This is a genomic window from Mesorhizobium sp. B2-3-11 (assembly GCF_006442215.1).
In the GTDB taxonomy this organism is placed as follows: Bacteria; Pseudomonadota; Alphaproteobacteria; order Rhizobiales; family Rhizobiaceae; genus Mesorhizobium; species Mesorhizobium salmacidum.
Genome location: NZ_VFVS01000022.1, coordinates 1 through 108,310 on the forward strand (window position 1 = coordinate 1; position 108,310 = coordinate 108,310).

Annotated in this window: 88 protein-coding genes, 1 other RNA gene and 3 pseudogenes; 39 read left to right on the plus strand and 53 right to left on the minus strand. The window is 63.0% G+C overall.

Translation table 11 applies throughout. The features are described 5' to 3' along the window. Window positions 1-458 precede the first annotated feature (458 nt). An RNA gene (gene rnpB, locus FJ960_RS25000) (RNase P RNA component class A) lies at window positions 459-858 on the minus strand. A gap of 65 nt (window positions 859-923) precedes the next feature. Further along, on the minus strand, window positions 924-1,508 hold the full coding sequence (locus FJ960_RS25005) for a transglycosylase SLT domain-containing protein (RefSeq protein WP_246672948.1): 585 nt from the start codon (window positions 1,506-1,508) through the stop codon (window positions 924-926). Here FJ960_RS25005 and FJ960_RS30000 point away from each other — a divergent pair. Further along, window positions 1,429-1,647 carry a hypothetical protein gene (locus tag FJ960_RS30000; protein WP_246672949.1) on the plus strand — a complete coding sequence of 73 codons (219 nt, stop codon included), beginning with the start codon at window positions 1,429-1,431 and terminating at the stop codon, window positions 1,645-1,647. The two genes, FJ960_RS25005 and FJ960_RS30000, sit on opposite strands and share 80 nt — an antisense overlap. A 208-nt stretch (window positions 1,648-1,855) precedes the next feature. Here FJ960_RS30000 and FJ960_RS25010 read toward each other — a convergent pair whose 3' ends face one another. From FJ960_RS25010 to FJ960_RS25020, 3 genes are all read right to left on the minus strand, one after another. Next, window positions 1,856-2,611, minus strand: a complete 756-nt coding sequence (locus tag FJ960_RS25010; RefSeq protein ID WP_140502405.1) for an N-acetylmuramoyl-L-alanine amidase — start codon at window positions 2,609-2,611, stop codon at window positions 1,856-1,858. Further along, complete coding sequence (locus FJ960_RS25015; RefSeq protein ID WP_140502403.1) at window positions 2,608-3,327, minus strand: DnaJ family molecular chaperone; 720 nt, start codon at window positions 3,325-3,327, stop codon at window positions 2,608-2,610. The genes FJ960_RS25010 and FJ960_RS25015 overlap by 4 nt, the downstream gene beginning before the upstream one ends. Window positions 3,328-3,476: 149 nt before the next feature. Beyond that, window positions 3,477-3,689: a hypothetical protein gene (locus FJ960_RS25020; protein ID WP_140502402.1), complete on the minus strand. Its 213-nt coding sequence runs from the start codon at window positions 3,687-3,689 to the stop codon at window positions 3,477-3,479. A gap of 184 nt (window positions 3,690-3,873) precedes the next feature. Between FJ960_RS25020 and FJ960_RS25025 the strand changes: the two genes are divergently transcribed. The 4 genes from FJ960_RS25025 (at window position 3,874) to FJ960_RS25040 (ending at window position 11,160) form a co-directional block, all read left to right on the plus strand. Beyond that, complete coding sequence (locus FJ960_RS25025; protein ID WP_140717564.1) at window positions 3,874-7,506, plus strand: hydantoinase B/oxoprolinase family protein; 3,633 nt, start codon at window positions 3,874-3,876, stop codon at window positions 7,504-7,506. 255 nt (window positions 7,507-7,761) lie between these two features. Next, window positions 7,762-9,024 (plus strand): PIN-like domain-containing protein, encoded by a 1,263-nt coding sequence (locus FJ960_RS25030; RefSeq protein ID WP_140717566.1) that lies wholly within the window; start codon window positions 7,762-7,764, stop codon window positions 9,022-9,024. Between the two features lie 175 nt (window positions 9,025-9,199). Further along, complete coding sequence (locus FJ960_RS25035; RefSeq protein WP_140717568.1) at window positions 9,200-10,498, plus strand: DUF3419 family protein; 1,299 nt, start codon at window positions 9,200-9,202, stop codon at window positions 10,496-10,498. Beyond that, entirely contained in the window at window positions 10,495-11,160 is a 666-nt protein-coding gene (locus FJ960_RS25040) for a class I SAM-dependent methyltransferase (protein WP_140717570.1), read from the plus strand. The genes FJ960_RS25035 and FJ960_RS25040 overlap by 4 nt, the downstream gene beginning before the upstream one ends. On the opposite strand, the gene FJ960_RS25045 is transcribed toward FJ960_RS25040, so the two are convergent. Beyond that, entirely contained in the window at window positions 11,161-12,540 is a 1,380-nt protein-coding gene (locus tag FJ960_RS25045; protein ID WP_140717572.1) for a serine hydrolase, read from the minus strand. A 287-nt stretch (window positions 12,541-12,827) separates the two neighbouring features. Here FJ960_RS25045 and FJ960_RS25050 point away from each other — a divergent pair, with 287 nt between their 5' ends. Further along, a complete protein-coding gene (locus FJ960_RS25050; RefSeq protein ID WP_140502396.1) occupies window positions 12,828-13,628 on the plus strand; it encodes a GH25 family lysozyme in 801 nt (266 codons plus the stop codon). Window positions 13,629-13,980: 352 nt separating this feature from the next. Further along, a complete protein-coding gene (locus FJ960_RS25055) occupies window positions 13,981-15,159 on the plus strand; it encodes a lytic murein transglycosylase (protein WP_140717574.1) in 1,179 nt (392 codons plus the stop codon). Between the two features lie 19 nt (window positions 15,160-15,178). On the opposite strand, the gene FJ960_RS25060 is transcribed toward FJ960_RS25055, so the two are convergent. Then, complete coding sequence (locus FJ960_RS25060; RefSeq protein ID WP_348641903.1) at window positions 15,179-16,129, minus strand: LysR substrate-binding domain-containing protein; 951 nt, start codon at window positions 16,127-16,129, stop codon at window positions 15,179-15,181. 79 nt (window positions 16,130-16,208) lie between these two features. Here FJ960_RS25060 and FJ960_RS25065 point away from each other — a divergent pair, with 79 nt between their 5' ends. Next, entirely contained in the window at window positions 16,209-16,940 is a 732-nt protein-coding gene (locus FJ960_RS25065; RefSeq protein WP_140717578.1) for an SDR family oxidoreductase, read from the plus strand. On the opposite strand, the gene FJ960_RS25070 is transcribed toward FJ960_RS25065, so the two are convergent. Beyond that, a complete protein-coding gene (locus tag FJ960_RS25070) occupies window positions 16,937-18,157 on the minus strand; it encodes an alanine racemase (RefSeq protein ID WP_140717580.1) in 1,221 nt (406 codons plus the stop codon). The two genes, FJ960_RS25065 and FJ960_RS25070, sit on opposite strands and share 4 nt — an antisense overlap. Window positions 18,158-18,468: 311 nt before the next feature. Here FJ960_RS25070 and FJ960_RS25075 point away from each other — a divergent pair, with 311 nt between their 5' ends. Continuing rightward, window positions 18,469-19,386 carry a DMT family transporter gene (locus FJ960_RS25075; protein WP_140717582.1) on the plus strand — a complete coding sequence of 306 codons (918 nt, stop codon included), beginning with the start codon at window positions 18,469-18,471 and terminating at the stop codon, window positions 19,384-19,386. A gap of 441 nt (window positions 19,387-19,827) precedes the next feature. On the opposite strand, the gene metF is transcribed toward FJ960_RS25075, so the two are convergent. Together metF and FJ960_RS25085 are read right to left on the minus strand one after the other, a co-directional pair. Then, complete coding sequence (gene metF / locus FJ960_RS25080) at window positions 19,828-20,745, minus strand: methylenetetrahydrofolate reductase [NAD(P)H] (protein ID WP_140717584.1); 918 nt, start codon at window positions 20,743-20,745, stop codon at window positions 19,828-19,830. Further along, entirely contained in the window at window positions 20,745-21,767 is a 1,023-nt protein-coding gene (locus FJ960_RS25085; protein ID WP_027141621.1) for a metalloregulator ArsR/SmtB family transcription factor, read from the minus strand. Before FJ960_RS25085 ends, metF begins: the two co-directional genes overlap by 1 nt. Before the next feature lie 225 nt (window positions 21,768-21,992). On the opposite strand from FJ960_RS25085, the gene tsaA reads away from it, so the two are divergent. The 4 genes from tsaA to FJ960_RS25105 all read left to right on the plus strand — a co-directional run bounded on the left by tsaA (window position 21,993) and on the right by FJ960_RS25105 (window position 24,912). Then, window positions 21,993-22,517 (plus strand): tRNA (N6-threonylcarbamoyladenosine(37)-N6)-methyltransferase TrmO, encoded by a 525-nt coding sequence (tsaA, locus tag FJ960_RS25090; RefSeq protein WP_140717586.1) that lies wholly within the window; start codon window positions 21,993-21,995, stop codon window positions 22,515-22,517. Next, entirely contained in the window at window positions 22,514-22,828 is a 315-nt protein-coding gene (locus FJ960_RS25095) for a DUF2293 domain-containing protein (protein WP_140717588.1), read from the plus strand. The genes tsaA and FJ960_RS25095 overlap by 4 nt, the downstream gene beginning before the upstream one ends. A 133-nt stretch (window positions 22,829-22,961) precedes the next feature. After that, on the plus strand, window positions 22,962-23,918 hold the full coding sequence (locus FJ960_RS25100; protein ID WP_140717590.1) for a D-amino acid aminotransferase: 957 nt from the start codon (window positions 22,962-22,964) through the stop codon (window positions 23,916-23,918). 154 nt (window positions 23,919-24,072) lie between these two features. Next, window positions 24,073-24,912, plus strand: a complete 840-nt coding sequence (locus FJ960_RS25105) for an SDR family oxidoreductase (RefSeq protein WP_140717592.1) — start codon at window positions 24,073-24,075, stop codon at window positions 24,910-24,912. Between the two features lie 73 nt (window positions 24,913-24,985). Here FJ960_RS25105 and FJ960_RS25110 read toward each other — a convergent pair whose 3' ends face one another. Together FJ960_RS25110 and FJ960_RS25115 are read right to left on the minus strand one after the other, a co-directional pair. Then, window positions 24,986-25,603, minus strand: a complete 618-nt coding sequence (locus FJ960_RS25110) for an MOSC domain-containing protein (protein WP_140717594.1) — start codon at window positions 25,601-25,603, stop codon at window positions 24,986-24,988. A gap of 4 nt (window positions 25,604-25,607) precedes the next feature. Beyond that, complete coding sequence (locus tag FJ960_RS25115) at window positions 25,608-26,249, minus strand: TetR/AcrR family transcriptional regulator (RefSeq protein ID WP_140717596.1); 642 nt, start codon at window positions 26,247-26,249, stop codon at window positions 25,608-25,610. Window positions 26,250-26,368: 119 nt separating this feature from the next. Between FJ960_RS25115 and FJ960_RS25120 the strand changes: the two genes are divergently transcribed. The 3 genes from FJ960_RS25120 to FJ960_RS25130 all read left to right on the plus strand — a co-directional run bounded on the left by FJ960_RS25120 (window position 26,369) and on the right by FJ960_RS25130 (window position 27,902). After that, window positions 26,369-26,791, plus strand: a complete 423-nt coding sequence (locus tag FJ960_RS25120) for a hypothetical protein (protein WP_140717598.1) — start codon at window positions 26,369-26,371, stop codon at window positions 26,789-26,791. An 11-nt stretch (window positions 26,792-26,802) separates the two neighbouring features. Continuing rightward, complete coding sequence (locus FJ960_RS25125) at window positions 26,803-27,219, plus strand: glyoxalase/bleomycin resistance/extradiol dioxygenase family protein (protein ID WP_140717682.1); 417 nt, start codon at window positions 26,803-26,805, stop codon at window positions 27,217-27,219. 116 nt (window positions 27,220-27,335) lie between these two features. After that, entirely contained in the window at window positions 27,336-27,902 is a 567-nt protein-coding gene (locus FJ960_RS25130) for an isoprenylcysteine carboxylmethyltransferase family protein (protein ID WP_140717600.1), read from the plus strand. Between the two features lie 11 nt (window positions 27,903-27,913). On the opposite strand, the gene FJ960_RS25135 is transcribed toward FJ960_RS25130, so the two are convergent. The 3 genes from FJ960_RS25135 to ettA form a co-directional block, all read right to left on the minus strand. Further along, the gene (locus FJ960_RS25135; RefSeq protein WP_140717602.1) at window positions 27,914-29,035 is read right to left on the minus strand and encodes a beta-ketoacyl-ACP synthase III; all 1,122 of its coding nucleotides are present in this window, start codon (window positions 29,033-29,035) and stop codon (window positions 27,914-27,916) included. A gap of 118 nt (window positions 29,036-29,153) precedes the next feature. Beyond that, window positions 29,154-29,924, minus strand: a complete 771-nt coding sequence (tam, locus tag FJ960_RS25140) for a trans-aconitate 2-methyltransferase (protein ID WP_140717604.1) — start codon at window positions 29,922-29,924, stop codon at window positions 29,154-29,156. A gap of 45 nt (window positions 29,925-29,969) precedes the next feature. Then, entirely contained in the window at window positions 29,970-31,619 is a 1,650-nt protein-coding gene (ettA, locus tag FJ960_RS25145; RefSeq protein ID WP_027141609.1) for an energy-dependent translational throttle protein EttA, read from the minus strand. Between the two features lie 249 nt (window positions 31,620-31,868). Here ettA and FJ960_RS25150 point away from each other — a divergent pair, with 249 nt between their 5' ends. Continuing rightward, the gene (locus tag FJ960_RS25150) at window positions 31,869-33,155 is read left to right on the plus strand and encodes a GGDEF domain-containing protein (RefSeq protein WP_140717606.1); all 1,287 of its coding nucleotides are present in this window, start codon (window positions 31,869-31,871) and stop codon (window positions 33,153-33,155) included. A 49-nt stretch (window positions 33,156-33,204) separates the two neighbouring features. Here FJ960_RS25150 and FJ960_RS25155 read toward each other — a convergent pair whose 3' ends face one another. Further along, a complete protein-coding gene (locus FJ960_RS25155; protein WP_140717608.1) occupies window positions 33,205-34,212 on the minus strand; it encodes a ribonuclease in 1,008 nt (335 codons plus the stop codon). Between the two features lie 186 nt (window positions 34,213-34,398). Between FJ960_RS25155 and FJ960_RS25160 the strand changes: the two genes are divergently transcribed. The 3 genes from FJ960_RS25160 to FJ960_RS25170 all read left to right on the plus strand — a co-directional run bounded on the left by FJ960_RS25160 (window position 34,399) and on the right by FJ960_RS25170 (window position 38,252). Then, on the plus strand, window positions 34,399-35,331 hold the full coding sequence (locus tag FJ960_RS25160) for an alpha/beta hydrolase (protein ID WP_140717610.1): 933 nt from the start codon (window positions 34,399-34,401) through the stop codon (window positions 35,329-35,331). A 99-nt stretch (window positions 35,332-35,430) separates the two neighbouring features. Beyond that, window positions 35,431-36,606, plus strand: coding sequence for a CaiB/BaiF CoA-transferase family protein (locus FJ960_RS25165; RefSeq protein ID WP_140717612.1), 1,176 nt, complete (start codon window positions 35,431-35,433; stop codon window positions 36,604-36,606). Next, window positions 36,603-38,252 carry a thiamine pyrophosphate-binding protein gene (locus tag FJ960_RS25170; protein WP_140717614.1) on the plus strand — a complete coding sequence of 550 codons (1,650 nt, stop codon included), beginning with the start codon at window positions 36,603-36,605 and terminating at the stop codon, window positions 38,250-38,252. The genes FJ960_RS25165 and FJ960_RS25170 overlap by 4 nt, the downstream gene beginning before the upstream one ends. Before the next feature lie 54 nt (window positions 38,253-38,306). Here the strand turns inward: FJ960_RS25170 and FJ960_RS25175 are convergent, their stop codons facing one another. The 5 genes from FJ960_RS25175 to FJ960_RS25195 all read right to left on the minus strand — a co-directional run bounded on the left by FJ960_RS25175 (window position 38,307) and on the right by FJ960_RS25195 (window position 43,070). Then, the gene (locus FJ960_RS25175; protein ID WP_140502367.1) at window positions 38,307-38,750 is read right to left on the minus strand and encodes a CHRD domain-containing protein; all 444 of its coding nucleotides are present in this window, start codon (window positions 38,748-38,750) and stop codon (window positions 38,307-38,309) included. A gap of 193 nt (window positions 38,751-38,943) precedes the next feature. Then, the gene (locus tag FJ960_RS25180; protein ID WP_140502365.1) at window positions 38,944-39,915 is read right to left on the minus strand and encodes an ABC transporter substrate-binding protein; all 972 of its coding nucleotides are present in this window, start codon (window positions 39,913-39,915) and stop codon (window positions 38,944-38,946) included. Between the two features lie 40 nt (window positions 39,916-39,955). Then, window positions 39,956-41,110, minus strand: a complete 1,155-nt coding sequence (locus FJ960_RS25185) for an ABC transporter permease (RefSeq protein WP_140717616.1) — start codon at window positions 41,108-41,110, stop codon at window positions 39,956-39,958. Next, window positions 41,107-41,985, minus strand: coding sequence for an ABC transporter permease (locus FJ960_RS25190; RefSeq protein WP_140717618.1), 879 nt, complete (start codon window positions 41,983-41,985; stop codon window positions 41,107-41,109). The genes FJ960_RS25185 and FJ960_RS25190 overlap by 4 nt, the downstream gene beginning before the upstream one ends. A 293-nt stretch (window positions 41,986-42,278) precedes the next feature. Continuing rightward, a complete protein-coding gene (locus FJ960_RS25195; RefSeq protein ID WP_140502361.1) occupies window positions 42,279-43,070 on the minus strand; it encodes an ABC transporter ATP-binding protein in 792 nt (263 codons plus the stop codon). Window positions 43,071-43,208: 138 nt separating this feature from the next. Between FJ960_RS25195 and FJ960_RS25200 the strand changes: the two genes are divergently transcribed. Beyond that, window positions 43,209-43,613 carry a cupin domain-containing protein gene (locus tag FJ960_RS25200; RefSeq protein WP_015317160.1) on the plus strand — a complete coding sequence of 135 codons (405 nt, stop codon included), beginning with the start codon at window positions 43,209-43,211 and terminating at the stop codon, window positions 43,611-43,613. A gap of 26 nt (window positions 43,614-43,639) precedes the next feature. On the opposite strand, the gene FJ960_RS25205 is transcribed toward FJ960_RS25200, so the two are convergent. From FJ960_RS25205 to FJ960_RS25220, 4 genes are all read right to left on the minus strand, one after another. Beyond that, window positions 43,640-44,017 carry a hypothetical protein gene (locus FJ960_RS25205; protein ID WP_181174314.1) on the minus strand — a complete coding sequence of 126 codons (378 nt, stop codon included), beginning with the start codon at window positions 44,015-44,017 and terminating at the stop codon, window positions 43,640-43,642. Window positions 44,018-44,019: 2 nt separating this feature from the next. Beyond that, entirely contained in the window at window positions 44,020-45,471 is a 1,452-nt protein-coding gene (gene hydA, locus FJ960_RS25210; RefSeq protein WP_140717620.1) for a dihydropyrimidinase, read from the minus strand. A gap of 66 nt (window positions 45,472-45,537) precedes the next feature. Further along, window positions 45,538-46,788: a Zn-dependent hydrolase gene (locus FJ960_RS25215; protein ID WP_027141596.1), complete on the minus strand. Its 1,251-nt coding sequence runs from the start codon at window positions 46,786-46,788 to the stop codon at window positions 45,538-45,540. A gap of 70 nt (window positions 46,789-46,858) precedes the next feature. Continuing rightward, window positions 46,859-48,187 (minus strand): aspartate aminotransferase family protein, encoded by a 1,329-nt coding sequence (locus FJ960_RS25220; RefSeq protein ID WP_140502356.1) that lies wholly within the window; start codon window positions 48,185-48,187, stop codon window positions 46,859-46,861. A 226-nt stretch (window positions 48,188-48,413) separates the two neighbouring features. Between FJ960_RS25220 and FJ960_RS25225 the strand changes: the two genes are divergently transcribed. Continuing rightward, complete coding sequence (locus tag FJ960_RS25225; protein ID WP_140502355.1) at window positions 48,414-49,049, plus strand: TetR family transcriptional regulator C-terminal domain-containing protein; 636 nt, start codon at window positions 48,414-48,416, stop codon at window positions 49,047-49,049. 134 nt (window positions 49,050-49,183) lie between these two features. Here the strand turns inward: FJ960_RS25225 and FJ960_RS25230 are convergent, their stop codons facing one another. After that, a complete protein-coding gene (locus FJ960_RS25230) occupies window positions 49,184-50,065 on the minus strand; it encodes a helix-turn-helix transcriptional regulator (RefSeq protein ID WP_181174315.1) in 882 nt (293 codons plus the stop codon). Between the two features lie 103 nt (window positions 50,066-50,168). Here FJ960_RS25230 and FJ960_RS25235 point away from each other — a divergent pair, with 103 nt between their 5' ends. Further along, the gene (locus FJ960_RS25235; RefSeq protein ID WP_140717624.1) at window positions 50,169-51,008 is read left to right on the plus strand and encodes an SDR family NAD(P)-dependent oxidoreductase; all 840 of its coding nucleotides are present in this window, start codon (window positions 50,169-50,171) and stop codon (window positions 51,006-51,008) included. Beyond that, window positions 51,005-51,727, plus strand: a complete 723-nt coding sequence (locus FJ960_RS25240; RefSeq protein ID WP_140717626.1) for an SDR family oxidoreductase — start codon at window positions 51,005-51,007, stop codon at window positions 51,725-51,727. Before FJ960_RS25235 ends, FJ960_RS25240 begins: the two co-directional genes overlap by 4 nt. Window positions 51,728-52,776: 1,049 nt before the next feature. On the opposite strand, the pseudogene FJ960_RS25245 reads toward FJ960_RS25240, so the two are convergent. The 7 genes and pseudogenes from FJ960_RS25245 to FJ960_RS25275 all read right to left on the minus strand — a co-directional run. Continuing rightward, window positions 52,777-53,139: pseudogene (locus FJ960_RS25245) on the minus strand (DoxX family protein); the annotation flags it as partial. Between the two features lie 69 nt (window positions 53,140-53,208). Next, window positions 53,209-53,667, minus strand: coding sequence for a carboxymuconolactone decarboxylase family protein (locus tag FJ960_RS25250; RefSeq protein ID WP_140717628.1), 459 nt, complete (start codon window positions 53,665-53,667; stop codon window positions 53,209-53,211). A 28-nt stretch (window positions 53,668-53,695) separates the two neighbouring features. Continuing rightward, window positions 53,696-54,214, minus strand: a complete 519-nt coding sequence (locus FJ960_RS25255; protein ID WP_027141588.1) for an Rrf2 family transcriptional regulator — start codon at window positions 54,212-54,214, stop codon at window positions 53,696-53,698. A 113-nt stretch (window positions 54,215-54,327) separates the two neighbouring features. Further along, a complete protein-coding gene (preA, locus tag FJ960_RS25260) occupies window positions 54,328-55,641 on the minus strand; it encodes an NAD-dependent dihydropyrimidine dehydrogenase subunit PreA (RefSeq protein WP_140717630.1) in 1,314 nt (437 codons plus the stop codon). 12 nt (window positions 55,642-55,653) lie between these two features. Beyond that, window positions 55,654-56,496 carry a methyltransferase domain-containing protein gene (locus FJ960_RS25265; protein ID WP_140717632.1) on the minus strand — a complete coding sequence of 281 codons (843 nt, stop codon included), beginning with the start codon at window positions 56,494-56,496 and terminating at the stop codon, window positions 55,654-55,656. A gap of 5 nt (window positions 56,497-56,501) precedes the next feature. Next, a complete protein-coding gene (locus FJ960_RS25270) occupies window positions 56,502-57,857 on the minus strand; it encodes an NAD(P)-dependent oxidoreductase (RefSeq protein WP_140717634.1) in 1,356 nt (451 codons plus the stop codon). A 121-nt stretch (window positions 57,858-57,978) separates the two neighbouring features. Next, window positions 57,979-58,704 carry a gamma-glutamylcyclotransferase gene (locus FJ960_RS25275; protein WP_140502344.1) on the minus strand — a complete coding sequence of 242 codons (726 nt, stop codon included), beginning with the start codon at window positions 58,702-58,704 and terminating at the stop codon, window positions 57,979-57,981. Between the two features lie 175 nt (window positions 58,705-58,879). Between FJ960_RS25275 and FJ960_RS25280 the strand changes: the two genes are divergently transcribed. After that, the gene (locus FJ960_RS25280; RefSeq protein ID WP_140717636.1) at window positions 58,880-59,656 is read left to right on the plus strand and encodes a VOC family protein; all 777 of its coding nucleotides are present in this window, start codon (window positions 58,880-58,882) and stop codon (window positions 59,654-59,656) included. Between the two features lie 45 nt (window positions 59,657-59,701). Here the strand turns inward: FJ960_RS25280 and FJ960_RS25285 are convergent, their stop codons facing one another. Further along, complete coding sequence (locus FJ960_RS25285) at window positions 59,702-60,193, minus strand: hypothetical protein (protein WP_181166584.1); 492 nt, start codon at window positions 60,191-60,193, stop codon at window positions 59,702-59,704. Between the two features lie 202 nt (window positions 60,194-60,395). On the opposite strand from FJ960_RS25285, the gene FJ960_RS25290 reads away from it, so the two are divergent. After that, complete coding sequence (locus FJ960_RS25290) at window positions 60,396-60,791, plus strand: DoxX family protein (RefSeq protein ID WP_027141582.1); 396 nt, start codon at window positions 60,396-60,398, stop codon at window positions 60,789-60,791. A gap of 20 nt (window positions 60,792-60,811) precedes the next feature. Here the strand turns inward: FJ960_RS25290 and FJ960_RS25295 are convergent, their stop codons facing one another. Together FJ960_RS25295 and FJ960_RS25300 are read right to left on the minus strand one after the other, a co-directional pair. After that, complete coding sequence (locus tag FJ960_RS25295; RefSeq protein WP_140717640.1) at window positions 60,812-63,253, minus strand: FAD-dependent oxidoreductase; 2,442 nt, start codon at window positions 63,251-63,253, stop codon at window positions 60,812-60,814. Between the two features lie 79 nt (window positions 63,254-63,332). Continuing rightward, entirely contained in the window at window positions 63,333-64,871 is a 1,539-nt protein-coding gene (locus tag FJ960_RS25300) for a trimethylamine methyltransferase family protein (protein WP_140502339.1), read from the minus strand. A gap of 217 nt (window positions 64,872-65,088) precedes the next feature. Here FJ960_RS25300 and FJ960_RS25305 point away from each other — a divergent pair, with 217 nt between their 5' ends. Beyond that, window positions 65,089-65,679 (plus strand): transglycosylase SLT domain-containing protein, encoded by a 591-nt coding sequence (locus tag FJ960_RS25305; protein ID WP_140717642.1) that lies wholly within the window; start codon window positions 65,089-65,091, stop codon window positions 65,677-65,679. Between the two features lie 593 nt (window positions 65,680-66,272). Here the strand turns inward: FJ960_RS25305 and FJ960_RS25310 are convergent. From FJ960_RS25310 to FJ960_RS25335, 6 genes and pseudogenes are all read right to left on the minus strand, one after another. Further along, window positions 66,273-68,486 (minus strand): annotated as a pseudogene (locus FJ960_RS25310) (ABC transporter ATP-binding protein); the annotation flags it as partial. A gap of 48 nt (window positions 68,487-68,534) precedes the next feature. After that, window positions 68,535-69,692, minus strand: coding sequence for an ABC transporter permease (locus tag FJ960_RS25315; protein ID WP_140717646.1), 1,158 nt, complete (start codon window positions 69,690-69,692; stop codon window positions 68,535-68,537). 11 nt (window positions 69,693-69,703) lie between these two features. Further along, on the minus strand, window positions 69,704-70,738 hold the full coding sequence (locus FJ960_RS25320) for an ABC transporter permease (RefSeq protein WP_140717648.1): 1,035 nt from the start codon (window positions 70,736-70,738) through the stop codon (window positions 69,704-69,706). Between the two features lie 149 nt (window positions 70,739-70,887). Beyond that, on the minus strand, window positions 70,888-72,546 hold the full coding sequence (locus tag FJ960_RS25325) for an ABC transporter substrate-binding protein (RefSeq protein ID WP_140502334.1): 1,659 nt from the start codon (window positions 72,544-72,546) through the stop codon (window positions 70,888-70,890). A gap of 252 nt (window positions 72,547-72,798) precedes the next feature. Further along, on the minus strand, window positions 72,799-78,855 hold the full coding sequence (locus tag FJ960_RS25330; RefSeq protein WP_140717650.1) for a translocation/assembly module TamB domain-containing protein: 6,057 nt from the start codon (window positions 78,853-78,855) through the stop codon (window positions 72,799-72,801). Between the two features lie 2 nt (window positions 78,856-78,857). Then, window positions 78,858-80,786 (minus strand): autotransporter assembly complex family protein, encoded by a 1,929-nt coding sequence (locus FJ960_RS25335; protein ID WP_140717652.1) that lies wholly within the window; start codon window positions 80,784-80,786, stop codon window positions 78,858-78,860. 280 nt (window positions 80,787-81,066) lie between these two features. Between FJ960_RS25335 and FJ960_RS25340 the strand changes: the two genes are divergently transcribed. The 7 genes from FJ960_RS25340 (at window position 81,067) to FJ960_RS25370 (ending at window position 93,595) form a co-directional block, all read left to right on the plus strand. Continuing rightward, a complete protein-coding gene (locus FJ960_RS25340) occupies window positions 81,067-86,547 on the plus strand; it encodes an alpha-2-macroglobulin family protein (RefSeq protein ID WP_140717654.1) in 5,481 nt (1,826 codons plus the stop codon). A 108-nt stretch (window positions 86,548-86,655) separates the two neighbouring features. Then, the gene (gene pbpC, locus FJ960_RS25345) at window positions 86,656-88,746 is read left to right on the plus strand and encodes a penicillin-binding protein 1C (RefSeq protein WP_246672946.1); all 2,091 of its coding nucleotides are present in this window, start codon (window positions 86,656-86,658) and stop codon (window positions 88,744-88,746) included. A 124-nt stretch (window positions 88,747-88,870) separates the two neighbouring features. Then, on the plus strand, window positions 88,871-89,548 hold the full coding sequence (locus FJ960_RS25350) for a M15 family metallopeptidase (RefSeq protein ID WP_246672947.1): 678 nt from the start codon (window positions 88,871-88,873) through the stop codon (window positions 89,546-89,548). Window positions 89,549-89,762: 214 nt separating this feature from the next. Then, window positions 89,763-90,791 carry a sulfate ABC transporter substrate-binding protein gene (locus FJ960_RS25355; protein WP_027141569.1) on the plus strand — a complete coding sequence of 343 codons (1,029 nt, stop codon included), beginning with the start codon at window positions 89,763-89,765 and terminating at the stop codon, window positions 90,789-90,791. A 22-nt stretch (window positions 90,792-90,813) separates the two neighbouring features. Next, window positions 90,814-91,665: a sulfate ABC transporter permease subunit CysT gene (gene cysT, locus FJ960_RS25360; protein WP_140717660.1), complete on the plus strand. Its 852-nt coding sequence runs from the start codon at window positions 90,814-90,816 to the stop codon at window positions 91,663-91,665. After that, entirely contained in the window at window positions 91,658-92,542 is an 885-nt protein-coding gene (cysW, locus tag FJ960_RS25365; protein ID WP_140717662.1) for a sulfate ABC transporter permease subunit CysW, read from the plus strand. Before cysT ends, cysW begins: the two co-directional genes overlap by 8 nt. 12 nt (window positions 92,543-92,554) lie before the next feature. Then, window positions 92,555-93,595 carry a sulfate/molybdate ABC transporter ATP-binding protein gene (locus tag FJ960_RS25370; protein WP_027141566.1) on the plus strand — a complete coding sequence of 347 codons (1,041 nt, stop codon included), beginning with the start codon at window positions 92,555-92,557 and terminating at the stop codon, window positions 93,593-93,595. A 202-nt stretch (window positions 93,596-93,797) separates the two neighbouring features. Here FJ960_RS25370 and FJ960_RS25375 read toward each other — a convergent pair. Then, window positions 93,798-94,019, minus strand: a pseudogene (locus FJ960_RS25375) (antitoxin); the annotation flags it as partial. Between the two features lie 265 nt (window positions 94,020-94,284). On the opposite strand from FJ960_RS25375, the gene FJ960_RS25380 reads away from it, so the two are divergent. The 3 genes from FJ960_RS25380 to FJ960_RS25390 all read left to right on the plus strand — a co-directional run bounded on the left by FJ960_RS25380 (window position 94,285) and on the right by FJ960_RS25390 (window position 97,133). Beyond that, window positions 94,285-95,271: a sulfate ABC transporter substrate-binding protein gene (locus FJ960_RS25380; protein ID WP_140502328.1), complete on the plus strand. Its 987-nt coding sequence runs from the start codon at window positions 94,285-94,287 to the stop codon at window positions 95,269-95,271. Between the two features lie 251 nt (window positions 95,272-95,522). Beyond that, on the plus strand, window positions 95,523-95,972 hold the full coding sequence (locus FJ960_RS25385; RefSeq protein ID WP_140717664.1) for an Rrf2 family transcriptional regulator: 450 nt from the start codon (window positions 95,523-95,525) through the stop codon (window positions 95,970-95,972). Window positions 95,973-95,981: 9 nt separating this feature from the next. Next, window positions 95,982-97,133, plus strand: a complete 1,152-nt coding sequence (locus FJ960_RS25390) for a hypothetical protein (RefSeq protein WP_140717666.1) — start codon at window positions 95,982-95,984, stop codon at window positions 97,131-97,133. Here FJ960_RS25390 and FJ960_RS25395 read toward each other — a convergent pair. The 7 genes from FJ960_RS25395 to FJ960_RS25425 all read right to left on the minus strand — a co-directional run bounded on the left by FJ960_RS25395 (window position 97,128) and on the right by FJ960_RS25425 (window position 105,100). Continuing rightward, window positions 97,128-97,676 carry a gluconokinase gene (locus tag FJ960_RS25395; RefSeq protein WP_140717668.1) on the minus strand — a complete coding sequence of 183 codons (549 nt, stop codon included), beginning with the start codon at window positions 97,674-97,676 and terminating at the stop codon, window positions 97,128-97,130. The genes FJ960_RS25390 and FJ960_RS25395 overlap by 6 nt on opposite strands. Before the next feature lie 2 nt (window positions 97,677-97,678). Next, complete coding sequence (locus FJ960_RS25400; RefSeq protein WP_140502324.1) at window positions 97,679-98,665, minus strand: ABC transporter permease; 987 nt, start codon at window positions 98,663-98,665, stop codon at window positions 97,679-97,681. Next, window positions 98,662-99,642: an ABC transporter permease gene (locus FJ960_RS25405; RefSeq protein WP_140717670.1), complete on the minus strand. Its 981-nt coding sequence runs from the start codon at window positions 99,640-99,642 to the stop codon at window positions 98,662-98,664. Before FJ960_RS25405 ends, FJ960_RS25400 begins: the two co-directional genes overlap by 4 nt. Next, the gene (locus FJ960_RS25410) at window positions 99,639-101,186 is read right to left on the minus strand and encodes a sugar ABC transporter ATP-binding protein (protein ID WP_140717672.1); all 1,548 of its coding nucleotides are present in this window, start codon (window positions 101,184-101,186) and stop codon (window positions 99,639-99,641) included. The genes FJ960_RS25405 and FJ960_RS25410 overlap by 4 nt, the downstream gene beginning before the upstream one ends. 77 nt (window positions 101,187-101,263) lie before the next feature. Beyond that, window positions 101,264-102,391 carry a sugar ABC transporter substrate-binding protein gene (locus FJ960_RS25415; RefSeq protein WP_140717674.1) on the minus strand — a complete coding sequence of 376 codons (1,128 nt, stop codon included), beginning with the start codon at window positions 102,389-102,391 and terminating at the stop codon, window positions 101,264-101,266. Window positions 102,392-102,681: 290 nt separating this feature from the next. Then, the gene (locus FJ960_RS25420; protein WP_140717686.1) at window positions 102,682-103,710 is read right to left on the minus strand and encodes a LacI family DNA-binding transcriptional regulator; all 1,029 of its coding nucleotides are present in this window, start codon (window positions 103,708-103,710) and stop codon (window positions 102,682-102,684) included. Window positions 103,711-103,870: 160 nt separating this feature from the next. Next, entirely contained in the window at window positions 103,871-105,100 is a 1,230-nt protein-coding gene (locus FJ960_RS25425) for an MFS transporter (protein WP_140717676.1), read from the minus strand. Window positions 105,101-105,273: 173 nt separating this feature from the next. Between FJ960_RS25425 and FJ960_RS25430 the strand changes: the two genes are divergently transcribed. Further along, window positions 105,274-105,564: a DUF3175 domain-containing protein gene (locus tag FJ960_RS25430; protein ID WP_181166585.1), complete on the plus strand. Its 291-nt coding sequence runs from the start codon at window positions 105,274-105,276 to the stop codon at window positions 105,562-105,564. Between the two features lie 42 nt (window positions 105,565-105,606). On the opposite strand, the gene FJ960_RS25435 is transcribed toward FJ960_RS25430, so the two are convergent. From FJ960_RS25435 to FJ960_RS25445, 3 genes are all read right to left on the minus strand, one after another. Then, window positions 105,607-106,050 (minus strand): SRPBCC family protein, encoded by a 444-nt coding sequence (locus tag FJ960_RS25435; protein WP_027141553.1) that lies wholly within the window; start codon window positions 106,048-106,050, stop codon window positions 105,607-105,609. A gap of 162 nt (window positions 106,051-106,212) precedes the next feature. Next, entirely contained in the window at window positions 106,213-106,989 is a 777-nt protein-coding gene (locus FJ960_RS25440) for a FadR/GntR family transcriptional regulator (protein ID WP_027141552.1), read from the minus strand. Between the two features lie 101 nt (window positions 106,990-107,090). Beyond that, window positions 107,091-107,987, minus strand: coding sequence for an NAD(P)-dependent oxidoreductase (locus FJ960_RS25445; RefSeq protein ID WP_140717680.1), 897 nt, complete (start codon window positions 107,985-107,987; stop codon window positions 107,091-107,093). Between the two features lie 118 nt (window positions 107,988-108,105). Here FJ960_RS25445 and FJ960_RS25450 point away from each other — a divergent pair. Then, on the plus strand, window positions 108,106-108,310 hold a 205-nt coding region (locus FJ960_RS25450; RefSeq protein ID WP_181174313.1), incomplete at its 3' end, for an NAD(P)-binding domain-containing protein.

A 108,310-nucleotide genomic window follows, 5' to 3' on the forward strand; every position in this document is an offset into this window, starting at 1 on the left:
AAACCATCGAGGCAGCCGAATGCAAGAACTACTTCGAAAACGCCGGATACGCTTCCGTCAAAACATGAAAGACTCTAACTCTTTGTCTTTACGCAATTCCGCAAGGGAAAGCGCTACGCGCTTTTCCCGGGAAAGGCGCTACGCGCTTTCCCGGAATCGCTCTACGAGCCGAGGTCATCGGCTTCGATGTTGCGACGACCATGCAGCACGCGAAGAATTTCGGTCGCATCACCGCCGACCGGTACAAGGTGAGATATTCGCCGACAATCAGATGGCGGATACCCGGCGCTATGTCGTCGCGCGGCGCACCTGAGAAGGGACGCAAGGTCAGCAAATCCCAACGTCTTTCCAGCGCATCCACGAGGCGAAAAGTAGCGCCGCGCCCTTGGATCAGAAGCTGCACCCGTGGGGGCAACCTTCTGATACGAAACACTTAATCCTAGATGTAGCGGAGAGAAACTGCCAGCTGGCCTGTAAGCCGGGTTTTGTATGGCCCTCGCCCCTTGCGAGACGAGAACGTGGCGGCCATTCATCTTGGGCGCATGTTGCCATGCGCCTCACGCAACCTACCCGGGCGGTGAGCCGGAAACAGCCCTCGAGAGTTTCCCCTCGCACCGCCCCTATTCGGTCTTGCTCCCGGTGGGGTTTACCGTGCCGCTCCTGTTGCCAGTCGCGCGGTGGGCTCTTACCCCACCCTTTCACCCTTACCCCGACAAAGTCGTGGCGGTTTGCTTTCTGTGGCACTTTCCCTGGGGTCGCCCCCGCCGGCCATTAACCGGCACCGTGTCTCCATGGAGCCCGGACTTTCCTCACCCGCGGCCTTTCGGCGTTTGCGGGTGCGGCCGCCCGGCCAGCTGGCAGGGCGTATAAAGGGGTTCACACCACAAAACGCAACCAAAAAAGCCGGTCGTGACCGGTTCTTGTCAAGCCGGCGCGCCGACGGCCGCCAACTGAACCTTGACCTTGCTGCAGTAAGCCGCCGAAACCGGGTTCATCCGGGTGGCGCCATGGCCGGCATTGTATTTCAGGATCGTGCCGCAGGTCGTGCCACCGCCGAGGTCGCGCGCCATAGCGAGGTACTTCATGCCGTATTTGATGTTGGTGTCGGGATCGAACAGGCCTTTGGCCGACCCGCTGTAACCCATCATGCGCGCGGTTGCCGGCTTGATCTGCATCAGGCCGATCTCGCCGGCGCCGCCGACCATGTTCGGCCGGTAGTTGCTTTCGATCTGGATCACGGCGTTGGCCAGCGACACCGGAACGCCGTAGCTCGCCGCGTAGCGGGCGACAATCGCGGAATACTGGCCGCCGCTCGTCACTGCCGCGGTCGCCGCAGCGACGTTGCTGAGGCCGATCGATGCCGTCGTCATCATGTCCACGGTTTTGCGACCGCGCTTTGTCTGCCTCTTGGCAGAGGATTTCCTTGCCTTGGTCCAGCTTGCCTTTTCCACTTTCGCGGAAGCGGGCTTCGTCGTCGCCTTAGCACTCTTGCTGCTTTTGGCCGAAATGGCCTTGCCTTTGGCGGGTGCCGCGACGAAGCCCTGGTCGGCCCGCGGGCTGAACGGCGCGGCGTCGGCCGCACCGAAGGCAAAACTCATTACGCCGGCAGCAAGAGCTGCCGTTAAAACGGTCAATTTCTGCATGTGATCCTGTTCTGTTGGGACCGCGCGAAGATCTTCGCGTGGCATCGCTTGATCAATATCGGAACACCCGAGGGGCTGGACGTCCGACAAACTGTACGAAAAGCCCTTTGAAGCCCGATTTGGCGCCAATAAAGGCGGGGCAAGTCACTTTAAGTGACAGTTTGTAACTTTAGGGCCAGGGAGGATTACTTGAATCAGGAATTGACCCTGGGTCAACTCCTGACGGAAGCAAGCAGCTTCTGCAGTGTGCGCATCGTCGAGCCGTCGGCAACTCCGTCGATCCGGCGCGGCCGGAAATGCCGTTGGAAGGCCTCGACCACGACCCGTGTCCGATCGTCGAAAACGCCCGATATCTCGACACCATAGCCATAGAGCGACAGCATCGACTGCAGTGTCTCGACATCGGCACCGCGGTCGCCGGGCTTCAGCGCGGCTCCGCGCCTGACGGGAGAGGCTGGCACGAGATGGCCGACCCCTGCCTTGAACAGCGCGGCCCATGGAAACTTCTCGCCGGGATCAATCTTGCGGCCCGGCGCCACATCGGAGTGCGCCAGCACCCGCTCGGCGCCGATCGCATGCCGCGCGGCAATCCCCTTGCACAGCTCGATGACCGCCGTGATCTGACGTTTCGGAAAGCCGGGATAGCCCAGTGAATGGCCCGGATTGACGATTTCGATGCCGACCGAGCAGGAATTGATGTCGGTGCGTCCGAACCAGGAACTCTGGCCGGCATGCCAGGCGCGGTCGCTTTCCCGGACCATCTGCACGATATGGCCATTCTCATGGACAAGATAATGCGACGAGACTTCACTCGCCGGGTCGCACAGCCAGGCTTCGGCCCCGGTACCACTCGCCATACCGGTATAGTGCAGCACGATCATGTCGGGCTTCTGCGCGTCGCGCCTTGGCCCGAAATTCGGCGATACCCTGACCTCGGCGCTCGGCTCGTCGGGCAGGAAGCCGGTCATGCGTGCCGCAGGCCCCGCTCGATCATCTCATAAGCGGCGTTGATCGCCGCGACCCTGGTCGTCGCGATCTTGATGAATTCCTGCGGCAACCCGCGCGCGATCAACCGATCCGGATGGTTGTCCGACACCAGCTTGCGATAGCGTTTTCTAACCTCCTCGAACGGCTTGCCGCGCTCGATGCCGAGCACGACATAGGGGTCGCCTGCGCCAAGATTGACGTGCCGCGCCAAGATCGATTCGTAATGCGTTTCATCGATGCGGAAGATCTCGGCGATACGATGCAGGAAGATGCCTTCGCGCTCATGCACCAGCCCATCGGCCTTGGCGATGTGGAACAGGCCGTCGAGTATGTCTTCCAGCATCACGCAATTGGAGTGCCCGGAGCCGCAGAGCTGCGCCATGCGCTCGGCATAGGTTTCGAAACCGGCCACGTCCCGCTGGGCGAGATCGAACAGCCGCGCAACGTTGCGCGTCTCTTTCGGCGGCACTTCGAAGATTTCCTGAAAGGCGCGTACCTCATCCTGGGTGACGATGCCGTCGGCCTTGGCCATCTTGGCCGAAAGCGCGATCATCGCCACCGAGAAGGCGACGCGGCGGCGCAAGTCGGCGTCGCCGGAAAAAACCGTGCGCACAGCCTCGACCACATCGGCGACACCAGAGGTGGTTGAAGACGAAACCCGCGTGATGAAGTCGCCGAGGCGGTCCCAAATCGACATGGCCCGCTTCATAGAGCCAACCGATCCCCGCTATCAAGTCAATAACAGCCATCTGTCGGGTCTGTGAACGAGAGGCGCATTGCCGGTGCCTATGCGAGAAAGGCCGGCGTAGAGCCGGCCTCTCTCCCAAGGCACTTACTGCTTACAAACTACTGCGCGGGCGCAGGAGCAGGCGTTGCCGGAGCCGGCTCGGCAGGCTTGGTCGAATTGTCAGCCGGAGCCGCGGGCTTCATCGGCTGCTCGGCAGGCGGCGGATTGGTGCTCTGCGTTGTGGTGTTGTCGGTGCCTGTGCCGCTGTCGCTGCAGGCCGCGACGCCCAGCAGGGCAAGGGCGGACAGGGAAGCAAGAACGAGCTTTTTCATTACATCTCTCCTTCGACACACGTTCACGTTGCGGTGAACGGTCGAGACACAAATGCCCGAGATTGCCATGGGTTTCGTAACGTTGCATTTCCACCTGTAACATCAATGGCATGCAAGCGTTATTGCTGCCGACGCTTCGGCGCTTTAACAACGACACCGGAAATGGAATACCGGAGACAGCCGCATGACCGCGAAATGGGATTTCTGGATCGATCGCGGCGGCACCTTCACCGATATTATCGGCCGTGACCCGCAAGGTGGGCTGCATCCGCGCAAGCTGCTGTCTGAGAATCCCGAAGCCTATGCCGACGCCGCCATTCAAGGCATTCGCGACCTGCTCGGCCTTGACACGGTCGCCGCGATCCCGTCCGGCCTGATCGGCGACATCAAGATGGGAACCACGGTGGCCACCAACGCCCTTCTGGAACGCAAGGGCGACCGCGTCTTGTTGCTCATCACCAGGGGGTTTCGCGATGCGCTCAGGATAGCCTACCAGGCACGACCCGACATTTTCGCCAAGGAGATCATCCTCCCCGAGCAACTCTACGAGCGCGTCATCGAGATCGACGAGCGTGTGCTCGCCGACGGCTGCGTCGAACGGTTGCTCGACATATCAGCTTGCCGGCCGGCCATAGAACAAGCGAAAGCCGATGGCATCGATGCCGTTGCGATCGCCTTCATGCATGCCTGGAAATATCCTGATCACGAGAAGGCGGTGGCCAAGGTCTGCCGCAAGCTTGGTTTCGGCCAGGTCTCGGTCAGCCACGAGGTCTCGCCGCTGATCAAACTGGTCGGCCGCGGCGACACCGCGGTGGTGGATGCTTATCTGTCACCCATCCTCTCACGCTACGTACAACGGGTGGCGGGAGAACTGGGTGCGGCGGGAGAAAACGACGAATCCCCTCGCCTCATGTTCATGATGTCTTCTGGCGGCCTCACCGCCGCCGACATGTTTCAGGGCAAGGACGCGCTGTTGTCGGGCCCGGCCGGCGGCGTGGTCGGCATGGTCGAGACGGCGAAGCTCGCCGGTTTCGACAAGGTCATCGGCTTCGACATGGGCGGCACGTCCACGGACGTCGCCCACTATGACGGCGATTATGAGCGTGCCTTCGACACCGAGGTCGCCGGCGTGCGTGTCCGCGCGCCGATGATGCGCATCCACACCGTCGCCGCCGGCGGCGGCTCGATCCTGCATTACGAGGCCGGCCGCTTCCGCGTCGGACCGGACTCCGCTGGTGCCAATCCCGGCCCCGCCGCCTACCGGCGCGGCGGCCCGCTGGCCGTCACCGATGCCAACGTCATGCTGGGCAAGCTGCGGCCCGATTTCTTCCCGTCGATCTTCGGCCCCGGCCAGGACGCGCCGCTCGACGCGGAAACCGTGCGCGCGAAATTCACGGCTCTTGCCGCCGGGATCGGTGACGGCCGCTCGGCGGAAGCGGTCGCCGAAGGCTTCGTCACCATCGCGGTCGAGAACATGGCCAATGCGATCAAGAAGATTTCCGTGCAGCGCGGCTACGACGTCACCGAATATCTCCTGAACTGTTTCGGCGGCGCCGGCGGACAGCACGCCTGCCTGGTCGCCGACGCGCTCGGCATGGAGGCGGTGCTGATCCATCCCTTCTCCGGCTTGCTGTCGGCCTATGGGATCGGCCTGGCCTCGATCTTTGCCTCGCGCCAGCAGGCGCTGCTGAAGCCTCTCGCCGAAGAATCCAGAACAGAAATCGGCGGCCTCATCGCCACCTTGAAAAAGGCGGTGATCGCGGAGTTGGCGGCGCAAGGCATCGCCGAGGGCTCGGTTTCCACCAGGCCCGTACTGCACATTCGCTATGACGGCACTGACACGGCACTGCCGGTGAATTTCGAGGCAGACTCGATCTTCCAGGCCAGGCGCGATTTCGAAATCGCCCACAAGGCACAATTCGGCTTCGTTTATGACGACAAGCCAATGATCGTCGAGACCGTCGGCGTCGAAGGCACCGAAACCGGCCAGACCAGCGCCGGGGCCTTTGCGCCTGCCGGACCTGCAAGGGTCAAGTCAGCCACTTCCGATACCCGGCGCATCTACACGGAAGGCCGGTGGCGTGAAGCTGGCGTCTACCGTCGCGAGACCCTCGGACCGTCCAATCTGGTCGCCGGGCCCGCCTTGATCATCGAGCCGAACCAGACCATCGTCGTCGAGCCGGGCTGGCAAGCCGAAATCACCAACCTCAATCACGTTGTCATACGCCGTACGGAAAAGAAAGCGCGCGCCGCTGCCCTTGGCACCGAGGCCGATCCGGTGATGCTCGAAGTCTTCAACAATCTCTTCATGTCCATCGCGGAGCAAATGGGCGTGACGCTGCAGAACACCGCCTACTCCGTCAACATCAAGGAAAGGCTCGATTTTTCCTGCGCCGTCTTCGACCACACCGGGGCGCTGGTCGCCAATGCGCCGCACATGCCGGTGCATCTCGGCTCCATGGACCGTTCAGTCGAAACCATCATCCGGCTGAACTCCGGCGACATTCATCCCGGCGACGTCTTTGCCTTGAACGCCCCCTATAATGGCGGCACGCATCTGCCCGACATCACCGTGGTGACGCCGGTCTTCGACGATGCCCGGAAAAGCATTCTCTTCTGGGCGGCCTCGCGCGGGCATCATGCCGACATTGGCGGCACCGCGCCGGGCTCGATGACGCCGCTCGCCACCACGGTCGACGAGGAAGGCGTGCTGTTCGACAATTTCCGCATCGTCGACCGCGGAAAATTCCGCGAAAAGGAGCTGCACACGCTACTCACGGACCACCGCTACCCAGCCCGCAACCCGCACCAGAACATCGCCGATCTGAAGGCACAGATCGCCGCCAACGAGAAAGGCGTGGCGGAACTTCGCAAGATGGTGGGGCATTTCGGCCTCGACGTCGTCGAAGCCTATATGGGCCATGTGCAGGACAACGCGGCCGAGAGCGTGCGCCGCGTGCTGGAGCGGCTGCCGGACACGTCGGAATATGAATATCCGACCGACACCGGCCAAGTCATCAAGGTGAAGATCACCGTCGACCGGCAAAAACGCGAGGCGACCGTCGACTTCACCGGCACGTCGCCTGTCATGAAGAACAACTTCAATGCGCCCGAGCCGGTCGCCCGCGCTGCGGTCCTCTATGCGTTCCGCGTCATGGTCGAGGACATGATCCCGATGAATGCGGGATGCCTCAGGCCGATCAATATCGTCATTCCCGACGGCTGCATGCTCAAGCCCACCTACCCTGCCGCCGTCGTCGCCGGCAATGTCGAGACCTCGCAGCACGTCACCAACGCCCTGTTCGGCGCCATGGGCGCGATGGCCAACGCGCAGGGCACGATGAACAACCTGACCTTCGGCAACAAGCAGTATCAGTATTACGAGACGATCTGCTCCGGCTCGCCGGCCGGCCATATGAACTCCGGCCGCGGCTTTGCCGGTACCTCCGGCGTCCACACCCACATGACCAATTCGCGCCTCACCGACCCGGAGGTGCTGGAACTGCGCTTCCCCGTGGTGCTGGAGGATTTTCACATCCGCCAGGGATCCGGCGGTAAGGGCAAATGGAACGCCGGCGACGGCACCAAACGCACCATTCGCTTCCTCGAGAAGATGGAATGCGCGATCCTGTCCTCGCACCGCAACCGCCCGCCGCAAGGGTTAGACGGCGGCGGCGACGGCGAGGTCGGCTCGACCAAGGTGCGCCGCAACGACGGCACGGTCGACGTGCTGAAGGCTTGCGATCAGACCGTGCTCGACGCCGGTGAGGCCGTCATCGTGACCACGCCGACGCCGGGCGGGTTCGAAAAGACCTGAAACCGTTCACCGGGCTCACGTCTCCCGATCGCGTTCATCACATCTATTCGGCTTTTCCGTCGCTCAGGGTGTATCGCAAACGAAGGCAAGCAAGACAGCAGCCGTTTAGGATTCCGCCAAAGACACCGCAATTCGATAATAGCGAGTCGTCCAGACTATAAAAGACAATATTTCGAGGTCTTTTCCCTCTGAGTCTCACTTGCTTCAATGCCCACAGCGGTGTTGTAATGATCTCCATTCCGAGGGGGGCGTTGGATGCGGAAAATTTTTCATGGGTTCTACGAGCCCACAAAAAAGGAATTGGAAAAGATCTGGAAGACGGGCCTTCTGGTTCCTGATACCAATGTCCTGCTGCACTTATTCAGATTTATGCCTGCCAGGCGAGCAGAAGTCCTGGCCGCATTTAAGTCGTTCGGGGATAGACTGTGGTTGCCTCATCAGGCCGGTGCGGAGTTTCAGGCAGACTGGCGCGATGCTGATTCCACCAACAGAGCGGCATATCAGAAACTGAAAGATGAACTCCTAAAGAAACGTAATGAGGTTGAAGGGGCAATTGGCGCCTTTTCCAGATTCGATCCCTGGCCGCAGGGGTCCTCTATGGACGAAATCGGTAAATTCTTCGAGCGCCTGACCGTTGAAGTTGAAGTTGCCGTAAGGCAACTTCCTGACGCCCTCTCGGTTTTCAAGGATGTTACGAACATCTTCGATGGAAAAGTAGGGAATCAGCCAGCCGATATTGAACAGCGGCGGAAAGAAGCGCTGCGACGTTTCGAAGCAAAGATCCCCCCTGGTTATAAAGACAAGGGACGCCCGGGCGATTATCTAATTTGGGCTGAAATGAAAGATAAGGCAAAGGCGGCTCAGCTTCCTGTCATTTTTGTCACCGACGACAACAAGGAGGATTGGTGGGCGCGGCATGATGGCAAGACCTTTGGACCAAGACCTGAGCTTAGGCACGAGTTTTTCGACACAACAGGGCAGTTTTTCCATGTATATTCGCCGTCTCGTTTTTTAGCTTTTGTGTCTAGCGAGAACGAAGAACTTGTGTCCAAGGAAACTGTTAAGGAAATGGAGAGAGTTCAAGAGACAAGAGAGGCAGGAGGATCTCATAAGCAGTCAACATTATTTAGACACAGCGAAATGCTTAACATTGTTACGGTCCTCGCTATGCGGTCGGCTATAAGTGAGGAAGAAATTATAAAAATTGCCATGAAAATCACCAATGTATCAGGCAGAATTTCGGATGAAAAATCCCTTAGACTGGCAGGCGATGGTAATTTAGATGACTTTGACTTCAATTCTCTGAAAAATCATTTGGAAAAATTATCTGCAGAGGCTCATCAGATTTTCTATAATAAAAATGAAGACGATACAGAAAAAGTAAATACATGGCATGCCTTTCTGAAACTACTAGATTGTTTTTCTCGGAGAGAATATTGGGAACAGATTCCAAAGTTGATGGATGTAATCCGGTCAAACCGTGATGCGAACGACCTTTATCGCAGAAAACGGGGTTAGAAAGGTGCACCAGAACTGACATCGGGCTCTACGTTGCTCTTGCACCAGCCCAAATGGTGAAGCTGACGCCATCTACCCCCTTGCTGATGCGGTAAATGAACGCGGTGTAGCGCTGCTTGGCAAACGGTCGCGCTACACGTAAGGGAGGACGTCAACAGGCTGTCACCGGCCTGTCATGACCCTGCGTTACCCGCTTGCGCCAAAGCAAATGGGGAATCACTTTGCCATGACGGACGTCTCCGCAGATCTGGTTTTTCGCCGCGGCAAGGAAGTTGGAAAAGCCGTCTACCAGAACCGCGCGCTTTCGAAAGCCGGCATCTCCGAGCGGCTGTTTGCCTTCCTGTTTTCCGGTCTTGTCTATCCGCAGATCTGGGAAGACCCTGACGTCGACATGGACGCGATGCAGCTTGGCCAGGGCCACCGCGTCGTCACCATCGCCTCGGGCGGCTGCAACATCCTCGCCTATCTCACCCGCTCGCCGGCACAGATCGACGCCGTCGATCTCAACGCGGCCCACATCGCGCTGAACCGCATGAAGCTGGAGGCGGTTCGCCATCTGCCTTCGCAAGGTGACCTGTTCCGTTTCTTCGGTGCGGCGGACATGAGCCACAATTCCGAAGTCTACGATCGCTTCATCGCCCCGCACCTCGATCCGGTCAGCCGTCATTACTGGGAGCGCCGCAACTGGCGTGGCAACAGGCGCATTGGCGTTTTCGACCGCAATTTCTACCAGACCGGCCTGCTCGGCCTGTTCATCGCCATGGGCCACCGCACGGCGAAATTCTTCGGCGTCAACCCGGCCCGCATGATGGAAGCCAGGAACATCGGCGAACAGCGCCGCTTCTTCAACGAGGAGCTGGCGCCGGTCTTCGACAAGAAGCTTCTGAAATGGGCGACGTCGCGAAAAGCCTCGCTGTTCGGCCTCGGCATCCCTCCGGCGCAGTATGACTCGCTGATCACCTCCGGCGACGGCACCATGGCCAGCGTGCTGAAGGCCCGGCTGGAAAAGCTCGCCTGTGATTTTCCCCTGGAAAACAATTACTTCGCGTGGCAGGCTTTCGCCCGGCGCTACCCTGAACCGGGTGAGGCCGCCCTGCCCGCCTATCTGGAAAAGCACAACTACGAGACCATCCGCGGCAATATCGACCGCGTCGCCATCCACCATGCCAATCTGATCGAATTCCTCGCCGGCAAGGATGCCGGCGCCGTCGACCGCTTCATCCTGCTCGACGCACAGGACTGGATGACCGACGACCAGCTCAACGCGCTGTGGTTGGAGATCACCCGCACCGCCTCGGCTGGGGCCCGCGTCATCTTCCGCACCGCCGCCGAGCCGAGTCTGCTGCCGGGGCGCGTCTCGGCATCGCTGCTCGATCAGTGGGACTATCAGAACCAAGCATCGCGCGAATTCTCGGCCCGCGACCGCTCCGCCATCTATGGCGGCTTCCACCTCTATGTGAAGCGCGCGGCATGAGCACGACGGAGCTGCCGGCCAGCCATGCCGAACTGATGGACGGCGTCTACCGCTGGCAGCGCCATATCTACGACCTGACCCGCAAATACTACCTGCTCGGCCGCGACCGGATGATCGCGGGGCTGGACGTGCCGCAAGGCGGCACCGTTCTGGAGCTCGGCTGCGGCACCGGCCGCAACATCATCCTCGCCGCCCGCGCCTATCCCGACACCCGTTTCTTCGGCCTCGATATTTCGGCCGAAATGCTGGAAACGGCCGGCAAGGCAATCGACCGCGAAGGCCTCTCGGATCGCGTCACGCTGGCAAGGGGCGACGCCACCGATTTCGATTCAGAGGCGCTTTATGGCGTCGAACGGTTCGACCGCATCTTCGTATCCTATTCGCTATCGATGATCCCGGGCTGGGAGAAGACGGTCTCGGCAGCACTTGCCGCGCTGGCCCCGACGGGCTCGCTGCACATAGTCGATTTCGGCCAGCAGGAAGGTTTGCCGGGCTGGTTCCGCACCTTGCTGCGCGGCTGGCTGAAAAAATTCCACGTCACGCCGCGCGAATCCCTATGCGACGTTCTGGAATCGGAAGCCGAGCGAACCGGCGCAACCTTCCGTTTTCGCACGTTTTATCGTGGCTATGCCTGGCTGGCCGTGATCGGGCCACGGAGCTAGTTAATGCAGCGCCTTCACCAGCGTCCCCACCAACGCCTGCGGCCGATAATTGAGCTTGGCCGGCGTTAACCCGAGCCGCACCACCACCAATTGCTCGGATGGAATGATGGCGACGGTCTGCCCGTCATGCCCTTCCATCCAGTAAGTGTCCTTCGGCAGGCCGGCGGCGACGCCGGCACCGGGGTTTTCCTCGTCGCCCGGTGCTTCGATCCACAACTGGCCTTTGCCGTAGACTTTCGAGGCGGATGCCGGCTCACGCATCCAATCGACGAAGCCGGACGGCAGGACCTGGTTGCCATTCCATACCCCGCCCTGCAGCAGGAACTGGCCGAACCGGGCCCAGTCATGCGCCGTGGCGTAGAGATAGGACGAGCCGACGAAAGTGCCCTGCTCGTCGGTTTCGAGCACCGCGCTGTGCATGCCGAGCGGCTCGAACAGCGCCATGCGCGGCCACGTCAATGCCTTGGCCTTGTCGCCGATCGCGTCCTGCCAGAGGCGCGACAGCATCACCGCCGTGCCGCTGGAATAGGAAAACACCTTGCCGACCTCGCCGGTGAGGGGTTTGGAGCCGACAAAACCCGCCATGTCGGGTTCGAGGTAGAGCATGCGCGTCACATCGGCGACGTCGCCATAGTCTTCGTTGAACTCCAGGCCGCTCGACATCGCCATCATGTCGGCAAGGCTGATCGCGGCGCGGCCATCCACCTTCCAGGGCGTGAACAGGCCCTTGTTGTCGACCGCCAGCTTGCCGTCCCTGATCAGTGTGCCGACGATGGCGGCGTTCACCGTCTTGGTCATCGACCAGCCGAGCAATGGCGTCTTGACCGAAAAGCCGTCGCCATAACGTTCCGCTACGACCCGCCCGTTCTTGACCACGACGATCGCGCGCATGCCGGTGCCGGCCATCGCATTGTCCGCGACGATCTTCAAGATTTCAGGGTTCTGCGAGGCATCGACCCGTTCGCCCTCGGGCCACAGCGCATCCTGGCTTGTTGCCGCGGGTTCGGCATAGACCGCGGTGCGCCGCGCCTTGCCGACATCGCCGTCGGGAACCGAGGCGCAGCCCAGCCCGTCGCGGGCAACCGCCTCGCTCTTGCCGAGGAAACCAAGCAGGCCGGCCGACACCGTCCCCCGGTTCTTGTCGACGGAAACCCGCATCAAGCGCAGCAGCGGATGGCCGGGCGCCTGCACATCGACGGCCAGCACCTCGTTGGGGTCGCGCCCGGCGATGAAGACGTTGGAGCAGACGATCTTGGCCGAATAGCCCGAGCCGACGCGGATGAGTTCCGGCGGCGCGAAATAGAGCCAGGCAACCAGCGCGGCGATAGCCAGCACGATCAGGCCAAGCAGCCATTTGACGATCTTGACGATGATCCGCATCCATTGCCTCCAGACACTCGCCTGACGTTTATGTCATCGAATTGCCGCCATTGCTTCCGCAAAATCGGGGTTCTTGTCGAGCGCCATAAACCAGATATCAACCATGATCGGCGATCACAGGGATGCATGTCGCCCAAAGTGCGCAGCGGTTTTGCGACGACGACATGCACGAAAAACGAATAGGCTGGGCGATGCGTGGGGCGATCGCCTGGAGGGGGCCAGACCAACTTCGGCCATCAAGTGCACAGACCCATCAGCGACCGGCTGATTCCGGCTTGGAAGTTGCGATGCGCCGTCTTGCGGTCCTTTTCATGCTGACGCTGCTCGGCGCTTGCTCGACCGTGGACGATCTCTCGCCGCTGTCGCCGTCCGCGTCGAGCAGTCCGACGGTGGCCGTGCGCGCGCCGCGCTTTGCCGATTCCAAGCCGCATGAGTGGGACAGCGGCGCGCCGTGGAACTATGCCGTCCATGGCACCGACGTCTCCAAATACCAGACATCGATCGACTGGCCGACCGCCAAGGCCAGCGGTATCTCCTTCGCCTTCATCAAGGCAACCGAAGGCGGCGACCGATTCGATGAATATTTCAGCGAGCACTGGGCGCGCACGAAAGCCAACGGAATTCCACGCGCGGCCTATCATTTCTTCTATTTCTGCACGCCCGCCGCCGTGCAGGCGCGCTGGTTCATCCAGAATGTCCCCGTCGACCGCTCCGCATTGCCTCCCGTTCTCGACATGGAATGGAACCCGAACTCGCCGACCTGCCACCTGCGCCCCGACCCAGCCACGGTGCGCGCTGAGATGACCACCTTCCTTGAGATCGTCGAGCGGCGTTATGGCAAGAAGCCGATCATCTACACCTCGGTCGATTTCTTCGAGGACAACGAACTGTCGAGCTTCCGCGGCTATCCCTACTGGCTGCGCTCCGTCGCCGGGCACCCGCGCGAGAAATATGGCAGTCACCCCTTCACTTTCTGGCAGTACACCGGAACCGGCATCGTCCCCGGCATGACCGGCAAGTCCGACATCAACGTCTTCAACGGCTCGGAAGCCGCCTGGAATAAATGGTTGCGGCAGAACACCCGCTGACCCCGTGGCAGCGAAGCCGCCTGGAAGAGGGGCCGCGGCAGAAGACCCGTTGACACCGTGGCAACGGCAGCAAGGGGCGCCTCAAATAGGGCTGAAGCAGAAGACCCGTTGACGCCGTGGCAACGGCAGCAAGGGCGCCTCAAATAGGGCTGAAGCAGAAGACCCGTTGACGCCGTGGCAACGGCAGCGAAGCCGCCTGGAAGAGGGGCCGCGGCAGAAGACCCGTTGACACCGGGCCTGCCGCCTGCTTTTCGACACTGCCAGCGGTAAGAGTGCAACCGCAGGGCGTTGGGCTCTAGGCACGATAATGCCCTAGGCACGATAATGCCCTCTTCGTTTCGAAAGGAAGCTGATGCGACTGCGTTCCCAAGCCCTCGCGGCGCTATTCTTGTGCGCCACGGCCTTGCCGGCGATGGCGCAGGAATGCGGCGGCGATTTCGAAACCTGGAAACAGGGCGTGGCGGCGGAAGCCAAGGCGGCTGGTGTCGGCGCCGTCGGTCTCGATGCGCTGGAGGACGCCAGGATCGACGAGAGGGCTCTGGCGCGCGACCGCGCGCAGGGCGTCTTCACGCAAACCTTCGTCCAATTTTCCAATCGCATGATCTCTGCCTACCGGCTGAAGCAAGGTGCGGCGAACATGAAGAAATACGCCGATGTCTTCGCCCGTGCCGACCAGCAGTTCGGTGTGCAGGCGCCTGTCATCACCGCCTTCTGGGCGCTTGAAACGGATTTCGGCGCCGTGCAGGGCGACTTCCATACGCTGAGCGCACTGGTGACGCTGTCGCATGACTGCCGCCGCCCGCAGCTTTTCCGCCAGCAACTGGTGCCGCTGCTGGAACTGATCGATCGCGGCGTGCTGCCGGCCGATGTCACCGGCGCCTGGGCCGGCGAGATCGGCCAGACGCAGATCCTGCCGTCCGACTATCTTGCGCGCGGCGTCGATGGCGACGGCGACGGCGAGATCGACCTTAGAAACAGCGTGCCGGACGTGATCATGACCACGGGCAACAAGGTGCTGTCGCGCGGCTGGAAGCGCGACGAGCCCTGGATCCAGGAAGTGCGCGTGCCCGACGAGATGCCGTGGGACCAGACCGGCCGCACCAACAAATTGCCGCTGACACAGTGGGCGCAGTGGGGCGTCACCAACCCCGACGGTTCGCCGCTGATCGACAAGGGCCTGAAGGCCGGCCTGGCGCTGCCCATGGGCCGCAAGGGTCCGGCCTTCCTCACCTACGACAATTTCGACGTCTATCTCGAATGGAACCAGTCCTTCACCTACGCGCTGACCGCGGCAAACCTTGCCGCGCGGCTCGCCGGCACGCCGCCGTTCGATCCGCGCAATCCCGAGCCGGGTCTCGACAACGAGCAGATGAAGGCGTTGCAGACGAAGCTCGAGGCCAGGGGTTACGACGTCGGCACGGTCGACGGCATCCTGGGCACCAACACCCGCGAAGCCATCCGCAAGGAGCAGATGCGGCTAGGCCTGCCGGTGGATGGCTGGCCGACGCCGGAGCTGCTGGGAAAGTTGTAAGCGAAGGTCGATAGGCAAGCTACCCACCACACACTCCCTTCCTCTCCCGCACAAAATCGATGAACGCCCGCAAGGCTGGCGGCACATGCCGCACGCTCGGATGGTACAGATAGAAGCCGGGGAAGCTGGGCGACCAGGCCTCCAGAAACCGGACCAGCTGACCGTTCTCGATCCAGGGACGGACCTGATAATCAATCATGTATGCAATACCGGCACCACTCAGCACCGCGTTGAGCAGCAAGTCGGTGTCGTTGACGGTCAGCCTGCCTTCGACCGCGATTTCCAGCACCCTTTTGCCACGCGCGAACTCCCATCGGTAGATGTTGCCGCCGCCTGGCCATTGGAAGTTGATGCAGCGATGCTGGTGCAGATCGCCGGGATGACGAGGCGTGCTGCGTCCCGCGAGATAGGCGGGAGCGGCCACCGCGGCCATTTGCAGGTCCCCGCTCAGCTTCACCGCCACCATGTCTTTTTCCAGCCGCTCGCCGAGCCGAATGCCGGCATCGAAGCGTCCTTCGACAATGTCTGTCAGCATGTCGTCGACGATGACCGTCAGGCTGATATCGGGATAGACGCGCTGGAAATCGCCCAGGATCGGCGCAATGAACCGCATCGCGGCCACGCGCGGCACGTTGATGCGCAGCGAACCCGCCGGCTGATCGCGCGAGGCATGAATATCGGCGACCGCGCCTTCCAACTCCCTGAAAACGGGGCCAAGCCGCGTGAACAGCGTATCGCCGGCCGCGGTCGGCGATACGCTGCGTGTCGTGCGATTGAGCAGGCGGACACCGAGACGTGCCTCCAACTGCCGGATTGTCTGGCTGAGGGCCGGCGGCGAAATCCTGAGCCTGGCGGAAGCGCGGATGAAACTGCCCTCCTCCACGATCGTCGCGAATGCCTTGAGTTCGGAAAATTCAGACCCGCGCATTGTGTATCCCAGGCTTAACAGGCAGGTCAGATAATAGCCCATTATACGATCAATAGCTTCGGCCTATTTTCGACCGTGGAAGCCACATCGCGCGGTCACGAACGGTCGAAAGGAATTGATCATGTCTCAAACGCTTCAGGGCAAAACCGTGATCGTCACCGGCAGTTCGCGCGGCATCGGCCGCGCCATTGCCGAAGGGCTCGCCGCCAACGGTGCCAGCGTCGCCGTCAACTATGTCGACAATGCCAAGGCCGCTGACGATGTTGTGGCGGCCATCATCAGCAAGGGTGGCAAGGCAATCGCCATCCAGGCCGACATTTCAAATGTCTCCGACGTCCGCCGTTTGTTCGACGAAGCAGAAAGCCAATTGGGCGGTCTCGACATCGTCGTCGCCAATGTCGGCGTCGCCGTGATCAAACCGCTGGTCGAGGCCAGTGAAGCGGATTTCGACCTTGTTTTCGATACCAACGCCAAAGGCACGTTCTTCACGCTTCAGGAGGCCGCTCGCCGTGTGCGGGACGGCGGTCGCATCATCGCGGTCTCCACGGGCGGGACAAAAATGTTCTTCACCCACACCGCACTCTATCTCGGCAGCAAGGGCGCCGTGGAACAATTCGTGCGCGTGCTGTCGCGCGAGGTTGGTCCACGCGGCGTCACCGTCAATAGCTTATCGCCAGGCTTCACCGACACGGACCTGCTGCCGGAGCGCGATCGCGCCGTGGCGGCCGGCATGTCGCCCTTCGGTAGGATTGGTGCGCCGCGCGATGTCGCCGACGTTGCCGTATTCCTGGCCAGCGAGGGGGCCCGCTGGTTGACTGGCGAGAACATCCAGGCCGGCGGTGGCGTGGCTTAATCCGCCATCGTCTCCAGGCTCGCAAACCCTTGCGGCGCGTCGCCCTCGTCGAAGGGCGTCGTCACCTCGACGAACGTGTCGGGATAAAAGCCGTTGAAGCGAGTCCTGAGCGACAGCGAGTAGGCGCCGATATGGCCGATCTCGATCCAGTCGCCGGTATCGACGGTCTCTGGCAGCCAGAACGGCCGCGACAGGATGTCGACAGAATCGCAGGTCGCGCCGCACACCTTGAACGGCACGATTTTGTTCTCGTCGCCATTGCGCGCGCGGATCGCCGGATCGGGGATGAAGCGTGCCGGCAGCGTGATCTTGCCGGTCCATGAATCCGACAGCGACGCCCAGATGCCGTCATTGATGTAGAGCCGCTTGCCCTTGCGCAGGAGCACGCGCACGATCAGCGACAGGCAGCGCGCCACGATGACCCTGCCCGGCTCCGCCACCAGCGGAATCTGGTCGAACTGATATTCCTTCAGGTCGCCGGAGAGCCGCGACATGATCTGGCCGAGCGACGGCATCTCGATTTGCTTGCGGTTGGGATCATGTCCGTATTCGGCCGGAAAGCCGCCGCCGACATCGAGCCCTGCGATGTCGAAGGTCAGCCGGTTACGCACCCAGTCGGCCGAGGCCAGTGCCCGCTCATAGGTGTCGGGATCCTCGATCTGGCTGCCGACATGGAAACAGAGGCCGACCCGATAGCCGGTGCGGTTCAGCCGCTCGGCGAGTTCGACCGCATAGGCCGGCCCGGCGCCGAATTTCTTCGACAGTTCGTAGGCGGCATGTCCCTTGGTCTGCACACGCACGAAGACGCTGACCGCGCCTGGGTCGATATCGAGCGCCCGCACCACCCGGGTCAGCTTGGTGATCTCGTCCTCATGGTCGAGCGAAATGACGCGGATGCCGTATTTTTCCAGCGCCAGCTTGATGTCCGACTGCGTCTTGACCGGGTGCATGTAGAGCATCTCGGCATCGGGCGAGACGGCGCGCACGGCGGCGAACTCGCCTGGTGAAGCGACGTCGAAAGCGGTGACTCCGGCCTCGACCAGCGTCTTCAGCACGATCTGCTCGCCATTGGTCTTCACCGCGTAGGCGGTCTTGCCGGGGAACATGCCCATGAACTGCAAGGCGTCGGCCTTGAGCACCTGCGGGCGGAAGCAGTAGACCGGGTCGTCCGGGCGAAGCGCCAGTGCCGCCTCGCTTGCATTCTCGAATCGCTGCATGGACGAATCCCCGACTTCAGCTCGCATAATTAATCCAAGCTAGCGGCTAGCGCATGACCCCGAAAGTCAATTCGACTTTCGGAAAGGATCATGCGCCAGGAATGAATCTCGCAGCGTCCTTTGCGCGTCTCTGGAGACGCGCGGCGCTGCAATGAAAACAATTCTGTGTCTCGCGCTGCTGACGGTGCGGCACTAGCCTTTTGCCGGGAAGCTTGGCTGTCGGTCAAGTTTCGGGTGGCCCTTGCCGCCGGACCCGATATGGCTTCTGCCTGGTTGGCCGGCATTCGAGCCGTCCGGGGAGGATAAATCACATGGCTATGGCAGCGGCATCTGCAGCACGCGGACCGATGACGCTCAGGGACGGGGGGCAGTTGCTGTTGCTCGGCGCGATCTGGGGCGGCTCGTTCTTCTTCGCCCGCATCGCGGTGGCTGAACTTCACCCGCTGGTGCTGGTTCTGTTTCGCGTCGCCATCGCCGCATTGGCGCTGCAGCTCTATCTCGGCTTGCGCGGCCCCTCCTTCCGTCCCGCCCTGCCGTATGCCGGCCTGTTCTTCCTGCTGGCCTTCACCAACAACGTCGTCCCCTTCTCGCTGATCTTCGCCGGCCAGACCCAATTGGGTGCCGGCGTCGCCTCCGTGCTCAATGCCACGACGCCGTTCTGGACGCTGATCCTCGCCAACGCTCTGACATCAGATGAAAAGCTGTCCTGGAACAAGCTCGCCGGCATCGCCCTCGGTGTCGCCGGCACGGCTGTGATGATCGGCCCCGGCCTGCTCGCGGGGCTTGGCGGCCCGGTCTGGGCCAAATTCGCGCTGATCGGCGCCTCGCTCTCCTATGGCGTTGCACTGATGGTCGCCCGCTGCTTCAAGGGCGTGCCCTCGCCGGTCGTGGCCACCGGACAATTGACGGCTTCGACCATCATCATGATCCCGATCGTGCTCTTCGCCCACGGCCCGGCCGGCTTGTTCTCGGCCTCGCCGCCGGTGTGGACGGCGGTGCTGGCGCTGGCGCTTTTGTCGACGGCCTTCGCCTACATCCTCTACTTCAATCTCGTCGCCTCGGCCGGGGCCACCAACGCCTCGCTGGTCACGCTGATCGTGCCGGCCAGCGCCATGCTGCTCGGCTTTCTGTTCCTTGGCGAACGGCTGGAATTGTTCGAGATCGGCGGCGTGGTGCTTATCGGACTCGGTCTTCTCACAATCGACGGACGAGTGTTCGGTCGCCGTTAGGGCCGGGCGAGGGATGGTCGCCGCGAAAGTCGAATGCGATTTTCGCGGCGGTAGCGCTGCCATGACACAGCATCGACACGCCACCGCCATAATTTATACACAGGCCTAAAGCGGGTTTTTCCCGAAGGGTTTCAACGGTTAAAGGCAAAACAGAGGTCGCGAATCTCACAATCACGTCGCAATGCAGCATATTTTCCGCTTGCCTGTGGCACAAATGAACCTAGACTCCAGGGCATAGCTCTTTAAGAGGAGGCTATGTCATGGGACTTACGAGGCCAATCAACGCATTGATGATTTGTGCTGCGTTTGCTTTCATCGGCGCCCTCATTATGGGCGTCCTTCCCTGAACCCGCCAAGATGGGGAAGACCAGCACCAGATAGTCTAAACCAATTCGAAAGGCCGGGTTTTTTTACCCGGCCTTTTGCTTTTCCAGCCGAGCCTTACGCAGCAGCGAAACCCGCCACCTCCGCCTCATGCGAGCGGATGCCGATCATGTGGCAGACGGCGAACACCAGATCGGCCCGGTTCATCGTATAGAAATGAAAATCGCCAACGCCGCGCTCGACCAGGTCCAGCACCTGTTCGGCCGCCACGGCGGAAGCCACCAGCGCATGCGTCTGCGGATCGTTCTGCAGACCGTCGAAGCGCTCGGCCAGCCATGCCGGCACCAGCGCACCGCAGCGCGCCGAGAAATTGGCGACCTGGGTAAAATTGTGCACTGGCAGGATGCCGGGAACGATCGGGATGTAGATGCCGGCGCGGCGCGCGCGCTCGACGTAACGCTCGTAGAGATCGTTGTCGAAAAAGAACTGGGTGATCGCCCGTGTCGCGCCATTGTCGACCTTGCGCTTCAGCATGTCGATGTCGGTGGCGAAGTCAGGGCTTTCCGGATGCTTTTCCGGATAGGCCGAAACCGAGATGTCGAAATCGCCGGCGTCCTTCAGCGCCCCGACCAGCTCGGCACCATTGGCGTAGCCATCCGGATGCGGCCGGTAGGCGGTTCCGACGCCCGCGGCCGGATCGCCGCGCAAGGCGACGAAGCGTTTGACGCCCATGTCGGTGAATTCCTGGATCACCGCATCGACCTGATGGCGGGCAGCATCGACGCAGGTCATGTGCGCGGCCGGCGTCAGGCTGGTCTCCTTCAGGATGCGGCCGATGGTGCGCGCCGTGCGCTCGCGTGTCGAGCCGCCGGCGCCATAGGTGACCGAGACGAATTTAGGCTTCAGCGGCTCCAGCCTTGTGACCGTGTCCCATAGCCTCGCTTCCATCTCGTCGTTCTTCGGCGGGAAGAACTCGAACGAAACCCTGACCTTGTCGCCGATATCGGGACGGCGGGAAAAACGAAACTGATTCATCAGGCGATTTCCCCTATCGAGCTCACTCTGGTCTGCTGGCTGGCGTTGGCGGGATCGGCGATCAGCAGGCGCCGGTCGCGGCCAAGCCAAAGTTTGACGGTGAGCCTGGCCTCGTTACCGCTGCGCGGTTCGAATTCCTGGGCATCCTCAAGATCGAGGCCGGCTTCGGAGAACCAGTCCCCGATCTGCCGGTCGGAAAAGCCGAGACGCATATGCGCGTGCTCGTCACGCAGGAACTCCAGCGCGTGCGGCGCGAAATCGACGATGACCAGACGGCCGGCCGGGCGCAAAAGCCGCGCCGCCTCATGGATGGCGCGGGCCGGATCGTCGAGATAGTGCAGCACCTGGTGGATGGTGACGAGATCGAAGGCATCGCGCTCGACAGGCGGCGAAAAAATATCGCCCTGCCGCACCTGCGCATTCGAAACGCCGGCCTTGTCGAGATTGGCGCGCGCCACCGTCAGCATCTCGCGCGACATGTCGATGCCGATGCCGCGCCGGTAGAGCGGCGAGAAGATTTCGAGCAGCCGCCCGGTGCCGGTGCCAAGGTCGAGCATGGACTGGAACGGCCGCTTGCCGACCAGCTTCAGCATCGCGGCCTCGACGGCGCGGTCGGGCACATGCAGCGAGCGGATATGATCCCAGCTTGCGGCGTTCTGCGAAAAATACGCGGTGGCGCGGTCCTGACGCTTGCGCTTGACCGAGGTCAGCCGCTCCAGATCGCGCTCGACCTGCGGGTCGGCGCCGCGAATGCTGGAAACCAGCCCCATCACGAAGTCTCGCGCCGAATCTGCGTCCGACAGGCGGAAGAATGCCCACGACCCTTCCTGGTAGCGGCCGATCAGCCCGGCCTCGAGCAGCAGTTTCAGGTGTCGCGAGACACGCGGCTGCGACTGGCCGAGAATTTCGGTAAGGTCGGAAACGGTGAGGTCGCCGCGCGACAACAGTGCCAATATGCGCAGGCGGCTGGATTCGGCCGCCGCCTTAAGCGTATCCACCATGGTGTCGAGCGAGACATGCATCAGCGTATTCTCTTTGAAAAAGATATAAACATATGTTTATGTGGATTTTGGCGGCCTTGCAAGCGCTATGTCGCTTCCGGACCAGAAAATGCCGCATGCGTGATTTCCCAGTCCAGGTCACCCGAAACGTCAAGCGGTTTGAGACAATGGCAGGCACCAGCACAGAGTCAGGCCCGGCACAGAGACAAGCCCGGCACGGAGACAGGCCCGGCACGGAGACAGGCAATGACCGGACAGCGTGACATGTTCGAGGCACGTGAAGGCGAGCAGAGGCTGGACCAGGATCCGGCAACGATGCCACCCGATAGCGGCATCGTCTTCATCGGCCGTATCGCCTCGCCATGGACTACCCGGGAAAGCTGCCCGAAAAACATGCGCGCCGCGCGCGAAACGGGACAACCGGCGGCGCTCACCATCGAAGCGCCCTATCGCGAAGGGCTGTGTGGGCTGGATCGCGCCAGCCACGTCGTCATCCTGTCCTGGCTGCATCACGCGCCGCGGAATCTGATCGTTCAAAAGCCCCGCCATGCGGCTGAAGCAAAAGGCGTATTCGGGTTGCGCTCCCCGGCCCGGCCGAACCCGATCGGCCTGCATGTAGCCAAACTCGTCGGTCTGGACATTGCCACCGGGCGCATCGATCTCGACGCCATCGACGTGCTCGACGGCACGCCGGTCATCGACATCAAGCCATATTTCGCCTCGACCGACGCTATATCGGAGGCGACCGTTGAGGGGCGCGAGGAGCGATGAGCGCGCCGACCGGCCGCCGCCGCGCCATCGCCAAGGCGCTGACAGCACTTTTGCCGCTGGCGCCTTATGCCGACATGGAGAATATCCGCACCGACGCCGGCTCCGTGCATATGAAGACCTTGCCGCCGACAATCGCGGTCTGGCTGGCGACGATTGCCCATATCCGTCATATGCACACCGACTACGAAAAGCTGCTGGCCGAAGGCTATGATCGCGACTCGGCGCGTTTCTTCGTCGTCGAGCAAACCAACATCGTGCTCACGCGCTGGCGCGCCACCCGCCTGCTCGACGCCGATGACGAGGAGGAATGACGCTATTGCCGGGCGGAATGGTATTCACTCGTAAATGCTGGCGGGATCCTCGAGGATGAGTGAAGTCGGAGTGCTGGCTCTATGCACTCGGCCCGCCGCCGATAGCTTGTGACCCCATGGCAAGGAGCTGCCGATGAGCCAAATCGCACAGGATACACCGCCGCTGCCTGTGGTGGGCGACCGTCATGTCGACCCGCACGCCTATCCTGACGGCATTGCCTTCCTCGACGGCCAGTATGTGCCGATGTCACAAGCCAAGGTCTCGGTGCTGGATTGGGGTTTTCTGCACTCTGACGCCATCTACGATACAGTGCATGTCTGGAACGGCCGCTTCTTCCGCCTCGATCTGCATCTCGACCGTTTCTTCGACGGCTTGCAAAAGCTGCGCATGACGATCTCGTTCGATCACGATGGCGTGGCCGAGATCCTGCACAATTGCGTTGCGCTGTCAGGCCATCGCGCCGCCTATGTCGAGATGCTGTGCACGCGCGGCGCCTCGCCGACATTCAGCCGCGACCCGCGCCAGGCGATCAACCGCTTCATGGCGTTCGCCGTGCCGTTCGGCTCGGTCGCCAATGCGGAGCAGTTGCAGCGCGGGCTGCGTGTCGCCGTCAGTGACAAAGTGCGCATTCCGCCGGCCTCGATCGATCCGACGATCAAGAACTATCACTGGCTCGACCTCGTGCGCGGCCTCTACGATGCCTATGATCGCGGCGCCGAGACGGCCCTCATTCTCGACTTCAACGGCAATGTCGCCGAGGGTCCTGGCTTCAACGTCTTCTGCGTCAAGGACGGCAGACTGTCGACACCGGCCATCGGCGTGCTGCCGGGCATCACCCGCCGCACCGTCTTCGATCTTTGCGCAGAGATCGGACTCTCGGCGACGGCCATGAATGTTAGCGTGGCCATGCTGCGCGGCGCCGACGAAGTCTTCATCACCTCGACCGCCGGCGGCATCATGCCGGTGACGGAGATTGACGGTGCCGACATCGCCGACGGCAAGGTCGGGCCGATCACCAGCCGGCTGATGGCGCTCTATTGGCAAAAGCACGACGACCCGGCCTGGTCGAGTTTGGTGAACTACCCCTGATTCACACGATTTCTTGTTCTACTGGAAAGCCCCAAGTTCAAAAAGATTTCCGCCCGCCTCTGGAAAATCACGGGACAGCCCGTATATGCCCGGAAGCGGAGAAGCCTCCGCTTCCATCCAGAAATTGCGCCCGCAGGGGCAAGGATTCCACATCATGACATCAAAGGTTTGGTTCATCACCGGATCGTCGAAAGGCTTTGGCCGCGTCTGGGCGGAGGCCGCGTTGGCGCGCGGCGACCGCGTCGCCGCGACCGCCCGTGACGTCGGCACGCTCGCCGATCTGGTCGAGAAATACGGCGACAACATCGCCGCGCTAAAGCTCGACGTCACCGACAAGAAAGCCGTAGATGCCGCTGTCGCCGGGGCGCACAAGCGCTTTGGCCGGCTCGACGTCGTCATCAACAATGCCGGCTACGGCCATTTCGGCGCCATCGAGGAAGTCAGCGAGCAGGAAGCCCGCGACCAGATCGAGACCAATGTGTTCGGCGCACTGTGGGTCACCCAGGCCGCCCTACCGATCATGCGGGCGCAGCGGTCCGGCCACATCATCCAGATCTCGTCGATCGGCGGCGTCAACGCCTTTGCCTCGCTCGGCCTCTATCATGCCTCGAAATGGGCGCTGGAAGCTTTCAGCCAGTCGCTCAGCATCGAGGTCGCGGAATTCGGCATCCATGTCACGCTGGTCGAGCCGGGCGGCTTCTCCACCGACTGGTCGGGAGCATCGGCCAAGGTTTCCAAGCCGATCGAGGCCTATGCGCCTGCCCGCGCCAGGATGGCCGAGCGCCGCGCCAACTCGGTCGCCGGCGATCCCGAGGCGACCGGTCCGGCCATGCTGGCCATCGTCGATGCCGACGAGCCGCCGCTGCGGGTATTCTTCGGCGATGGCGGCCTGCCGATGATACGCCAGGAATACGCCAACCGCCTCGCCACCTGGGACAAGTGGGACCACGTCTCCGTCATGGCGCAAGGCGCCAACAAGAACCGCAAGGGCTAAAGCCCGGCCACTTCTGCTACGCCGCCTCGCTGGCGGCGTAGCTCCTACCCTCCGCCACGACGTGAGTGCGCGGCTATACCTGATAAATCCATTGTTCCGGCACCCGCACCGAAATCTCTTCGCCGGCCCTGACGATGCCGGGCCTTTCAACCCAGGCGACCACGCCGCGCAACCGCTTCGCCGCCTTGGGAAACAACAGCGCGCCGGCTTCGATGTCGGCCATTCCAGCGTTTTCAGCGATCGATCGCCCGGCGAAGCGGCATGGCCCGTTCTGGGCGTCGACCTTGAGCGTCACGCCGCCCTTGAAGAACAGTAGCGTGCCGGCCGGCAGCATCGACAGATGCGGCACGTCTTCGATCACCAGATTGGCGCCGATCCATTCCGGCTTGATTTCGGCGAGTTCCATCCGTTCAGCGACGATGCCCAATTCGTCCGCCGCCACGATCGATATCTGCCGTTCGTTGCGCATCTCGGTGCCGCGCGGATACCAGGGTTCACGCCCGCCGGAACGGCGCGTCGGTCCTGCATGGAAGTCGCCTGAAATGCCGTCGAAGCCGAGCCGCAATTCGTCCACCGGACGCGTCTGGAAATCGTCCGCTGGCGCGACATACAGCGCCGCCGCGCGGCCGGCAAGCTTCTTCGAGGGAATGATTTCGACCGGCTTTTCAGCCTCGGGAAAGCGATCCAGCATGGCTTCATTCCTTGGATGATGTGCCCTGGTTTTGCCCTTCACCCGGCAAGGCCGCAAGAGCAGTTCGGGCCAAAACGCGCAACTCTTCGACCGATGCGCCGTCCCGTGCCTGGATCGACATGCCGTTCATGACGCCTGCAATATATTTGGCGAAGCCTTCGACGGAGAGGTTTTCCGGCACATCGCCTTCTGCCTTGCCTTTGGCCAGCCGCGCCGCGATCGCCGCCTCGCTCGCCTTGCGATAGGCCTTGAGTTCATCCGCAATGGCTTGTGCCTGCGGCGAGGCCGCCAGCGCACCGCTGACGAAAAGACACCCGCCCGGCTTGCCGGGCCTGGAATAGGCCGCCGCGGCGCCCAGCAGCAAGCGCCGGATCGCCTCTCCCGTCGATACCGGCGCGCTCAGCGCTTCCAGCGCGAAGCCTATCTCGGTCTCGTGGTAGCGCTTCAACGCCTTGCGAAACAAAGTCTCCTTGTCGGTGAAGGCGTTGTAGATCTGTGGCGGCGTCAGCCCCATCGCTTCGCGCAGCATGGCCAGCGACGTCGCTTCATAGCCGTGCTCCCAGAAAAGGTGCATCGCGGCGTCGAGCGCCCGGTCGGGGTCGAATGCGCGCGGCCGGCCGCCGCGTGGTTTGTCCGAGTTTTCCATAGCGATCGATACGAAACCTGTTGACTCACCTTTCCCTCATAACATATCAATCGATACGCAACCAGGCAAACTGGATGATGACCTCCCGGCGAGAGCCGTGCAACCCAAGGAGAAAAACAATGCCGATCACCGTGACCGCACCGGAAGGCGTACTCATTCCCGCTGGAGAGCGCGAAATCCTGCCACGCCTGAGCGCTGCCCTCATCGAAGCCTCCGGCGCCACCGGCAATTCATTCTTCACCGCGATCGTCGGCGGCACCGTCCATATCCTGCCGCCGCGCCACATTTATGCAGGTGGCGCCAACCGGCCGGTTGTCATGGTCGAGTTGAAGCTGCCCAATATCGCCCTTGGCTCAATCGAAGCCCGCAAGATCTTCATTGCCGCCGCCGCCCGGATTGTCGGCGAACTCTGCGTACCCAGCCACAAGCCGGAAAACACCTGGATCAACATCGTCAACGCGCCCGACGGCGGCTGGGGCATCGGTGACAGGCAATATACCGGCGACGCGCTCATCGCGGCCGCCACCGCCGCCGCGCGGTGATGAACAGGATGATGCGGCTCTCCCCTTCGCTGTTCTTCACCACCAACTGCGAGCCCGCGCTGGCCTTCTACGAACAATGCGGCCTTGGTCGGGCAACGATCCTGCTGCGCTGGGGCGACAACAATATGCCGGTGCGCACCGAAGCCATGCGCGGAAAAGTCCTGCATGCACGCTTCGAAGGTCCGGGTGTGCTGTTCCACGCCTCGGACAATGACGACGCGGAGCCGATGAAGGGCTCCGCCATGATGCTGGAATTCGATAGACCGATCGCGGCACCAGGGGTTTTCGCCCGCGAGGAGCTTTTCGCACACATGGCCGAGGGCGGCCGGATCACAGTGCCGTTTGCCCGGCAATATTGGGGGACCAGCTTCGGCATGCTGGTCGACGCCTTCGGCGTGCAGTGGATGTTCAGTTGCTCCAAAGAATAGACGCCGGTCGCAGACCGCTCGATCACAACCTTCTTACCGAAAAACGGCGCTGCGCCGCATTGTCGCCGCGCTGCATCGGCTTCATGGTGAAGCCCGGACCGTCGACGGAGGTTCTCATGCGTCCCGGAGCGGCGATCGCAGCGCTTTGGTTGATCTGGGTAGTCACATGGATGGCGGCTGCCCTATGGGCCGATCCGGCGCAAAAGCGCGCCACCATCGGGGCGGAGGCTCGCTATCGCGTCTTCTGGCTGGCAGGCACCGTCCTGCTGTTCGTTCCAGCGCATGGCTATGAAGGCAGGCTGAGATTGTGGACGCCGACCCTTGCCGAAGCCTGGGCCTGCGTTGCCCTGATCGCGGTCGGCATCGGCTTCGCGTGGTGGGCGCGAATCCATCTCGGGCGGTTGTGGTCCGCCACGGTCACCGCCAAGGCGGATCATCGCGTGGTCGACACCGGCCCCTATCGCCTGGTCCGGCATCCGATCTATACCGGGCTGCTTCTGGCAGTGCTCGCCACCATGGTGGCGAAGGGCACGCTCTGGGGCATCGCAGGTACGGCCCTGCTCATCATCGGTGTCGTCATTAAGGCGAGGCTGGAGGAGCATTTCCTGCGCGACGAACTCGGCCCCGCCTACGACGACTACGCCAGGCGGGTGCCGATGCTGGTTCCGTTCACGCCGGCCTGACGCGACATTACTCAAAGCATTCTGATAAGCGCGCCGCCTATCGAATACCCGGCGCCGAAGGCGCAGATCAGACCGAAATCGCCGGGCTTCATATCCGCATGATTCTCCGACAGCGCGATGATGGCACCGGCGCCCGCCGTGTTGCCGAGCCGCTCCAGCACCATAGGCGCGCGGTCATGGCCGACATCATGGCCGAAGGCCAGTTTCAGGATCATGGCATTCATGCGCGCATTGGCCTGGTGCAGCCAGAAGCGTCGGACCGCCTGTGGCGTCAGCCCATGCTCGGCCAGGAATTCGACGATGAATTTGTGCCCGGCGACGGTGACTTCCTTGAACACCTTGTTGCCGACCTGCTTGATGAGGTTGCCCTCCAGGTTGATCATGTAGGGATCGTCCTGGGCGGTACGGGTGTGGTAGCCGAGATTGGTGCGGATGTTGTTCGACATCTGCGTCCAGATACGCGTGTCCAGCACCTCGAAGCGACCCGGCCGCTTCTCGCCCTGTGCGAGCCCTTCCACCACCATCGACACCGAAGCGTCCCCGAAGATGAAATGCGTCTGCCGGTCGCGGAAATTGAGATGGCCGGTGATGATCTCGGGCGTGGTCACCAGGATGCGCTTGTGCGCGCCCGAGCGCACCAGATTGACCGCCATGTGCAGCGCAGCCGCCGCGGACGAACAGCCAAGTCCCATATCGAAGCCGGCGCCCCTCGTGCCCAGCGCCTCCTGCATTTCGATGGCGATGGCCGGATACGGCCTCTGCTGATGCGAGGACGAGCAGATCACCAGATCGATGTCCGACGCCTCGATGTCGGCGTGCTCGATCGCCTTCCTGGCCGAAGCGACACCGAATTCCGCCTGCAGCGAGAGCGCGTCGTCCGGGCGCGCCGGAATGCGCGGCGCCATGCGGGTCGGGTCGAGAATGCCTTCCCGCTCGATCACATGGCGGGCGCGCACGCCCGAGGCATGGACGATGAAGTCGGCATCGGATTTCTGCAGCAGCGTCTCGCCGGCAGCCTGGCGCCGCGCGTTCTCGGTGTCGACCCAGGCATTGAAGCTAGCGACCAGTTCCTCATTCGTGATGACAGGCTTGGGTATTTCAGCGCCGATGCCGCTGATGATGACGCGATGCATGTTTCCAGTCCGTCCCGTCCGCGGGCATTGCGGCTTCATGTGGGCGCCGAAACGCTTCGGCGCAACACTTTTCTCACTCGGCCGGTTTACGCAGGCTTAAACCAAGGTTTACGCCAGCCTATCCCGCCCGCTTGGCGACGATGAAAATGCGGGGGAAACGCAGCAGCACCTTGCCATCGGCGGTCTTCGGATAGGCCTTGGCGAGCTTGGCCGTGTAGCTGTCGAGGAACAGCTTGCGCTCGTCCGCGTCCAGCGGATCGAGGAACGGCTTCAGCCCGGTCGACTTCACCCATTCGACGATCGCCTCGGCGTCGGCCAGCGGATGGTTGTAGATGGTGTGCCAGATGTCGAGCCGAGCGGAGAGCGGCGACAGCAGGTCGTAATAGAACGACACCGGCGGCAGCGGTGCGCGGGCCGCATCCCTGATCTTTGCCGCAAAACGCACTTGCGCCGCGGTTTCCCGCATCAGCCGATGCGAATCCTCGGCCATATTGTCAGGCATCTGGACGGCCAGCGCGCCACCGGGCGCCAGAAAACCCATCAGACGCTGGAACACCGCCGGATGCTCCGGCAGCCACTGGAAGACCGCGTTGGCGAAGATCACGTTGACCGGCTCGGCCGGCTGCCATGTCGACGCATCGGCGAGGTCGAAGCTGACATTGGGCAGGCGCGCCCTTGCCTTTTCGATCATGTCGGGAGACGTATCGAAGCCGCTCACCTGCGCATCCGGCCAGCGCTCGACCAAAAGTTCGGTCGAATTGCCCGGCCCGCAGCCGATGTCGACGACGCGGCGCGGAAAATCCACCGGCACTTGGGCTGCGAGATCACGCGCCGGCCGTGTGCGCTCGTCCTCGAATTTCAGATATTGGGCGACGGACCAATCAGACATTCGAGCTCCTCATGCCAGCTTGAGAGTTCGCCGCCCCGGTGCCCCTTACCGCGTCAGCCTCTTATACGTCATCCTGTGCGGGTTGACGGCTTCGGGCCCGAGCCGGCGGATCTTGTCCTGCTCGTAGTCCTCGAAGTTGCCTTCGAACCATTCGACATGGCTGTCGCCCTCGAAGGCGAGGATGTGCGTCGCCAGACGGTCGAGGAACATGCGATCGTGCGAGATGATGACCGCGCAGCCGCCGAAATTTTCCAGCGCGTCTTCGAGTGCCGCCAGCGTTTCCGTATCGAGATCGTTGGTCGGTTCGTCGAGCAGCAGCACATTGCCGCCGGTCTTCAGCATCTTGGCCAGGTGCACACGGTTGCGCTGACCGCCGGAGAGGTTGCCGACCTTCTGCTGCTGGTCACCGCCGCGGAAGTTGAACGAAGCGCAGTACGCGCGGGTATTGGCCTCGAACTTGCCGAGCTTGACCACTTCGGCGCCGCCCGAGATTTCTTCCCACACGGTCTTTGACGGATCGAGCGCATCGCGGCTCTGGTCGACATAGCCGAGCTTGACCGTCTCGCCGACGCGGACAGAACCCGCATCCGGCTTTTCCTGGCCGGTGATCATGCGGAACAGCGTCGTCTTGCCGGCGCCGTTCGGGCCGATGACGCCGACGATGCCGCCCGGAGGCAGCTTGAATTCGAGGCCTTCGATCAACAGCGTGTCGCCGAAGCCCTTCGACAGGCCCTCGACCTCGATGACCACGTTGCCGAGCCGCTCGCCATGCGGAATGACGATCTGCGTATCCGTCGGCCGCCGCTTGTCGGCTGCATCCAGCAGGTCCTGGAACGCCTGGATACGCGCCTTGGACTTGGTCTGTCGGGCCTTCGGGCTCGACTGGATCCACTCGCGCTCGCGGCCGATGGCGCGCTGGCGGGCGTCATCCTCGCGGCCCTCCTGCTTGAGGCGCTTGGCCTTGGCTTCGAGATATTTGGTGTAGTTGCCCTCATACGGGATGCCGCGGCCGCGATCGAGTTCCAGGATCCAGCCGGTGACATTGTCGAGGAAGTAGCGATCGTGGGTGATGATCATCACGGCGCCGGGATAGGCGCGCAGATGCTTTTCCAGCCATGCCGTCGTCTCGGCGTCGAGATGGTTGGTCGGTTCGTCGAGTAGCAGAAGATCAGGCTGGCGCAGCAGCAGCTGGCAGAGCGCGACGCGGCGGCGCTCGCCACCCGACAGCTTGGTGACATTGGCATCCTTGGGCGGGCAGCCCAGCGCTTCCATCGCCATCTCGACCTGCTGTTCGAGGTCCCAAAGGTTCAGCCGGTCCATCTCGTCCTGGAGCTTGGCCGACTCGTCGGCCGTCTCGTCGGAATAGTTCATCATCAATTCGTTGTAGCGCTCGATGATGGCGGTCTTGGCCGCGACACCTTCCATGATGTTCTCGAACACGGTCTTGTCGGGGTCGAGCGCCGGTTCCTGCGCCAGGTAGCCGACCGTGGCGCCTTCGGCGAGCCACGCCTCACCACTCCACTCCTTGTCGATGCCGGCCATGATCTTGAGGATCGTCGACTTGCCGGCGCCGTTCGGGCCGAGGATGCCGATCTTGGCGTCGGGGTAGAAGGACAGATGAACGTTCTCGAGCACCTTCTTGGTGCCGTAGGCCTTGTTGAGGCCGGCCATGTGATAGATGAACTGGCGTGCCACGCGCGCTTCCCTGAATGACTGGATTTGTCGAATTGAATGGAGGTTGGCCGCTATGTAGGCGATGCGACGCCGGACGGCAATCGCTTTTGCCACATCGAGCCAACCACACGGACAAGTGTGCACCGACAGCCAGGTTTTCAACCGGTCGATGGCGCACGGAAATCTCCGGTTAACCCTTGCGCGTCAAAACAGGGTCGGGTGGAATCGCCGGCTTGCCGCGATTTCCAGAGAAAGATCGGATCGACGGCATTGCTGAACAGTTTCCTGCTCCTTGCCGAAGCGGTCGTCTACTTCAGCGTCATGGTGACGCTTTTCCGCTTCCGCAAGCGCATCGGCCTTGGCGTCTTCGTCTGCGCGCTTGGCGTCATGCATTTCCTGGAGACCTATCTGGCCAGCGTCTTTTATGTCGCCCTGCCGTTCGGCATGGTGTCGCCGGGCTCGGCGGTGCTCTTTTCCGGCAAGCTCGTGATGCTCCTTCTGCTCTACGTGAAGGAAGATGCCGCCACCGTGCGTCAGCCGATCTATGGCCTGCTGCTCGGCAATGCGTTGATGATCGGGCTGGTTCTGCTCCTGCGCCTGCACGCCATCGCTCCGCTTCCCGATGGCCGGCTCCCCGACATCGGCTTCATCGACGAGATGGGCTGGCTGATGGTGTGGGGCACGACGCTGCTGGTCATCGACGCCATCCTGATTATCCTGCTCTATGAAAAGCTTGGGCGTACGCTGCGCAAGGCGCGGTTCGTGCGCATCCTGGTTTCGGTTGCCTGCGTGCTCACCTTCGACCAGGCCGGCTTCTTCACCGCGCTGCATTTTGTTGCCGGCGCCCCGATTGCGGTCTTCTTCGGCGGCTGGTTCGCCAAGATGGCGGCGGCACTGACTTTCAGTGCCATGCTGGTCGCCTATCTCAAATGGTTCGAGGTCCGGGACGTCCAGATGCCGCGCGGCCTGACCGACATTTTCGAGACGTTGACCTATCGCGAACGCTACGAAGCGCTGGTCGAGCATGTCGGCCGCGACGGCTTGACCGGCCTGCTGCACAGGGGACGCTTCGATGCCGACGGTGAAGCCGCCGTCCAGGCCAGCCTGCGCACGGCGAGGCCGCTCAGCCTGCTCATCGTCGATGTCGACCACTTCAAGTCGATCAACGACCGTTTCGGCCATGCTGAGGGCGACAAGGTGCTGAAGGCGGTTGCAACCGTACTTTGCGAGGCGGCAGGCGCCGAGGACCAGGTGTTCCGGATCGGCGGCGAGGAATTCGCCATCCTGAGTTCGCGTCCGCATTCCGTCGCCAGGCTGTTTGGCGAAAGCGTCCGCACCGCGCTCAAGGCATCGGCCGCCACCAGCCGCTTCGAGCTGACCGTCAGCGCCGGCGTTTCCACCGTCAGCGAAACGACGCAGTGCCTGGCCGATCTGTTCGCGCTCGCCGACCAGCGCCTTTACAAGGCGAAATCGACCGGACGCGACCGCGTCGTCGGCGAACCCGGTGGGCATGAGGCCGACGCCGCCATTGCCTGGACCAGGTCAGCCCAGATCTAGCTCTCTCCGCGACGGCCGCGCCGGCTTACCGGAAGCGGCGATCCCGCACTTACTGGAAGCCGATCGGATCGACCGTCCCGGTCGGGCAACCGGCCTTGTTGGTCGGCACCGAGGCCAGCAGCAGGTCCTTGAGCGAACTGTTCGGGCCGATCGGACCGGCAAGGCCGAGCGTCAGTTCGCCGATCAGCCGCCGGCCACTCGACGGATCGATAAGGCAGGACACCCGCACCCTGTCCCCCGCCCCTGCGCCGAAGGCCTGGTCGAAGGCGCTGCGGATCTGATCCGCGGTCAGCTTGCCGCCGATATTTTTGGCGAAGAGGTCGCGCACCGGCGAGCTGTTGACCTCACGCATCAAATGAAGGGCGTCGGAAAAATACTCCTGCTGACTTTTGCCGTAGCAGGTGCCGTGCTTGATCCATTCATGCCGTTCCAGCTTCGAGGCCGTGCCGGGCATCACCTTGTCGAGCTCGGTGCGGGTGTCGGCATCGAGGTTGACCGGTGGCAGGTCCTGCCAGTGAGCCGGATTGTCATTGGCCTTGTCGCTGGCCGAAGCCTGGCAATAGAAATTGCCGTTCGGCTGCGGCCACAGACCGTGCAGCGTGAAGTTGGTGGCATCGAACTCACTAGGGTTTTGCGCCTTGCATTCGGTCTTGTTCGACTTGGTCTCGCAGAAGGCCGGCTGCCAGCTCAACGCGAAAACGTATTCGGGTTTCCCCGAGGGCGCGGGCTTGCCTTGCCCGCCCGGTGCCGCCGGCACGGTCGCGGCACTGCTGCCCGAGAGATGGCCGCAGCTGACCTTCACCCAGCGGCGCTCGGGATCGGCGCCCGGCACCAGGATGAGGTAATGGGTCGGAGCGTCCTTGTTGCCGGCCAGCAATTGGTAGGTCTTGCCCGCATCCGTCGAGACATTGCCGGGGTTCTTGCCGTTCTTGATCGCCTGCGTCGCCGGACAGGCAGCGTCGGCCACGAAGGTGCCGCGCATCTTGACGTCGGCATGCGCCGCGCCCGCCAGCGATCCCGCCAGCAAGGCCAATCCGAGAACAACAGCAATGCGCATGGAGAATCCCCTGCTGGAAAGTGGCGACAGACTGAAGCTGTCTCCATGTCAGAATTGCGATATTTTGCGGGCTCGTGGCAAGAAAGATCGTCGCGGAAAAGCCCGCAGGCCGGATTGACGCAAATCTGGCACCGGCGCACACAGTTTGGACATCACGAGGGCGGAACCAGGGAGAGACCGGCCGGCATGCCATTCAGCCAGCAGCGCGTGGTTCGCTCGCCGACCGGCGCCGACCTCAATCTGTTCGTCCGGCAGGCCGACAGCTCTCCGCGCGCGGTGGTCCAGATCAATCATGGCCTGGCCGAACACGCCGCGCGCTACGACCGCTTCGCCGGTTTCCTCGCCGCCCGGGGCTTCCATGTCTATGTCCATGACCACCGTGGCCATGGAGCGACCAAGGCGCCCGACGCGCCGCTCGGCAGATTCGCCGACAAGGACGGCCCGGCCAAGGTGATCGCCGATATCGACTCCATCCACGATCTCATCGCCCGCGAGCGGCCTGACCTGCCGGTGATCCTTTTCGGCCACTCGATGGGCGCCTCCGTGGCGTTGAGCTACCTGTTACACCACTCGCAACGCATCCATGCCGCCGCGATCTGGAACGGCAATTTCTCGCAAGGCCTGCTCGGCCAGGTGGCGCTCGGTATCCTTGCCTGGGAACGGATGCGGCTGGGCTCCGATGTCCCGTCGCGCCTGCTGCCGAAACTTACCTTCCAGGCCTGGGGCAAGGCGGTGCCCAACCATCGCACCTTGTTCGACTGGCTGTCGCGCGACGAGGCGGAGGTAGGGAAATATATCGCTGATCCGCTCTGCGGCTGGGATGCCTCCATCTCGATGTGGCGCGATGTGGTCGCCTTTGCGCTGAACGGCGGCAAGGATGCAGGCTTTGCCGCCGTTCGCCGCGACATCCCCGTCGCCATCGTCGGCGGCGAAAAAGACCCTGCCTCGGACTACGGGAAGGGCATCACCCATCTCGCCAGTCGCATGCGCAGGATGGGCTTTTCGAATCTGGTTTCAAAGGTTTACGCCGAAACCCGCCACGAAAGCCTGAACGAGGTGAACCGCGACACCATCATGGACGATTTCGCCAACTGGGCGGACACTGTCTTGAACGAGTGACGAGTTGGCCCATTGCAAGGACCGTGACAGCCGCTGCCGGGCTTGATAGAGGCTCTGCTTTCGCAGCAATCAGGATGATTGCGGCAAACACGGTGATTTATGGCTGAACCCCCGCTGAAAGGCGTCCGCGTCGTCGAACTCGCCCGCATTCTTGCCGGGCCCTGGGCCGGGCAGTTGCTTGCCGATCTCGGCGCCGATGTCATCAAGGTCGAGAGCCCCGATGGCGGCGACGACACTCGCAAATGGGGACCGCCCTTCGTCATGAGCCATGACGGCGAGAACCTGTCGGCCGCCTATTACCATTCCTGCAATCGCGGCAAGCGTTCCATCGCCATCGACTTCTCGACGCCGGAAGGCGCCGAGACGGTGCGCCGGCTGGTCGCGACGGCGGATGTGCTGATCGAGAACTTCAAACTCGGCGGCCTGAAGAAATACAGGCTCGACTACGGCAGCCTGAAGACGATCAACCCTCGCCTGGTCTACTGCTCCATCACCGGCTTTGGTCAGGATGGGCCTTATGCGCCCCGCGCGGGCTACGACTTCATCATCCAGGCCATGGCCGGCATGATGTCGATCACCGGCGAGGCCGGCCGCGAGCCGCAGAAGGCCGGCGTCGCCATCTCGGATATCTTCACCGGCCTCTATTCGGTCATCGCCATCCAGGCCGCGCTTCGCCATGCCGAACAGACCGGCGAAGGCCAGCACATCGACATGGCGCTGTTCGACACTCAGATCTCGGCGCTTGGCAACCAGAACCTCAACTATCTCGTCTCCGGCAAGTCGCCGGTGCAGATGGGCAATGCGCATATGAACATTGCCCCGTACGAAGTGCTTCCGGTCAGGGATGGCCACATCATCCTGGCTGTCGGCAATGACGGCCAGTTCGCCAAATTCTGCGCCGCGGTCGGGCTGGACGATTTGCCGGCCAATCCCGATTTCACCACCAATCCGGCCCGCGTCGCCAACCGCGTAGACCTTCGCGCACACATCATCGAGGCGCTTAAGACCTGGGATCGCGATCCGCTGCTGGCGAAGCTCGAAGCCGCGGGCGTGCCGGCAAGTCCGATCAATACGATTGGCCAGATGTTCGCCGATCCGCAGACCATTGCCCGCGGCATGCGGCTCGACCTCGACGACGGCCACGGCAACCGCCTGCCGTCGGTGCGCGCGCCGATGGTGATGTCGGGCACACCGCTCACCTATGAGCGCCCCTCGCCGCGCCTTGGCGAGCACACTGACGAAATCCTTGCCGAACTGGAGAAGTCTGGGAAATGAAGACCGGTGGACAACTGATCGTCGACGCCCTCGAAGCCAACGGCACAGACCGTATCTTCTGCGTGCCGGGCGAATCCTACCTTGCGGTGCTTGACGCGCTGCATGATTCCTCGATCCGCACCATCGTCTGCCGCCAGGAAGGCGGTGCTGCCATGATGGCCGACTGTCAGGGCCGGCTGACCGGCAAGCCCGGAATCTGCTTCGTCACCCGCGGCCCTGGCGCCACCAACGCTTCGGCCGGCATCCACATCGCCATGCAGGATTCGGTTCCCCTCATCCTGTTCATCGGCCAGGTCGCCAGCCACGCCAAGGAGCGGGAGGCTTTTCAGGAGGTTGATTACGTCAGGTTCTTCGGCGACATCGCCAAATGGGTGGTCGAGATCGACGACGCCTCGCGCATCCCTGAATTCGTCACCCGCGCTTTCGCCGTGGCGACGTCGGGCCGTCCCGGCCCGGTCGTCATCTCGCTGCCGGAGGATATGCTGACCAGCATGGTCGAAGCGCCGGAAGCACTTCCGCACACGCCCGTCGAGACCTATCCCGGGGAGGCCGAACTCGACGCACTGGAAATGCTGCTTGCCGGCGCGAAGCGTCCCTTCGTCATCCTGGGCGGCACGCGCTGGAACGCGGATGCCGTGGCGCGGATACATGAGATCGCCGAGGTCTGGTCGCTTCCTGTCGGCTGTTCATTCCGCCGCCAGATGCTGTTCGACCATCTTAATCCAAACTATGCCGGCGATGTCGGCATCGGCATCAATCCGAAGCTAGCGGCGGCCATCAAGCAGGCCGACGTCGTTCTCTTGATCGGCGGCCGCATGGGCGAGATGCCATCTTCGGATTACACGTTGCTGAAGAGCCCCTATCCCGACCAGGCACTGGTGCATGTCCATGCCGATGCCGGCGAACTCGGCCGGGTCTACCGCCCGACGCTGGCGATCAACGCCTCGCCAGCGGCTTTCGTCGAGGGTTTCGCCAAGCGCAAGCCCGCCGGAACGCCATCATGGGCGGCCGAGACGCCTAGGCATCACGCGGCCTATCTCGAATGGTCGACGCCACCACAGACCGGCCCCGGCGCGGTCCAGATGGGTCCGATCATGGACTATCTGGAAAAGGTGTTGCCCGACGATGCCATCCTGACCAATGGCGCCGGCAATTATGCGACCTGGGTTCATCGCTTCCACCGCTCCCGCCGCTTCGGCACGCAAGCCGCGCCGACGTCGGGCTCGATGGGTTACGGCACGCCGGCGGCGGTCGCGGCCAAGGCGCTTTATCCGGAGCGCACCGTGGTCGCCTTCGCCGGCGACGGCTGCTTCCTGATGAACGGGCAGGAATTCGCCACTGCTGTGCAGTACGACCTGCCGATCGTGGTGATCGTCGTCAACAACGGCATTTACGGCACCATCCGCATGCATCAGGAGCGCGAATATCCCGGTCGTGTCGTCGGCACCGATCTGAAGAACCCCGATTTTGCAGCGCTTGCCCGCGCCTATGGCGGCCATGGCGAGACGGTGGAGAAAACAGCTGATTTCGCGCCTGCCTTCGAGCGCGCGCGAACCAGCGGCAAGCCGGCGATCGTCGAGATCAGGCTCGATCCCGAAGCGATAACGCCGACCCGGACGATGACGCAGATACGCGACAAGGCTTGAGAGCCGCCAGGCGAGTTCCCTGGCGCCTCCCTCTGTCCCGCCGGCCTTCGGCCCCTACATCGCCTTTTCGATCTGACCGCGGATCTCGCCGTCCTTGTGGGCCGCCGTGTGTACGTTGACATAATATTTGCCGGCCTCCAGGTCGGCGGCCTGCGCATCCGTCAGCGTCGCCGACCCCTTGATCGGGCTCTTGAGCTTGCCTTTGAACGGGATCACGGGATCCGCGTTTTCACCCATTGCCGCCGGGCCGTGGATATGCGCGGCCGACGCCGGGCCGCTGAGGCCGGAATACTTCACGTTCCAGCTGAGCTTCTTCTTCGTGGTGTCGAAGGTGAGAGTGGCCGTCCCCTTGCCCTTGGTTGTGACGGCTGGGCTCTGCTGGCCGCCATCCAGGGTCGCCTTGTATTTTACCATCTCGGCCATGGCCGGTGATGCGAACAGGAAAGCGGTGGAAATGGCGAGCGCCGATAGCGCCGGCAGGAAGGAGTGTGCGCGCATGAAGAACCTCCGATTGAAGCTATGCGTCGCGGCTCCCCGCCGCGCGCATGCTTCAATGCAACGGCTGGTTGGCACAATGTATCCCCGCACACGGTTTTGTGATCGGAGCGAATGGAAAAGGGGCGGTCGCCCGCCCCTTTTTGGTGTCAGCCGTCGAACCGCTCGCAGGCGCAGTTGATTGCGCCTGCGAGGCTTATTTGACCGCCTTGTCGGTGATGGCGGTGGTATAGGCGCCTTTCGGCTCCTTGGTGATGATCTTCTGGTCGAGCAGCGCTTTGGCGGTGCGCTCGTAGGTCGCCGGGTCGAGCTTGCCGTCGGCGTTGTCGATCAGCTTGGCGACTTCGCTCATCATCCGCTTCTGGTGGTTTTCGTCCTGGCCGCCGCCGTCCATGACGATGCCTGCCGCCTCGTCATTGTTGTCGATGGCGTATTTCCAGCCCTTCATCGAAGCGCGCACGAAACGCACCATCTTGTCCTCGAAGGCCGGATCCTTGAGCTTGTCTTCCGAGGCATAGAGGCCGTCCTCGAGCAGGTCGTTGCCCATGGCCGAGTAGTTGAAGACAGTGAGTTGTTCGGGCTTGTAGCCGGCGTCGATCAGCTGCCAGTACTCATTGTAGGTCATGACCGAGATGCAGTCCGCCTGCTTCTGGATCAGCGGCTGCACATCGAAACTCTGCTTGAGAACGGTGACGCCATCGGGACCGCCATCGGTCTTGAGGCCTAGCTTGTTCATCCAGGCGTAGAACGGATATTCATTGCCGAAGAACCAGACGCCCAGCGTATGACCCTTGAAATCGGCTTCGCTCTTGATCGGGCCGTCCTTCGGGCAGACCAGCTCCATGCCGGCCTTCTTGAACGGCTGGGCAATGTTGACCAGCGGCACGCCCTTTTCGCGCGCGGCGAGCGCGCCGCCCATCCAGTCGACGATGACATCGGCGCCGCCGCCGGCGATCACCTGCTCGGGGGCGATGTCGGGACCGCCCGGCTTGATCTCGACGTCGAGGCCCTCAGCGTCATAGAAACCCTTCGCCTTGGCGACATAGTAGCCGGCAAACTGCGCCTGCGTGACCCATTTCAGCTGCAAGGTCACCTTGTCGGCGGCCATTGCCTGGAACGCGGCCAGCGACATCGCGCCGGCCAGAACTGGAATAATAAGTCTTTTCATTTTTTTACCCTCTGAAGTTAGTGCCCTGAACCCACCGCCCCTATCCACCACGGACAGAGGGATGCCAAAACGTGACGGCCCTTTCGACAAGGGCGACCACGCCATAAAAGACCGAACCCGCAAGTGCTGCAACTGCGATTTCGGCCCAGACCATGTCGATGTTCATCCGCCCGACCTCGGTCGAAATGCGGAAGCCCATACCGACGACCGGCGTGCCGAAGAACTCGGCGACGATGGCGCCGATCAGTGCCAGCGTCGAGTTGATCTTCAGCGCGTTGAAGATGAAAGGCGCTGCCGCCGGCAGCCGCAGCTTGATGAGCGTCGGCCAATAGCCAGACGCATAGGTGCGCATCAGATCGCGCTCCATATGGCCGGACGCGGCGAGCCCGGCGACCGTGTTCACCAGCATCGGGAAGAAGGTCATGATGATGACGACAGCCGCCTTGGACTGCCAGTCGAAACCGAACCACATGACCATGATCGGCGCCACGCCGATGATCGGCAGCGCCGAGACCATATTGCCGATCGGCAAGAGCCCGCGCCGCAGGAACGCCACGCGGTCGGCGAGAACAGCGGTGACGAAGCCCGCACCGCTGCCCACGACATAGCCGAAAAGAACTGCCTTGAAGATAGTCTGCCGGACATCGGCGCCGAGGATCGGCAGCGAACCGGCGATGCGCGCGCCGATGGCGCTCGGCGGCGGCAACAGGATGAAAGGAATGCCGGCGCCACGCGTTACCGCCTCCCAGATGATCAGGATCCAGGCACCGAAGATCGCCGGAATGATCAGACGCAAAGCGGTCCTCGTCGAGCCGTCCGTCGGGCGCAGTCCAGACAAGACCGCGACACAACGCCAGCCAAGCAGCCAGGCGGCCGCGAGCAGCAGGAAATATGGCGCCCGCGCCAGACCTTCGAAGCCGGCAATGCCCCCGATGAGCAGCCAGGCCGCCAGATGCGCACCGATGAAAAGCACGACAGCTTCGGCCATGGGCGGCACTTTGGCCATCGGGATCAAAGCGCCGAGAAGCAGCGCGCCGAAGATCAGCCAGCTCGTCGCGGCATAGGGATAGATCAACGTCCCCGCAGGCTGCGCCAGCGGATCAACTTTTGGCGCTGCGATCGCTCCGAGCGCAACGGCGATCAGGCACGCCAGGATCGCCAACGCCGCTTGCCAGGAAGGTTTCAGCCGGTTCATGCCGGCCTCCCGCCCATGGCGCGGTCGACGAGGCGGCCGGCGATGCCAACCACCATCACAAGCAGCGCCGCCACGATCGAACCGGCGACCAGCGCCGACCAGATGTCGATGGACTGGCTGTAATAGGCGCCGGCCAACAGCTTGGCGCCGATGCCGGCGACAGCACCCGTCGGCAGTTCGCCGACGATGGCGCCGACAAGGCTTGCCGCCACCGCAACCTTCATCGAGGTGAACAGGAACGGCACCGAGGCCGGCACGCGCAGCTTCCAGAAGGTCTGGGCCTGGCTGGCATTGTAGGTGTGCATCAGGTCGAGATGCATGATCTCGGGCGAGCGCAGCCCCTTCACCATGCCGACCGTTACCGGAAAGAACGAAAGGTAGGTCGAGATCATCGCCTTCGGGACCAAGCCGGTGATGCCGACCGCCGCCAGCACGACGATGATCATCGGCGCCACCGCCAGGATCGGAATGGTCTGCGAGGCGATGATCCACGGCATCAGGCTGCGGTCGAGCGTCGCCACATGGACGATGCCCACCGCAATGACGATGCCCAGCGCGGTGCCGAAGGCAAAGCCGAGCAGCGTCGAGGACAGCGTCACCCAGGCGTTGTAGACAAGACTGCGGTTCGAATTGATGGGCCGCAGAAACGTATTCTCGAAGAAATTCACCGCCACCTGATGTGGCGCCGGCAGCGTCGGCTTCGGCTGCGACAACGTCTTGCCGATGAGTTCGCTGAACGTCGAGGTTTCGTTGGCCCGCCGGTCGAGATCGCGCTGGAAGGGCGCGTTGAGGAAGACGGCGAATATATACCAGAGCACGACCACGCCCAGAAGGATGGAGGTTACGGGAACGAGCTTGGAGCGGAAGCTATCCATGGGCGAAGTCTCGCGGATCACACGCCTTCGTCACATGCGCCTTCGTCATCCTAGGGCGGAGCAAGGAGCGAAGCGACGCGGCGCAGACCCTAGGATCCATGCCGTTACATTTCCGCTCCGCAGCGGTGCGGAATACGGCGCCCTGCGCCCCACTCTGTTTGGCCGGTATTCTCAGCTGCTTACGACCCTCGGCCGATGTCGCGGCATGGATCCTAGGGTCTGCGCAGGCTGCTACGCGCCTGCTCCGCCCTAGGATGACGAAGGCGCAGTACGCCGTGCGCTTGTCACCCACCTCAATCATCATAGCTATGCCCTGCCCTCAACCCGTCCCGCACCCGTGCGGCGATCGCCAGGAACTCCGGCGTCTCGCGGATGCCGAGCGGCCGCTCTTTCGGCAGCGTCGATTCAATGACATCGCTGACCCGGCCCGGACGTGGCGACATGACGACGATGCGTGTCGACAGATAGACCGCCTCCGGGATGGAGTGGGTGACGAAGCAGATGGTCTTGTTCGTCCGTCCCCACAGTTCCAGCAATTGCTCGTTGAGGTGGTCGCGAACAATCTCGTCCAGCGCGCCGAACGGCTCGTCCATCAACAGGAGGTCGGCGTCGAAGGCGAGCGCACGGGCGATCGAGGCGCGCTGCTGCATGCCCCCGGAAAGCTGCCAGGGATATTTCTTCTCGAAGCCGCTGAGATTGACGAGGTCGAGCGTGCGCTTGATGCGCTCCGCCTGCTCGGCCCTGGACAGGCCCATGATCTCCAGCGGCAGCGCGACATTGCGCTCGATGGTGCGCCAGGGAAACAGGGCGGCGGCCTGGAAGACATAGCCATAGGCGCGTTTCTCGCGCGCCTGTTCAGCTGTCATGCCGTTGACCGAAATCGCCCCCGAGGTCGGCTTCTCCAGATCGGCGATGACGCGCAGCAAAGTGGTCTTGCCGCAGCCCGACGGCCCGATGAAGGAGACGAACTCCCCCTTGCCGATGGTCAGGTCGACATTGGACAGCGCCTGCACCGGCCCGTCATTGGTCTGGAAGGTGAGCCCGAGCTTGCTTGCCGAAACGACGGCTGGCGAAGTTCCCGTCATCGGTTGCGGCCTGCCTGTTCCCGCGGCGCCGTCCCGATTCCGATTGCTTTTATCGCGATGTTGTTTTCCATTCGACCCGTCCCATTGGCCCCAGCCCTGCTGAGCTTGTCCCACTCAATCGACGCCCGGAGTTCCCCGATGTCGCCTAAACCCACTTGTCATCTTATCCGCCCTGAAAGCACTTATGAAGGCAAGCAGGGTCTAACCTATTTCGCAGGCATCGCCACCGAGTCGGTCGGCTCTTCCGGCATCTGCATGCATGTGCTGACCATGCCGCCCGGCGCCCGCGCCAAGGCGCATCTGCATGAGAACCATGAAACGGCGATCTACGTGCTCTCCGGGGAGGTCCATACCTGGTATGGCGACAGGCTGGAGCATCACATCGTCGTCAAGGCCGGTGACCTCTTCTACATTCCGGCCGGCGTGCCGCATCTGCCGGCCAATCTGAGCAACGCCCCCTCGTCGGCCGTCATCGCCCGCACCGACCCCAACGAACAGGAAAGCGTCGTCCTGTTGCCGGAACTGGATGCATTGGTCGCTTGATATCCTCGAACGAGGGACGCTGGCCGTCATCGGCACCGTGACACTTCCCCGTAGACGGTACCGTCCTCGTCGGCAATCACCAGCTTCTTGGCGTTCTTGGCGCTGCGCTTGATGGTGAACTGGATCGTCGACTGGCCTTCCTCGCCTTCCGCCTGGCATTGCGCCTTCGCCACCAGCGAACCGTCGGCCTGTACCTGCTTTTCAATGAAGGTACAGGCGCTGGCGATGGTGATGAAGTCGGTATCGGTAAGCAGCAGCATGTCCTCGGCATAGACCTTCTGACCATTCTTGTTGATGCAGCCGGTCTTATTGCCATAGGGCTTGGACAGGTCGATGCCGGCCGCCGAGGCGGAGCCGGCAGCCAGAACAAGAACGGCGGTGAGATAGAACCCCGCGCGCCTCACCGTCAAACCCCGGTCGCCGGAATGCCGGTCCGCTCGACCTTGCGCGGCGCGGTGATCTCTTTCCAGGTCGACAGCGCCCGGTTGACCGCGGCGTTCGGCTCGCGGCCGACGAACTCACCATGACCGGGCTTTGCCTTCACCTCGGCTTCGTCGATCGACAACTCGCCTCGCGAGAAGACGAAGCGCGGCAAGCCCGTCACCTCGACGCCTTCGAACACGTTGTAGTCGATGACAGACTGCTGCTTCTTCGAAGAAATCGTTTTCTTGCGCTTCGGATCCCAGACGATGATGTCGGCATCGGCACCTTCGACGATAGCGCCCTTTTTTGGATACATGTTGAGGATCTTGGCGATGTTGGTAGATGTCACCGCGACGAACTCGTTCATCGTCAGCCGCCCGGTGTTGACGCCCTTGGTCCATAGCACCGGCAGCCGGTCCTCGAGGCCCCCCGTGCCGTTGGGAATCTTGGTGAAATTGCCGACGCCGAAACGCTTCTGCTCGGTGGTGAAGGCGCAATGGTCGGTCGCCACCACCTGCAGCGATCCGGCTTGCAGGCCCGCCCACAGAGAATCCTGATGCAGCTTGTTGCGGAAGGGCGGGCTCATCACGCGGCGCGCCGCGTGATCCCAGTCCTTGTCGAAATACTCGCTCTCGTCCAGCGTCAGGTGCTGGATCAGCGGCTCGCCGTACACCCGCATGCCTTTCTGGCGCGCCCGCCGGATCGCCTCGTGGCTCTGCTCACAGGAGACGTGCACGACATAGAGCGGCACACCGGCCATGTCGGCGATCATGATGGCGCGGTTGGTTGCCTCGCCCTCCACTTCCGGTGGGCGCGAATACGCATGTCCTTCGGGGCCATTGTTGCCGGCGGCGAGCAGCTTCTGCGACAGGGCGGCGACCACGTCGCCATTCTCGGCGTGCACCAGCGGCAGTGCGCCGAGATCGGCGCAGCGCTGGAACGACGCGTACATCTCGTCGTCGTCCACCATCAGCGCGCCCTTGTAGGCCATGAAGTGCTTGAACGAGGTGATGCCCTTGTCGACGACGGTGGCCATCTCGTCGAACACCTGCTTGCCCCACCAGGTGATCGCCATGTGGAAGGAATAGTCGCATGAGGCCTTGGAGGTCTTGTTGTCCCACATCTGCAAGGCTTCGAGCAGCGATTGCTGCGGGGACGGGAGGCAGAAATCGACCACCATCGTCGTGCCGCCGGCCAGGGCCGCACGCGTGCCGGATTCGAAATCGTCGGCTGAGTAAGTGCCCATGAAGGGCATTTCAAGATGGGTATGCGGATCGATGCCGCCTGGCATGACATAGCAACCGGTGGCGTCGTACTCATGGTCGCCATGCAGGTCCGAGCCGATGGCGACGATCTTGCCGTGCTGCATCAGCACGTCGGCCTTCCAGGTGCGGTCGGCGGTGACGACGGTGCCGTTCTTGATGACTTTGGTCATTTTGCTGTTCCCTTGTTCTTCTCTTCGCGCTTCTTGGTGAGCGGCGTTGAAGGTAAATCTCTAAATTCACTCCACGATGACGGCCGTCTCCACCACCGCGTGGAACAGAACGTCGGCGCCGGCCGCGGCCCATTCCTTGGTGATCTCTTCCGCCTCGTTGTGGCTTAACCCATCCACGCAAGGGCACATCACCATCGCGGTCGGCGCGACGCGGTTGATCCAGCAGGCGTCGTGGCCGGCGCCGGAGACGATATTGCGGTGCGTGTAACCAAGCCGCTCTGCGGCGTCGCGGATCGCCTTGACGCAGCCCTTGTCGAAGGTGACCGGATCAAAATGACCGACCTGCTCGATCTCGTATCGGATGTCGAGCGCGTCGCAGATCGTGTCGATGCCTTCGCGGATGCGGCCATCCATGGCATCGAGCACTTCCTTCTCCGGTGAGCGGATGTCTATGGTGAAGACGGTGCGGCCGGCGATGATGTTGCGCGAATTGGGATAGACTTCCATGTGGCCGACCGCGCCGACGGCGTCGGGCTGGTAGTCCATGGCGATCTCGTGCACCAGTTCGATCACCCGGGCCATGCCGAGGCCGGCATTGCGGCGCTTCGGCATCGGCGTCGAGCCGGTATGCGCCTCCTTGCCGGTCAGCGTCACCTGCAGCCATTTCAGCCCCTGGCCGTGGGTGACGACACCGATGTCGATATCTTCGTCCTCGAGGATCGGGCCCTGCTCGATATGCAGTTCGAAGAAGGCGTGAATCTTGCGGTCGCCGACCTTCTCGGCGCCCTTCCAGCCGATGCGCTCCAGTTCCTCGCCGAATTTCTTGCCGTTCTTGTCCGTATGCTCGTAGACATCGGCCTGGTCGAGCACGCCGGCGAACACGCCGGACGCCATCATCGCCGGGGCGAAGCGTGCGCCTTCCTCGTTGGTCCAGTTGGTGACGACAATCGGGTGCTTCGTCTTGATGTCGAGATCGTTGAGCGAGCGCACGATCTCCAGGCCGCCGAGGACGCCGAGAACGCCGTCATACTTACCGCCGGTCGGCTGCGTATCGAGATGGCTGCCGACATAGACCGGCGGCAGGCTGGGGTCGGTGCCTTCGCGGCGGGCAAACATGGTGCCCATCTCGTCGACGCCCATTTCGAGCCCGGCGGCATCGCACCAGCGCTTGAACAGGTGCCTGCCCTCGCCGTCCTCGTCGGTCACGGTCTGGCGATTGTTGCCGCCGGCAATGCCCGGGCCGATCTTCGCCATCTCCATGATGGAATCCCACAAACGGTCTGAATTGATTCGCAGATTTTCGCCGGGTGCGGCCATTCAAAGTCCTTCCATTTCATGTTCTGAGCGGGTGGCGGTTCCCATCGCCACCTACCCAGTAAAGGCAAGTCTAGTCGATCGACCGCAGTACTTCCCGCACATGGTCGATCAGTTCGTTGATCTGGCCCTTGGTGATGATGAGCGGCGGCGACAGTGCGATGATGTCGCCGGTGGTGCGGATCAGCGCGCCGCGCTCGAAGGCTTTGACGAAAGCCGAGAACGCACGCTTGGTCGGGCTGCCGGCGATAGGCGCGAGCTCGATCGCGCCGATCAAGCCGATGTTCCTGATGTCGATGACATGCGGCTCGCCCTTCAGCGAATGCAGCGCATCCTCCCAATAAGGTGCCAGTTCCTCGCCACGGGTGAGCAAGCCCTCTTCCTTGTAGGTGTCGAGCGTGCCGAGTGCGGCCGCACAAGCGATCGGATTACCCGAATAGGTGTAGCCATGGAAGAACTCGATCATGTGCTCGGGGCCAGTCATGAAGGCGTCGTGGATTTCCTTCTTCACGAACACGGCACCCATCGGGATGACGCCGTTGGAGACACCCTTGGCGGTGGTCATGATGTCGGGCGTGACGCCGAAATAGTCGGCGGCGAACGGCGCGCCAAGGCGGCCGAAACCGGTGATGACCTCGTCGAAGATCAGCAGGATGCCGTGCTTGGTGCAGATTTCGCGCAGCTTCTCGAGATAGCCCTTCGGCGGCAGGATAACGCCGGTGGAACCGGCGACCGGCTCGACGATGACGGCCGCGATGGTCGAGGCGTCATGCAGGGCGACGATCCGCTCCAGCTCGTTTGCGAGTTCCGCGCCGTGCTCCGGCACGCCTTTCGAAAAAGCGTTCTTCTCCGGCAGATGCGTGTGCGGCATGTGGTCGACGCCGCCCAGCAGCGTGCCGAACATCTTGCGGTTGGTGACGATGCCGCCAACCGAGATGCCGCCGAAATTGACGCCGTGATAGCCGCGCTCGCGGCCGATGAGCCGGGTGCGTGAGCCCTCTCCCTTCACGCGGTGATAGGCGATCGCCATCTTCAACGCCGTCTCGACCGATTCCGAACCGGAATTGGTGAAGAACACATGGTCCATGCCCTTGGGCGCGAGGTCGACCAGGCGGTTGGCCAGCTCGAACACGATCGGATGGCCCATCTGGAAGGCCGGGGCGTAGTCGAGTTCGGCGGCCTGGTGCTGGATCGCCTCGGTGATCTTCGGACGGCAATGGCCGGCGTTGACGCACCACAGGCCGGCGGTGCCGTCCAGCACCTTGCGGCCGTCGCTGGTCGTGTAATGCATGTCCTTGGCGGACACGAACATGCGCGGCGCCTGCTTGAACTGCCGGTTTGCCGTGAACGGCATCCAGAATGCGCTGAGATCGTTCGGCGTGACTTTCAGCCGGTTGGACATGACCAAAACTTCCCCTTGTAACCTGTTTCGCTGCGCCCAACGCTTGGTCTTTGCCGCGCTTTCATGCTACGCAAATTTTGACCGATTGGACAAACGTTAGCACCGCCATGTCGGCGGTCAATGGATTACTAGCGGAAATGCGGCTCCTGAAGTGCGTTCCACAGGTTGGAGAAAAACTGGTCCAGAGAATTGGTCCAGATGACCGTCGATGCGAGGGTCCGCAACGGTGACCACGAGCACGCAAGCCCCTCGCCGCACCCGCATCCAGGTGGAAAAGCGCGAACTGATTCTGGAGGCCGCGCTCGAAGTGTTTTCCACCAACGGCTTCCGAGGTTCGACCATCGACCAGATCGCCGAAGCCGCCGGCATGTCGAAGCCGAACCTGCTCTACTATTTCCGCCGCAAGGAGGACATTCACGAGACATTGATGGAACGGCTGCTCGAAACCTGGCTGGCGCCGCTCAGGGAACTCGACGACATCGGCGATCCGATGACCGAACTCAGGAGCTACATCAGGCGCAAGCTGGAAATGGCCCGCGACTTTCCGCGCGAGAGCCGGCTGTTCGCCAACGAGATCCTGCAGGGAGCGCCGCGCATCATGCCGCTGTTGGCGGGCGAGTTGAAGACGTTGGTCGACGAGAAGGCCGCCGTCATCAAGGGCTGGATGCGCGCCGGCAAGATCGCCCGGACCGATCCCTGGCACCTGATCTTCGCGATCTGGGCAACGACGCAGCACTATGCCGATTTCGACGTCCAGGTCCGCGCCGTTCTGGGGTCGAACCGCGGCGGCGACGGCCGCTTCGAGGACGCTGCCCGATTCCTGGAGCAATTGTTCCTCGATGGGCTGAAGCCAAACGGCTAGCGGCCGACCCACCGGTTGTTTGGTTCTTGCTGACCGTGGAGGCTAGCGGAGGCGCTCATTATTTCGTCATCCACGGGCGGAGCAAGGAGCGTGGCGACGCAGCGCAGACCCGAGGACGACGAAGCTGAGGGGTCTCACGCGCTGCGTCGTTCGGCCGGCATCGCGTCGAGCAATTGCTGCAGCTTGGCGATCGAGTTCTGCTCGGCGAGGGGCGTGTAGACGATCAGCCGCATGTCCGAGCCGTCGTCGATCGACAGGCTCATATGCTCGAAAGCCATCAAGCCAGCCTTGGGATGCCGGATGTGCTTCACGCCGGTTAGTTTTCGCGCCACGTCGCGCCGGGGCCACCAGTCACGGAACTCGGGACTTGAGTTCATCATCAGCGCGATCAGCCGTTCGAAATCCGGATCGCCGACATATTTGGCGCTTTCGGCACGAAACGAGGCGAGCACCACGCGGGCGAGTTCTTCCCAGTCGACCAGCAGGCGGCGGTGGTGCGGGTTGGTGAACACCATGTGGACGATATTTCTGCTATCGCCCTCCAGCAGGCCGTAGTCGCCGAACACCGCCACGGCCGCTTCGTTCCAGGCAAGAACGTCCCAACGCCGGCCGACGACATAGGCGGGCTGCAGCACCAGGCTTTGCAGCATATGCAACAGCGTGGCGTCGACCTTTTCCGGCGCCGCCACACGACACTCCGGCTGCTGGCGGCCGGCCAGGATGAACAGATGCCGCTTCTCGACGGCGTCGAGGCGAAGCGCCTCGCAGAGCGCCGCCAGCACTTCCACCGAGGGCCGCACATCCCTGCCCTGTTCGAGCCAGGTGTACCAGGTGGTGCCGACACCAGCGATCATCGCCACTTCCTCGCGCCGCAGACCCGGCGTGCGCCGTCGCGGACCTGTCGTGATGCCGGTGGCCGACGGCGTTAGCCTTTCCCGGCGCGAACGCAGGAAGGCGCCGAGCTCGCGCCGGCGGCTCTCGTCGGCTGATCGGGTGGAGGCAGCGGGAGCGTTCACGCCGGCCATTATAGCAGTATTGATACCAGGATAAAGTTTGAACTGTTTGACATGGGCGAAGCGCCCCATCTTGCGTTCAGGGCAACAACAGGAGGCTCCGAACATGGAATTGAAAGACAAGACCATCCTCATCACTGGCTCGACCGACGGCGTCGGCCGGGTCTTGGCGCAAAGGCTGGGTGCCGCCGGAGCACGGGTGCTGGTGCATGGCCGCGATGCAACCCGTGGCAAGGCCGTTATCGCCGACATCGAAGCCGCCGGCGGCAAGGCCGAGTTTCTCGCGGCCGATCTCGCTTCGCTGGCGGAGGTAAGACGCCTCGCCGAGGCCGTGCGCGGCTGCACAACCCGCCTCGACATCCTCATCAACAATGCCGGCGTCGGCACTGCTGGCGACAAGCGACAGACAAGCGCCGATGGCTACGAGTTGCGCTTTGCCGTCAATTATCTCGCCGGCTTCCTGCTGACCTCGGAGCTTCTGCCGCTGCTGAAGGCGAGCGCCCCGGCACGCATCGTCAATGTCGCGTCCGCCGGCCAGCAGCCGATCGATTTCGACGATGTCATGCTGACCCGCGGCTATAGCGGGGTGCGCGCCTACTGCCAGAGCAAGCTGGCGCAGATCCTGTTCACCGTCGATCTGGCCGAGCAGTTGGAAGGCAGCGGCGTCACCGTCAACGCACTGCATCCGGCGAGCTACATGAACACCACCATGGTCCGACAGGCGGGCGTGACGCCGTGGAGCTCCGTCGAAACCGGCGCCGAAGCTATCTTGAACCTCGCCACCTCATCCGCGCTCGAAGGGCGCAGCGGCCTCTATTTCGACGGCCTGCGCGAATCCCGCGCCCACGCCCAGGCCTACGACGCCAGGGCAAGACAGCAATTGCGCAGCCGGAGCCTCGACCTCGTCGGGTTGGCTTCGCCAAAATCGAAGGAAGAACAGTCATGACCGACAGAACCGAACACACAGTCATCATCGGCGGCTCGTCCGGCATCGGCCTGGCGACAGCGCGCAAACTGCTCGGCCCGGGCATGAAGGTGACCATCACCGGGCGCAACCAGGACAAGCTCGTCAGCGCCTGGAAGAGCCTTGGCGGCGCTGCCGACAAGGCCGCCTTCGACGCTTCGAAGCCGGATGACGTACGCCAGTTCTTCGAGCGCCTCGGCCCGTTCGACCATCTCGTTCTGGCGGCCAGCGGCGGCAAGGGCCTCGGTCCATTCGAGACCCTCGACCTTGCAGACATCGCCGGGGGCGTCGACGAAAAAGTGCGCCCGCAACTCTCCTGCCTGCAGGCAGCCCTGCCGACGCTGAACAAATCGGGATCGGTCACATTCATTTCGGCGGTGTCGGCCCAGGTCGCGATGCCGGGCGTCGCCGGCATCGGCGCCATCAACGGCATGCTGCTGACCGTCGCGCCGATCCTGGCGGTGGAACTAAAGCCGCTGCGCGTCAACGTGGTTGCGCCCGGCGTCATCGACACGCCGTGGTGGGATTTTCTACCGGTTGAGCAGCGGCAGGCGGTCTTTGCCGAATATGCGGGGAAAACGCCGGTCGGCCGCATCGGCCGTGCCGAGGACGTCGCCTCGGCGATAGCCTTCCTCGTCTCCAACAGCTTCATGACCGGCCAGGTGCTGACCTGCGATGGCGGACTGCGGTTCGCGGCTTGAATAAATGACGCGGCCAGTGTTAGAGGACCGCCGCTAAGCCACGGCGTTGCTGCTCGGCCTCGACAGGGCACAGTTAGCGGAGCGTTAACTAATTTATGTAAGCGTATTCAGTGCATTATCGGAATAGCGCACAGGACGGCATGTACTTTCGATACAATGTGATTGAGCTCTTTCCTACCAAAGCCCGGGCCGAGGTTTCTACGGAATGCCTCATGGCCGAGGCGGCAGCATTGGACGCTTGGCACGGGCCGAACCTTTATTCGTCTTTTCTGAGGAAGAATGGCGTAAGGCCAGATCGGGATCAAGCTGCAACGATCGGCCTATTGATGGGAACAAAAGTCCTTGCCTCCGATGGCTCCCGACAGCCTCGCTCGCCAGCCAATCGATCGAAAAAGTAGAATTGTCACCATCTGCCCGCATGTCTCCGCATGCTGTTGATAATTGTTTTGGCGATTGACGCGGCTAATTGTCGCGCTAAGCCTAAGCCTTCGTTCTGATTCGCGACATGAGGACATCAAATGGCTCGTCGGCAAGCGCTGGCAAAGGTACGCAACTTACTCATCGCTAAAGCTAATGAATTGGGAAACCCCGGAGCTTCTTCAGACACTGTCGTTGCTGCGGTGCTCAAGGAACACCCCGAGGCTGTGCTTGAAGCGAGAGCAGATCTTGTGAGGATGGCTCTCGCAAGAGAACTCTCGCGCGCTCGCGAGAGAGGCCCTGCAAGTGTGGGTACAACCCAGCTCACAATGTGGGGAAATTTTAACGTCTCCCCCCAGATTCGGGTGCCTAATGAACACGGAGAGCTCGTCTACAAGAACGTTGATATTTGCACATTCGAGGAAGTAGAGGGCTATGCAGCCTCATTGCCTACTCCCAGAAATCGGTCCAACAGAAGGGCCAACCTGCTGCAGATGATCGAGACTTTGAAGCCATTTCGTTCCAGCGACAAAGACATCATCGGCACCAGCTGGGCTGCGTCGATCGCAGCGTCGACGAAGGGGGCAGCTTAGTATTGTGAGGGCCATCCCATCCAAAATAGCGATCCCCCACAGCGACTGCGCGATCAGCGTCAAAAACCTCCGCTCAGAGGGACATTGCCGACGAGGCCGTTGATGCGCGCTGCGCGGTCTGGACCCTGATGATCCCTGAAATTGTGGAACATCGGCGTGGCGACGATCAGGAACAGCACCAGCACCGCGCAGGCGATTACCGTCCAGAGGCCGGCCATCACCAGCGCGCCGGCTATCATCTGCAGGACAATGCCGATCTACAGCGCCCGCGGGGCGCCGCGCGGCCATCAACTCGGTCAGGAAGGCCGCGTGCTGGATGTTGCGCAGGCCGGCGAAGACGAAAGCGCCGCCGAGCAGCAGGCGGCCGAGAAACAGCAAGGTCGAAGACAAATCGAGAGGCATTGAACTCTCCCTTTGAAACAGTTGGGGCGCCGCCTTTCCCCGGCGGCGCCCCAACAGATGTCCGGACTGTCAGGCCGCCTTGGCGGCCGGCATCGGATGGATGGCGTGGAACGGAATGCAAAGTCGGTTCCATGTGTTGATCATGCCGACCGCGACGGAGAGCTTGACCAGTTCCTCTTCCGAGAAATGCTCGAGCGTGCGGGCGTAGAGTTCGTCCGATACGCCGTTGCTGGCGATCAGCGTCATCGCCTCGGTCCAGGCGAAGGCGGCGCGTTCGCGCTCGGAGAAGAGCGGCGATTCCTTCCAGGCAGCGACCAGATAGAGCCGCTGTTCGGTCTCACCGTCGCGCCTGGCTTCGCGGCTGTGCATCTCGACGCAGAAGGAACAGCCGTTGATCTGCGAGGCCCTGAGCTTGATCAGGTGCAGCAGGCTCACCTCCAGCCCGCATTCGTCGACCGCCTTGTTGAGTGCCGTCACCGCCTTCATGATTTCGGGCGCCTTGGCGAAAAACTGCAGTCTCTGTTTCATCGTCTTTCCTTTCGCATCTTTGGGGAGGTTAGGCTTGGTTGGTTGAACGGGATTTCTGCGGCCGCTGATGACGCTCGACAAAGGCGCAGCTCGCGGCAAACGATCTGGGGTCGCCTTCCGCCGCGTAATCCGCCACGATGTCGGACAGCTTCACCTCTGCGAGCGCTGCCCGGTAGGCGCGCTCGGCCTTCAGCATCGCGGCATTGATGCCGCAGGGTTTGACATAGGCCGAGGCGTCGATCTTGACCGGACCGTTGCGGCGGATCTCGCCGCAGCGAAACGCCGGCTCGCGCCCTTCGACGGCCAGCACGATGTCGAGCAGCGTGATGCGCTCGGCAGCCCGCGCCAGCCGGTAGCCGCCGGCGGGACCCGGCACCGATTCCAGGATCCGCGCCGCGCTCAACATGTTGAGATGCTTCAGGAGATAGGTCGGCGACAGGCCGAAGGCCTCCGCCAGGGCCGCGCCCGGCATCGTGCTGTTGCCCTCGACACTGGCCAGCGTGGCCGCGCAGTGAATGGCCGCTTCAACGCCCTCGCCCAGCTTCATGATGCCAATCTCCCATTCCTGGATATGTTTTATCGTGGATAATCTTTATCTGCAATAGGGAAATGAAAAAACGGCGCCCGAAGACGCCGCTTTTCTCGTCGAATGTCTGCTCGCTACTCCGCCGCCACCTTGGCCATCGGGTTGTTCGGATGCGTCGTCCAGTTGGCATAGACCGGCGACACCGGTCTGCCGGTGCGCTGGTCCAACGCGCCCGCCGCCAGCGGCTCCATGGTGATGCAATTGTCGACCGGGCAGACATTGACGCACAGATTGCAGCCGACGCACTCGGCCTCGATCACCTCGAAATGCCTGACGCCGTTGACCATGCTGGTGATCGCCTGGTGCGAGGTGTCCTCGCAGGCGATGTGGCAGCGGCCGCATTTGATGCAGGCATCCTGGTCGATACGCGCCTTGACGACATAGTTGAGGTTGAGGTACTGCCAGTCGGTGACGTTGGGCGTGGCACGGCCGATGATGTCGTCGAGCGAGCGGTGGCCCTTCTCATCCATCCAGTTTTCGAGGCCGGCGATCATCTCCTGCACGATCTTGAAGCCGTAGGTCATCGCCGCCGTACAGACCTGCACGTTGCCGGCGCCAAGCGCCATGAATTCGGCGGCGTCCCGCCACGTGGTGATGCCGCCGATGCCGGAGATCGGCAGGTCGCGGGTTTCGGGGTCTCGCGCGATCTCGGCCACCATGTTCATGGCGATCGGCTTCACCGCCGGGCCGCAATAGCCGCCATGCGAACCCTTGCCGTCGATGGTCGGCATCGGCGCGAAACTGTCGAGGTCGACGCCGGTGATCGAATTGATGGTGTTGATCAGCGACACCGCGTCGGTGCCGCCGGCATGCGCTGCCCGCGCCGGTTTGCGGATATCGGCGATGTTGGGCGTCAGCTTGGTGATGACGGGCATACGCGTATATTGCTTGCACCAGCGCACCACCATTTCGATATATTCCGGCACCTGGCCGACGGCCGCCCCCATGCCGCGCTCCGACATGCCGTGCGGGCAGCCGAAATTGAGCTCGATGCCGTCGGCTCCGGTCTCCTCGACCAGCGGCAGGATGGACTTCCAGCTTTCCTCGACGCACGGTACCATGATGGATGCGATCAGCGCGCGGTCGGGCCAGTCCATCTTGACTTGCTTCATCTCGCGCAGATTGGTCTGCAAATCGCGGTCGGTAATCAGCTCGATGTTGTTGAGGCCGAGCAGGCGCCGGTCGGCGCCCCAGATCGCACCGTAGCGCGGGCCGTTGACGTTGACCACCGGCGGCCCCTCTTCGCCCAGCGTCTTCCAGACCACACCGCCCCACCCCGCCTTGAAGGCGCGGATGACGTTGTAGGCCTTGTCGGTCGGCGGCGCCGAGGCCAGCCAGAACGGATTGGGCGATTTGATGCCGACGAAATTGTTGCGGATGTCAGCCATGACAGGTCCCTTTCAACCGAGACGAAGGAGCATTTCCACGGGAGCAAGAATGCCGCCTTCAAGCGCGGCGGTGAGATTGGCGATCTTGGTGCGGGCATCCTCGCCCATGACGAGGCCGACGCCGGGCGGCGGCTTTTTGCCCTCGGCCTGCGCGGCCGCCATGCGGGCCCGCATCTTCGCGAAGAATTCGATGGCGAAAGCACCGCGCGGGCGCTCCGCGGTCACCGAAAAGCCCGCCGCGGTGGCCGTCGAACGATAGTTGCCTGGCGTGGCGACAAAGGACATGGTCTCGTCGGATGCCCATGGCAGCGGATAGGTCAGCGCGCCGTCCTTGAGCCGCATCACGTCGTAGACAGCGAAGACGCCGCCGGACTTGAGCACACGGGCGGCCTCGCTCATCAGTTTGCGCTTGTCGGCCAGGTTCATGCCGACATGCAGGATCATTGCCGCATCGAAGCTGGCCTTGTCGAACGGCATGTCCAGCGCGCTGCCCTGCACGAAGCGCGTCTTGCCGTCCATTCCCACCTGTTTCGACAGGCTGGCCGCGATGTCGACATAGCTTTGCGTCAGGTCGATGCCGGTGACGTCGGCGCCGGTTTTGTTCGCGGCAAAACGGGCCGGACCGCCGATGCCTGAACCGATGTCGAGAAGCCGGACTCCAGGCTTCAGCCCCATCTGGTCGATGAGTTCCCTGGTGGCGGCCACGCCGCCAATGTGGAATTCGTCGACTGCGGCGAGATCGTCGGCGCTCAGAAGGGCGATTTCCACGCCAGTATCGGCAAGCGCGGCAAGAATCCGCTGCTCCAGGCCTGAAATCTCGTAGTGACGGGCAATGCCCGGTTCCACCGTGGCCATGATCCTTATCCCTGGGTCAGGCTCCTGTGGATGCTCTCAGCCGCATCGCGCCCTTGCGCCACGGCCGAGACGGTCAGGTCGTCGCCACCAAAAATGCAGTCGCCGCCGGCCCAGACCTTGGCCAGCGAGGTGCGCCCTTCCTCGTCAACCTTGATACGGCCGGCTTCGAGGTCGATTGACGCCCCGCTGCCGTTGAGTGCGACCGGCACAAAACTCTGGCCGATGGCCTTGAACACCTGGTCGGCAACCAGCGTCAGCGTCTCGCCGGTGCCGGCAAGCTTGTCCCCGATGAGCGCGGTGTATTCGAGTTCGATGGCACTGACCTTGCCACCTTCAGCGATCACCCGCTTCGGCTGCAGCCAATGGCGGATGGTGACGCCGTTGGCGGCGGCCAGGTCCTGCTCGAACTCGGAGGCGTTCATATGCTCCTGGCCGCGCCGGTAGCAGATCGTCACCTCCTCGGCGCCAAGCAGCTTCGACTGCACGGCGGCGTCGATCGCCGTCATGCCGCCGCCGATGACGACGACGCGGCGGCCAACCGGCAAGCCTGAGAGGTCGCTGGCCTGGCGCAGCTCGGCAATGAATTCAACCGCGTTGGTGACGCCGGCGGCATCCTCGCCATCGGCGCGCAGCGCGTTGACGCCGCCAAGCCCCATGCCGAGGAACACCGCATCGTAGTTGCGGATCAGGTCGGAGAACTGGTAGTCGCGGCCAAGCGCCTTGCCGTTCTGGATGTCAATGCCACCGATCGCGGTGACGTAGTCGACCTCGGCCTGGGCGAAGTTGTCGACGCTCTTGTAGGCGGCGATACCATATTCGTTGAGACCGCCGGCCTTCGGGCGCGCCTCCAGGATGGTCACGTCATGGCCGTGGCGGGCGAGCCGGTGCGCCGCGGCAAGGCCGGCCGGGCCGGCACCGACCACGGCGACCGTCTTGCCCGTTGGCTCGGCGCGTGGATAAAACTGCTTGTTCTCGCTCATCGCGACATCGGTGGCGTAGCGCTGCAAACGGCCGATCTGCACCGGCTTGCCTTCCGCCACCTCGCGCACGCAGACCTCCTCGCACAGCGTCTCGGTCGGGCAGACGCGGGCGCACATGCCGCCCAGGATGTTCTGGTCGAAGATGGTCTTGGCCGACCCGATCGGGTTGCCGGTCGAGATCTGGCGGATGAACATCGGAATGTCGATCGAGGTCGGACATGCATTCATGCACGGCGCGTCGTAGCAGAAATAGCAGCGGTCGGATTCGACCAGCGCCTCGTGATGATCGAGCGGCGGGTGCAGGTCGGAAAAATTGTCCGCATATTGGTCGGGCAGGAGCCGGCCGCCGACAATACCTTCTTTGAACTGGCCCTCTGGCATTTTCAGTTCCCCATCTTTTCGTTTTGGGGAAGGCTAGCACGTTTTGTTTTTTTATCAATTGGTCAATTTTTGACGCAAAATATTGAAAAGGCTGGAAGAAAACATGACAACTGTATTCATGTTATGATGACGATGACGCTGGGATAAGGTCGCCACCCCTGCCATTGCCGTGGATCGACCTGATCTCGTCGGCGACCAATCGCTGCAACGTCCAAAGATTGCGGTCGCGGATGCCGAATTCCTCGAGGTGGCTGACCGTGTTGTAAAGATATTCCGCCCCGGAGCCGACATGGCCGCAGGCGCGCGCCAGCACCCGTGCTACTGTCTCCAGCGGCTGCCCGAGCGAAGTGCCTCTGCCCGTCACCCCGACCCAGAAACCCAGCGCCCGCAGATGCCCTTGCGCCGTACGCACCGGGACCCACCTGACCGACGCGACGCTCTCGTGATCGTCGATCTCGCGCCGCAACAGTCTTTCGATCTGAGCAGCCTTCTCCCCTTCCGGTAGACGATAGATCACACCATCGCATCGCCCGCCGCGTTCGAGCGCCATCATCAGTCCTGGCTGCGCGACACTGCCGCGCCAGCGGACCATGTCGATGCAGAAGGAGCGATGCCAGCCATGGGCGGTGGCGCGCTGGCGTTCGACGGACTCGAAAGCCGGCTTCCAGATCAGTGAGCCATAGGCGAACACCCATAGCGGCCCCGCATCGGCTTCATCGGACAGCCGCGCGGAAAGGACCCGGAAATCCTCGTCGCTCAGCTGCGTCCAGCTGCCGCTGGGCCCGGGATCGGCCTCCTCGCGATGGCACAGTGTAACAAGCTCGGCTGTAAGCGACATCTGCCGCATGGATCGAGGCCCCCTTCTCGTGGCCAAGCAAAGGCGAAAATCGCAAGGCGCGCAAGATACCAGGAGGCTGGCCTTGCCGTTCCCGATTTCTAGCCCAGATGTCGGATTTCTGTCGTCGAGATCGTCCTAGGATGGATCGAACGACGATCGGTGCACAACGGTGAGGAGACCGACCATGCCAAAATCCCCGATGCCCTTCTTCTGGTACGAACTGATGACGTCGGGCCTCGACGCCGCGGAGGCTTTCTACACAACCGTGGTCGGCTGGAGGGCCGAGCCCTTCGACAAGGCCCCAGGTATGCCGCGCTATATCGTCATGAATGTCGGCGGGCGTGGCGTCGGCGGCCTGATGACGATGCCGGAGGATGCGGCCAATATGGGTATGCCGCCCGCCTGGCTGGGCTATATCCATGCAAGGGATGTCGATGCCGCTACCGCGTCGCTGGAAAAGGCAGGTGGTGCCGTTCACCGCCAGCCCGACGACATTCCAGGCGTCGGCCGCTTCGCCGTCGTCGCCGATCCGCAAGGCGCGACGTTCATGTTCCTGCAGCCGAACGGCCCCGACCAGCCGGTTGTGCCGGCCAGCACGCCTGGCCATATTGGCTGGCACGAACTTTATACGAGCGATTGGAAGGCCGCCTTCGATTTCTATTCCAGCCAGTTCGGCTGGACCAATGCCGGCGAATTCGACATGGGCCCGATGGGCATCTATCAGACCTTTACCGCCGGCCCTGAATCCGGTGGCGGCATCATGAACAAGCCCGAGCAGATACCGGTGCCGGTCTGGCAATTCTATTTCAATGTCACCGGCATCGACGCGGCCGCCAAACGCGTCACCGACAATGGCGGCAAGATCCTGATGGGACCCATGGAGGTGCCCGGAGGCAGCTGGGTCGTGCAATGCCAGGACCCGCAAGGCGCGCATTTCGCTCTGATGGCGCCGGTGCGGTAGCGAGCGCTTACGCCAACCACTGAAATCACGCCTGCTGGCGTCGGCTCATTCCGGCGCCAGCACCGCGACCTTGAGGGTCTCTTTCTTGGCACCACTGAACTGGACGGTGGCTTGGCCCGCCGCCAGCTTGAAGCGCACGCTCTTGCGGATGCCGGGGCAGGTTTTGACACCGCTATAACCCGCCGATTTCACGGCATGGCCGTCCTGGATCACATCGATCCAGGCCTCGCCCGACAGGCTGATCTGGATGGCCCCCTCCGGCGGAACCGCCACGCTGGCTACGGCGCCGAACGTGCCCTCGGCGGGGGCCCGTTCGGGCGGCACCGCGAAACCGGCCTTCTCGGCCGGCACCAGCGCCAGATCCGCAGCGGCACCCACCGCGAGCGTCGCTCCGGACGGCGCTGAGGGCGCAGCCGCAAACAGCGCCTGTTCGCGCGTCACCGGCCATTTGAAGGCCTCGCAGCCGGCCTCCTCGGCCATGGCGAAGCTGGTCGTACCCATAAGGATTGCGAACAGGCCGATGGTGACTTTTTTCATGGCGAGGGGACCCACATGTTTGGAGTGTCCATAAATCAATACAACCATAGCGATATAATTGCAACCCTAACGGGCGCAATATCAAAGGTCAGGCTGGGGAACATTTCCAATCACCAATTGTTGACGGCAGGCCAAGGGAAGTGAATGGTCCATAGCCGGGCGATAACCTATGGGCGAGCCGAGAAGCCAAATGGAGTTTTGGATGAAGCTTTTCGATGGCCTTGCCAGATACCAGCCGCAGGCGCTTGGCGTTCTGCGCATTATGACGGCGCTGCAGTTCGTCGAGCACGGAAGCCAGAAACTGTTCAATTTCCCCGCAGGCGAGCACGCCGCCGCCGCGTTGAGCGGACTGCCGCTGGCAGCCGGCATCCTCGAATTCCTCGGCGGCATTCTGCTGGCACTGGGCCTTTTCACCCGCCCGGTCGCGTTCCTTCTGGCCGGCGAAATGGCGATCGCCTATTTCGTGGCGCATATGCCGCGCGACTTTTTCCCCGTCAACAACGGCGGCGATTCGGCGATCTCGTTCTGCTTTATCTTTCTCTATCTGGTCTTCGCCGGCGCTGGCGCCTTTGCGCTCGACAACCGCCGCAACGCATGACCCCATGCGGGGGTGCGCTCTCACCCCCGCATCCGTTCGAAATTAGCATCGAACAGCGGCATCGCCTGCATGCGCGCCGCATGCCGCTTGCCCAGCACCTCGATCTCGAAGCCGTCGCTCTCGTCGGCGATCTCCTTCGGCACGTAGCCGACGGCGACCGACTTCTTCGAATGATGGGCGTAGCCGCCCGACGTCACCCAGCCGCGCACCACGCCGCCAAACCAGATCGGCTCGTCGCCGATGACGTCGGCATCCTTGGCATCGACGATGAAGGCGCGTAGCCGCAACTTGCCGCCCTGTTTGCGCTCGGCCAGCGCCGCCGCCTTGCCGATGAAATCGGCGTCCTTGCCGTAGGCGACGAAACGATCGAGTCCGGCTTCCAGCGGCCCGTAGATCGGCCGGTATTCGCGCCCCCATGAACCATAGTTCTTCTCCAGCCGCAGCGCGTTGAGCGCGCGCGAACCGAACAGGCCGATGCCAAATTCCGCTCCCGCCGCCATCAGCGCCTGGTAGGCGGCGCGCTGATATTCCGGCGCCACCCAGATCTCGTAGCCGAGATCCCCGGTGTAGCTGACGCGGCCGACCAGGCACGGCGCCATGCCGATATCCATCTTGCCAATGGCCATGAAGGGAAACACCGCGTTCGATATGTCGGAGCGCGTGGCTTTCGCCAGCACGTCCCTCGCCATGGGACCGGCAATCGACAGGCCGGTGAGCTTTTGCCCCAGAGCTTCGATATGGACCGAGCCATCATCAGGCAGATGCTGCTCGAACCAGCGCATGTGATATTGCTCGGCAATGCCGGAGCCGGCCAGGAACCAGCCCCCTTCTTCCCGATCTTGGGGGCCCAGATTGGCCAGCGTGAAATCGCCGAGCAGCCTGCCGTCTTTCTTCAGCATCGGCGCCAGGGTCATGCGACCGGGCTTCGGCAGCTTGCAAGCGAGCATCCGGTCGAGCCAGGCCGCCGCCCCCTCGCCCGTCACCTTGTATTTGGCAAAGCTCGATATCTCCGACAGGCCGACGCCTGAGCGCACCGCCGCGACTTCGGCGGCGACATGGGTGAAGTCGCTCGAGCGCCGCCATGAGAACTCGTCCTTGACGCCTTCCGGTGCGTACCAGAGCGGCACCTCCAGCCCATAGGCGACGCCCCATTGCGCGCCCTTGGCCGACAACAAATCGTAGACGGGCGTCGTCTTCAGCGGCCGCCCGGCCGGCAATTCCTCATTGGGGAAGCGGATCGAAAAACGCCTGGAGTAATTCTCGCGGACCTTGGCGTTGGTGTAGGCCATGGTCGCCCAGTCGCCGTAGCGCGCCACGTCCATCGCCCAGATATCGGCGCCGGGGTCGCCCTCGATCATCCAGTTGGACAGCGCGAGCCCGACGCCGCCGCCCTGGCTGAAGCCGGCCATCACGCCGCAGGCGACCCAGAAGCCCGGCAGGCCGCGCACCGGCCCGACCAGCGGGTTGCCGTCGGGCGCGAAGGTGAAAGGCCCGTTGATGATCTGCTTGATGCCGGTGTTCTGGAAAGCCGGGAAATGTCGGAACCCGACCTCGAGCGACGGCGCGATGCGGTCGATATCGGGCGCCAGCAACTCATGGCCGAAATTCCACGGCGTCTGATACTCGGACCACGGCTTGTTGGCCTTCTCATAGGTTCCCATCAGCATGCCGCCGCGCTCCTGGCGCAGATAGAGCTCGCCGTCGAAATCGACCGCATGGATGACCTCGGTGCCGGTTTTGGCATTCCAGGCCGCGACCTCCGGCATATCCTCGGTGATCAGGTACATGTGCTCCATCGCCAGCACCGGCAGTTCGAGCCCGACCATGCGGCCGACTTCGCGCGCCCACAGGCCGCCGGCATTGACGACATGCTCGGCCACCACCTCGCCCTTGTTGCTTATGACGCGCCACATCCCGTCGGGACGACGCACGATATCCTCCACCTCGGTGAAACGTTCGATCTCGGCGCCCAGCTTTCGCGCCGCCTTGGCATAGGCATGCGTGACGCCCGAGGGATCGAGATGGCCGTCCTCCTTGTTGCGGACGGCGCCAACGAACTGGCTGGGGTCGAGCAGCGGCATCAGCTCGGCCGCCTCTTTCGGCGAGATTTCCTCCAGCTCGATGCCGAGATAACGGCCTTTGGCGACGACCCCTCGCAGCCAGTCAAGCCGCGCCTCGGTGGCAGCCAGAAGCACGCCGCCGGTCAGGTGGACGCCGGTCGCCTGCCCCGACAGCTCCTCGATCTCCTTGTAGAGGTTGATTGTGTATTTCTGCAGCTTGGCGACGTTGGGGTCGCCATTGATCGTGTGCATGCCGCCGGCCGCGTGCCAGGTCGAGCCGGATGTCAATTCGTCGCGCTCCAGGAGCACGATGTCGGTCCAGCCATGGCGGGCGAGGTGGAACAGCACCGAGCACCCAACGACGCCACCGCCAATGACCACGACTTTTGCATGCGATTTCATGGGTTTTTCTCTGATATCAGTGAGTTGGATGGGAGATATGAATCGGGACAGCAGGAGCCGCGCGCCGGCGCCAAGGAAATCACGGCTCGCCCTGCCCGATCGCTTCCTTGCGCTTGGCCACATAGGCCTCGAGCTCTTCACGTACGGCAATATCCATTGTCGGCTCGACATAATCCGCCAGCGCCTTCTTCCACAGCCGCGTCGCGCGCGCGGTTGCGTCGAGGCCGCCGGCTTCCTGCCAGGCTTCGAAATTCTGCCAGTTGGAGAGCATTGGCTGGTAGAAGGCGGTCGCATAGCGCTCCAGTGTGTGCGGCTCGCCGAAGAAATGGCCGCCGGTCGGCACCGCGCCCAGCGCCTCGACGGCAAGCTCGGCTTCGTCGACCACGATCGGGCGCAAAAACTCCATCATGTGCTGGATCATCTCGACGTCGATGATGAATTTCTCGAACGACGCCGTCAGCCCGCCTTCCTGCCAACCGGCGGCGTGGTAGACGAGATTGCCATGGCCAAGCACCGCGCCCCACAGCGCCATCAGCGTCTCATAGGCGCCTTGCGCATCGGCGGCGTTGGAAGCCGAGCCGGGCGTCGTCCGGTATGGCAGGCCGTAGCGCCGCGCCAATTGACCCGAGGCAATGTTGGCCTTGGTGTTTTCAGGCGTGCCGAAAGCCGGCGCGCCGGACTTCATATCGACATTGGACGTGAAGGCGCCGTACATCACAGGCGCGCCGGGACGCACGAGTTGCGTCAACACAACACCGAACAGCGCCTCCGCATTCTGCTGCGCCAAGGCGCCGGCCAGCGTCACCGGGCTCATCGCCCCCATCAGCGTGAACGGTGTCACCGCCACCGACTGGCCGTACTCCGCCATGGTCATCAGCCCCTCGGCCATCATCTCGTCGAAGCGGCGCGGCGAGTTGACCGAGATGATGGTGGCGATGCCGGGATCATCCCGCATCTGATCCAGCGTCAGCCCGCGCGAAATCGCCATCATCTCGATGCCGTCCAGAGCCCTGCCCCGACCGATCGCCGAGACATGGAAGCTCTTGTCAGTCAGCGTCAGATTGGTGAGGTAGGTGTCGAGATGGCGTGAGTTGGCCGGCAGTTCGACCGGCGCGCAGACCTGGTTACCAAGCATGTGGATACAGTTGAAATGCTGCGCCAGCCGGGTGAGATCGGCATAGTCGCGCAGATTGCCGGCACGGCGGCCGCGCTCCATGTCGTGCACATTGGGAGGACCGGCCACAAGCGTGAAATTGATGGTGCTGCCACCGAGATGGATTGACTTGGCCGGGTTGCGTGGGGTCAGCGTATAGGTAGATCGCGTCGTCTTCAGCGCCTCGTCGACCATGCCGCGATCGACGCGCACATTGGCCGAGGCGAGATCGACCTTGGCGCCGGCTTTCTCGAACAGCGACAGCGCACGCGGGCTCATCACCTCGATGCCGAAATTCTCCAATATATGCATCGACGCCTGATGGATCGCCTCGATCTGGTCTGGTGACAGCAACGCCATCGGCGGATACGGATTCGTCACCCGTCTGGGCGGCAGTTGCGCGATGGGCGCTGGCCCCCTGTTGCTGGTACGCTCGGCGCCGCGTTTGCGTCTTGGTTCGGTCATGCCGGCATCAAAGCTTCGGCAGCGCGGCCGGTCTGTCAGAAATACGCCGTTTGCCGGCGTGATTTTAGCCAAGGCGGCATATCTGCAATGCCTGTCTTAGAAAAGACGACAATTGGCGTCGGAATACCGATATCGCGTTTTCTCACCTGCTCATGCCGACCATGCGTTAACGGCGGCAGCAAGATTCCCTTTATGATTTCGGCTTATTGCTCATCCAATGCGTAGGTCGAGTTTTAGTAAAATTGTAGCGGTGTGCGCGCTGCTGGCACTTTCGGCTTGCGCCACCGCGCCCAGCCACATCAACAATGTCTGCGCCGTCTTCGACCAGAATGACGGCTGGTTCGACAATTGGCAGTCGGCCGCCGAACGCGCCTCCCAGAAATACGGCGTGCCGGTGCCGGTGCTGATGGCCACCGTGCGCAAGGAATCCGGCTTCAAGAGCAACGCCCGGCCGCCGCGCACCAAGCTGCTTGGCTTCATTCCGTGGAAACATGTCTCCTCGGCCACTGGCTTCTCGCAGGCGCTGGACGGAACCTGGTCGCAATATCAGAGCGAGACCGGCAACTGGGCGGCGCGGCGGACGAAATTCGCCGACGCCGTCGACTTCGTCGGCTGGTACCATTCCAAGACATCAGACGCATACGGCGTCGCGCGCAGCGACACCTACAACCTCTATCTCGCCTACTATCTCGGCTGGACCGCCTATGGCCGAGGCAATCGTGGCGATGCCGGCGTCCAGGGCTATGCAAGGGCCACCGACAAGATGGCCCGCGACTATGCACAGCAACTGAGCCAGTGCGGCAACTAAAGGGTTGCCGCAACGGTCGTGGCCTTTCAGCGCGGCTTCTTGCCGAACACCTTGATGTATTCAGCCTCGCCGCCTTTGGCTAGCGCCTTTGCCTGCCTGACCCAGTCCTCGCGCTCGATACGGCCGTGGAATCTCAGATGATCGTCAACCCACTCGCTCTCTGCCTTCTTCCATGCGGCGACCTGAGCGTAGGTGAAGATGCCGAGGCCATTGAGGATGCCCTCCGTCTTCAGGCCGACGCCGGAGATCAGCTTGAGGTCATCGGGTTTGGCAGGCCTGGCTATGCCGGACGGGCGATTCTTGTCGACATTTGCGCCGGCCAGACGGGCTGGCTCCGCAGTCGCGCTCGCCTTTGTCGCACTTTGGCTTGATTTGGTCTGCCTCACCGCAGGCTCACCAATTGGTGCCACGCGTGCGTTCTCCGCCTGGCGGCCGTCTCCAAGCGTCCTTGGGGTGAACGGCGCGGAGGTGGCGTTGGCGGGCTTCGGAGAGGCATCGCCGGTCTCGGAGACCTCGTCCCGAACTTCGTGGCGGCGAGCCCGCGAAACGGCTTCGGCCTCCTCGGCGGCCTCCCCCACGGCGTCGGCTTCCGCACTGGCCGTCTTGCCATGTGGTCGGTTGGGCGGCGTACCGGCAAAGCCCGGACCGTCGCCATGCGGCGCATCGTCCGGCACGCCCTCATGGGCGGCGTGTTCCTTGTCGAACTTGATCACCGGCTCCATGGTCTTGAGCACGTCGTCGGAAAGCCAGCACAGGCTCATATGGCCGTCGCCGAGATTCTTGACCGGCGGCACCTTGGTCTCGCACAAATTGTCGGGAACCAACTTCTTGTAGCCGCAGCGTGTCTGGAACGGACAGCCGGACGGCGGGTTCATCGCCGAGGGTATGTCGCCCTCCAGCACGATGTGCTTCTTGACCACGCTGGTATCGGCAATTGGGATCGCCGACAGCAGCGCCTCGGTATAGGGATGATAGGGCGGTGCGAAGATCTGGTCGGTCGTGCCCTGCTCGACGATATAGCCGAGATACATGACGACGACGCGGTCCGCGATGTAGCGCACGACGGACAGATCGTGGCTGATGAACAGCATTGTCGTCTTGTTCTTGCGCTGGATGTCCATCAGCAGTTCGGTCACCGCCGCCTGCACCGAAACGTCGAGCGCCGAAACCGGCTCGTCGGCCACAACTACCTTGGCGTCGCCGGCAAAGGCGCGTGCCACGCCGATACGCTGCTTCTGGCCGCCGGAAAGCTGGCGCGGCTTGCGCGTCTCGAAGGCGCGCGGCAGTTTCACCAGGTCGAGCAGTTCCAGCATGCGCTTGCGCCGGTCGGCGACGGTCTTGCCGACATTGAATTTTTCCAGCGTGCGGATGATCTGCGATCCGACCGAATGGCTGGGGTTGAGTGTGTCGAACGGATTCTGGAACACCATCTGGATCGACGACACAGTGTCGACGCTGCGCTTCTCGATGCCGGTCGATTGGATTTCCTTGTTGCCCAGTGTCACGCTGCCGGAACTGGCCGTCTCAAGCCCGAGCAGCACCTTGGCCAGCGTCGACTTCCCGCAGCCGGATTCGCCGACGATGGCGACCGTCTCGGATTCGCGCGCCATGAACGAGATCGTCTCGTTGGCCTTGACGACGCGGCCTTCGCTCGAGCCGAACACCTCGCTGCCGCCGACCTTATAATATTTCCGGAGGTCCTCGATCTTGAGCACCGGCGCGCCGGGCACGACACGTTCATTGATCTTCTTGGCGCCGGGCGGCAGCGCGTCCCAGTCGATCTCGTTGAAGCGTACGCAACGCGAGAAATGGCCTTCGTGACCCGCGACCTCGATCATCGGGATCTCGGCGGCGTTGCAGACGCCCTCGACGAAATGGTGGCAGCGCGGGCCGAAATTGCAGCCTTTCGGCCGCTCGTGCGGTAGCGGCAATTGGCCGGGAATCGCAATCAGCGGCCGCGAGTTCTTGTCGGCGCCCGGCAGCGGGATCGAACGGAACAGCCCTTGCGTATAGGGGTGGCGCATCCGGTCGAAGACGTCCTTGATCTTGCCCGTCTCCACCGCCTCGCCCGAATACATCACCGTGATGCGGTCGCAGGTTTCCAGGATCAGGCCGAGATTGTGCGAGACGAAGATCATCGAGGTGCCGAACTTCTCGCCCAACCCCTTCACCAGGTCGACGATGCCCGCTTCCACGGTCACGTCGAGCGCGGTGGTCGGCTCGTCGAGCAGAAGCAGCGCCGGCTTCGACAGCAGCGCCATGGCAATGACGATGCGCTGCTGCTGGCCGCCGGAAAGCTGGTGCGGATAGGAGCGCATCATGCGCTCGGGATCGGGAAGCTTAACCGAGCGCACCATTTCGAGCGCCCTGGAGTAGGCCTCTTCCTTCGACACCTTATCGTGGATCAACGGCACTTCCATCAGCTGCTGGCCGATCTTCATCGCCGGATTGAGGCTGGCCATCGGCTCCTGGTAGATCATGGCGATCTTGTTGCCGCGGATGGCGCGCAGTTCCTCGTCGGAGAGCTCGCCCATGTCCTTGCCCTGGAACTTGATCTTGCCGCCGACGATCTTTCCGATGTTGGACAGGTCGCGCATGATGCCGAGCGATACGGTCGACTTGCCGCAGCCGGATTCACCGACGATGCCCATCGCCTCGCCCGGCATGACCGTGCAGGAAAAATCCATCACCGCCGGTATCTCGCCCTTGCGGGTGAAGAAGGAGATCGACAGGTTCTCGATCTCGATGATCGGCCCATTGGTCGGCCCATTGGTCGGCTTGGCGGGATTTCGAACTGCCTCGTTCATGGGTCGCTCCAATCCAAATTTTACCAGACGCGGGTCAAGGCCCGTCAATCAGTCTTTCATCGATTGCTCGCGCAGCGAATCGGCCAACAGGTTGAGCCCCAGCACGAACGACATCAGCGCGATCGTCGGCGGCAGCGCCGGATGGATGAAGGAGCGCAGCAATCGGCTGGCGTCCTTGATCGCGGTGCCCCAGTCCGGGCTCTCGGGCGCAAGCCCCAGGCCGAAATAGCCCAGCGTGCCGAGCAGGATCGTGGTGTAGCCGATGCGCAGGCAGGCATCGACGATCAGCGGTCCGCGCGCATTGGGCAGGATTTCCCACAGCATGATATACCACGGCGATTCACCGCGCGTCTGCGCCGCCGCCACATAGTCGCGCGTCTTGATGTCCATCACAAGGCCGCGCACGATGCGGAACACGCCGGGGCTGGAGGCGAACACCACAGCCACGAAAATGTTGAGCTGGTTGGGATCGATGTGAACGATGTGCAGCGGATCCCTGTCGAAGACCAGGCCGAGGTAGATCCAGCCGCCTATGATCAGCGTCAGGCCAAGCAGGATATAGATCCGGTCGGGCCGGTTCTTGTAGCGGGTCCAGAACAGCACGCTGAAGAAGATGATCGGGAACAGGAAGAAGACACCGGCCAGCGCATAGGGGATCGGCGTGTCCATGATGCCCGGCGTCACCAGCAGGTAGAACAGCAGGATCACCGGGAAAGCCAGCACCAGGTTGGCCAGGAACGACAGGATGGAATCGATCTTGCCGCCGTAATAACCGGCCGGCAGGCCGAGCGTGATGCCAACCATGAGCGCGAAGCCGGTCGCTGCGGGTGCGATGATCAGCACGATCTGGCTGCCATAGACCATGCGCGAGAACACATCGCGCGCCAGCTTGTCGCCGCCGAACAGGTAGACAAGGCCCGACTGCGGTTCGATGGCGCCGGGCAGCGTGTCCTTCATGATCGGGACCTGGCCGAGCGGATCGAAAGGCGAGATGGTCGAGGCGAAGATCGCCGTGAACAGCCAGAACAGGCAGATGAAGACGCCCGCTATGCCGACGCCGCTGTCGAACAGCTGGCCATAGAGCGCCAGCTTCTTCTTGTAGAGAAAGCTCGCGCCCATGACGATGAAAAGCGCGGCCCAGACCGGCCAGAAGCGCCAGAACACTTCGAGGATGACGGTGGAGGCGCCGATATATTGAGCTTGCATGCGCCTTCTCCCTACTGAACGCGGATGCGTGGATTGAGGAACGCGTAGCCGACGTCGGAAATGAGCTGCGTGATCAAGACGATGAACACCGAGACCAGTGAACAGCCGAGCAGAAGATCGATGTCGTTGTTACCCGCGGCCTCGACCAGCGTGTAGCCGAAGCCCTGGTAGCGGAACATCACCTCTACAATGACGACGCCGGTGAGCAGCCATGGAAACTGCAGCATGATGACGGTGAACGGCGCGATCAACGCGTTGCGCAGCGCGTGCTTGACCACGACACCTTTGAAGGAAAGCCCCTTCAGGCGTGCCGTGCGGATATATTGCTGCGTCATCACCTCGACCATCGAGGCGCGCGTCATGCGCGCGATGTAGCCGATGCCGTAGATCGCCAAAGTGATGACCGGCAGCGTGAAATTGTAGAAGGTGATACCCTGGCTTGCCGAGGCGGCAGAACCGTTCAGCCAGCCGAGCCATGAGGCGAAGACGACGGTGAAGATGACGCCCGACACATATTCAGGTGTCGCCGTCGAGGCGATCGACGCGACCGACAGCACGCGGTCGGTGCGCGAGCCCTCGCGCATGCCGGCAAGAATGCCGATCAGCAGCGAGACCGGCACCATCACCGCCAGCACACAGAACATCAGGATGCCGGTGGCGCCGAGCGCCGGGAACAGCTTGGCCCCAACCGTGGTCTTGAACTTGGTCGAGCAGCCGAAATCGCCCTCGATGACACCGGAGAATGTCGGCACCGTCGGGTCGTTGCAGAAAGAGAAGCGCTGTGTCGTCTTCCCTGTCGCCGGATCCGTGATCGGCTGCTTGGGCACGACGCCGAGCCACTGGCCATAGCGAGCGAAGAAGTTCTGGCGGTAGCCGTGATTGACCAGCCAGCTTTCGAGCTGCTCGGCCGATGTGTGCATTTCGGTCTGGCTGATCGCCAGCTTCTTCAGATTGGGTTCGAGATTGACGAGGAAGAAAACGACCAGCGTCAGGCACAGCATCGTGAGCAGTATAGTGCCGATGCGTCTGATGATGAATGAGAACATTGTACCCCCTGCCGGCCGGGTTGGGGTCAGATATGGTCAACCCTGTTTCGAAAACCTTGCGACGTCACGCCGCCGCTGCATCCGGTGCAACGGCGACGATCCCGCGAATTCGAGGGGCCAGTCGCCCCTCGTATTCGTCAAGCTGTGGGTCACGCCTGATCGAGCCAAACCTTGCCGAAGTCGTGCTCGTAGGTGGGGTGCATCGAGTGGTTCTTCACCTCGGGCTTGATGTTGATGTAGAGCTTGCGCCAGTAAGGCTGGATGATGATGCCGGACTCCTGCAGCATCGTCTCGATGTCCTTCATCACGACCTTGCGCTTCTCCGCATCGGCGATGCCGAGGGCCTCGTTGACCTTCTTGTCGAAGTCCGGATTGGCATAAGCGGTCTCGTTCCAGGCTTCGCCGGAGCGGTAGGCGATGGCGATGACCTGGATGCCAAGCGGACGCATGTTCCAGTTGGTTTCCGAGAACGGGTATTTCGTCCAGTCGTTCCAGAAGGTCGAGCTCGGCAGCACGGTGCGCTTCACCTTGATGCCGGCCTCGCGCAGCTGGGCCGCGATCGCGTCGGTGGTGTTCTTGTGGTAGTCCTCGTCATTGCTGATCAGCTCGTGCTCGAAATCGATCACGCCGGCTTCCGTCAGCATCTGCTTGGCCTTGGCCATGTCGCGCTTGATCTTCGGCAGTTCGACATATTCCGGATGGATCGGCGCGACATGGTGGTTTTCGGCCGGCGTGCCGGCATTGCCATAGCCGAGCTGCAGCACGACCGAATTATCGACGGCGAGGCACATCGCCTGGCGCACCTTCTGGTCGCCATAGGGCTTGGCATTGATGTTGAAGCGAGAGACCACGGTGGCCGCGGTCACGACTTCCGAAGCCGGCGCACCGACACCTTCGATGATCTTGACGTAATCGGCCGTGGTTTCGTGGTTGGTCTGCACTTCGCCCGATTCGAAGGCCGAGACCGTCGCGGCCGGATCGGTGCCGTAGTCGATGAACTCGACGCCATCGAGGAAGGCTTCGCCCTGCCACCACTTGCCGGTCGTGCGGCGCTTGTAGACCACCTTCTGGCCGACATCATAGGAGACGAGCTCGAACGGACCGGTGCCGATCGGGCAGTTCTTGAAGTTGGCGCCCTTCTCGTCGAAGGTCTTGTGGACGACGAGGCCGGGATAGTCGCACAGGTTCGGGATGATGGCGATGTCGGGCTTCGACAGCTTCAACTTGACGGTCATGTCGTCGACCTTGGCGATCGCCCCTTCGCGCAACTTCTTGGTCGTCTCATCGACGAGACTGCCAAGGCGTCCCGGCATCGAGTTGCCTTCCGCTGATTTGTCGGCCCAGCGGGTGAAATTGTAGATCACGTCATCGGCAGTGAACTTGTCGCCATTGTTCCATTCGACGCCAGGCCGCACATGCAGCGTGTATTCGGTGGCGTCGTCATTGATGTCCCAGCTTGCCAGCAGATATGGCGCGAAGGTGTACTCTTTGGTGTATTTCACCAGCGGCTCGAGCGCCTGGCGCTCGGCGTTGGAAATCTCGGACCAGTCTGCTGTACGCGGATCCTTGGGATCCTTGACGGACATGGCCACCTTCAGCACGCCGCCCTTCTTGCCCTGGACGTCCTCGGCCTTGGCCGGGGTCGGAGCGGCAAGGCCGAGCAGCCCGTAGGCCATGGCCGTCGAGGCGCCGAAGACGCTGGCGAGCGCGAGGAATTCGCGGCGGTCGACCTTGCCCGACTTGGCTTCTTCGGCCATCGCCAGGATGTGATCCGGAACGCTGTCGCCATTGCTCTTATAGATTGTCATGATTAACTCCCATTGTTGGCTTTCCGCCGATTAACATTCCGCATCCAGGCCACGATGTCAAAGACGACATGGATTGGGAACTTGTTAGCGAATGTGCAACTTTGAAAGGGGGGCAGTTCGCGTGATAGCGACAGTCTTGGCGCAAAATTGCTAGTGCGCCCAGATTTCGCCAAAATCTCTTCGGGCGATTAAACTGAGACGTTCGCACCGGTTACGACAGCGCCAGTTGCGGCCAGAACGAGGGCCAGATCGTCAATATTCCTTCTCGTAGAATATTCCGCCCTTGGCTTCGCCGGCGTCCGTCGCCTCGCCGCGCAATTTGACTCCGCGCCCGACATTGAGGTCGATGGTCGCCTTGCCGGAACCCGGCTTGTCGCCCTTCTGGACAGTCACATAGGTGCGGTCATTGAGATACTTGCCGGCCGAGACCGCCGTGCCCCCCTGGTTGTCGGTGATGACGTCGAGATCGTCGACGCCGATGGCGCTGCGCAGATTCTCCAGTAGCGACGTCGAGCCGCCGACCCCAGCCAGTTGCCCGGCCGCTTCTGCAAGTTGCGCGATCTGCAGCGGCGACAGGTTCGACATCGACCGCCCGAAGATCAGTTGCGCCAGCACTTCATCCTCCGGCAGCGCCGGCACTGAACTGAAGGTGAATTTTGGATTGGTCGCCTCGCCCGACACCACGATGGTGACGGTTGCGCCGGTCGTGGTCGTCGTCGCCGTCAGGTTGAGGTAAGGCACCAGTGAGCCGGAGAATCCGACCGTGCCTTCGGTGAAGGTCAGCCGCTTGCCAAGGATCGACAGCCGGCCACGCTGCAAGGTGAAGGTGCCGACGGCTTGCGGCGACGAGGCCGGGCCGGTCAGTTTGAGCGAGCCGCCGAGTTCGGCGTCGACACCCCTGCCCTGGATGAAAATCTGGTTCGGCGCATTGACGGTAACGTCGAGCGCAAGGCCGCTGCCACTGCTCTTGCCGCTGGTCGTCGCCGGGCGCAGCGCCTTGTCCTGTGCCCTGACCGCACCCGGCGCGTTCTTGTGCTTGACGTCGAGTGCCGAGAGCGAGCCCGGCAATTTGTCCGGAACCGTGATGACGGTCTTGGCCAGGTTGACGGTGCCGGCGATGGCCGGTGCCGAAGTCAGCGGCCCCTTGATCGTCAGGTCGCCACCAAGGTTTGCGGTCACCACGCGTCCATCCGTGTAGCGGCCATCGGTGAGCTTGATCGACAGGTCGGCCGGGAACCCTTGCGCCGGATTGATGCCAACCGTACCGCTGGCCGACAGGCTGCCGCGCGTCGACAGCGTTCCGGTCAACCGGTTGATCCTGGCAACACCGTTGCCTATCGAGACGTCCGCCGCGATATCGTTGACCGCAAGGCCCGAGCGTGCGTCGACTAGCCGCGCGCCCGAGGTTTTGACGCTGCCGCCGATCACGGGCGATGTCGCCGGACCGCGCACCTGGATATTGACGTTGGCGGTGCCGGTCAGCGCCAGGCCCTGCGCGGCAAGCTTCTCGCCGAGGAGGCCGAATGGCACGGCACCGTTGAAATCGAGCGCCAGCGCGGGCGTGCCCGCGGTCGTCACCGTGCCGCCGCCCTTGAGGCCAAGCCCGGCTCCGTCGCTGATATTGGCGTTGAAGGCCAGCTTGTTGCCGGCAAAGGTACCCGACGAGGAAACACTCACCGCGCCGACGCCCGCGCCGCGGGTCTGCAATGTCTGCACGCCGGCCGCGTCGATGTTGAAGGCAACGGCGGGGCTCGCCGGTGCGCCCGTCACCTTCACCGTGCCGGAGATGGAACCCGCGGCATCGAGACCGGGCGAAAAACTGTTGGCGAGCGACATCGGGACGCGCGCCAGCACTGCGTTGATGTCGAGCGTCTGCCCGACCTTGCCGGTCACCGTCGCGGTGCCGCCGCCAAGGTTGAGCACCAGCCTGTCAAGCGTCGTCGTGCCATTGGCGATGCTGACGGTCGAGGCCTGGGCGATAGCCGCCTTGATGCCCTGGACCGTCGCCTGCCCCGAAGCGAGTTCGATGGTGGTGGTGCCGCCGGCCACCTTCACGCGGCCGGCGGCCCTCGCCGGAATGCCCTTGACCGTGGCGCCGCCGGAAAAGCCGGTCCAGTCGCCATCGCGCTTCAAATCGACATCGATGCCGCTGATCACGGTGCCGCCCGATGTGACGGTGTCGGCGTGGATCTTGCCGGAGATAACAGGCGCGGCGAGGTAGTTGGCGATCAACGCATCGATGGAAACGGCCTTCGCCTGGAGATCGCCACGCGTGATCGAGGCGGTAGTCGCCTTGATGGCGACCTGGGGCGCCGCGCCATTCCTGGAGAAGGCGATCGTGCCGCGCACATCGCCCTCTGCCTTTTCAAGGGCCAGCGCTGCGAGCGGGCCGATATCGGGCAGGTCGAGCGAGATGGTGCCTTCAGGTACGAACTTGTCGTCCAGCGCCAGATCGCCTGAAATCCTGTTCTTGCCAAGCGAGAGGAGCAGGCCGTTGATGGCGCTCTTGCCGTCCGCCGTTGCCAGCACGGCACTCCCCTGCAGCGCCTGGCCGGCGACAATGCCAGTGAGCTGCACATTGGCTGCAGGGTTGGCGGCATCGGCCTTGCCGGTCGCCGTGAGCTTCAATCCGGTGATCTCGCGCGATGCCACCGAGAGCTTGTCGCTGTTGACGGTAAGCGACAGGTCCGGCGCCATGGCCGGCCCTTGCGCACTCAGCGCAAAAGCGATGGCGCCCTTGGCATCCTTCGACAATGGCGAGATGTCGCTCAGCGTCCCCCTGATGTCGGCGGTCACCTTGTTGTCGGCAAGGCTTGCCTGGCCGTCGGCACTCAGTGCGCCCGAAGTGAGCTTCAATCCGCCTATGTTGAGATTGCCGTTGGGCTCGCGCTTCAGCGTGGCGCTTATCTGGGCGCGGTCGCCAAGCATGCCGCGTGCCGCCGCCGGCAGGGCCGACGATGGCGCATCCGCCTTCAGGTTGAGATCGATGGCACCGTCACGCAGCGATACCTGACCGGCGACCTGGCTGCTGAGCGCATCGCTTTTCAGCGTGCCGCTGTCGATGGCGACGGCGTCGGCGCTCAGCCGGGCGCTGAGCGCCGCCGTGACCTTGCCTGCGATGAGCGGCGCGATCGTTGCATTGTCGAGCCCAACCTTGTCCACCGACACCGTTCCGGAAACCGGCCCGGCGCGGTTCTTGAGATCGAATGCGTCCGAGTGCAGCGTCAGGGTAAGTCCGTCCACCTTCGCCGGGCTGGTGACGACTGAGGGCAGGATCGCGGAAAAGTCCAGCCGGGCATGCGTGCTTTCGCCCGCAATTTTGGCCGACACTGATCGGACCTCGAGCTTGACCGGGCTCTCGGTAGTTCCGACCGTCAGCGGCAGGCTGGGGCCGGACGAGGTCAGATCGATCGCGAAATCGCTGGCCCCGTTCGGGTTGATGGTGCCGGCGGCCTGACCGGAGACCTTCTCGCCGGAGAGGGTGGCACGGTCGAGGGCGACGCCGCCGGCAATGGTGTAGCTGCCGACCGCATCGACGGCGAGTGGTCCGAGCCCTGCCTGTCGGGTCTGGCTGGTCTCGGCGCCGGCCAGTTTCGCGTTGAACCGGATGTCCGGAGCTGCCGGGGCGCCGCTCACTTCAGCGATACCATCAAGCGTTCCCGTAGCATCCAGGCCTGGCAAAAACGCATTGGCAAGCGTGGCAGGCAAAGCGGAGACCTGTGCCGCCAGATCGAGCGTCTCGCCGGCGCTGCCCGAAAGCGCCACTTTGCCGCCGTCAATATCGAGCGCTAGCTTGTCGATGTTGGCTGTGCCGTCCGCGATGGTCAGAGCCGACGGTTCGGCAATCGCCGCCTTGATCCCACGAATAGTGGCGTCGCCCGAGGCAATCTCGACGCTGGTCGTGCCCTCGGCGATCTTCACCCGGCCGGCAGCGGTCGCCGGAATGCCCGCGATCGTGGCGCCGCCGGTGAAATCGGTCCAGTCGCCGTCGCGCTTGAGATCGACGCCGATGCCGCTGATTTCTGTGCTTCCCGAAGTGACCGCATCGGCCTTGATGGTGCCCGAGATCGCCGGCGCCTTGAGATAATTGGCGATCAGCGCATTAATGGCGATCGCTTTGGCCGTCACCTCGCCACGCGCGACCGACGTGCTCTTGGCATCGATGGCAATGGAGGGTGCGTCGCCGTCCTTGGCGAAGAGGATGGTGCCGTTGATGTCGCCGGTCACTGCCTGGCCGGCCAGCGCGGCCAATTGGTCGATTGCCGGCGCGGCGAGCGTCAGCGTTCCCAAGGGCATGAACTTGTCGTCGAGCGCCAGGTCGCCCGAGACCTTGTTGTCGCCCAGCGAGACCAGGAAGCCGTTGATCGAACGCTTGCCCTCGCTGGTCACCAGGGCAGCCTTGATGTCGAGCGGCTGGTCGTTGACGGCACCGGTCAGCGAGACATTGGCGGAAGGGTTCGTTATGTCGGCCTTGCCGCTGGCAGTCAGCTTGATGGCCTTCACCGTGCGGCCCGAAGCGGTCAGGCTGTCGCTGTCGGCGCTAACAGTGAAATCCGGCGCGGTGATCGCGCCGGATGCCGACAGTGCGAAATCGACCCCGCCGGTAACCGGTACGCCGACCGTCGGCGACAACACTGAAACGTCACCCAATTTGCCCTTGATGTCGGCCTGGATGTCCGTGCCTTGCATGCTGGCCGTACCGCTGGCGCTGAGCGATCCCGAAGTGAGTTCGATCGAGTTCGCGGCGAAAGAGCCCTGCGGATCGCGCGATGCCGTGGCCGAGAATTTCACCCGCCCGCCGAGCACCGATGCGATCTGCTGCGGGAACGCGGTCGCCACGGCATCGGCGTTCATTTTGAGCTGCATCGACATGTCGGCGAGCGCTACCGTCGCCGTCAGCGACGCATTGAGCGCATCGGAGCGCAGCGTACCCTGGTCGATGGCAACAATGGCGTCCTTGCTGATTGAACCGGCCAGATCGACATTGACCTTGCCGGTGACCAGCGGCGCCAACGTCGCGACGTCGGTTTTCAGGCCGCCAGCCTCCAGCTTGACGGCAACCGGGCCGGCGCGGTTCTGGATATCGAAACCATCGGAATGAACTTGCGCCGCCAGATCGTCCAGCCTCGTGCCGCCGACGACGATCGAAACGAAGGAGGCGCCAATGTCGACGATCGGCGCCTTACCGTCGCCGAAGGCCCGCGCGGTGGCGTTCTTGATCGCCAGCGTGATCGGCTGCGCCTTGCTGCCGACGCTGATCACCACGGGCGGGCCCTTGGCGGCGAGTTCGACCGACAGGTCGCTGGCGCCGGCGGGATCGGCTATGCCGGAGGCGGTGCCGTGCACCGCATCGCTCTCGATGCTGGCCCGGTCGATGCTGATGCCGCCAGCCGATGTGGCGGTGCCCGCGATATCGAAGCTGGTCTTGCCGGCAAACAGCGACTTCAGGTTTTCCGGCAGGAAGCGCGCAAAATCGCCGTCGCCCTTTGCCTCGACATGATTGCCCTTGTCGGTGAGCTGATGGCGGCCGGTGAGCTGGGTGACGATCCGATGGTCGACGAGGAAGGTACCGACACCACTCCAGTTGGCAAGCGGCCCGCTGCCCAAAACCGCGATATCAACCGGTGGCGCATCCGGTAGCTTGAGCAGATTGGCAATGATGCCGCCGGCCGGCTCCGACGCCTTGAGGTCGAGGTCCAGCTTGTTGTCGGTGGGTGCGAAATGGATCTTGGCATCGACATTGCCTTGTTTACCGTCGTGGCGGGTGACGTTGAGCACCGTCTGGACCGCCAGTGGCGCGGCATCGGCCTTGAGCATTCCCTTGGCCGCGAGCTCGGCGATGCCGCTGCCGGCCAGCTGCTCGCCAAGCGCGATTTCCGGCAGGTCGATCTGCTTGATGTCGATGGAGACCGGCAGCGTCGTCGTGCCGCTCTGCGCCGGCGGCTGCGTACCGGCCACCGGCAGGCGCGCCACTTCGACGCGCTCGGCCGCGATGCGATCGGCGCTGAAGCTTTTCGACAGCAGTGCCGTCGGCGACCAGTCGACGGCTACTTTGCGCGCCACCAGCCACGCGCCCTCGCGGTCCTCCAGCACGACATGGTCGATGCTGAGATTACCCGACCAGATGCCGTCGATACCGCTGACGGTAACCTTGCGATCATCGCTTGAGGCCAGCCGCGAAATGATGCCGGCGAGGTTGTCGCGCCCGCGCTCGGTCTTGGTCAGCACGACGAGCGCGCCGATCGCACCCGCGAGCACGATCAGCAGCGTGTAGAGGACAATGCGAAGGATGCGCCAGACCGTTTTCATCGTCAGAACGCCTGGCCAATGCCGGCATAGATGCCGAAATGCGGGTCGCCGGGATCACGGTTGAGCGGCACGGCCGCGTCAATGCGCAACGGTCCGAACGGCGTGACGTAGCGCAGGCCGACGCCGGCACCGACCTTGACGTCGGAGAAATTGGGAACCGACTTGGTCGACACCGTACCGGCATCGACGAAGGGCACGATGCCGATCGTGTCGGTGACGGCGATGCGCATCTCCACCGAGGTCTCGAAGAACGACAGGCCGCCGATCGGCTGGCCGGCGAAATCCTTGGGACCGATGCCCTGATAGGCATAGCCGCGCACCGAGCCGCCGCCGCCGGAATAAAAGCGCCGGTCGGCCGGGACGCTCTGCAGCCCGGTACCGACGATCGAGCCGATGGCGACACGCTCGGCCAGCACGAATTTCGAGGCCGTGTCCAGCGACTGATAGGCCGATCCCTCGCCCTTCAGCTTGAGGAAGGCGGCACCACTCAATATGTCGTAGCTCGGCTCGGCATAGGCGAGCACCCTGAAGCCCCTGGTCGGGTTCAGCCTGCTGTCCCTATTGTCGTAGACATATTGCAGCGGAATGCTGGCGATCAGGTAGGTGTGCTTGCCGAAAGCGTCGTGGATGCGCGAATAATCGAGCGCGACCTCGGCCGATACGGTCTGCCTCTTGTCGAGTTCGTAGGACAGGCCGGTGCTGCCCTTGACCGAGAAATGGTCGTATGCGTCCGGATGCTCGAGCACGGTCTTCACGCTGGCGAAGAATTTCGACGCCGGCCCGATGACGCCGGGTTTCTCGAACATGATGCCGGCATTGTAGTTCAGTTCGGACAGATTGTTGCTGCCGATGCCGCTGATGGCGCCGTCGATGCGCAGCTTTTCGGCACGGCCAAACAGGTTGCGATGGCCCCAGTACCCCTCCAGGCCAAGCCCCTCGGTGTTCGAGAAGGTGCCGCCGAGCCCGAAGAAGCGCGGCTTGCGCTCGCTGACCTGGACGTCGATCGGGATGTTGCCTTCGGCGTCGAGCTTGTCGGCTTCCTTGAACGTCACGCTGTTGAAGACCTCGAGCGCCAGCAGCCTGTCGCGCGCGTCGCTGATCTCCTGCGGCGAGTACTGCTTGCCACGCTTCAGCCCGGTCATGTATTCGGTGAAGTCGCGGTCGATCTTCTCGGTGCCTTCCACGGTGGTCGCGCCATAGCCGGCGACCGGCCCGGCTGCGACCGTCAGCGTCACGTCGAGTGTCGAGGTGGCATGGTCGGCGACGATCTGCCGGTCGGTCACCCTGGCCAGCGGCCTGCCCTGCTCCTTCAGCGTCCGCACGATCAGCGCCTCGGCCTTGAGCACCGCGCCCGATCCGGCGTCGCCGCCAGATATCAGCCCATAATCGGCGCTCATCAGCCCCGCGGCGTCGCCCTCCAGCCTGATATTGCCAAGAGTGAATTTGGGGCCGGCCGAAATGGTGATCACCACCGGAATGGGCTGCGGACCCTTGAATTCGGCGTCCGGCGGCAGTTCGTCGAGCGGCTTGCCGTCGATGGTGATGGTGACGACGCCTTCATAGCGGGCATCGGCATAAAGTGCGGCGACCAGTTGTTCCCGGTCGCTGCGCGCCTTGGCCATCAGCCCGAGCGAGCCCGAAACCGGCCGGTCCTCATCGCCTTTCAGCGCCGAGGCGTTTTCGAGCTTCTTGACGAGGTCCTTGTCGGCATCGGGTGCGGAGATGGTCACCGCGTAACGCAGGGGATCGGCAATATCGGCGTCCTCGTCGCTGGAGGATCCCCATAGCTTGATGCCGAAAAGCTCGAACGCGGCCGCGTGCCTCGCTTCGCAAAGCAGCGCCGACGAACACATCATGGCCAAAAGCAGGGCGCGCGGAAGCACGCGCCCTGGCGCGGTCCCTCCTGACATCTGCTCTTCATGCGCCGGCATTAAGATAACCTAGTTCGTAAACCTAAAATTGGAATGAAGTTCTGAAGCGCTCGTAAAGGGGCCACAATCCAATTGTCTGAAATAGGACGGGCTTGGAATTCACACCTTCTGCGTTTCCGCAAGAATGCGTGATCCCCTGTCCTATGGAGGTTACTGTCCGCATACCGGTCCTTGCCCGGAAAATAAACCGTTGGCAGGCGGCATCTGCCGCGTTCGCGCGTTGACAAGCCTGACTGAAGCTTGATCATGCCCGGACGTCTGCAATTGTCTGGAGGGTGTAATGGCAATGCGCGCGGCTCGTGGTCTGTCGATTCTCGTCCTTCTCTTCTTCGCCTGGGGCAGCGTCGCGCAAGCGGCCGAGGCCCGGCGAATCGCAACGACCGACAATTCCGACTATTTCGGTTTCGACCTCAGGTCGGACCAGAACGTCACGCTCGACCAGTGCAAGACGACATGTCTCGGCGATCCGGCCTGCCGCGCCTTCACCTACAACACCAAGGCCAAATGGTGCTTTCTCAAATCCGACTATAACCAGTTAAAATCCTTCACCGGCGCGATCGCCGGCAAGGTCGTCAACATCGACGGCGATCCCGATATCGGCGCGCCGCCGGAACTCGGCTTCTTTCCCAACTGGATGGCCGACCAGGCCCAGCAATATCGCAACAAGCTGCTTGGCCCGGCCTTCGACAAGCCGACGGAGGGCATGGCGGCACTGACCAATGCCGCCGAACAGGCCGTATTGACCGGCGACCATCGCGCCGCCATGCAGAAATACGAGGCTGCGGTCTCGGTCATGCCTGACGATGGCCAGCTCTGGCTCAAGCTGGCTCGCGAAACGCTGGCCGTGCAGCCTGCAGCCAGCACCTCCGAAGCCTCGACTTTGCCGGCAAACGGCACGTCGGTCGCCTTCAACGCCTATAAGCTGCTGCGCACCACCAAGACGCGCGCCGAAGTGCTGGCGCTGCTCGGCAATGGTCTCGACAAGCGCGATCTCTACCGGCCGGCGCTCCAAGCCTATGAGGCCAGCCTTGCGCTGGAAAGCGCGCCCGCGGTGCAGGCCGACTATGCCGATCTGAAGGCCCGCAAGGGGTTCCGTGTCATCGATCACTCTGTCGATGCCGACACCAGCGCGCCGCGCATCTGCGCGCAATTCTCCGAGGATCTGGTCAAGACCGGCATCGACTACACGCAGTTCGTCACCGTTGACAACGCGCCGCCCAAGGGCGTCGAGGCCAAGGATAAGCAGATCTGCGTCGAAGGGCTCGAACACGGCCAGCACTATGACGTCACCTTCCGCGCCGGCCTGCCGGCGGCGATCGGCGAAGTGACCGCCGCCCCCGTGGTGCTGTCGATCTATGTGCAGGACCGCGCGCCGTCCGCCCGCTTCACCGGCGACAGCTTCGTGCTGCCGACCGGCGCGCGCCGCGGCATCCCGATCGTCACCGTCAACATGAACGCCGCCGAAATGAAGCTCTACCGCATCGGCGATCGTTCGCTGGCGCAGCTTCTGTCGGGCTACCAGTTCCTGCACCAGCTCGACGGCTATGACATCTCCAAGATCTCCGAGCAGATGGGCGCGCCGGTCTGGCAGGGCCAGCTCGACATCGTCAACGATCTCAACAAGGAGGTCACCACCTCGTTCCCGGTCGACGAAGCGCTGCCGCAGCGCAAGCCCGGCGTCTATGTGCTGACCGCGCAACCGGTCAACGACAAGAGCGACGACTACGGTTCGCTGGCCACGCAATGGTTCGTCGTCTCCGACATTGGCCTGTCGACCTATACCGGCCAGGACGGGCTCAATGTCTTTGCCCGTTCGCTGGGCAGCGCCAAGCCGATAGCGGGTGCCGAACTGACGCTGGTTGCCCGAAACAACGAGGTTCTGGGCACCGCGACGTCCGATGCGAACGGCCACGCCGTCTTCAACCCCGGCCTGACGCGCGGTGACGGCGGCATGGTGCCGGCCGTGCTGATGGCCAAACAGGGCGACAATGATTTCGTCTTCCTCGACATGGCCAAGGCCGGCTTCGACCTGTCCGACCGTGGCGTCACCGGACGCGCCGCACCGGGCGCGCTCGACGTCTATGCCTGGACCGAACGCGGCATCTACCGTGCCGGCGAGGACGTCCACGTCGCCGCCCTTGCCCGCGACGGTGCGGCCAAGGCGGTCGAGAACCTGCCGCTGACCTTCATCTTCTCGCGCCCCGATGGCGTCGAGGACCGCCGCATCGTCAGCGACGGCGCCTCGGCCGGCGGCCACGCCGTCGACCTGCCGCTCGAACCCAACGCCATGCGCGGCACATGGTCGGTGTCGATCTACACCGACCCCAAGCAGCCGGCGGTTGCCAGCCAAATGTTCCTGGTCGAGGACTTCGTGCCGGATCGCATCGAATTCGACATGAAGGCCGACAAGCAGGAGATTGCGCGGGGCGAAACCGCCAACATCAACATTGACGGCCGCTTCCTCTACGGCGCGCCGGCGGCGGGCCTGGCGCTGGAAGGCGAACTCACGCTGTCGACGTCGCGCGACTGGGACCGCTTCCCCAACTTTTCCTTCGGCCTCGCCGACGAGCAGTCGGCGGAGCCCACGGTCACGCCGCTCACCGATCTGCCGGTGGTTGGCGATGACGGCAAGGCGACCTTCCCTGTTACCGTCGACCAGTTGCCCTCGACTACCAAGCTGGTCGACGGCAAGGTGACGGTGCGCATGCGCGAAACCGGCGGCCGCGCCATCGAGCGCTCGCTCAACATCGGCATCCGCCCGCAAGGCCATATGATCGGCATCCGTCCGGACTTCGCCGACGGTGAAGTGCCACAAGGCGGCACCGCCAAGTTCAGCCTGATCGCCGTCGATCCCGACGGCAAGCGCGAGGCGCTGAAAGGCGCGCAGTGGACGCTGGTCAAGGTCGAACGCAACTACCAGTGGTATCGCTCCAACAACTCCTGGAACTACGAGCCGGTGACCTTGACCAAGTCGATCGCCAACGGTCAGCTCGACCTCGCCGCCGATGGCGACGCAACCGTTTCCGTACCGGTCGATTGGGGCCAGTACAGGCTCGAGGTCGAGACATCGGAGCCGGAGGGGCCCGCCACCAGCTATGAGTTCGACGCCGGCTGGTATGTCGCCTCGACCACCACAGAAACGCCCGACGGCCTGGAGATTGCCCTGGACAAGGACAATTATACCGCCGGCGAAGTGGCCAAGCTGAAAATCTCGCCGCATTTTGCCGGCGAACTTCTGATCAACATCGGCTCCGACAAGCTGCTGAAGACCATCACGGCGACCGTGCCGGCCGGCGGCAGCACCGTCGACATCCCGGTCGGTGACGACTGGGGCGCCGGCGCCTATGTCACGGCAACCCTGTTCCGGCCGGGCGATGCGCAGGAAACCCGCATGCCCGCCCGCGCCATCGGCGTGAAATGGCTGACGGTCGATCCGGGCGCCAAGAAGCTCGCCATCACGCTCACGCCGCCTGACAAGACCGTGCCGCGCCAGCAGCTGTCGATCCCGGTTTCCGTGGCCGGCGTGCAGCCGGGCACCAACGCCTATGTCATGGTTGCCGCCGTCGATGTCGGCATCCTCAATTTGACCAACTACAAGGCGCCGGATCCGGAGACCTGGTTCTTCGGCCAGCGCATGCTGGGCATGGAGATCCGCGACATCTACGGCCGCCTGATCGATGGCTCGCTGGGCACCACCGGCAAGCTCAGGACCGGTGGCGACGGCGCCAACATGCAGGCGCAAGGCAGCCCGCCCACCGAAAAGCTGGTCGCCTTCTTCTCCGGCCCGGTCCAGCTCGATGCCGATGGCAAGGCACGGATCGACTTCGACATTCCGCAGTTCAACGGCACCGTGCGCGTCATGGCCGTCGCCTGGACCAAGGAGGCGGTCGGTCATGCCCAGTTGGACGTGATCGTACGTGATCCCGTAGTGATCACCGCCGGCCTGCCGCGCTTCCTGGCGCCTGGCGACAATGCCGTCATGCGGCTCGACGTAGCCGACACGGACGGCCCCGCCGGCGACTATGCGCTGTCGATCGATACGACGGGCGACCTGTCGACAGGCGACAAGCCTCTGCCCCAGAAGCTGACGCTCGCCCAGGGCAAGCGCCAGACCTTGACGGTGCCGCTGATCGCAAAGACGGCGGGCAATGCCTCGCTCACCATCAGGCTGGCACACGCCGACGGCACCAAGGTCGAGCAGACGCTCCATGTGCCGGTGCGCCCGGCCCAGTTGCCGGTCACCACGCGCCTTGTGGTCGATCTCAAGGGCAATGGCGGCGCGTTGCGCGTCGACAAGGAACTGCTGGCGGCAAGCCTGCTCGAAGGCGCTTCGGTCAGCGTCGGCGTTTCGCAGGCGGCGGCCTTCGACGTCCCGTCGCTGCTGATGACGCTCGATCGCTACCCCTATGGTTGCGCCGAGCAGACCACCAGCCGCGCCATGCCGCTTCTCTACGTCAACGAGATGGCATCGGGCATCGGCATGGAAAGCGACCCTGACCTGCACGGCCGCATCCAGGATGCGATCTACAAGGTCTTGAGCTACCAGTCCTCGAGCGGCAGCTTCGGCCTGTGGGGTCCGGGCTCCGGCGATTTGTGGCTCGACGCCTATGTCAGCGAGTTCCTGACCAGGGCACGGGAGCAGAAATACGACGTGCCGGCTCTTGCGATGAACCAGGCCCTGAATAACCTGCAGAACTCGCTCGGCTACGACCAGAGCGTACAGGACCGTGGCAGCGAGATCGCCTACGCCCTCTATGTGCTGGCCCGCAACAAGAAGGCCTCGATCGGCGACCTGCGCTACTACGCCGACACCCAGCTCGAAGCCTTTTCGAGCCCGATGGCCGTTGCCCAATTGGCGGCGAGCCTGGCGCTCTATGGCGACACGCAGCGTTCGGAGGCGACGTTCAAGACCGCACTGCAGCTCGCCAAGTCGAGCACCGACTACGACTGGTACCGCTCCGACTACGGCTCGGCGTTGCGTGACGGCGCGGCGATGCTGTCGCTGGCGGCGGAATCGAAGCCGGTATCGACGATCGTGCCCGAACTGATCAAGCTGGTCACCAGGAAACGCGCCGAAGCCCGCTGGACCAGCACCCAGGACGATTCCTGGATGCTGCTGGCGGCCCGCGCGCTGAAGGAGGGCAATGAGTCGATCACGCTGACCGTCAATGGCGCGCCGCATTCCGGCGGCTATTCAAACCAGGTGAACGGCTCGGAACTGGTCGACAGCCCGCTCGAAATCGCCAACACCGGCAAGACCCCGCTGCAGGCCGTCGTCACCACCGTGGCGTCGCCGATCCAGCCCTTGCCGGCCGGCGGCGATGGCTTCACCATCAACCGCACCTACTACAAGCTCGACGGCACCGAAGCCAATGTGACCGAGGCAACCCAGAACGAACGCTATGTCGTCGTGCTCAAGGTGACGGAACAGAACAGCTGGCCGTCGCGCTTGCTGGTCACCGACCTGTTGCCGGCCGGCTTCGAGATCGACAATCCAGGCCTGGTTTCCAGCGCCCAGCTGTCGAACTTCTCCTGGCTGGCACAAACCGACGCCGCGCATCTGGAATTCCGCGACGACCGCTTCGTCGCGGCATTCAACCCGGCCGACGGCGACCACGACCACAATCTGACGCTCGCCTATGTCGTGCGCGCCGTGACGCCGGGCACCTACGCCCATCCGGCGGCAACGGTGGAGGACATGTACCGGCCGCAATATTCGGCCCGCACCGCCACCGGCATGATGGAGATCAAGGCACCGTAAGGTGCTGATGGTAACGATCATGCACATGGCGGTTGCGTTCATCACAGCTACCTTCTCCTCGTCTCTATACGGGGACAAGGTGCCGGCAGGCGGATGAGGGGCAGCGCCATGCTCACCAAAAGGTTGCTCCGCCGCACTGCCATCGTGGCGGCCTCCCTGACCGGGTTCATCGCAATCGTCACCGCCACCCTCTGGGAGCTCGACCGCGCCTTCCCGCCCCCGCTTCCTGAAAAGCTCACCGTTTCCACTGAAGTCCAGGACCGCGATAGCCAGCTGTTGCGCGCCTTCGCCACGCCGGACGGCTACTGGCGGCTGGAAACCCGGCTCGACCAGGTCGACAAGCAATTCGTCGACATGCTGGTCACTTATGAGGACAAGCGCTTCTGGGGCCATGAGGGCGTCGATGTGCTGGCGCTGGCCCGCGCAGCCGGCCAGTTCGCCACCAGCGGCCACATCGTCTCTGGCGGCTCGACCCTGTCTATGCAGCTCGCCCGCCTGATCGAGCCGCGCGAGAGCCGCAGCCTCGGCTCCAAGATCAAGCAGATGTTGCGCGCCATCCAGATCGAACGGCGGCTGTCGAAGCGCGAGATCCTCGAGCGTTACCTGACACTGGCGCCCTATGGCGGTAATCTGGAGGGCGTGCGCGCCGCTTCGCTCGCCTATTTCGGCAAAGAACCGAAGCGGCTGACCGTTTCCGAGGCCGCCCTTCTCGTCGCCCTTCCCCAATTGCCGGAAAAGCGACGGCCCGACCGCAATCTCCAGATCGCCCATGCAGCGCGCGATCGTGTGCTGAGCCGCATGGCCTCATCAGGCCTGATCGGCGAACGCGAGGCGGCACGCGCAGCACTCGACGACGTGTCAGGCTTGCGGCGCACCTTGCCGGCGCTTGCCGCGCATGCCTCCTATGCGATGCTTCCCAAGGCCGTCCCCGGTCAGCCGCTCAAGCTGACGATCCGCAAAAGCGTCCAGCAAGGACTGGAACAAGTGGCGCGCGACGCCGCCACCAAGCTCGGGCCGCGTCTCTCCGTCGCCATGGTGCTGGCCGACGCCCGCACCGGCGACATTTTGGGCGAAGTCGGCTCGGCCAATTTCTTCGATGCCAGCCGTTCCGGCTGGATCGACATGACCAAGGTCGTGCGTTCGCCCGGCTCGACGCTGAAGCCGTTCATCTATGGCCTCGCGTTCGAGCAGGGACTGGTGGCGCAGGAAACGCTGATAGAGGACAGCCCAGTCGATTTCAGCGGCTACAGGCCGAAGAATTTCGACATGGGCTACCAGGGCGATGTCAGCATCCGCCAGGCTTTGCAACTGTCGCTCAACGTGCCGGCGATCCGCGTGCTCGACGCGGTCGGCCCGGCGCGGCTGACAGCGCGCTTCCGCCAGGCGGGCGTCAACCCGATCTTGCCGGTCAACGAAGCGCCGGGCCTGGCCATCGGCCTCGGCGGCGTCGGCGTCACGCTGCGCGACCTGGTCCAGCTCTACACAGGGCTCGCCAATGGCGGCAAGACGCACTCGCTGCGCGACGGCACCGAACCGGCCAACGCCGTGAGTTCGACCACCACCATCCTCAACGACCAGGCCAACTGGCAGATCATCGACATCCTCTCGGGTGTGAAGCCACCCGAAGGCGCTTTGCAGCGTGGCATCGCCTACAAGACCGGCACTTCTTACGGCTACCGTGACGCCTGGTCGGTGGGCTTCGACGGCCGCTATGTGCTGGGTGTCTGGGTCGGCCGGCCCGATGCCGGCGCGGTGCCGGGTCTTTCCGGCTATGTCTCGGCCGCTCCGATTCTGTTCGAGGGCTTTGTCCGCTCGGGGCTGGCGACCGTGCCGCTACCGGGCAAACCGCCTGGCGCCTTTACCCCCAAGCGCGAGGACCTTCCGGTAACGCTTGCCCGCTTCGGCGCCGGCGCGGATGGCCTGGTGCAGGCGACGCCGACCGAACCCGCGCCGACCATCATTTTCCCGCCGGACGGCGCCCGCGTCGATCTCGCCACCAATTCGGCCGACGCCTCGCCGCTGGTGCTGAAATTGCAAGGTGGCCGTGCGCCGTTCCGCTGGCTGGCCAACGGCAAGCCCCTCATCGGCCTCGACCGCCGCCGCACCGCGACATGGCAGCCCGACGGCGCGGGTTACTCGACGCTGACCGTCATCGATGCGGCCGGACGAGCGGCGAGTGTGAAAGTGTTCGTTGAGTAGAGTGCGTCAAGGGATTCAGCGCATTGGCTTTTTTGAGACCGGGGATAGAAGGATAGCTCGCCTGATGCCTGGTGCCTCGCGCAATCCTCGATTGTCGATAGCGTTAGCTGCGGCAGCGTTCGTTGTGACAATCCCTTTCTCTGCCTTCGCCGATCCCCTCCCTGCCGGCTTCGTCCGCCTCTCCGATATCGCCCCATCCATCCGCCAGGACATTCGCTACGCCAGCTCCAACAATTTCCTGCACCGCAAGGTGAACGGCTACAACGCACCTGTCTGCATCCTCACGGAGGAGGCGGCGAAGGCACTCTCCAGCGTTCAGAAGGCGATGATCGCCAGGGGCATGACGCTGGTCGTGTTCGACTGCTACCGCCCTGCCCGCGCGGTGGCCGACATGGGCGATTGGACGACCGCGGGTGGGCCGCCGGACCCGCAGTGGTATCCGAAGGTCAAGCGCAGCGACCTCATCACCGAGGGCTACGTCGCCCGGCGGTCGGCACATTCGCGCGGCTCAACCGTCGATATCGCTATCGCGCCTGCCGACAGTCCGTCCGTGCCGAAACCGGCCTGCGGCGCGGTCGATGCCAACACCCTCGATTTCGGCACCGGCTTCGATTGTTTCGACATGATGAGCGAGACCGCGCATCGCCCGCTCGGCACCGAAGCAGCGGCAAACCGCAAGCTGCTCGTCGATGCCATGCGTGCTGGCAGGTTCAAGAACTATGCCCGCGAATGGTGGCATTTTGCGCTCGCCCACGAGCCATTTCCCAAGCAGCGCTTCGATTTCCCGGTGACCGCCGAGTAAGCTGCCCAACGCAGACTTGCCCGGCAGCCGTGCATCCCTAGATAGGCCGGATGGCGGACCGGCTCCGCGTGCGGAGCAGCTGCAAGGAAATATTTTCCCAAATGCCACGACAGATCGCCGAAGATTTTCTTCAGGAAGGCAAAAAAGGCAAACATTGAATGCATCTTATTTCTATCAATTCGGTAGATTTGGCACGGGTTCAACGGAGGCAGAAATGACCAAACCTCATTTCCGGAAACTGCTCGGCGCACTGGTCGCCACATCGGTCCAGTTCGGCACGCTCGGTTTCGCGTTTGCCGACACCACCATTCTCAACGTGTCCTACGATCCGACGCGCGAGCTCTATAAGGCCTATGACGAGGCCTTCGCCGCGCATTGGAAGACCGAGACCGGCGAGACGGTGACAATCCAGCAGTCACATGGCGGATCGGGCGCCCAGGCCCGCGCCGTGATCGACGGCCTGGACGCCGATGTGGTGACGCTGGCGCTCGAAGGCGACATCAACGCCATCGTCTCCAAGTCAAAGAAGATCAATCCCGACTGGCGCACCAAATTCGAAAACAATTCAGCGCCTTACACCTCGACGATCATCTTCCTTGTCCGCAAGGGCAATCCCAAAGGCATCCACGACTGGAACGACCTGATCAAGGACGGCACGCAGGTGATCACGCCCAACCCCAAGACCTCGGGCGGCGCGCGCTGGAACTATCTCGCGGCCTGGGCCTATGCCAACGCCAACGATGGCGGCGACGAAGCCAAGACCAAGGAATTCGTCGGCAAGCTCTACGCCAATGCTCCCGTGCTCGACACCGGCGCGCGTGGCTCGACCGTGACCTTCGCGCAAAAAGGCCTGGGCGACGTGCTGATCGCCTGGGAAAACGATGCCTATCTGGCGCTCGATGAGTTTGGCGCCGACAATTTCGACATCGTCTATCCGCCGACCTCGATCCTGGCCGAGCCGCCGGTGGCTGTGGTCGACGCCAATGTCGACGCCAAGGGCACGCGCAAGGTGGCCGAGGCCTATCTGAGCTACCTCTATTCCAAGGAAGGCCAGACCATCATCGCCAAGAACCACTACCGGCCGTCCAAGCCCGATCTGGTTCCGCCCGAGGATCTCGCCAAGCTGCCGCCTATCAAGCTGATCACCATCGACGACCCGCTTTTCGGTGGCTGGAAGAAGGCACAGCCTTATCATTTCGGCGACGGTGGTATATTCGACCAGATCTACAAACCGGCCCAGTGAGCTAAACCTAGATCGGGACGACATGACCACAGCACCCGCGCAGGCGGGGTGGCGGTTCAGACAGCCGAGCGTCATTCCGGGTTTCGGATTGACGCTCGGCTTCTCGCTTGCCTACCTCACCCTCATCATCCTCATCCCGCTGTCCGCGCTGATCTGGCGTTCGGCCGCTCTCGGCTGGGCCGATTTCTGGGCCATCGCCACCGATCGCCGCACGCTCAACGCACTTGAAATCAGCTTCGGCACCGCCTTCATCGCGGCTGTCGTCAATGTCGTTTTCGGCACGCTCGTCGCCTGGGTGCTGGTGCGCTACCGTTTTCCCGGCCGCCGCATCGTCGATGCCATGGTCGACCTGCCATTCGCGCTGCCGACGGCGGTGGCTGGCATCGCGCTGACCACGCTCTACGCGCCGAATGGCTGGATCGGCAAGCTGCTGATGCCGCTCGGCATCAAGGTCGCCTACACGCCGCTGGGCATCGTCATCGCGTTGATCTTCATCGGCCTGCCCTTCGTCGTGCGCACCGTGCAGCCGATCATGGAAGAGATCGACAAGGAAGTGGAGGAAGCCGCCGCCACGCTCGGCGCCAGCCGCTTTCAGATCATCACCCGCGTGCTCTTTCCGGGCCTGGCGCCGGCCATCATCACCGGCTTCTCGCTGGCCTTCGCGCGCGGCGTCGGCGAATACGGCTCGGTCATCTTCATCGCCGGCAATTTGCCCTACAAATCCGAGATCGCGCCGCTTTTGATCGTCATCCGGCTCGAGGAATACAATTACCCGGCGGCGACCGCGATCGCGGCAATCATGCTGGCGTTGTCGTTCATCATGCTGTTGATCGTCAATCTGGTGCAGACATGGAGCCGCAAGCGCTATGGCTGAACCCGAGATCAAATCCTACCAACCGTTCCATGAAAGCCGCTCGGCGGCAGTGACCGAAAGCCGGCCGGCACGGGCCGTGCTGATGACCATCGTCTTCGTCTTTCTCGCCGTCTTCCTGTTGCTGCCGCTGATCATCGTTTTCAAGGAAGCCTTCGCCAAGGGCGTTGGCACCTACCTGGAATCGCTGAGCGATGCGGACACACGTTCGGCGATCCGCCTGACCTTGCTGGTGGCGGCGATCTCGGTACCGCTCAACATCGTCTTCGGTATCTCGGCCGCCTGGGCGATCGCCAAGTTCGAGTTCAAGGGCAAGGCCTTCCTGACCACGTTGATCGATCTGCCCTTCTCGGTCTCCCCCGTCATTTCGGGTCTGGTCTACGTGCTTCTGTTCGGCGCCCAGGGGCTGCTCGGCGAGTGGTTGAAGGCACATGGCATCCAGATCTTGTTCGCCGTGCCGGGCATTGTGCTGGCCACCGTCTTCGTCACCTTCCCCTTCGTCGCCCGCGAACTGATCCCGCTGATGCAGGAACAGGGCAATGGCGACGAGGAAGCGGCTCTTTCGCTAGGGGCCAATGGCTGGCAGACGTTCTGGTATGTGACCTTGCCCAATGTCAAATGGGGCCTGCTCTACGGCGTGCTTCTGTGCAACGCGCGCGCCATGGGCGAGTTCGGCGCGGTTTCGGTGGTGTCGGGCCACATACGCGGCCTGACCAACACCATGCCGCTGCATGTCGAAATCCTCTACAACGAGTACAATGCCGTCGGCGCCTTCGCCGTCGCCTCATTGCTTGCCGGGCTGGCGCTCGTCACGCTGATCTTGAAAACTCTGCTCGAGATGCGCTACGGCGCCGAACTCGCCGCGACGCGCGGACATTAGAAGGTTCATTGCATGGAAGTTCGCGTTGCCAACGTGCGCAAGGAATTCGAGCGGTTTCCAGCGCTCCACGACGTGTCGCTCGACATCAAGTCGGGCGAACTGATTGCGTTGCTCGGACCGTCCGGCTCCGGCAAGACGACCTTGCTCAGGCTGATCGCCGGGTTGGAGCGCCCGACGCGTGGAAAAATTTTCTTTGGCGACGAGGACGCTTCGCAAAAGTCGATCCAGGAACGCAATGTTGGCTTCGTCTTCCAGCACTACGCGCTGTTCCGGCACATGACGGTGGCCGACAATATCGGCTTCGGCCTCAAGGTGCGGCACGGGCCGACGCGGCCGCCCGCGGCCGAAATCCGCCGCCGCGCCTCCGAGCTTCTCGATCTCGTCCAGCTGTCGGGTCTGGAAAAACGCTATCCGGCGCAACTTTCGGGCGGCCAGCGCCAGCGCGTGGCGCTCGCCCGTGCCATGGCCATCGAACCCAAGGTGCTGCTGCTCGACGAGCCGTTCGGCGCGCTCGACGCGCAGGTGCGCCGGGAACTGCGCCGCTGGCTGCGCGAAATCCATGACGCTACCGGCCACACCACCGTCTTCGTCACCCACGATCAGGAAGAGGCGCTGGAGCTTGCCGACCGCGTCGTGGTGATGAGCCAGGGCCGCGTCGAGCAGGTCGGCACCGCCGACGACATCTACGACACGCCGAACTCGCCCTTCGTCTACGGCTTCATTGGTGAATCGAGCTCGCTTCCGGTCAAGATCGAGAATGGCGAGATCTGGCTCGCCGACCGTCCGATCGGATTGTCGGCGCCGCACGCGCCCCAGGGCGATGCGATGCTGTATTTTCGCCCGCATGATGTCGAACTGCTGGACGGCTGCAGCGGCTGCATCGCCGGCACCGTGGCCGCCAGCCGCCGCGTTGCCGGCACGCGGCGCGTCGAGCTCGAAATCGGTGGCGAACGCCAGCGGGTCGAGATCGAACTGCCGGTCGATCATCCGGCGGCACAAAAGAGCCGGGTGGCCTTCCGGCCGGGGCGCTGGAAACTGTTCCCGGCTGCTTAGTTTCTACCGAGCGATATCGATTACTCTTTCAACACGCCTTTTAGAGGCGTGGGCGCCGACAGCATCAGCTCTGCCACGGCTTGGGTGCGTTCATAAGACGTGCGAAACCTTCACCGCTCGGCGGCTTATCGAGGATGTCGAGATAATGCCGATAACTTTTGGCATTTTCGGATTTAACAGCCGTATCGTCGATCTCGGAATCATCCTCCGGACCAAGCAGTGGCTCCTTTGCCCATTGGGTAAGCAACGCGGTGAGACCGGTCTTGCGAACGGGTTGGATGATCAAGCGGTCGCCTTCTCGACTGATCAACACCTTATCGCCGGGAAGCTCGAATTCGACAGGAATACAGACCACCTGGGTCCGATTGTTTCGGAACAGCCTGGCCTCCTTCGGCGGCACGGTTGAATGGCGGGATCGGGGCATTGTCGAAGCTCTTTTGTTTATGCCGTTTGTATCTGCCAAACCGCAACATGATGCAACTCTCCAGATTCGTGCATAGGTCGTCTCGGGAACGATCGTGCTGTCGAGACACCCGAAAAGATCTTACTCGGAAAGATATCCTAACGATTTCCGGTTTGTGCGACACTTTTTCTCAAAGCAAGTCCACATGCCCGCCATGCATGCCTCGTGGCACATAAGACATCGCCGCTATCATCCACCCATGGACGCATTGCACCGGAGCCATTTCATGAAGCGATTTTTCATCGGCGTTGCCGCCGCCGCCGGCCTCCTCCTCGCATCCCCCCAAGCCTGGTCGGCCGACAAACTGCTGAACGCCTCCTATGACGTCGGCCGCGAACTCTTCGTGCAGGTCAACAAGGCCTTTATCGCCAAGCACCCGGGTGTGAGCATCGACCAGTCGCATGCCGGCACTTCCGCGCAGGCGCGCGCCATCGCCGAAGGCCTCGGGGCCGATGTCGTCACCTTCAACCAGGTCACCGACGTCGACTTCCTGGTCAAGAAGGGCCTCGTCTCGGCCGACTGGCAGAAGGATTTTCCCGACAACGCTTCGCCCTTCTATTCGCTGCCTTCGTTTCTCGTTCGCGCGGGCAACCCCAAGCACATCAAGGACTGGAACGATCTCGTGCGCGACGACGTGCAGGTGATCTTCCCCAACCCGAAAACGTCTGGCAATGCCCGCTACACCTATCTGGCGGCCACCGCCTACGCCAAGGAAGCCTTCAAGGGCGACGACGCGAAGGTGAAGGAATTCATCACCAAGCTGTTCAACAACGTGCCGATCTTCGACACTGGCGGGCGCGCAGCGACCACCACCTTCGTGCAGCGCGAGATCGGCGACGTGCTGATCACCTTCGAATCCGAGACACGCGGCATCCGCAAGGAATACGGCGACGACAAATTCGAGCAGGTCACGCCTTCGGTCAGCCTTCTGGCGGAATTCCCGGTGGCGATCGTCGACAAGGTCGCCGACGAGCACGGCACGCGCGATCTGGCCAAGAGCTACCTCGACTTCCTCTATACACCCGAGGGCCAGGGTATCGCCGCCGACAATGGCTTGCGCGCACGCGACGCGGCTGTCGCGGCCAAATACAAGGCCGATTTTCCAGATGTGCGCCTGCTGACGGTGGAAGACGTCTTCGGCGGCTGGGACAAGGTCCAAAAAGAGCATTTCGCCGCCGGCGGTCTGCTCGATCAGGCTTATGGCAGCCGGTAAAGTCTCCGCTGCCCGATGGAAAGATCGAGGAAAGCCGGCCCCGGGCCGGCTTTCCTCGTTATTCAGCCGATAGGGTAAAGCCGGCGCCCTTCGTGCAAAACGTTACAAAGAATCAACGCGTTTGTGCCTAACATGCCTTCCAATGGCTTTGTTTCGCGAAACGGCGGCGTGCGGAAGCAACGCCGTCATCATTTGCACACAAACAGCCGCCAGATGCGGGGTGGTTGGGGCTTCAACGGGTTGACTCGGGCATGCTGACGAAAAAAGGCAAATACGGCCTCAAGGCCCTCGTGCATCTTTCCAATCTTCCGGTTGGCCAACTGGCCTTCGTCAACGACGTCGCTGTCGCCAACAACATCCCGAAGAAATTCCTCGATGCCATCCTGGGCGAATTGCGCAACGCCGGCTTCGTCCAGAGCCGCAAGGGCAAGGAAGGCGGTTACCGTCTCGCGCGCCCCGCTTCCGAGATCAAGATCGGCCACGTCGTGCGCGTGCTCGACGGGCCGCTGGCGCCGATACCTTGCGCCAGCCGCACGCAGTACCAGCGCTGCGAGGATTGCGACGAAGCGATCTGCCAGGTCCGGCACATGATGCTGGAAGTGCGCCAGGCGATTGCCGAGGTGCTGGACAACCGTAGCCTCGCCGCCATGCGCGATGCCGACAATGACGATTTCCCAGTCGAGTTGACATCGCAGATCTAGAGCCGGTGGATGAGGCTGTCGAGGTTTACGAGATCCCGAAAAGCCGCACGCAAGCAGCCATCGATAGCCAGCTTTCGCACCGAGATCATCGCCGACGTCTTTGTCCCCGAATATGCCGAGGACGTGCGCTTTTTCAGCCGCAAGGTGGTTAATCCCGGCAGGCTCCGCCGCATCTCCACCAGGGATCTTCGCGAGAGCCTGATTGCTCTCTTCTATCTCGCCGTCGCGGCAGCACTGCCGGTTCGTTGGTGGTCGCCGATCTGCGATTGGGCGTCGAGATTTCGCCTGAAGCGCCATATGCGCAAGGATTTCCGCTTCTATGCCGCCGCAACGTGCGCGGTGCTCGGCGACGGCATCGATGCACGCAAGCTGTTCGAGGCATTGCTCGCGGCACGCCATCGCCGCCGCATGCAACTCGCCGCGCATCTGGTCGCCGGTCGCTGGACGCCGACGATCCGGCTGGAAGGGCTCGAGGGCTTGCAGGCAGCCTTGCAACGCGGCCACGGCGCGATCCTCTGGTGCGATCAATTCACCGCCCAAACGATAATCGGCAAGCGCGCCATATATGAGGCCGGCATCGAAGCGCATCAGGTCAGCGTCAACACGCATGGCGTTTCCGAGACGGCATTCGGCCAGCGCTTCCTCAACCCGCCAATGGTTCATGTCGAGAACCGGTTCCTGAAAAGCCGGATCGTCTTCGACCGCGACGACGCCTATCAGGTCACCATCCACATTCAAAAGATGCTGAAACGGAACGGCGTCGTGCTGATGACCAACACCATCCACGCCGGCTCGACCTTCACCGAAACCGCCCTGGGCGAAAGCGGCTGGACACACCTTGCCTCGGCGCCGGCGAATTTCGCCGCGCGAGGCAACACGGCCCTGTTTGCCATGTCGACTTTCGAGGTGGTGCCCTTCCGGGAATACCGGGCCGTTTTGAGCCCGGAACTGATGCCGGCGGCATCGGCGCTCCCGGCAGTAGACACCACCAGGGACGGAGCCAAGAACATGGCCCTGCAGGCACACTATATCCTGCTGAAACGCGACTGCCTGCTGCAGGCACTGAAGCAGTGCCCCGAGCAGGTGATGTCCTGGTCGCGCCATGAACGGTTGACAGAAGCTCAGGACAGGATCGGCTTCAGCGAAGAAGAAGGCTCATGACCGGCGCATCGAGCGCATTGCCTGGCCGACGAGTTCGTCGACCGGCCGCGTCGCGTCGAGCGTCAATGCCCGCTCATCGGCACCTGGCGGCTCGAGAATTGCGAACTGGCTGTCGACCAGGCTTGCCGGCATGAAATGGCCCTTGCGGCCGGCGACCCGCTGCCTTGCCGTCGCCTGGTCGATCTCCAGGTAAAGGAAAGTGATGTCCTGGCAAAAACCGCGCAGACGCTCGCGATAGCCGCGCTTCAGCGCTGAGCAGGCTGCAACCACGCCCTGTCCCTTGGCGATCGACGCCGCGATGCGCTCGCCGATCGCGTCGAGCCAGCCTTCGCGCAGCTGGTCGGTGAGCGGTTCGCCCCGCGCCATGCGGGCAACGTTTTCGGGCGGATGCAGCCTGTCGCCCTCGATGAAGACGGCACCCAGCGCGTCGGCCAGCGCGATACCGACGGCTGACTTGCCGCAGCCGGCGACGCCCATCACCACGATGGCCGAAGGCGCCAAACCGGAAGCGCCCGTCGGCGCCTGCACTGCGTTTTCGTCCACCGTCAGCGGCTCGCCGGGGCGCGGCCATAGAGCAGGAGCATGGCGACGATAACGACGCCATAGATGATCTGCCGTCCCGCTTCCGGCATCTGCATGACCGACAGGATGGATTGCAGCAGCGTGATCAGGATCACGCCGGCGACCGTGCCGAGATAGGAGCCGCGCCCGCCGAGGATCGAGGTGCCGCCGAGCACCACGGCCGCGATCGACGGCAGCAGATAGGCGTCACCCATCGATTGCGCCGCCTTGGAGGCGTAGCCGGCCAGCAGCACGCCGCCAAAGGCGGAGAGTCCGCCGGAGACGGCGAAGGCGATCATCACCACGCGTCTTGTGTCGATGCCGGAGAGATAGGCGGCGCGCTCGCGGTTGCCGATGCCATAGACCGCGCGGCCAAAGCCGCTACGGGTCAGCACGAACACCATTGCGGCCCCGATCAGCGCCCAGATGATGACCGCGTTGGGGACGCCCGGAATGGTGAAGCCGGTGGCCAGGTAGCGCATGGCGCCGGTGGCCGAATCCTGCGGCGAGAAACCGCCGGTGTAGACCACCATCAGCCCTTGCGCGACGGCGTTGGTGGCGAGCGTGATGATCATCGAGGGGATGCGCAGATAGGCGACGCCGATGCCGTTGACGATGCCGATCAGCACGCCGCAGAAGATGCCGAACGGGATCGCCAGCGCCACCCCGGCCGGACCGTAGGCGGCCGCCGCGCAGGCCATCATCGCGCCCGCCGCCACCGACCACGGCACGGACAGGTCGATCTGGCCGAGCAGGATGACCAGCATCATGCCGGTGGCGATGACGCCGAGGAACGAGGCGACCTTGAGCTGCTGCAAGAGATATTCAGGCGACAGGAAGCTGCGCGAATAGAGGCTGCCCACCAACAGCAGCACCACGATACAGGCAAAGGCGGTCAGCACCGCCGGATCGGCGCGGCGGATGAATTTCGGCATGCGGCCGGCAATGCCGCCCAAGGTCGTATCGCTCACAGGAACCACTCCAGCCGGTTGCGGACCCGAAACAGGGCAAAGGCGCCGAGGCTGACGGCGACCAGCAGGATAACGCCCTGGAACAGCGGCTGCCAGAGCGGATCGAAATCGAACACGAACAGAAGGTCGCCAATGGTGCGGAAGGCCAGCGCGCCGAAGATGGCGCCGATGGCGCTTCCCTTGCCGCCGAACAGCGACACACCGCCCAGCACCACGGCCGCGATCGAGAACAGCGTATAGGCGTTGCCGCTGGCATAGGCGGCCTCGCCCGTATAGGTGAAAAAGGTCAGGAACAGCCCGCCGATCGCGGCCAGCAGCCCCGCAAGCGTGTAAGCGGCGAACTTGCCGCGCCTTATCGGCACGCCCGACATATAGGCAGCCGTTTCCGAAGAGCCGGCCGCGTAGGCGGCACGGCCGAGTACCGAGCGGCTGAACGGCACCCAAATCAACAGCACGACCGCCAGCAGCGCGACCAGGCTTGCCGGCACCAGATCGAACAAACGTCCTGTCATGGCGTCGGCCAGATCCTCGTTGACCGAGCCGCCCGGAAAGGGCCGCAGCAAAAGGCCGATGCCGTAGTAGACCGCCCCGGTTGCGATGGTCGCGACGATCGGCTGCAGCCTTCCATAGATAACGATGGCGCCGTTGATGGCGCCGCACAGAAGGCCCGCCACCAGCACGGCGATGACGCCGAGCGTGGTCTGCATCGGCGTGCCCACCACCAGCCAGGAGGCCAGGCAGTTGGTGAGCAGGAAGATCATGCCCACGGACAGGTCGATGCCGGAGGTGATGACGACCAGCGTCTGCGCCATGGCGACGAAGGCAAGCAGCACGCCCTTGTTCGCCGCCGTCTGCACGACATTGGCGGTGAAGCCCGCCGGATGGTTCGAGGTATAGATGACGAACATGACAATGAAGATGCCGAGCGCCAGCAACGTTCCGCGCTGCTCGGCCAGCCAGTAGCGCCAATCTTTCACACGCTTGCTCCCAGGCCCACCGGGCTCTCCTCGCCATGAATGTTGAGCGCGCTCGCTATCAGCGCCCGCTCGGTGATCTCGCCGCCGACCAGCTCGCGCTTGACGGCGCCGTCATAGAGCACCAGCACCCGGTCGCAACAGCCGATCAGCTCGTCATAATCGGTCGAATAGAACAGGATCGCCGCGCCCGCATCCGCCAGCTTGCGCATCAGCTGATAGATCTCCTGCTTGGTGCCGACATCGATGCCGCGCGTCGGATCGTTGAGCAGGATGATGCGCGGCTGGCGCATCAGCCATTTGGCGATGACCACCTTCTGCTGGTTGCCGCCCGACAGCGCGCCGACCGGAATGTCGAGGCCCGCCGTCTTGATCGCCAGCAGGCCGACCATGTCGTCGATCAGCCGCTGTTCGGCGGCACGGTCGATGATGCCGCCTTTCGACAGCCGGTCGAGCGCGGCGAAGGACAGGTTCTCGCGCACCGTCATCGGCAGCATCAGTCCTTCGGTCTTGCGGTCTTCCGGGATGAGCGCCATGCCGATGCCATCCTCGCGGGCCACCGCTGGACTGGTGATCGTCACCGGCTTGCCGTCGATCAGCACCTCGCCCGAGAGGCCGCGCAACACACCGAAGAAGGCGAGCAGCAATTCGCGCTGGCCCTGGCCATCGAGCCCGCCGAGGCCGACCACCTCGCCTGCCCTGACCCTCAGCGAGATATCGTGCAGCCGGTCGGCCCAGGACAGTTTGCGCGCCTCGAGCCGGGGGGCGGCACCAGCGGGTGCCGCCGCCGGCTTGGGCGGAAAAATATGGCTGTATTCACGGCCGATCATCAGCTCGACCACCTCGTTGTCGCTCTTCGAGCCGGCCTTGTAGCTGGCGACATTACGGCCGTTGCGGAACACCGTGCAGTGGTCGGCCAGTTCGGCGATCTCGTTCATGCGGTGCGAGATGTAGAGCAGCGCCAGCCCTTCCGAGCGCAGTCGTTTCAAGACGCCAAAGATCTTCGCGACATCCGCCGCCGTCAGCGCCGAGGTCGCTTCGTCGAGGATGAGGATGCGCGGTTTCCTGGCCAGCGCCTTGGCGATCTCCACCATCTGGCGCCGTGACAGCGGCAGGTCCTTGACCAGGGCCAGCGGATGGATATCGCCGGCACCCGCGCGCGCCAGCGCGTCCTCGGCGATGCGCCGCTGCGCCTTGCGGTCGATCATGCCGAAGCGTTTGGGCGGATCGGAAATGACGATGTTGTCGGCGACGCTGAGTTCGGGGATCAGCGACAATTCCTGGAAGATGCAGACGATGCCGGCCTTGTTTGCCGCACCCGGCGACGCGAAGGTCACCTCGCGCCCGTCCAGCATCATGTGGCCCTCGTCGGGCGCCACGACACCGGCCATGACCTTGATCAGCGTCGATTTGCCGGCCCCGTTTTCACCGAGAATGGCGTGGATGCTGCCGGTGGAAACCGTCAGCTCGGCCTTTTCCAGCGCCCGTACGCCGCCATAGCGCTTGGAAATGCCTTCCATGCGAAAGAGTGGAGCCGCACCGTCCATCAACCCTCCCCAGGGCGATTGTGGGATTGCAGGCTGGCGCCGCGGGATCATCCGCGGCGCCAGATGATAGAAAGTGACTACTGGTTTTCCTTGCTCTGCCCCATGATTTCCTGGGCACTGAAATTGATGCCGCAGGTCGGGAAGGAGTTGCCGACGAAGAAATTGTCGGACTGGTCGGGGAAGAAATCCTGGCCTGCCTTGAAGTTCGGATCCTCCACAATGGCCAGCGGCAGCTTCACCGATTGCGGCACGACATTGCCTTCGAGGGCCGCGATTGCCGTCTTGATTGCCACGGCCACCTGGGCGGGGCCGGTGCCAGCGGAGGAGCATTTCAAGCCGTCGCCAGCATGCGCGGCGCAGAATTTGCGAAACCCGTTCTCCGTCTCGCCGCCGAACGGAACGAATGGATGCTTGGCATCCATCATCGCCTGCACGATGCCGGTGTCGCCGCCTTGCCCGGTGATGCCGTCGAAGGGTCCGTTGGTGGCAATCGCGTCCGCCGTAGCTTTCTGGGCAACGCCATCGTCCCACTTGCCAACCACTTCGGTGACTTCCCATTTCTTGCCCGAGCCGTCGAGCACCTCGTGGATGCCGGCATGACGGTCCGTGTCAACGGAAGTGCCGGCGACGCCGCGCACTTCGAGCACCTTTCCGCCGTTCGGGACATGTGAGACCAACCACTTGCCCCACAATGCGCCAAGGCCCTTCTGGTCGACATTGACGTTGATGGCATCCTTGGTGTCGAGGATGTTGTCGAAGGCGACCAGCACGACCCCGGCCTCCTTGGCGCGCTTGATGACTGGCCCGAAGGCGGTCGGGTTCTGCGCGTTGACGACGATCGCGTCAAAGCCGGAATCGATGAAATTGTTGATCGCGGAGATCTGCGCCGGGACGTCCTCTCCGGTCGACACAACCTTGAATTCCTTCAGCTTTTTGGCGACATCCGGCTGTGCCGCATATGCCTTGGCGGTCTGCACCATCTGGATACGCCAGGTATTGGCGATATAGCCGTTGGCGAGCGCGATCCGGTATGGGCCGGCCTTCTTGGGGAACTTGAAGAATTGCGTATCGGCTGCCCAGGGGGCAAAGCAGTCCGGCTCGGCTGCTGGTCCCTTGACGACTTCTGGGCCTGCGGCCATCGCCGCTGAGCTCAACATGACGAATGCAGTGGCGGCAACGATGCCACCAACGAGTGACTTGATCATCGATATTCCTCCCAGTTGCAGTTCTGACTTGTTTGTTTAGCTGCAGTACAATGACGTGTTCGCCCCAGCACCTCCCGCCCTGGCCCGTCACGCACGTCAGGTGGCCCCGGCCGACCTGTTCCTCCTCGTTGCTTCCTTAAGCTGCAACGAAAGTATCATATTATCAATAATAAACAAGGAACATTCTGTCGCTTATGTATAATAAACAGCAGCCGGACTTCACACTGGCTGGCATGGTAGCGCTACCAAGAATGCCTGTAAAGGCTGATTTCAGCAGGTTCTAAACTGCTTCACCGTGCCGTGCTCTCGCGGCACTTGAGCTCGAAGCCAAGGTCGACGACCCGCCGTTCCGGCCTGTCACCCGATATCGCCGCCAGCGCCATGGCGACCGCGCGCCTGCCGATTTCGTAGCGGTGGGTGCGGATGCTGGTGATCGAGGGAAAGGCTACCTGCATCATGTCGAGATCGTTGAAGCCGACAATGCCGATGGTCTTCGGCACGTCGATCGAGGCGCGATGGCATTCGAACAGCACGCCGAGCGCGATGTCGTCATTGTTGCAGAACACGCCGTCGAGCGTCGGCATTTTGGCAAGCGCATCGCGGAATAGCTCGCGGCCAAGCGGCACGCTGGAAGGCACCGGCGTGGTGGTGATCAGGCGCGGGTCCAGCAGGCCGGCCTTCTCCATCGCCAGCCGGTAACCAGCCAGGCGCCGCTGCGAGCGCGGGTCCATGCGCGCACCGATGAAACCGATCCTGCGATACCCCGCCTCGATCAGGTGCTGGGTCGCCGTCCTGCCGCCTTCGAGATGCGAGAAACCGACCATCATGTCCACGGGATCGGGTCCGGTCTCCATCACCTGAACCACCGGGCAACCGGCATTTTCCAACAGCTTTCGCGAGGTAGATGTCTGGTCGATGCCGGCAACGATCAGCGCTGTCGGCCGCTGGGAGCCAAACACCTGCAGCAGCCGCTCTTCCTCCAGTCCGGAATAGTGCGTGTTGCCGAGTTGGATGCGGAACGGGCTGTCCGACAGGCTGTCATAGATGCCGCGCACCACCTCCGCGAAGACGTTGTTGGTCAGCGAAGGCACCAGCACGCCGAACACCTCGGCCCGCGCCGAGGCCAATGCCCGCGCGTTGGGATCCGGCACATAGCCGAGCTCTTCGATGGCGGCCAGGATCTGGCGGCGCAGTTCCTCGGAAACGCGCTCCGGCTCGCGCAGCGCGCGTGAAACGGTGATGGCGCCGACGCCGGCCTTGCGTGCCACGTCAGATATGGTCGGGCGGCCACCGCCCCGGCGCGAGCGCGGCTTGATCAAGGCCTTGGCCCATGCCCCTGGCCATTCAAGCACGCCCGCAATGCGATCTTTCCAGCTGTCACCATCTCACCGGCCTGTTTCAGCACCCATCGGCCCCTGGCGTCGCGCAGTGACTACCTGTTGTCAAGCTGAGCCATTGAGTGGCTGTGCTTGGCCTTCCTCAGGCCGCTACGGCCGCCCTGTGCCTCGCCTTCCACATGAACAGCCCGATCGCCAGTATGTTCAGCAGGTTCCAGGCAATGCCGTTCAGGAACGCGGCGGCGTAGGAGCCCGTCAGGTCGTAGATCCAGCCCGACATCCAGCCGCCGATCGCCATGCCGAAAATCGTCGCCATCATGACGATACCGATGCGCTGGCCGGCCTCCTTGGCCGGCAGGTATTCGCGCACGATGATCGCGTAGCAAGGCACGATGCCGCCCTGCGACAGGCCGAAGACCAGCGACACGACATACAGCGAGGCGAGCCCGTCGAACGGGATATAGAACAGCAATGACAGGCATTGCAGCACAGACCCGATAAGCAACGTTTTGACGCCGCCGATTCGGTCGGCGACAAAGCCCGAGGCAAGCCGGCTGACGACGCCCGCGGCCATCATGATCGACAGCATGTCGGCGCCATGCGCCATGCCGTAGCCGAGGTCCATGCAATAGGCAACGATATGCACCTGCGGCATCGACATCGCCACGCAGCAGCCCAGTCCCGCGACGACCAGCAATATCTGCAGCATCGCCGGCGACAATGAAATCGGCTGCACCGGCCGACTTCCGGGCGAGCCGGCGGCCGTCGCTTCCGGAGCGCCGCGCCGCAGCAACAACACCAGCGGCACCATGGTGACTAGGCAGAAGACGCCGATGGCGGCATAGGTGAAGCGCCAGCCTTCCGCCTTGATCAACGTCGGCATGACGGTGGGCCATATCGCTCCAGCGAGGTAATTGCCGGCCGCCGCCGCCGTAACGGCGACCCCGCGCCGGCGGTTGAACCAGTGCGAGATATCGGCAATCAGCGGCCCGAAGATCACCGATGTGCCGACACCGATCAGTACCCCTTGGGCAAGGGTGAATTGCAGGATCGAGGTCGACACAGCCGCGAGCAGGAGACCGGCGGAGAGCGCGATCGAGGAAAACAGCGCCGGTATCCAGTAGCCCATGCGGTCAATGGCGCGGCCGACCAGCACATTGCCGGCGGCGAAGCCCACCATGGTCGCGGTGTAGGGCATGGATGCCGCGGCGCGGTCGACGCCGAACTCGGCCTGTACTGCTGGCAGCACGACGACAACGGCCCACATGCCGACCGCACCGATCGTCGCCAGCAGCATCGAGATGGCCAGCCGCATCCAGGCGTAGGAACTGTCGATGCCGGGGCTGGGCCGGCTCACGTCGGTTCGCGTCAAAGGCGTTTCCTGTCGGCGGTCTCAATCGTTGCTGTTTTGGCCACTATCGACGCATTCTCGGCGCACAGCAGCGCCACAGCGGGCAAATCCGTGGCTCCAGGCCGGTACGAATGCGGGAACCGACGCCAACATCTGGAGTTTCCGATCAGCAACCTTGCAAAGGAGTCCCAGCCATGACCGCCACCAAGCAGAAATGGTCGGCCGAGGTGACCGAGCACAGCAATGCGATGGATCTCGAGGAGCATGTCTTCGAATCCAACGACGCCAAGAAGATCGCCGCCTCGCTCAAGCGGTCGGCCGAACACAGCCACCGCCGCAAGGCCGAGCCCTTCCAGTCCGCCATGTCGATGCTGAATTTCTACATCAACCGGGCCGGCAAAAACCTGCCCGCGGCGCGCAAGAAGGTCCTTGAGGACGCCAAGGACGAACTGCGCGCCGCATTCGGGCGTCCAAAGGAGGATTAGCCGCCCTCGCCCGCCAATGGCACCTGACTAAATGGGGGCGCCCTATTGTTTGATCTCGGGTTCGACGAGCTTGGCCAGGTTCCGTAGCGACTCCTGCCAACCGAGATAGCAAGCTTCCGCGGGAATGACATCAGGGATGCCGGCCTGGGTGATGTTCACTTCGGTGCCCACGGACACTTTCTTCAGCGTCACGGTCACCTCGATCTCGCCGGGCAGGTTGGGATCGTCGAACCTGTCTGTGTAGCGCAGGAGTTCGCCCGCGACGAGTTCGACATACTCACCGCCAAACGAGTGGCTGTCGCCAGTGGTGAAGTTGCGGAACGACATCTTGAACGTGCCGCCGACCTTGCCCTCGAAGTGATGGACCGTGCAGGTGAAGCCGTTCGGCGGAAGCCATTTGGCAAGCGCATCCGCTTCGAGGAACGCGCGGTAGACCTTCTCCGGGCTGGTGGTCAGAACGCGATGCAGACGAACGGTGCTGGGCATGTCAAATTCTCCTTCCTGGTTTCCTGTTCAATACCCCAAGGACGGGGACCACAAAGCCCATCCGACACAGGCTCTCGAATTTTTTGGCGGTGCCGGCCTGAATTGCTTCGACGGCCTGCAAGGCGGAAACGCCTGAGTGCCGAATGGCTATGTCGGTGAATTCTACCGCGAACGTATGACGTTGTCGGTATTGGCCAGCAGCTTGCGCACGGCATTGCGCGCCGCATCCGGCCGCTGCAGGCGGATATTCTTTTCGATTGCCTCGTGCATCTTCTGGGCGAGCTGCAAATCGTCGAGTTCCCGGGTCGTGTAGGTGAACAGGTGATCGAAGGCGGATTCGATCAGCACGCCGAGCGGCACCAGCAGATCATTGCCCGAGGCGCGCAGGATGGCGAGGTGGAAGCGGGTGTCGGCGCGGGTCCGTTCCTGCAAACTTTTCGCCTCGCCCATCTCCCGGCAGGCCTGGCTGATCTCGGCCATCTGCTCGTCGGTCCGCCGCATGGCGGCAAAGGCGGTCGCTTCCGGCTCGATAATGTGGCGGAATTCCTGCACCGTCCTCAAGAACACCTCGCGGTCCGGCGACGTCGCGTACCAGGCAAGCACATCGCGGTCGAGCAGGTTCCAGCGTTCCTTCGGTTCGACCCAACTGCCGATCTTGGGGCGCGATGCCAACAGGCTCTTGGCCATCAGCATCTTGATCGCCTCGCGCACCGCCGACCGGCTGACGCTGAAGGTCTCCGACCATTTGGCTTCATTGGGCAGGATGGTGCCGGGCGGATAGTCGCCGCGCACGATCCGCAGCCCAATCTCGCTCGCCAGCGACGCATGCACACTGGAGCCCGGGATACGCGCCGCGTCGGGCCGGCGAGCGCCGGTCGGGCGCTCGGCGGCTACAGCCTTTTTGGGCGATTTTTCCTTGTTCGGCCTCGCGTCCCGCATGAGTTCCAGAAAGGCCGGTTTGGGGAAGCTGTCAAGCGCGGTGCGGCCGTGGGGCGGCAAAGCCGGCTTCTATGCACAACCCAGCCGTGATTCGACCACGCTCAGGCTGTCTTGACGTATTTGCGCCAGCTATGCTCGGGCCGGAAGCCGAGCATGTCACGCGCCTTGCGGTTCGACAGCAGCGTCTCATATTCACCGAGTTCGCTCTTGACCGGCACGCCGGGATAGAACCGCTTCAGGAGTTGGGCGGTCGGCAAATCGGACGAGGTGTCGTCATTGGCGGCATTGAACACCTGGTAGCCCAGCCCGTCCTTCTCGATGGCGCGCAGCGTGATCTGGCCAAGGTCGCGCGCGTCGATGTAGCTCCAGGCAATACGTTTGCGAAAGCCCGGATCGGCGAACCATTTCGGAAACAGCGAGTACTCATGCGGCTCGATGACGTTGCCGATGCGCAAGGCATAGATGTCTGTGCCATTGCGCTGCGCGAAGGCGCGCGCCGTCTTCTCGTTGACGATCTTGGACAGCGCATAGCTGTCCATTGGATCGACATCGTAATCTTCGTCGAGCGGGAAATGCGTGGGGTCGCGTGGTTCGTTGGCGAACACCAGGCCGTATGTCGTCTCGCTGGAAGCGATGATCACCTTGCGGATGCCGAGCTTCACCGCAGCTTCGATCACATTGTAGGTGCCCATCGCGTTGATGCGGAACACCTCATTGTCGGGCGTGATCATGATGCGTGGGATCGCGGCGAAATGCACCACGGCGTCGACCGGCTGCGGCCGTAGCGACGGATCGAATTCGTGCAGCCCCATATAGCTCGACAGCGCGTTGAACACCTGGCCGCTGTCGGTGATGTCGGTGATCAGCGTGCGCACCTTGGGATTGTCGAGCGGCCTGGTGTCGATGTTGAGCACTTGGCAGCCCTGCTCCACCAGATATTGCACGACATGGCGCCCAGCCTTGCCGCTGCCGCCGGTGAACATGATCCGCTTCGTCATTTCTGGTCTCCACGAAAGTCCTAGGATTGACGTGTATTGTCAGACAATATTGCTTTCCGCAACCGTCTATGGCTAAAACAGCGGCAACATTATCGATAATTGCAACAGGACAGCTAGCATGAACACCACCGCCACCAGCGAGAAGATCGGCTTTGTCGGCCTTGGCCTGATGGGTCACGGCATCGCCAAGAACATCGTCGACAAGGGGTACTCCCTGACCTTCCTCGGCCGGAAAAACCGCAAACCGGCGGAAGATCTTCTCGGCCGAGGCGCCCACGAGGCATCGACCTCCCGCGACGTGGCGGCGGCATCCGATATCGTCT

Excerpts from the sequence above, each read along its gene's own strand:
- FJ960_RS25185 (WP_140717616.1), bottom strand. The coding sequence starts at position 41,110 with ATGAACCGGCTGAAACCTTCCTGGCAAGCGGCGTTGGCGATCCTGGCG.
- FJ960_RS25130 (WP_140717600.1), top strand. The coding sequence starts at position 27,336 with ATGCGTCCCGGAGCGGCGATCGCAGCGCTTTGGTTGATCTGGGTAGTC.
- FJ960_RS25320 (WP_140717648.1), bottom strand. The coding sequence starts at position 70,738 with ATGTTCTCATTCATCATCAGACGCATCGGCACTATACTGCTCACGATG.
- FJ960_RS25020 (WP_140502402.1), bottom strand. The coding sequence starts at position 3,689 with ATGAAAAAGCTCGTTCTTGCTTCCCTGTCCGCCCTTGCCCTGCTGGGC.
- FJ960_RS25190 (WP_140717618.1), bottom strand. The coding sequence starts at position 41,985 with ATGGATAGCTTCCGCTCCAAGCTCGTTCCCGTAACCTCCATCCTTCTG.
- FJ960_RS25170 (WP_140717614.1), top strand. The coding sequence starts at position 36,603 with ATGAAGACCGGTGGACAACTGATCGTCGACGCCCTCGAAGCCAACGGC.
- FJ960_RS25160 (WP_140717610.1), top strand. The coding sequence starts at position 34,399 with ATGCCATTCAGCCAGCAGCGCGTGGTTCGCTCGCCGACCGGCGCCGAC.
- FJ960_RS25240 (WP_140717626.1), top strand. The coding sequence starts at position 51,005 with ATGACCGACAGAACCGAACACACAGTCATCATCGGCGGCTCGTCCGGC.
- FJ960_RS25015 (WP_140502403.1), bottom strand. The coding sequence starts at position 3,327 with ATGTCGATTTGGGACCGCCTCGGCGACTTCATCACGCGGGTTTCGTCT.
- FJ960_RS25010 (WP_140502405.1), bottom strand. The coding sequence starts at position 2,611 with ATGACCGGCTTCCTGCCCGACGAGCCGAGCGCCGAGGTCAGGGTATCG.
- FJ960_RS25270 (WP_140717634.1), bottom strand. The coding sequence starts at position 57,857 with ATGCCAGAGGGCCAGTTCAAAGAAGGTATTGTCGGCGGCCGGCTCCTG.
- tsaA (WP_140717586.1), top strand. The coding sequence starts at position 21,993 with ATGACCGGACAGCGTGACATGTTCGAGGCACGTGAAGGCGAGCAGAGG.
- pbpC (WP_246672946.1), top strand. The coding sequence starts at position 86,656 with ATGCTCACCAAAAGGTTGCTCCGCCGCACTGCCATCGTGGCGGCCTCC.
- FJ960_RS25295 (WP_140717640.1), bottom strand. The coding sequence starts at position 63,253 with ATGAAATCGCATGCAAAAGTCGTGGTCATTGGCGGTGGCGTCGTTGGG.
- FJ960_RS25095 (WP_140717588.1), top strand. The coding sequence starts at position 22,514 with ATGAGCGCGCCGACCGGCCGCCGCCGCGCCATCGCCAAGGCGCTGACA.
- FJ960_RS25055 (WP_140717574.1), top strand. The coding sequence starts at position 13,981 with ATGCGACTGCGTTCCCAAGCCCTCGCGGCGCTATTCTTGTGCGCCACG.
- FJ960_RS25065 (WP_140717578.1), top strand. The coding sequence starts at position 16,209 with ATGTCTCAAACGCTTCAGGGCAAAACCGTGATCGTCACCGGCAGTTCG.
- FJ960_RS25415 (WP_140717674.1), bottom strand. The coding sequence starts at position 102,391 with ATGATCAAGTCACTCGTTGGTGGCATCGTTGCCGCCACTGCATTCGTC.
- FJ960_RS25085 (WP_027141621.1), bottom strand. The coding sequence starts at position 21,767 with ATGCATGTCTCGCTCGACACCATGGTGGATACGCTTAAGGCGGCGGCC.
- FJ960_RS25355 (WP_027141569.1), top strand. The coding sequence starts at position 89,763 with ATGACCAAACCTCATTTCCGGAAACTGCTCGGCGCACTGGTCGCCACA.
- FJ960_RS25215 (WP_027141596.1), bottom strand. The coding sequence starts at position 46,788 with ATGGCCGCACCCGGCGAAAATCTGCGAATCAATTCAGACCGTTTGTGG.
- FJ960_RS25135 (WP_140717602.1), bottom strand. The coding sequence starts at position 29,035 with ATGCATCGCGTCATCATCAGCGGCATCGGCGCTGAAATACCCAAGCCT.
- FJ960_RS25100 (WP_140717590.1), top strand. The coding sequence starts at position 22,962 with ATGAGCCAAATCGCACAGGATACACCGCCGCTGCCTGTGGTGGGCGAC.
- FJ960_RS25290 (WP_027141582.1), top strand. The coding sequence starts at position 60,396 with ATGAAGCTTTTCGATGGCCTTGCCAGATACCAGCCGCAGGCGCTTGGC.
- FJ960_RS25380 (WP_140502328.1), top strand. The coding sequence starts at position 94,285 with ATGAAGCGATTTTTCATCGGCGTTGCCGCCGCCGCCGGCCTCCTCCTC.
- FJ960_RS25385 (WP_140717664.1), top strand. The coding sequence starts at position 95,523 with ATGCTGACGAAAAAAGGCAAATACGGCCTCAAGGCCCTCGTGCATCTT.
- cysW (WP_140717662.1), top strand. The coding sequence starts at position 91,658 with ATGGCTGAACCCGAGATCAAATCCTACCAACCGTTCCATGAAAGCCGC.
- FJ960_RS25330 (WP_140717650.1), bottom strand. The coding sequence starts at position 78,855 with ATGAAAACGGTCTGGCGCATCCTTCGCATTGTCCTCTACACGCTGCTG.
- FJ960_RS25060 (WP_348641903.1), bottom strand. The coding sequence starts at position 16,129 with ATGGGCTATTATCTGACCTGCCTGTTAAGCCTGGGATACACAATGCGC.
- FJ960_RS25030 (WP_140717566.1), top strand. The coding sequence starts at position 7,762 with ATGCGGAAAATTTTTCATGGGTTCTACGAGCCCACAAAAAAGGAATTG.
- FJ960_RS25120 (WP_140717598.1), top strand. The coding sequence starts at position 26,369 with ATGCCGATCACCGTGACCGCACCGGAAGGCGTACTCATTCCCGCTGGA.
- FJ960_RS25305 (WP_140717642.1), top strand. The coding sequence starts at position 65,089 with ATGCGTAGGTCGAGTTTTAGTAAAATTGTAGCGGTGTGCGCGCTGCTG.
- FJ960_RS25275 (WP_140502344.1), bottom strand. The coding sequence starts at position 58,704 with ATGCGGCAGATGTCGCTTACAGCCGAGCTTGTTACACTGTGCCATCGC.
- FJ960_RS25325 (WP_140502334.1), bottom strand. The coding sequence starts at position 72,546 with ATGACAATCTATAAGAGCAATGGCGACAGCGTTCCGGATCACATCCTG.
- cysT (WP_140717660.1), top strand. The coding sequence starts at position 90,814 with ATGACCACAGCACCCGCGCAGGCGGGGTGGCGGTTCAGACAGCCGAGC.
- FJ960_RS25340 (WP_140717654.1), top strand. The coding sequence starts at position 81,067 with ATGGCAATGCGCGCGGCTCGTGGTCTGTCGATTCTCGTCCTTCTCTTC.
- FJ960_RS25255 (WP_027141588.1), bottom strand. The coding sequence starts at position 54,214 with ATGAAGCTGGGCGAGGGCGTTGAAGCGGCCATTCACTGCGCGGCCACG.
- FJ960_RS25155 (WP_140717608.1), bottom strand. The coding sequence starts at position 34,212 with ATGCGCATTGCTGTTGTTCTCGGATTGGCCTTGCTGGCGGGATCGCTG.
- tam (WP_140717604.1), bottom strand. The coding sequence starts at position 29,924 with ATGTCTGATTGGTCCGTCGCCCAATATCTGAAATTCGAGGACGAGCGC.
- FJ960_RS25440 (WP_027141552.1), bottom strand. The coding sequence starts at position 106,989 with ATGCGGGACGCGAGGCCGAACAAGGAAAAATCGCCCAAAAAGGCTGTA.
- FJ960_RS25035 (WP_140717568.1), top strand. The coding sequence starts at position 9,200 with ATGACCCTGCGTTACCCGCTTGCGCCAAAGCAAATGGGGAATCACTTT.
- FJ960_RS25125 (WP_140717682.1), top strand. The coding sequence starts at position 26,803 with ATGCGGCTCTCCCCTTCGCTGTTCTTCACCACCAACTGCGAGCCCGCG.
- FJ960_RS25050 (WP_140502396.1), top strand. The coding sequence starts at position 12,828 with ATGCGCCGTCTTGCGGTCCTTTTCATGCTGACGCTGCTCGGCGCTTGC.
- metF (WP_140717584.1), bottom strand. The coding sequence starts at position 20,745 with ATGAATCAGTTTCGTTTTTCCCGCCGTCCCGATATCGGCGACAAGGTC.
- FJ960_RS25040 (WP_140717570.1), top strand. The coding sequence starts at position 10,495 with ATGAGCACGACGGAGCTGCCGGCCAGCCATGCCGAACTGATGGACGGC.
- FJ960_RS25075 (WP_140717582.1), top strand. The coding sequence starts at position 18,469 with ATGGCTATGGCAGCGGCATCTGCAGCACGCGGACCGATGACGCTCAGG.
- FJ960_RS25220 (WP_140502356.1), bottom strand. The coding sequence starts at position 48,187 with ATGTCCAACCGGCTGAAAGTCACGCCGAACGATCTCAGCGCATTCTGG.
- FJ960_RS25195 (WP_140502361.1), bottom strand. The coding sequence starts at position 43,070 with ATGACGGGAACTTCGCCAGCCGTCGTTTCGGCAAGCAAGCTCGGGCTC.
- FJ960_RS25370 (WP_027141566.1), top strand. The coding sequence starts at position 92,555 with ATGGAAGTTCGCGTTGCCAACGTGCGCAAGGAATTCGAGCGGTTTCCA.
- FJ960_RS25410 (WP_140717672.1), bottom strand. The coding sequence starts at position 101,186 with ATGGACGGTGCGGCTCCACTCTTTCGCATGGAAGGCATTTCCAAGCGC.
- FJ960_RS25435 (WP_027141553.1), bottom strand. The coding sequence starts at position 106,050 with ATGCCCAGCACCGTTCGTCTGCATCGCGTTCTGACCACCAGCCCGGAG.
- hydA (WP_140717620.1), bottom strand. The coding sequence starts at position 45,471 with ATGACCAAAGTCATCAAGAACGGCACCGTCGTCACCGCCGACCGCACC.
- FJ960_RS25045 (WP_140717572.1), bottom strand. The coding sequence starts at position 12,540 with ATGCGGATCATCGTCAAGATCGTCAAATGGCTGCTTGGCCTGATCGTG.
- FJ960_RS25235 (WP_140717624.1), top strand. The coding sequence starts at position 50,169 with ATGGAATTGAAAGACAAGACCATCCTCATCACTGGCTCGACCGACGGC.
- FJ960_RS25335 (WP_140717652.1), bottom strand. The coding sequence starts at position 80,786 with ATGCCGGCGCATGAAGAGCAGATGTCAGGAGGGACCGCGCCAGGGCGC.
- FJ960_RS25285 (WP_181166584.1), bottom strand. The coding sequence starts at position 60,193 with ATGAAAAAAGTCACCATCGGCCTGTTCGCAATCCTTATGGGTACGACC.
- FJ960_RS25070 (WP_140717580.1), bottom strand. The coding sequence starts at position 18,157 with ATGCAGCGATTCGAGAATGCAAGCGAGGCGGCACTGGCGCTTCGCCCG.
- FJ960_RS25110 (WP_140717594.1), bottom strand. The coding sequence starts at position 25,603 with ATGCTGGATCGCTTTCCCGAGGCTGAAAAGCCGGTCGAAATCATTCCC.
- FJ960_RS25430 (WP_181166585.1), top strand. The coding sequence starts at position 105,274 with ATGACCGCCACCAAGCAGAAATGGTCGGCCGAGGTGACCGAGCACAGC.
- preA (WP_140717630.1), bottom strand. The coding sequence starts at position 55,641 with ATGGCTGACATCCGCAACAATTTCGTCGGCATCAAATCGCCCAATCCG.
- FJ960_RS25300 (WP_140502339.1), bottom strand. The coding sequence starts at position 64,871 with ATGACCGAACCAAGACGCAAACGCGGCGCCGAGCGTACCAGCAACAGG.
- FJ960_RS25200 (WP_015317160.1), top strand. The coding sequence starts at position 43,209 with ATGTCGCCTAAACCCACTTGTCATCTTATCCGCCCTGAAAGCACTTAT.
- FJ960_RS25025 (WP_140717564.1), top strand. The coding sequence starts at position 3,874 with ATGACCGCGAAATGGGATTTCTGGATCGATCGCGGCGGCACCTTCACC.
- FJ960_RS25250 (WP_140717628.1), bottom strand. The coding sequence starts at position 53,667 with ATGAAACAGAGACTGCAGTTTTTCGCCAAGGCGCCCGAAATCATGAAG.
- FJ960_RS25105 (WP_140717592.1), top strand. The coding sequence starts at position 24,073 with ATGACATCAAAGGTTTGGTTCATCACCGGATCGTCGAAAGGCTTTGGC.
- FJ960_RS25175 (WP_140502367.1), bottom strand. The coding sequence starts at position 38,750 with ATGCGCGCACACTCCTTCCTGCCGGCGCTATCGGCGCTCGCCATTTCC.
- FJ960_RS25315 (WP_140717646.1), bottom strand. The coding sequence starts at position 69,692 with ATGCAAGCTCAATATATCGGCGCCTCCACCGTCATCCTCGAAGTGTTC.
- FJ960_RS25165 (WP_140717612.1), top strand. The coding sequence starts at position 35,431 with ATGGCTGAACCCCCGCTGAAAGGCGTCCGCGTCGTCGAACTCGCCCGC.
- FJ960_RS25280 (WP_140717636.1), top strand. The coding sequence starts at position 58,880 with ATGCCAAAATCCCCGATGCCCTTCTTCTGGTACGAACTGATGACGTCG.
- FJ960_RS25115 (WP_140717596.1), bottom strand. The coding sequence starts at position 26,249 with ATGGAAAACTCGGACAAACCACGCGGCGGCCGGCCGCGCGCATTCGAC.
- FJ960_RS25390 (WP_140717666.1), top strand. The coding sequence starts at position 95,982 with ATGAGGCTGTCGAGGTTTACGAGATCCCGAAAAGCCGCACGCAAGCAG.
- FJ960_RS25265 (WP_140717632.1), bottom strand. The coding sequence starts at position 56,496 with ATGGCCACGGTGGAACCGGGCATTGCCCGTCACTACGAGATTTCAGGC.
- FJ960_RS25180 (WP_140502365.1), bottom strand. The coding sequence starts at position 39,915 with ATGAAAAGACTTATTATTCCAGTTCTGGCCGGCGCGATGTCGCTGGCC.
- FJ960_RS25445 (WP_140717680.1), bottom strand. The coding sequence starts at position 107,987 with ATGACGAAGCGGATCATGTTCACCGGCGGCAGCGGCAAGGCTGGGCGC.